The sequence below is a fragment of the Streptomyces sp. NPDC090499 genome (genome assembly GCF_044769305.1).
Classification (GTDB): Bacteria; Actinomycetota; Actinomycetes; order Streptomycetales; family Streptomycetaceae; genus Streptomyces.
Map to the genome: position 1 here is coordinate 300310 of NZ_JBIVXP010000001.1, position 114251 is coordinate 414560.

Genomic DNA, 114251 nt, shown 5'->3' on the forward strand with positions numbered 1-114251 from the left:
CTCCCTGCGGCACTGCGCGCCCCTTCCGTGCGTCACTCGCGTGCGTCTCTTGCGTGCGGTTCTTCCGCGCGTCTCTTCCGTCCAAGTGCTGCCGATCTTTGTCCATGGTCTCGGCGCGCGCCAGCAGGCCAAGGTGAGCGTATGAGCGACTTCACGGTGGGCGAAACGGATTTCCTGCTGGACGGCCGGCCGGTACGGCTGCTGTCCGGGGCGCTGCACTACTTCCGGGTGCACGAGGACCAGTGGGGCCACCGGCTGGCGCTGCTGCGGGCCATGGGGCTGAACTGCGTGGAGACGTACGTCCCCTGGAACCTGCACGAGCCGCACCCCGGCGGCTTCCGCGACGTCGAGGCCCTCGGCCGCTTCCTGGACGCGGCGCGGGAGGCGGGCCTGTGGGCGATCGTGCGGCTGGGTCCCTACATCTGCGCGGAGTGGGAGAACGGCGGGCTGCCGCACTGGGTGACGGGCGAGCTGGGCGCACGGGCACGCACGCGTGACGAGCGTTTCCTCCGGTACACGGACCGCTGGTTCCGCCGCCTGCTGCCCGAGGTCGTGTCCCGGCAGCAGGACCGGGGCGGCCCGGTGATCATGGTGCAGGTCGAGAACGAGTACGGCAGCTACGGCTCGGACGCCGCCTACCTGGCCCACCTCACCGGCCTGCTGCGGGCCGAGGGTGTCACGGTGCCGCTGGTCACCTCGGACGGCCCCGAGGACCACATGCTCACCGGCGGCTCGGTCCCCGGCCTGCTCGCGACGGTGAACTTCGGCTCGCACGCGCGCGAGGCCTTCGAGACCCTGCGCCGCCACCAGCCGCAGGGCCCGCTGATGTGCATGGAGTTCTGGTGCGGATGGTTCGACCACTGGGGCGGCGAGCACGTCGTACGGGACGCCGGGGACGCGGCGGCGGCGCTGTGGGAGATCCTGGAGTGCGGGGCGTCGGTCAACGTCTACATGGCGCACGGCGGCACCAACTTCGCCGGCTGGGCGGGCGCCAACCGGCCCGGCGGCGAACTGCACGAGGGTCCGCTGGAGGCGGACGTGACGTCGTACGACTACGACGCCCCGATCGACGAGTACGGCCGCCCCACGGAGAAGTTCTGGCGCTTCCGCGAGATCCTCGCCGCCTACCACGACGGCCCGCTGCCCGAACTTCCCCCGGCCCCGCCCCGGCTGGCCTCCCCGGCGGACGCGGAGCTGACGGGCTGGGCCCCCCTCACCGGCGTCCTGGAGACCCTCGGCACCCCCGAACGCGTCCACCCGGTCCCGCCCACCTTCGAGGAGCTGGACATCGCCCGGGGACTGGTCCGCTACGAGGTGGACGTGCCCGGCCCGCGGCAGCCGTACCCGCTCACCGCGCGGGGCCTGCGCGACCTCGCGGTCGTGTACCTCGACGGCACACCCGCCGGGGTCCTCACCGAGGAGGAACCCCAGCTCAAGAAGCCGGTCGCAGGCCCCGCGCGCGTGGAGCTCTGGGTGGAGTCCCTGGGCCGCGTCAACTACGGCCCGCGCTCGGGCGAGCCGAAGGGCATCACCGGGGGCATCCTGCACGAGCGCCAGTTCCTGCACGGGGTACGCGCGCGTGGACTCGACCTGGACGCGTTCGAGGGGGGCGTGGCGGCGGTGCCCTTCGGTCCGCCGCCGGAGGACGGCACGCCCGGCCTGTACCGGGCAACGGTGACGATTCACGGCGCAGGGGACGCGCGCGTGGAACTCCCCGGCTGGACCCGGGGCTTCGTCTGGATCAACGGCTTCAACCTCGGCCGCTACTGGTCGACGGGCCCGCAGCAGTCGCTCTACGTGCCGGGCCCGGTCCTGAAGGAGGGCGAGAACGAGGTCTGGGTCCTGGAGCTGCAGGACACCGCACGGGAAACGGTCCGGCTGGCGCCCCTCTAGGGGCGCGGGGCGGTAGTCGACCTGCGGCTCCGCCGCGTGGGCACGGTCGACCCCCGCCGGCCCGCGGTGTCCGGGCAGCCTTCCGCCCCCCAATCCCCGCCGTCCCCCGCATACTGTGAAAGACAGCTCCAGCGGCGTCCGTGGGGGTAGGAGACGTGGCGAACGGCGGCCCGGTAGAGCACGGCTACCCGCACCTGGACACCGTGCGGGCCGCCATCACGGCGTTGTACCGGCGGCTGTCGTACGACACCGTCCAGACCTTCGCCACCAGCGTCGTCCCCGCCGACGTCGCGTTCTGCGACACCGACGACCTGCACCTCGGCTCGCAGCGCGTCGCCCGCGAGATCGTCCGGCACTTCCGGCTGCCCGACGCCCGCATGATCGTCGGCTTCAAGGACATGACGCACGCGGCGAACGTCGAACTCACGGCGGGCCCGGAGTACTTCGTCGAGCTGAACGACCGTTTCCGCACCCACCGCGAGGACATCGGCGCGGCCCTCGCCCACGAGGTGATGCACGTCTACCTGCACCGCCTGGACCTGTCCTTCCCGGGTGTCCGGGAGAACGAGATCCTCACCGACACGGCGACCACCTACCTCGGGGCGGGCTGGCTGCTGCTGGACGCCTACCGGGAGCACGGCGAGGCCTCCCAGAAGCTCGGCTACCTCACCCCGGAGGAGTTCGGCTACGTGCTGGCCAAGCGCGCCCTCGTCTTCCACGAGGACCCGTCGGTGTGGTTCACCAGCCCGCAGGCCTACACCGCGTACCAGAAGGGCATGGCCAGGGCCCGCCAGGACGCGGAACAGCCGCCGCTCAGCGCGGCCGGGTGGGCGGGCCGGCGCCGCTACGCCCGGGACCGCCGCCATGCCCCCGCCGCGCCGCCTTCGCAGCCCGGTGCCTCCTACGCCTTCACCCCCGACAGCGGCGGCCGGCTGCGGGTCTCGTTCCCGTGCCCGACCTGCCACCAGCGGATCAGGGTGCCGGTGCGGGGTCGGGTCCGGGCCCGGTGCTCACTGTGCCGGACGGTGCTGGAGTGCGACACGTAGACCCCGCCGGACCCCGCGCCCCCGGTCTCACGCCCCGTACACCGCCCCCGGCGGCTCCGCCTCGGCCAGCAGTTTCAGCGCCGTCTCCCCCGCCTCCGCCGGGGTCCACCGGGCCCCCTTGTCGGCGGTCGGGCCGGGCCGCCACCCCTCCATGACGGTGATCCGGCCGCCCTCCGCCTCGAACACCCGCCCGGTGACGCCGGCGCTCGCGGCGGAGCCGAGCCAGACCACGAGCGGGGCGACGTTCCCGGGGGCCATGGCGTCGAAGCCGGCGTCGGGGGCGGCCATGGCCGCGGCGAAGGCGCGCTCGGTCATCCGGGTGCGGGCGGCCGGGGCGACGGCGTTGACCTGGACGCCGTAGCGGGCCAGCTCGGCCGCCGCGACCAGGGTGAGACCGACGATGCCGGCCTTGGCAGCGCTGTAGTTGCCCTGCCCGACCGAGCCGAGCAGGCCCGCGCCGCTGCTGGTGTTGACGATCCGGGCCACCGGGCTGCGGCCCGCCTTGGCCTCGGCCCGCCAGTGCGCGGCCGCGTGCCGCAGCGGCAGGAAATGGCCCTTGAGGTGCACCCGCATGACCGCGTCCCAGTCGTCCTCGCCGAGGTTGACGAGCATGCGGTCGCGGAGGAAGCCTGCGTTGTTGACGAGGGTGTCGAGGCGGCCGTAGGCGTCCAGGGCCGCCGCCACCAGCGACTCGGCACCGGCGTCGGTCGCGATGTCCCCGCCGTGCGCCACCGCCTCGCCGCCCGTCGCACGGATCTCCGCCACGACGGCCCCGGCCGGACTGTCCGCCGCCGGCCCGCCGTCGAGGCCGACGCCGAGGTCGTTGACGACGACCCGGGCGCCCTCGGCGGCGAAGGCGAGGGCGTGGGCCCGGCCGAGCCCGCGGCCGGCGCCGGTGACGACGACGACCCGGCCCGCGCAGATTCCGTTCATCTCACTCCTCCTGGTCGTAACGGTCGGACGGCTTGTTGGCAGTTGCGGCGTCGAGGAAGGCGGGCCGCTCGCCGCCCCCGTGCACGAGCAGGCTCGCCCCGCTGATGTAGGCGGCCGCGCCGGAGGCGAGGAAGACGGCGGCGGCGCCGACGTCGGAGGGGACGGCGAGGCGGCCGAGCGGCACGGTGCGGGAGACGGCGTCGAGGCCGTCCGGGCCGCCGTAGTGGAGGCCGGCCAGTTCGGTGCGGACCATGCCGACCACGAGGGTGTTGACCCGGACCTCCGGCGCCCACTCCACCGCCATGGACCGGGCGAGGTTCTCCAGCCCCGCCTTGGCCGCGCCGTAGGCGGCGGAGCCCGGCGAGGGGCGGCCGCCGCTCACGCTGCCGATCATCACCACCGCTCCCCGGGCCCGCCGCAGGTGCTCGTACGCGGCGAGGGACGCGGTCAGCGGGGTGAGGAGGTTCAGCTCGATCACCCGGGCGTGCCGCTCGGCGTCCGCGTCGGCGAGCCGCCGGTAGGGGGCGCCGCCCGCGTTGTTGACGAGCACGTCGAGGCGGGGCAGGGCGTCGAAGAAGGCGCGCACGGCGGGCGGGTCGCGCAGGTCTAGCGAGGTGAACTCGACGCCTTCGAGGGGTTGTTCGGGCGGCCGGCGGGCGCAGGCCAGGACCCGGGCGCCGGTCTCGGCGAAGGCCCTCGCGATCCCGGCGCCGACCCCCCGGGTACCGCCGGTCACGACGACCGTCCTGCCGCTCGGCGAGTTATCCACAGGGCCTCCCGCTCGTCCGCACCGGCTGCTAGCTTCGAAGCCTCACACCTAACAAATGTTTGGTGGAAAGGCAGCTGACTGCGAAGGTAGCTGATGCGTCCATGGGTGTCTCCACCTCGTCTCCGGAAAAGGGCATCGCGCTCGTCACGGTCGACCACCCCCCGGTGAACGCGCTGCCGGTGCGCGGCTGGTTCGCGCTGGCGGACGCGGTGCGCGCGGCGGGCCGCGACCCGGCGACCCGTTGTGTCGTGCTGACGGCACGGGGCCGGGGCTTCAACGCGGGTGTGGACATCAAGGAGATACAGGCGGACGGAAACGCGGCACTGCTCGGCGCCAACCGGGGCTGCGCGGAGGCCTTCGCGGCGGTGTACGAGTGCGAGACCCCGGTGGTGGCCGCGGTGCACGGCTTCTGCCTGGGCGGCGGGATAGGGCTGGTGGGCAACGCGGACGCGATCGTGGCGAGCGAGGACGCCGTCTTCGGGCTGCCGGAGCTGGACCGGGGCGCCCTGGGCGCGGCCACCCACCTGGCCCGCCTGGTCCCGCCGCATCTGATGCGGACGCTGTACTACACCTCGCGCACGGCGACCGCGGCCGAGCTGCACGCCCACGGCTCGGTGTGGCGGGTGGTGGACCGCGGTGAACTGGACTCCGCGGCGCTGGAGCTGGCGCGGGAGATAGCCGCCAAGGACGGCCGGCTGCTGCGCCTGGCCAAGGCCGCCATCAACGGCATCGACCCCGTCGACGTGCGGCGCAGCTACCGCTTCGAACAGGGCTTCACCTTCGAGGCCGCCCTCAGCGGGGTGGCCGACCGGGTACGCGACACCTTCGGGAAGGAGGGTGCGGGGAGTGACTGACAAGACGATGACCGCCGACGAGGCCGTCGCCCGGCTGACCAGCGGCATGACCCTCGGCATCGGCGGCTGGGGTTCCCGGCGCAAGCCGATGTCGCTGGTCAGAGCGGTACTCCGGAGCGGCATCGACGATCTGACGCTGGTCTCGTACGGCGGCCCGGACGTCGGGATGCTGGTCGCGGCCGGCCTGGTGCGCAAGCTGGTGACGCCCTTCGTCACCCTCGACTCCGTCCCGCTCGAACCGCACTACCGCGCGGCGCGCGAGCGCGGGGCGTTCGAGCTCATGGAGGTCGACGAGGGCATGTTCATGTGGGGCCTGCACGCGGCCGCGAACCGGCTGCCGTTCCTGCCGGTGCGCGCCGGGATCGGCTCGGACGTCCTGCGGGTCAACCCCGGCTTGCGGACCGTCACCTCGCCGTACGAGGACGGGGAGACGTTCGTGGCGATGCCCGCCCTGCGCCTGGACGCGGCCCTGGTCCACGTCAACCGCGCCGACCGGCTGGGCAACGGGCAGTACCTGGGCCCGGACCCGTACTTCGACGACCTGTTCTGCGAGGCGGCGGACGCGGCCTACGTCTCCTGCGAACGGATCGTGGACACCGCCGAGCTGACGAAGGAGGCGCCCCCGCAGTCGCTGCTCGTCAAGCGGCTGAACGTGACGGGGGTCGTGGAGGTGCCGGGCGGCGCACACTTCACGTCCTGCGCGCCCGACTACGGCCGGGACGAGGCGTTCCAGCGGCTGTACGCGACGACGTCCTGGGCGGAGTTCTCCGGGCGGTTCCTGGCCGGGGACGAGCAGGCGTACCGGTCGGCGGTGCGGAACTGGCAGGAGGAACAGGAAGGGCAGGAGGGGCAGGGGTGACGGACACACCGCACACGCAGGTGCTGCGCTCCGAGTACTGCGTCATCGCCTGCGCCGAGGCCTGGCGCGGCTCCGGTGAGATCCTGGCGAGCCCGATGGGCCTGATCCCGTCCCTGGGCGCCCGCCTGGCCCGGCTGACCTTCGCGCCGGACCTGCTGCTGACCGACGGCGAGGCCCTGCTGGTCCGCCCGGACGGGACACCCGAGGGCTGGCTGCCCTACCGGCAGCATCTCGCCCTGGTCTCCGGCGGGCGCCGGCACGTGATGATGGGCGCGAGCCAGCTCGACCGGTACGGCAACCAGAACATCTCCTGCGTCGGCGACTGGTCCCGGCCCCGCCGCCAGCTGCTGGGGGTGCGCGGCGCGCCGCTCAACACCCTCAACAACCCGACGAGTTACTGGGTCCCGAAGCACTCCCGGCGGGTGTTCGTGGCGCAGGTCGACATGGTGTGCGGGGTGGGGTACGACCGGGTCGCCGCGCACCCGGGCACGGAGCGCTTCCACCGCATCCCGCGGGTCGTCACCGACCTGGGCGTCTTCGACTTCGAGACCCCGGACCACTCGATGCGGCTGGCGGCGCTGCATCCCGGGGTGAGCGTCGGCCAGGTCCGGGAGGCGACCGACTTCGAGCCGGCCGTCCCGGACGAGGTGCCGTACACCCGGGAACCGACCCCGGAGGAGCTGCGGCTGATCCGCGAGGTGCTGGATCCGGCCGGGGCGCGGACGAGGGAGGTCGCCGGCTGATGGAGACGGCACTGACCCGGCTGGCCGGGGTCCGGTATCCGATCGTGCAGACCGGGATGGGCTGGGTGGCGGGCCCCCGCCTGGTCTCGGCGACGGCCGCCGCCGGAGCCCTCGGCATCCTGGCCTCCGCCACGATGACCCTCGACCAGCTGCGGGCGGCGATCGCCGAGGTGCGGTGCCGTACGGACGCCCCGTTCGGGGTGAACCTGCGGGCGGACGCGGCCGACGCCGGCGACCGGGTCCGGCTGATCATCGACGGGGGTGTGCGGGTGGCGTCCTTCGCGCTCGCCCCCTCCCCCGAGCTGATCGCCGAGCTGAAGGAGGCGGGCGTGGTGGTGATCCCGTCCGTGGGGGCGCGGCGGCATGCCGAGAAGGTGGCGGCGTGGGGCGCGGACGCGGTGATCGTGCAGGGCGGCGAGGGCGGCGGGCACACCGGCGAGGTGGCGACGAGCGTGCTGCTGCCGCAGGTGGTGGACGCGGTGCGGATACCGGTGGTGGCCGCCGGGGGGTTCTTCGACGGCCGGGGGCTGGTGGCGGCGCTGGCGTACGGCGCGGCGGGGGTCGCGATGGGGACCCGGTTCCTGCTCACCTCGGACTCGACGGTGCCGGACGCGGTGAAGGCGCGGTATCTGGCGGCGACGGTCAGGGACGTCACGGTGACCAGGGCGGTGGACGGGCTGCCGCACCGGATGCTGCGGACCGATCTGGTGACCGCGCTGGAGCGCTCGGGCCGGGCCCGGGGTCTGCTGCACGCGATCCGGCGGGCGGCGGGGTTCCGGAAGCTGTCCGGGCTCACCTGGCCGCAGATGGTGCGGGACGGCCTGGCCCTGCGGCACGGCAAGGAACTGTCCTGGAGTCAGGTGCTGCTGGCCGCGAACACGCCGATGCTGCTCAGGTCGGCGATGGTGGACGGCCGCGCGGATCTCGGGGTGATGGCGTCCGGGCAGGTCGCCGGGGTGATCGACGACCTGCCGTCGTGCGCGGAGCTGGTGGGACGGATCATGAAGGAGGCGGAGGACACACGGGAACGGCTGACGGCCCTCAAGTGAGGCCCTACAGACGCTCGACGATCGTCACGTCGCCTGTCCCCCGCCCTCGCACCTGGGCACCTCTCCAACGGCCCCCTCGCACTGCTCGGCCCCAGGGGGCCTCCCAGGCTTCGGCGGCCTGCGGCGGACTCCGTCCGCCGATGCGGGCGGCCGCTCCTTCACCGCTTCAGTCACATGCGCTCGATGATCGTCACGTTCGCCTGCCCCCCGCCTTCGCACATGGTTTGCAGGCCGTACCTGCCGCCGGTGCGTTCCAGTTCGTGGAGGAGGGTGGTCATCAGTTTGACGCCGGTGGCGCCGAGGGGGTGGCCGAGGGCTATCGCGCCACCGTTGACGTTGACCTTGGCGGGGTCGGCGCCGGTCTCCTTGAGCCAGGCGAGGACGACCGGGGCGAAGGCCTCGTTGATCTCGACGAGGTCGATGGCGTCGATGGTGAGGCCGGTCTTCTTGAGGGCGTGGGCGGTGGCCGGGATCGGGGCGGAGAGCATCCGGATGGGGTCCTCGCCGCGGACGGAGAGGTGGTGGACGCGGGCCCGGGGGCGTAACCCGTGTTCGCGGACGGCGCGTTCGGAGGCGAGGAGCATGGCGGCGGCGCCGTCGGAGACCTGGGAGGAGCAGGCGGCGGTGATGGTGCCGCCGTCGACGACCGGCTGCAGGGCGGCCATCTTCTCCAGGGAGGTGTCGCGGCGCGGGCCTTCGTCCACGGCGACCGGGCCGTAGGGCACGATCTCCCGCTCGAAGCGGCCCTCGTCGATGGCGCGCAGTGCCCTGCGGTGGGAGTTCAGGGCGAACTCCTCCTGGTCCCGGCGGCTGATGCCCCACTTGGCGGCGATCATCTCGGCGCCGGCGAACTGGTTGACGGGCCGGCTGCCGTAGCGGGAACGCCAGCCCTCGCTGCCCAGGAAGGGGCCCTCGGTCAGGCCCAGGGGCTCGGCGGCCTGGCGGGAGGCGAAGGCGATGGGGATCTGCGACATGTTCTGGACGCCGCCCGCGACCACCAGGTCCTGAGTGCCGGAGAGGACGGCCTGTGCGGCGAAGTGGACGGCCTGCTGCGAGGAGCCGCACTGGCGGTCGACGGTGACGCCGGGCACCTCCTCGGGCAGCCCGGCCGCCAGCCAGCAGGTCCGGGCGATGTCGCCGGCCTGCGGCCCCACCGCGTCGAGGCAGCCGAAGACGACGTCCTCGACGGCGGCCGGGTCCACGCCCGACCGCTCGACCAGGGCGGTCAGCACATGGGCGCCCAGATCGGCCGGGTGGACCCCGCTCAGTCCGCCCTTGCGCCGCCCGACCGGCGTACGCACCGCTTCGACGATGTAGGCCTCGGCCATATCGGCAACTCCCTCGGCAGAAAGGGGCTTTCAACGAATGGGTGGGCTACTCACGGACGGCGATCCCGTCCAGCACCATCGACAGGTACTGGCGGGCGATCTCCTCCGGGCTGTGCTGTCCGCCGGGCCGGTACCAGGAGGCGGCGACCCACACGGTGTCGCGCACGAACCGGTAGGTGAGGCGGACGTCGAGGTCGGCGCGGAAGACGTGCGCGGCGACCCCGCGCTCCAGCGTCGACAGCCATGCCTTCTCGAACCTGCGCTGCGACTCGGCGAGGAACTCGAACCGCTGCTGCGCGACCAGTTGCCTGCTCTCCTTCTGGTAGATGGCGACGGCGGCGCGGTGCCGGTCGATCTCCCGGAACGACTCGGTGACCAGGGCTTCGAGGGTCTCACGGGGACCGAGCCCGGCGTCCAGGACGGTGCCGTAGCCGTCCCAGAGCTCGTCGAGGAAGGTCCGCAGGATCTCCTCCAGCATCGATTCCTTGGAGTCGAAGTGGTAGTAGAGGCTGCCGGCGAGCATGCCCGCGTGGTCCGCGATCTTGCGCACGGTGGTGGCGTTGTAGCCCTGCTCGGCGAAGACCTCGGCGGCGGTTTCGAGGAGTTCGCGGCGCCGGGCGGGGGCGGCGGTCACCTGGGGCTTCTTCTTGGTCGGCACGGGTACATTCTCGTCCTACGGGTGCTGGCTGCTGACGGAGACGACCTCTCCGGTGAGGTACGAGGAGTAGCCGGACGCCAGGAAGACGATCGCGTTGGCCACCTCCCAGGGTTCGGCGTACCGTCCGAAGGCCTCGCGGGCGGTGAGCTCCGCCAGCAGTTCGGCCGAGGTCACCTTCACCAGGTGCGGATGCATGGCGAGGCTCGGCGCCACCGCGTTGACCCGCACGCCGTACCCGGCGGCCTCGATCGCCGTGCACCGGGTCAGCGCCATCACGCCGGCCTTGGCGGCGGCGTAGTGGGCCTGGCCGGCCTGGGCGCGCCAGCCGACGACGGAGGAGTTGTTGACGATCACCCCGCCCTGCCCGCCCTCGCGGAAGTGCCGCAGGGCGGCCCGCGAGCACCGGAAGGTGCCGTTGAGGGTGACGTCCAGGACGCGCGTCCACTGGTCGTCCGTCATGTCGACGAGGGCCGAGGTCCCGCCGAGACCGGCGTTGTTGACCACGATGTCCAGCCGTCCGTGCTCCCGCACGGCGGTGTCGAAGAGCCCCTGGACCTGGGGCTCTTCGGTCACGTCGCACGGGACCGCGGTCACGGCGCCCGGATGCTCGCCGGCCAGCTCGGCTGCGTACTCCTTCAGGCGCCGCGCGTGCGCGTCGCTGATCAGCACGCGGGCGCCCTCCTCCAGGAAGCGGCGCGCGGTCGCCCCGCCGATCCCCGCCCCGGCCGCGGCGGTGATCACGGCGGTGCGCCCCTTGAGCAGCCCGTGCCCGGGCACGTACTCCGGACTCTCGACGCCTGTCATGACCCCACGCTAACCTACCAAACACTTGTTAGGGAAGGATGGTGACGGCGACCGTGGACCTGACCCACAGCCCGGCGGACGAGGAGTTCCGCACCGAGGCCCGCGCGTGGCTGGCGGAGCACGTACCCGACCCCCCGCCTCCGTCCCTGGAGACCGCCGAGGGCTTCGCCGCGCACCGCGTCTGGGAGGCCGAACTGGCGGCGGACCGCTGGTCGGTGGTGTCCTGGCCGAAGGAGTACGGCGGCCGGGGCGCGGGGCTGCTGCGATGGCTGGTCTTCGAGGAGGAGTACTGGGCGGCGGGCGCGCCGGGCCGGGTCGGCCAGAACGGCATCAGCCTGCTCGCACCGACCCTCTTCGACCACGGCACCGAGGAGCAGCGCGCGCGGGTGCTGCCGCCGATGGCCACCGGGGAAGTGGTCTGGGCGCAGGCCTGGTCCGAGCCCGAGGCGGGTTCCGACCTGGCCTCCCTCACGTCCAGGGCCGTGCGGACGGACGGCGGCTGGCTGCTCACCGGCCAGAAGACCTGGTCGTCACGGGCGGCCTTCGCCGACCGCGCGTTCGGACTGTTCCGCAGCGAGCCCCGCACGCCCAGACCGCATCAGGGCCTCACGTACCTGATGTTCGACCTGCGCGCGCCCGGGGTGACCATGCGTCCGATCGGCCGTCTCGACGGGAAGCCGGCGTTCGCGGAGCTCTTCCTGGACGAGGTGTTCGTGCCCGACGACGACGTGATCGGCGAGCCGGGCCAGGGCTGGCGGATCGCGATGTCGGCCGCGGGGAACGAGCGGGGGCTGACCCTGCGGTCGCCGGGGCGGTTCCTGGCCGCCGCCGACCGGTTGCGGGACCTCTGGCGGGCGCGGGGCGAACCGGAGTCGGCCGCGGCCCGGGTGGCCGACGCCGTCGTCGGCGCCCGCGCGTATCAGCTGTTCACCTACGCGGCCGCCGCCCGCTTCCTGGACGGCGGGTCGCTCGGCCCGGAGTCCAGCCTGAACAAGGTGTTCTGGTCGGAGCTGGACCTGGCGCTGCACGAGACGGCGCTCGACCTGCTGGGCACGGAGGGCGAACTGGCCGACACACCGTGGTCGGAGGGTTATGTCTTCTCCCTGGCCGGGCCGGTCTACGCGGGCACCAACGAGATCCAGCGCGACATCATCGCCGAGCGGCTGCTCGGCCTGCCGAAGGGACGCCGCTGACATGCGTTTCCTCCCCGACACCGGGCAGCGCGACTTCGCCGACGCCCTGCGGGCGCTGCTGACGGCGGCGGACACGCCGGTGGTGATACGCGACTGGAGCCGCGGCGAGCAGGCGAGCGGGCGGGCGCTGTGGGGCCGGCTCGGCGAGGCGGGGGTGTTCGGGCTCGCGGTGCCGGAGGAGTACGGCGGGGTGGGTCGCCGGGCCGTCGAACTCGCCGTCGCGTTCGTGGAGTTGGGGCGGTTCGCGGTGCCGGGGCCGCTGGCGGAGACGGTGGCGGCGGCGGTGCTGCTCGATGACGGCGCCGGCCTCGCCAAGCGGTTCCTGCCGGGGATCGCGTCGGGCGGGACGGTGGCGACGGTGGCGTTCGAGCAGCACGGTTACGGGTTGGCACTGGACGGGGACGCGGCGGATGTGCGGCTCGCGGCAGCGCCGGAGGGCCTGCTGCTGTCCTCCGGCGCCGGGGCGGTACGCCGGTCCCTGGACCCCGCGCGCCGGCTCGCCCCGCTGTTTCCGGTCGGTGAGCTGCTCGGTGCGGAGCCGCCGTGGGCGCAGGCACTGACCTGGGCCCGGCTGGCCACGGCCGCGCAGGCGCTGGGGGTGGGGCTGGCCCTGCTCGACAGAACGGTGGCGTACGTCAAGCAGCGGACCCAGTTCGGCGTGCCTGTCGGGTCGTTCCAGGCGGTCCGGCATCGACTGGCCGATGTGAAGATCGCGCTGGAGTTCGCACGGCCGCTGGTGTTCGGGGCGGCGGTCACGATGGCGCCGGCGGACGTGGCGGCGGCGAAGCTCGGCGCGTGCGAGGCGGCGTACGCCGGGGCGCGGGCCGCGCTGCAGCTGCACGGGGCGATCGGTTACACGGCGGAGTACGACCTGTCGTTGTGGCTGACCAAGGCACGTGCGCTGCGCGGTGCCTGGGGGGCGCCCGAGGACTGCCGAGGGGTGATACTCGAAGGCCGCGGGTGAGCTGCGTGCCGTCCGTGGCCGGTCGCGCGGTTCCACCCCCGGCCTTCCACCCCCGGCCTTCCACCCCCGGCCTTCCACCCCCGGCCTTCGGCCGGGGCGCCTGCCCTCGGGGCGTCTCTAGTGGTGATCCCCGCTCGTGATCTCCCGGTACTCCTCCTTCGTCGGCTTCGGGATGTGGGTGTCCGGGCCGTACATCCCCTTCGCCATACTCGCCCGTACCCGCTGGGCGAGCGTGACCTTGCGCCGTACGCCGTTCGCGTCCTCCAGCGGCCCGATCTCGTACGGCGGGTTCTGTTCGTGCTGGGTGAGGACGAACAGGCTGCCCTGGCCGAGCGGTTCGTGGACCTCGATGTACTCGCCGTGCGGGAGCATCTTGATGAGGCCGGTCTCCCTGCCGTGCAGGACCTTGTCACGGTCCCGGCGCTGCAGGCCGAGGCAGATGCGTTTGGTGATGACGAAAGCGAGGACGGGGACGACGAAGACGGAGATCCGGACGAACCAGGTGATCGAGTTGATGGAGAGGTGGAGATGGGTGGCGACGATGTCGTTGCCGCCGCCGATCAGCAGCACGAAGTACTCGCTGAGCCAGGCCACGCCGAGGCCGGTGCGGACCGGCGCGTTGCGCGGCCGGTCCAGGATGTGGTGCTCGCGCCTGTCGCCGGTGATCCACGCCTCGATGAACGGGTAGACGCCGATGGCCAGCATGAACAGCGGGAAGAGCGAGAAGGGGATGAAGACGCCCGGCTCCAGCGTGTGGCCCCAGGCGTTGATCTCCCAGCCGGGCATGACGCGGATCAGCCCCTCGGAGAAGCCCAGGTACCAGTCGGGCTGGGCGCCGGTGGTGACCAGGTCGGGGCGGTAGGGGCCGAAGGCCCACACCGGGTTGATGGTGGCGATGCCGCCGATGAGCGCGAGGATCCCGAAGACCAGGAAGAAGAAGCCGCCGGCCTTGGCCATGTAGACCGGCAGGAAGGGCATGCCGACCACGCTCTTCTGGTCGCGTCCGGGCCCGGGGTACTGGGTGTGCTTGTGGTAGAAGACCAGGATCAGGTGGGCGACGACCAGTCCCAGCATGATCCCGGGCAGCAGCAGCACGTGGATCGGGAAGAACCGCGAGATGATGTCGTGGCCCGGGAACTCCCCGCCGAACAGGAAGAACGAGAGGTACGAGCCGACGATCGGGATCGAGAGGATCGCGCCGTCGGCGAACCGGACGCCGGTGCCGGAGAGCAGGTCGTCGGGGAGCGAGTAGCCGGTCAGGCCGGTGAGGATGGCGAGGAACAGCAGCAGCCAGCCGAACAGCCAGTTGACCTCGCGCGGCTTGCGGAAGGCACCGGTGAAGAACACCCGCATCATGTGGACGACCATGCCGGCCACGAAGACCAGCGCCGCCCAGTGGTGGATCTGCCGGATCAGCAGGCCGCCGCGCACGTCGAAGCTGATGTGCAGCGTCGACTCGTACGCCTTGGTCATGATGATGCCGTTCAGCGGCTGGTAGGTGCCGTGGTAGACGACCTCGGCGCCGCTGGGCTCGAAGAACAGGGTGAGGTAGATGCCGGTGAGGATCAGGATGAGGAAGCTGTAGAGGCAGATCTCGCCCAGCATGAAGGACCAGTGGTCCGGGAACACCTTGCGCATGTTCGCCTTGGCCAGGGCGTAGATCCCGAGCCGGCCGTCCGCCCAGTCCGCGAGCTTCTCACCCTTGCCGGGCGGCTCCGCTCGGTCCGCGGAACTTCCCACCCGTGCCTGTCCGTTCACCGTTCGTGCCGCGTCGTCCATACGTCGCGTCGCCTCCCCGCCGGATCACCCCTCAGGGTGGCACGCCGGAGCGCTACAGCCAACGGTGCGACGTAAACTCAGCCCGCCCCGACGATGCCCGCCGCCCGCGCCGCCGCCAGCCACTGCGGGAACTCGCCGACGAGACGGTCGTACAGCTCGCCGTCCGGCACCTTCCGCGGGTCCGAACCGGCGTGGAAGAAGCCCGCGTTGTCCACCGCCCGCTTCCCCGGCACCGCCAGTTCGTCGAGCTTGCGCAGGAAGTCGAACTGTTTGCTGTGCGGGTCACCGAAGCCGACGAACTGCCAGAACAGCGGCAGCCTGGCCGCCTTGCACAGGTAGCGTTCCGCGGCGAGCTTGTTGATCGGGCCGCCGTCGGTCTGGAAGACGACCAGGGCGGGCGCGGTGGACCCGCTGTCCAGGTAGTGGTCGATCACGGCGTCCATGGCCAGGTGGTAGCTGGTCTTGCCCATGTGCCCGAGCCCGGCCGCGATCTTCTCGATCCGGCCGGTGTGTTCGGCCAGCTTGATGTCGGTGACCGCGTCGATGTCCGTGGAGAAGAAGACGACGGGGACCTGACCGTCGTCGTCCAGGTGCGCGGAGAGGCCGAGGACCCGGTCGGCGAGGGCCTGCACGCTGCCGTCCGCGTAGTAGGGCTTCATCGAACCGGAGTAGTCGACGACCAGGTAGACGGCGGCCCGCAGTCCGTCGAGTCCGTGTTTGGTGAGGGAGATCCCGGCCGACCGGTACGAGCCGACCAGCGCGGGCGCGGTCTGCTCCACCTTGCTGAGACTGATCGCGGCCATGTCCTGCTCCCCCTCGCCCCTGGTTCAGGAGGCCGAGGTTACTTGATCGCGGAAAGGCGGCGGCGCCTGCCCGGTCGTCCGGTCGGGGACTGTGGGGCAGGCGCCGTCTGTGTTCCGTACGCCTTTGTACGGGACGTCTGTTGAGGTGTGGCTCAGACCATCAGTGAGCGGTCCGTCGGGCGGATCGGGGCCGGGAGGTCGCTGGCGCCGGTGAGGAAGCGGTCGACGCCCTTGGCGGCCGAGCGGCCCTCGGCGATGGCCCAGACGATCAGGGACTGGCCGCGGCCGGCGTCACCGGCGACGAAGACACCGGGGACGTTGGTCTGGAAGTCGGCGTCGCGGGCGACGTTGCCGCGCTCGTCGAGCTCAAGACCGAACTGGTCCACGACACCGTTCACCCGGTCGGTGCCGGTGAAGCCCATGGCCAGGGTGACCAGCTGGGCCGGGATCTTCCGCTCGGTGCCCGGCTTCGGGGTCAGCTTGCCGTCGACGAACTCCACCTCGGTGAGGTGCAGCCACTGGACGTTGCCGTCCTCGTCGCCCTCGAAGTGGGTGGTGGAGACGGAGTAGACCCGCTCGCCGCCCTCCTCGTGCGCCGAGGTGACCTTGTAGAGCATCGGGAAGGTCGGCCACGGCTGGTGCGGTGCCCGGTCCTCGCCCGGCCGGGGCATGATCTCCAGCTGGGTGACGGAGGCCGCGCCCTGGCGGTGGGCGGTGCCCACGCAGTCCGCGCCGGTGTCGCCGCCGCCGATCACGACCACGTGCTTGCCCTCGGCCGAGATCGGGGAGGTGACGTAGTCGCCCTCCTGGACCTTGTTCGACAGCGGCAGGTACTCCATCGCCTGGTGGACGCCCTTGAGCTCGCGGCCGGGGACCGGGAGGTCGCGGGCGGTCGTGGCGCCGGCGGCGATGACGACCGCGTCGTACCGCTTCCTCAGGTCGGTCGCCTTGAGGTCGACGCCGATCTCGATACCGGTACGGAAGCGGGTGCCCTCCGCGCGCATCTGCTCGATACGGCGGTTGATGTGCCGCTTCTCCATCTTGAACTCGGGGATGCCGTAGCGGAGCAGGCCGCCGACGCGGTCGGCGCGCTCGTAGACGGCGACCGTGTGGCCGGCCCGGGTCAGCTGCTGGGCGGCGGCCAGGCCCGCGGGGCCCGAGCCGATGACGGCGACGGTCTTGCCGGACAGGCGCTCGGGGGCCTGCGGGGCGACGGTCCCGGCCTCCCACGCCTGGTCGATGATGGAGACCTCGACGTTCTTGATGGTGACGGCCGGCTGGTTGATGCCGAGCACGCACGCCGACTCGCACGGGGCCGGGCACAGGCGGCCCGTGAACTCCGGGAAGTTGTTCGTGGCGTGCAGGCGCTCCGACGCCGCCGTCCAGTCCTCGCGGTAGGCGAAGTCGTTCCACTCGGGGATCAGGTTCCCGAGCGGACAGCCGTTGTGGCAGAACGGGATGCCGCAGTCCATGCACCGGCTGGCCTGCTTGCTGATGATCGGCAGCAGCGAGCCCGGGACGTAGACCTCGTTCCAGTCCTTGACGCGCTCGGTGACGGGACGGGTCTTGGCGACCTCACGGCCGTGGTTCAGGAAGCCCTTCGGGTCAGCCATTGATCGCCGCCTCCATCATCTTCTCGTGGGTCTCGGTCTCGGAGAGACCGGCTCGCTCGGCGGCGTCCTTGGCGGCGAGCACTGCCTTGTACGTGCTGGGGATGATCTTGCTGAACCGCTGCACGGCCGTGTCCCAGTCGGCGAGCAGCTTGTCGGCGACCGTGGAGCCGGTGTCCTCGGCGTGCCGGCGCACCACGTCGTGCAGCCACTGCCTGTCCGCGTCGTCCAGGGCCTCGATCGCGTCCACGCTGGCGACGTTGACGTTGTCGCGGTTCAGGTCGATGACGTAGGCGACGCCGCCGGACATGCCGGCCGCGAAGTTGCGGCCCGTCTCGCCGAGGACCACCGCGTGGCCGCCGGTCATGTACTCGCAGCCGTGGTCGCCCACGCCCTCCGAGACCACCAGCGCGCCGGAGTTGCGGACGCAGAACCGCTCGCCGGTCCGGCCGCGCAGGAACAGCTCGCCGCCGGTCGCGCCGTACGCGATGGTGTTGCCCGCGATGGTGGAGTACTCGGCGAGGTGGTCGGCGGCCCGGTCCGGACGGACGATGACACGGCCGCCGGAGAGGCCCTTGCCGACGTAGTCGTTGGCGTCGCCCTCCAGGCGGAGCGTGACACCGCGCGGCAGGAAGGCGCCGAAGGACTGGCCGGCCGAGCCGGTGAAGGTGATGTCGATGGTGTCGTCGGGCAGGCCCGCGCCGCCGAACTTCTTCGTCACCTCGTGGCCGAGCATGGTGCCGACCGTGCGGTTGATGTTGCGGACCTTGATCTGGGCGCGCACCGGCTGGGCGTCGATGGCGCTGGACGCGGCCAGGGCGTCGGAGGCGAGCTTGATCAGCTCGTTGTCCAGGGCCTTCTCCAGGCCGTGGTCCTGTGCGACGGTCCGGTGCAGGGCCGCGCCCTCGGGGAGTTCGGGCACGTAGAAGAGCGGGGCCAGGTCCAGGCCCTGCGCCTTCCAGTGGTCGACGGCACGGGTGACGTCCAGCGCCTCCGCGTGGCCGACGGCCTCCTCGATGGTGCGGAAGCCCAGCTCGGCGAGGATCTCGCGGACCTCCTCGGCGATGAACCTGAAGAAGTTCACCACGTACTCGGCCTTGCCGGAGAAGCGGTCGCGCAGCACCGGGTTCTGGGTGGCGACGCCGACCGGGCAGGTGTCGAGGTGGCAGACGCGCATCATGATGCAGCCGGAGACGACGAGCGGCGCGGTCGCGAAACCGAACTCCTCGGCGCCGAGCAGCGCGGCGATGACGACGTCACGGCCGGTCTTCAGCTGGCCGTCGGTCTGCACGACGATGCGGTCCCGCAGGCCGTTGAGCAGCAGGGTCTGCTGGGTCTCGGCGAGGCCGAGCTCCCAGGGGCCGCCCGCGTGCTTCAGCGAGGTCAGCGGGGAGGCACCCGTGCCGCCGTCGTGGCCGGAGATGAGCACCACGTCCGCGTGCGCCTTGGACACACCGGCCGCGACCGTGCCGACGCCGACCTCGGAGACCAGCTTGACGTGAATCCGCGCCTGCGGGTTCACGTTCTTGAGGTCGTGGATCAGCTGGGCCAGGTCCTCGATGGAGTAGATGTCGTGGTGCGGCGGCGGGGAGATCAGGCCGACGCCCGGGGTGGAGTGCCGGGTCTTGGCGACCCACGGGTAGACCTTGTGGCCGGGCAGCTGACCGCCCTCGCCGGGCTTGGCGCCCTGGGCCATCTTGATCTGGATGTCGTCCGCGTTGACCAGGTACTCCGAGGTCACGCCGAAGCGGCCGGAGGCCACCTGCTTGATGGCGGACCGGCGCGCCGGGTCGTAGAGGCGGTCCGGGTCCTCGCCGCCCTCACCGGTGTTGGACTTGCCGCCCAGCTGGTTCATGGCGATGGCGAGGGTCTCGTGGGCCTCGCGCGAGATGGAGCCGTAGGACATGGCACCGGTCGAGAAGCGCTTGACGATCTCGGAGACCGGCTCGACCTCGTCGACGGGGATCGGCCGGCGCCCCTCAAGGCCCGTCTTGAAGCCGAACAGGCCGCGGAGCGTCATCAGCCGCTCGGACTGCTCGTTCACGCGGTCCGTGTACTTCTTGAAGATGTCGTAGCGGTTGGCACGCGTCGAGTGCTGGAGGCGGAAGACCGTCTCCGGGTCGAACAGGTGCGGCTCGCCCTCGCGGCGCCACTGGTACTCGCCGCCTATGTCGAGGGCGCGGTGCGCCGGTGCGATGCCGGAGGCCGGGTAGGCCTTGGCGTGGCGGGCGGCGACCTCCTTGGCGATGACGTCGATGCCGACGCCGCCGATCTTGGAGGCGGTGCCGTTGAAGTACTTGTCGACGAAGCCCGCCTCGAGACCGACGGCCTCGAAGACCTGGGCGCCGCGGTAGGAGGCGACCGTGGAGATGCCCATCTTGGACATGACCTTCAGGACGCCCTTGCCGAGGGCGTAGATCAGGTTGCGGATGGCCTGCTCGGCCTCCATGCCCGGCAGGAAGGTGCCCGCGCGGGTCAGGTCCTCGACGGACTCCATGGCCAGGTACGGGTTGACGGCGGCGGCGCCGAAGCCGATCAGCAGGGCGACGTGGTGGACCTCGCGGACGTCACCGGCCTCGACGAGCAGGCCCACGTGGGTGCGCTGCTTGGTGCGGATGAGGTGGTGGTGGACGGCCGCGGTGAGCAGCAGCGACGGGATCGGCGCGTGCTCGGCGTCCGAGTGCCGGTCCGACAGGACGATCAGCCGGGCGCCGTTCTCGATGGCCGCGTCGGCCTCGGCGCAGATCTCCTCGATGCGCGCGGCGAGCGAGTCGCCGCCGCCGGAGACCCGGTACAGGCCGGACAGGGTCGCGGCCTTGAAGCCGGGCATGTCGCCGTCGGCGTTGATGTGGATGAGCTTGGCCAGCTCGTCGTTGTCGATCACCGGGAAGGGCAGCACGACCGAGCGGCAGGACGCGGCGTTCGGGTCGAGCAGGTTGCCCGCGGGGCCCAGCGAGCTGCGCAGCGAAGTGACGAGCTCTTCCCGGATCGCGTCCAGCGGCGGGTTGGTGACCTGCGCGAAGAGCTGGGTGAAGTAGTCGAAGAGCAGCCGCGGGCGCTCGCTCAGCGCGGCGATGGGCGAGTCGGTGCCCATGGAGCCGATCGGCTCGGCGCCGGCCTTGGCCATCGGCGCGAGGATGACGCGCAGCTCCTCCTCGGTGTAGCCGAAGGTCTGCTGGCGGCGGGTGACCGAGGCGTGGGTGTGCACGATGTGCTCGCGCTCGGGCAGGTCGCCCAGCTCGATCTCGCCGGCCTCCAGCCACTCCGCGTACGGCTGCGCGGCGGCGAGGCCGGCCTTGATCTCGTCGTCCTCGATGATGCGGTGCTCGACGGTGTCGACGAGGAACATCCGGCCGGGCTGCAGCCGGCCCTTGCGGACGACCCTGGCGGGGTCGATGTCGAGGACGCCGACCTCGGAGCCGAGGACGACCAGGCCCTCGTCGGTGACCCAGTAGCGGCCGGGACGCAGACCGTTGCGGTCGAGAACGGCGCCGACCTGGGAGCCGTCGGTGAAGGTGACGCAGGCGGGGCCGTCCCAGGGCTCCATCATCGTGGCGTGGAAGCCGTAGAAGGCGCGCCGGGCCGGGTCCATGGAGTCGTGGTTCTCCCACGCCTCCGGGATCATCATCAGCACGGAGTGCGGCAGCGAACGCCCGCCGAGGTGCAGGAGCTCCAGCACCTCGTCGAAGGAGGCCGAGTCGGAGGCGTCGGGCGTACAGATCGGGAAGACCCGGTCCAGCTTCTCCTGCGGGCCGAACAGGTCGGAGACCAGCTGCGACTCGCGGGCCCGCATCCAGTTGCGGTTGCCCTTGACGGTGTTGATCTCACCGTTGTGGGCGACGAACCGGTAGGGGTGGGCGAGCGGCCACGACGGGAAGGTGTTGGTGGAGAACCGGGAGTGCACGAGCGCGATCGCGGATGCGAAGCGGCGGTCGGACAGGTCCGGGAAGAAGGGCTCCAGCTGGCCGGTGGTCAGCATGCCCTTGTAGACGATGGTCCGCGCGGACAGCGAGGGGAAGTAGACGCCCGCCTCCCGCTCGGCGCGCTTGCGCAGCACGAACGCCCTGCGGTCCAGCGCGATGCCCTCGCTGGCGCCGTCAGTCACGAACACCTGCCGGAAGACCGGCATGGTGGAGCGGGCGGTGGCGCCCAGCAGCTGCGGGGCGACCGGGACCTCGCGCCAGCCGAGGACGGTGAGGCCCTCGTCGGCCGCGATCGTCTCGATCTGCGAGACGGCGTCCTGCGTGCCGTCCTCGGGCAGGAAGGCGATACCCACGGCGTACGCACCGGCCGTCGGCAGTTCGAATCCGGCCACCTCACGGAAGAAGGCGTCGGGCACCTGGGAGAGCAGGCCCGCACCGTCGCCGGAGTCGGGCTCGGAGCCGGTCGCGCCGCGGTGCTCCAGGTTGCGCAGAACCGTGAGCGCCTGCTCGACCAGCGCATGGCTCGCCTCGCCGGTGAGGGTGGCCACGAAGCCGACGCCGCAGGCGTCGCGCTCGTTGCGGGGGTCGTACATACCCTGCGCAGCAGGGCGAGCATCCATGAACGACCAGTTTCGGCCGTTCGTGGAGTGCTGGGACGGCTGGCGCGGCGTACGCATCGGCTCTCCCGTCGTCGTCAGTGGCGTATAGCAGGTGCCGAGGGACGACGCTGGCCCTCTGCGTTTTTGTTGCGAAATTTCACGCAGGTTACATGATGGAGCGGTTCTCGGGAACTGGATACACCGTTCCAACATGCGGACGCCGCAGGGGTTTACGGCGACGTACCGCGCAAAGCGGTGAAGGTGGTGGGGGACCGATCCGGACAGATCCGTGTCCATCGGTCCGCAGGGGCGGGGTGGGCGTCGCGCCACCCCACAGGTGCATGGCAGGCCTCATTGCCTGCGGCGCTTACGGCTCATGCCCAGTGGTTAAGCATTCGAAACCAGCGAGTAACGGGTATTTATGCGGCCCAACGCATAGCTACCAGTCGCCCTATCCTACGGCCGTCCCGAAAAGGGTGCCCAGGGCGTACGTCACACCGGCCGCCGCGCCCCCCAGCGCGAGCTGCCGCAGACCGCTGAACCACCAGGTCCGCGCGGTCACCTTGGCCACCACGGCACCGCAGCCGAACAGCCCGGCGAAGGCCAGCAGCAGGGCGGGCCAGAGCGCGGTCGCGCCGAGCAGGAACGGCAGCACGGGCAGCAGCGCGCCGAGCGCGAACGACCCGAAGGAGGAGACGGCGGCAACCAGCGGCGAGGGCAGGTCCCCGGGGTCGATGCCGAGTTCTTCCCTGGCGTGTATCTCCAGCGCCTGCTCGGGGTCGGCGGACAGCTGCCGGGCGACCTCCCGGGCCAGCGCCGGCTCGACGCCTCGCGCCTCGTACAGCGCGGCCAGCTCGGCCTCCTCGTCCTGCGGGTGCCTGCGCAGCTCCCGGCGCTCCACGTCCAGCTCGGCCTCGACGAGCTCGCGCTGCGAGGCGACGGAGGTGTACTCGCCGGCGGCCATCGAGAAGGCGCCGGCGGCAAGACCCGCGAGCCCGGTGATCACGATGGTCTGGTGGCCGACGGCGCCGCCGGCCACGCCGGTCATCAGGGCGAGGTTGGAGACGAGTCCGTCCATGGCACCGAAGACGGCGGGCCGCAGCCAGCCCCCGTTCACATCCCGGTGGGTGTGGTTGTCACGGTGGGCTTCGTGCAGAGTCGCCTGCGTCTCGATGACGGCCATGAAGGGTCCCCCAAAAGGTCTCGCCGCATGCCCCGAATAAGCTGAGGCAAAGCTAAGTTTGGACATGTTCTATCTTTTGACAACTCTGACGCTACGCCCCCGCATTCCCCGCCGCCAGCAAGGAAAGGCTGGGCTAACCTGCGGTTTTACCTCTCTCCGCTCACACGTGCGAGGTGCTGCACAGATGTCGACCGGGTGATGTAGAGGCCCTTCAGGCTGCGGTCAACCGCCGTTGGTGGGACACATCCGCAAACGGTTCCGCGCCCCCGCGCGAAGCCCCTCCCGGAGAGGCCCGCCCATGTCACCGATCGTCTGCACCCCGCCGGTCCCCGCCCCCGACGAGCGCGCCCCGGAGCTGCACGACCGAGCGCGGGGCGCGCTCCTGGGCCTGGCCGTGGGAGACGCGCTCGGGGCACCGGCGGAGAACATGAAGCCCTCCGAGATCCGCGCCCGCTGGGGCCGCATCACGGGATACGTGACCGACCGTCCCGCCGGTACGGACGACACCGAGTACGCGATCTTCTCCGGCCTCCTCCTCGCCCGGCACGGCTCCGCGCTCACCCCGGCCCACGTCGAGGCGGCCTGGCACGAGTGGATCGCCGACCGCGCCGAGGGCCCCTTCAAGGGCGCCGGCTTCAGCGAACGCGGCACCCTGGAGAACCTCCGCCGGGGTCTCGCCGCCCCCATCTCCGCCCAGCACCGGCACGCCTGGAGCGACGGACTGGCCATGCGGGCGGCGCCCTTCGGCGTCTTCGCGGCGGGCCGCCCCGCCGAGGCGGCCCGGCTCGTCGCCGTCGACGGCTCGGTGAGCCACGAGGGCGAGGGCATCTACGGCGGCCAGGCGGTGGCGGCGGGGGTCGCGGCGGCGATGGCGGGCGCCCCGCCCACGGCGGTGGTCGCCGCGGCGCTCGCGGTGATCCCGGACGACTCCTGGACGGCCCGCTCCCTGCGCCGGGCCGTCTCGGTGGCCCACCGCGGCGAGCGGGCGGTCCGCTCCGCGGTGGTCATCGGCGGCTACCCGTGGACCGACCTGGCCCCGGAGGCGGTGGCCCTGGCCTTCGGCGCGTACGCCGCGGCGGACGGCGACTTCCGCGACGCGGTGCTGACGGCCGTCAACATGGGGCGCGACGCGGACACCACGGCCGCGGTGGCCGGCGCGCTGGCCGGAGCGACCCGGGGGGAGACGGCGATCCCACGGGAGTGGGGGGCGGCGATCGGCCCGGTACGCGGGAGCTGCCTGCCGTCGATGGCGGGGCACCATGTGCTGGAGGTCGCGGAACTGCTGACGGCCGCGGCAGCGGCTGGGTCTGCGGCATCAGCTGGGGCTGGTGCTACAGCTGGTGCTGCGACTGCTGCTGGTGCTGCGGCTGCGGCTGCGGCTGCGGGACGGACGGGACCGGGGTCCGCCATGCCGGCGTTTCCGCCGAGCGAACCTCAGACCGTCACGTCAGCCCTGCTGCCGGCCGAGCCGCACCCCGAACCACCCGTCCTCACCCCCACCGAGCCGCCACCGGCGGCCGCCTTTCTGCCGGCCGAGTCGGGTGGTGGGCGGACGAGGTCACGGGGATCCAGAGGGCGGAGTCCCCTGGGGGCCGGGTGCGGCGAGGGGCTCCGGTGAACCGGCGTCGTATCGAGGGGCTCCTCCTCGGCCTCGCGGCGGGCGACGCCGCCGGCTGGCCCTCCGCGCGGCACCGCGCCTCCCGCATGCCCGAGTGGACCCGCCGCCTCACCCGCGAACTCGACACCTTCGCCGAGCACAACGCGACCACCACCCTCCCCGTCCCCATCGCCCTCAACCAGCCCCCCGAGCCGCTCCGCCTCGGCCCCTCCGACGACGCCGAGTGGGCCGCCTTCGCCGCCGAGGCCGTGCTGCGCGCCGGCGACGACACCCTCCTCGGCGACCTCAGCCGCGAGCTCCGTACCCGTGCCGCCATCGACCTCACCTGGACCGCCGTCGCCTCCGAGGTCGCCGCCGCGGCCGAACGCGCCCCGGAGATCGAGTCGGCCGTGCTCCCCCTGCGCGCCCGCATCTCGGTCCGCGCCGGCCTCGGCAACCTCGCCGCCGGCCTGCGCCCGCCCGCCACCGGCCACGACAACCCGCACTACTTCGACGACGCCGCCTGCGTCCGCGCCTGCGCCCTCGCCGTCGCGCACCCCGGCGACCCCCAACGCGCCGCCGACCTCGCCGAGTTCGACGCCCGCTACACCCAGGACGGCGACGGAGTGCACGGCGCCCGCGCGATGGCCGCCGCCCTCGCCCTCGCCCTCGTCGGCGCCGAGGTCGAAACCTGCGTGGCCGCGGCCCTCACCGAACTCCCCGAGGCCACCGAGATCGGCCGCAACGCCCGGCACGCCCTCACCCTCGCCGGCACCGCGGACTCCGCGTTCGCCCTGATCCCCCTCCTCGAACACCAAATCGTCGACCACGTCTACAGCTACGGCATCGCCGCCGCGGAAACCGTCCCGGTCGCCCTCGCCCTCGCCACCGCCGCGCGCGGCCGGATCGCCGAGGCCGTGCCCGCGGCCGCCTGCCTCTCCCGGGTCGCCGACTCGGCCCCCGCCCTGGCCGGCGCGCTCACCGGCGCACTCGGCGGCGCGACAACGATCCCGCCGTCCTGGCGGGACGCCTGCCGCACCCTGTCCGGCTGCGCCCTCCCCCGCCTCACCGGCACGGACCTGGTGGAACTCGCCGGACTCCTGGAAGCCACACAACCGGCCCGTCCAGGTGGATGATTCGGTGCATGACGCCCAAAGGAGAAGAAAGCACCGGAGCTTCGCTCGACGACCGGATCACCGGAGCACTGGTCGGGGCCGCCGTCGGCGACGCCCTCGGCGGTCCGGTCGAGGGCTACTCCCCCGACCAGATCCTCGAACGCCACGGCGGCCGCGTGCACGGCATCGTCGGCCCCTGGAACGGCGACGCCTGGCGCACCGCCCGCCCCATCGCGCCGTACCACAAGGGCGACGGGCACGTCACCGACGACACCTTGATGACCCACGCGCTGGTACGGGTGTACGACCGCGTCCGCGACCACCTCGACGCGTACGCCATCGCCGACCACCTGGTCCCCGACCTGATGACCAACCCCCGCTGGATCCCGGAGCTGGAGTCGGAGACCATCCCCCTGCACCGGATCTTCCTCGCGGAGAAGTGGCTCGCGACCCGCCTCCACTACGGCCACGCCGACCCCCGCGAGGCCGGCGTCGGCAACATCGTCAACTGCGGTGCGGCGATGTACATGGCCCCGGTCGGCCTGGTCAACGCGGCGAACCCGCAGGCGGCGTACGCCGAGGCCCTGGACATCGCGGGCGCCCACCAGTCGTCGTACGGCAGGGAGGCGGCGGGCGTCTTCGCGGCGGCGGTGGCGGCGGCGGCCGGACCCGGCGCGACACCGGACTCCGTGGTCGGCGTCTGCCTGTCCGTGGCGAAGGACGGCACCCGCGAGGCGATCGAACGCGTCTGTGAAACGGCGGCACACCACTCCGACTTCGAGTCGGCGCTGGTTCCGCTGCGCGCGGCGGTCGCCCCCTACGACACGGTGGGCCCCGACTACCGGTCCCCCTCCCTCGGCGCCCGCCGCCCCTCCCGCCTGCACTCCATCGAGGAACTCCCGGTCGCCCTGGGCATGTTGCTGGTGGCCGACGGCGACCACCGGCACGCCGTCCTCGGTTCCGTCAACTACGGCCGGGACTGCGACTCCATCGCGACGATGGCGGGCGCGATCACCGGGGCGCTGGGGTCGCCGGTCCCGGAGGAGTGGTCGAAGCGGGTCGCCGAGGCCAGCCGTCTCGACCTCTGGGAACCCCCTCGTGTCCTGGCCGCGGTGGTCCGGGAGGTCTTCGCCCGCGACGTCGAGCGCCGCCGCGCCCACGAGGAGTCCATCGCCCGCCTCGGAGGTCCGAGTTGCTCCGACTGACCTGGGTCCAGCCGGAGGACCTGCTGGGCCACGAGCTGCGCCAGGCCCGGCAGGACGGGCGAGAGCCGTCGGCGATCGCGGCGCGCTGGCGGGCGGCGGGGGGCGCGGACGCGCCGGACCGGGCGGGCGCGTCGCCGGACCGGGCGTCCCGGTACCTGCGCCAGCTGGCGGAGGATCTGCTCGACGAACTCGCCGACCTGCCGAGTCGGTTGAACGAGCCGACGGATCTGGCCGGGATCAAGGCGCTGTGTCCGCAGTGGCCGAGCGCCCACCCGGGAGGGCGGTGCGGGCCGTCGTGCGACTGCGGCCGCGACGTGGCCGATCACGCAGTTCCCCGCGCCCTTGACGGGGTGCTGCAGCCGCCGCATCTTTCCACCTCGGCCGCGGGCGGTCGTGCCGCTGGGGCGGCACGGGGAGGCACCCGGCAGGCGCCGGTGACCGTCCCCGCCCCCCGGCCTCCGCACCCCCGCGCCTACCACGCCGCCTGGCTGGGCCGAGCCGTCGGCTGTCTGCTCGGCAAACCCGTCGAGAAGCTCCCCCTGCACGCCATCCGCGAACTCGCCCGCGCCACCGGCAACTGGCCCCTGAACCAGTACTTCACGGCCCACGGCGTCCCCGCCGGACTCCTCTCCGCCCACCCCTGGAACCGCCGCTCGGCCCCCACCTCCCTCGCCGAGAACATCGACGGCATGCCCGAGGACGACGACCTCAACTACCCCCTGCTCAACCTCCTCCTGCTCCAACGCCGCTCCAGGACCTTCACCACGGCCGACGTCGCCGCCCTCTGGCTCGACGAACTCCCCGCCGGCCGCACCTTCACCGCCGAACGCGTCGCCTACCGCAACCTCCTCACCGGCGTCGAACCCCCGCACACCGCCCGCCACCGCAACCCCTTCCGCGAGTGGATCGGCGCCCTCATCCGCGCCGACGCGCACGGCTGGACCAACCCCGGCGACCCGGCCGCCGCGGCCGAACAGGCCCACCGGGACGCCACCCTCACCCACACGGCCAACGGCGTCTACGCGGCGATGTTCACCGCGGCCGTCATCGCCACCGCCGCCACCGGCGGCCACGACGTCCACACCTGTCTGCGCACCGGCCGGTCCGTGATCCCACCCCACTCACGCCTCGCCCGCGCCGTCGACCACGCGATCCGGCTCGCCGGGGAACACGACGACTTCGACACCGTCGTCGACGAACTCCACGCCGTCCATTCCCCCACCCACCACTGGGTGCACGCCATTCCCAACACCGCCCTGATCGCCGCCGCCCTCACCCACGCCGACGGCGACTTCACCGGCTCCGTCTGCCGCGCGGTGAGCGGCGGCTGGGACACCGACTCGAACGGCGCGACGGCGGGGTCCGTCGCCGGTCTGCTCGCCCGTGACCCCGACGCGCTGCCCGACCGCTGGACGACCCCGCTCAAGAACCGACTCGCCACCTCCGTCGCCGGCTTCGACGGCACCGGCTTCGACACCCTCGCCCACCTCACCCACCTGGAGGCGACCCGCTCATGACCCACATCGCCGTACTCGGCAGCATGAACATGGACCTCGTCGCGTACGCCGAGAAGGCACCACAGCTCGGCGAGACCGTGACGGGACGGGCGTTCCGCACGATCCCCGGCGGCAAGGGCGCCAACCAGGCGATCGCCGCCGCCCGCGCCGGCGCCACCGTCTCGATGATCGGCGCGGTCGGCCACGACGTCTACGGCGTCCGGCTGCGCGAGACCCTCGAACACTCCGGCGTGGACACGGACTCGCTGCGCACGATCGAGGGGCCGTCCGGCACCGCGCACATCGTGGTGGACGACGAGGGCGGCAACGCGATCGTCGTGATCCCCGGCGCGAACGGCACCGTCGACCATCTCGCCCCCGGCGACGAGGGCGTCATCGCCTCCGCCGACACCCTCCTCCTGCAGCTGGAGATCCCCCTCGCAGCGGTGGTGGCCGGCGCGCAGGCCGCCCGCCGGCACGGCGTCCGGACCATCCTCACCCCGTCCCCCGCCCGCCCGCTGCCGTACGAGCTCCTCCACAGCATCGACCTCCTCGTGCCCAACGAGCGGGAGGCGGCCACCCTCACCGACCGCGGCGACCCGCGCGACGCGGCGGCCGCGCTCCTCGACCGGGTACCGCAGGTCGTCGTCACGCTCGGCGCGGCCGGCAGCCTCTACCTCACCCGTGACGCCGCGCCCCTCGTCGTCCCCGCGCCCCGGGTGACCGCCGTCGACTCGACAGGCGCGGGCGACACCTTCGTCGGCGCCCTCGCGGTGGCCCTGGCCGAGGAGAAACCGATCCGTGAGGCCCTGTCCTGGGCGGCGGCCGCGGCGGCGATCTCCGTCCAGCGGGAAGGAGCGACGGAGTCGATGCCGTACCGCCCGGAGATCGAAACCCAGTACACCGCATGAGTACGGCACCCGAGGCGGCCCCGCCCCTCACCGGTCTGCGCGTCCTCGATCTGGCCACCCTCTTCGCCGGTCCCCTCGCCGCCACCCTGCTCGGTGACTTCGGCGCCGAGGTCGTCAAGGTCGAGCACCCCGCCAAGCCCGACCCCTCCCGGGGCCACGGCCCGGCCAAGCGAGGCGTCGGACTGTGGTGGAAGCTGCTCGGCCGCAACAAGCGCACCCTCACCCTCGACCTGTCCAAGCCCGGCGGCCGTGACACGCTGCTCCGGCTGGCCGCCACCGCCGACGTGATCATCGAGAACTTCCGCCCCGGCACCCTGGAGAAGTGGGATCTCGGCTGGGAGGAGCTGTCCGCCGCCAACCCGCGCCTGGTCCTGGCCCGGGTCACCGCCTTCGGCCAGTTCGGCCCCTACGCCCGCCGCCCCGGCTTCGGCACCCTCGCCGAGGCGATGAGCGGCTTCGCGGCGATCACCGGCGAACCGGACGCCCCGCCCACGCTGCCCCCGTTCGGGCTCGCCGACTCCATCGCCGCTCTGGCCACCGCGTACGCGGTGATGACCGCGCTCGCGGCCCGGGACCGCACCGGCGAGGGCCAGGTCGTCGACATGGCGATCATCGAGCCGATCCTGGCCGTCCTCGGCCCCCAGCCCACCTGGTACGACCAGCTCGGCTACGTCCAGGCACGCACCGGCAACCGGTCCGCCAACAACGCCCCGCGCAACACCTACCGCACGGCGGACGGCAGCTGGGTCGCGGTGTCCACCTCGGCCCAGTCGATCGCCGAACGCGTGATGGGCCTGGTCGGGCGCCCGGAGCTGATCGACGAGCCGTGGTTCGCGACCGGGGCCGGCCGGGCCGCGCACGCCGACGTCCTCGACGCGGCCGTCGGCGGCTGGGTCGCCACCCGCTCCCGCGCCGAGGTGCTGGCCGAGTTCGAGAAGGCGGAGGCGGCGGTGGCGCCGATCCAGGACGTACGGGACGTCATGGAGGACCCCCAGTACCAGGCGCTGAACACGATCACCACCGTCCCCGACCCCGACCTGGGCCCCCTGCGCATGCAGAACGTCCTCTTCCGGCTCTCGGCCACCCCCGGCGCGATCCGCTGGACCGGCCGCCCGCACGGCGCCGACACGGAGGAGATCCTCGCCGAACTGGGCCTGACCCCGGCCCAGGTACGGGCCCTGCGCGAGGAGGGCGCCGTATGACCTCCATGCCGTTCCCCCTGACCTGGCTGTACGTCCCCGGCGACCGGCCGCACGTGGTCGCCAAGGCGCTGGCCTCCGGAACCGACGTGGTGGTGATCGACCTGGAGGACGCGGTCGCCCCCGACCGCAAGGACTACGCCCGTACCGCAACCGCCGAGCTCCTCGCCCACCCCCAGCCGGTCCCGGTCCACGTCCGGATCAACGCCCTGGACACCCCCTGGGCACAGCCCGACACCGAGGCCCTCCTCGCCCTCCCCGGCCTCGCCGGGCTCCGCCTCCCGAAGGTCACGAGCCCCGAGGACATCCGCCGCCTCGCGTCCCGGACCTCCGCTCTCCCCCTCTACGCCCTCCTGGAATCGGCCCTGGGCATCGAACACGCCTACGCCATCGCCGCCGCCCACCCCGCCCTGCGGGGCATCTCCCTGGGCGAGGCGGACCTACGGGCCGACCTGGGGGTACGGGACGACATCGGCCTCGACTGGTCCCGTTCCCGGATCGTGGTCGCCGCGCGGGCGGCGGGCCTCGCCCCACCGCCCCAGTCGGTCCACCCCGACACCCGTGACCTCAACGGCCTCGCCGCGTCCTGCGCCCACGGGCGCGCCCTGGGCTTCCTGGGCCGCGCCGCGATCCACCCCCGGCAGCTCCCGATCATCGAACGGGCCTACCTCCCCACCGAGGCCGAACTCGAACAGGCCGAAACGGTCATCAAGGCCGCCACCACGGAACAGGGCGCCCAGGCCCTCCCCGACGGCAGCTTCATCGACGCAGCGGTAGTGGCCGCAGCCCGCAGAACCCTGTCCCTACTGAACCGCCGCTGACCCCTTCCCCCCACCGACACCGCCCCTCCGCCGCCGACTTCCCACGCCGGGACCTTCCCCCCGCCGACGGTTTCCCTCCACCGACAACTTCCCCCCGGCGGCAACTTCCCTCCGGCGGCAACTTCCCTCCGGCGGCAACTTCCCTCCGGCGGCGGTCTTCTTCCACCGACAACTCCGCCCGACCGACAACCTCCCCCGGCGGGAACTTCCCTGCGCCGGTGGATTCTCACCGCCGGTGATTTCTCACCGCCGGTGATTTCCCTCCGCCGATGGTTTCTTTCCGCCGCGACGGCGAGCACCCCCGCGGCGCCGTCCGGCGGTGCCAGACCTGCCGCACCCTCCGGCGCAGACACGAAGAGGGCGCCCGGTTCGATCCCGGGCGCCCTCTTCGTCGTACGGCAGACAGGTCAGCTCTTCTTGGTCCCCGACCCGGCCTCGTCCTTGGCCTCGGCCTTCACCTCATCGTCGGCGTCATCGTCGGCGTCGGCTTCGGCCTCGTCGCCGGCTTCGGCGTCGTCGCCGGAGGGCTCCGCCTCCTTCGCCTCAGCGGACTCCGCGGCCTCGCCGGCCTCACCGGTGCCGTCGGCCTCACCGTCGGGGACGCCCGGCTCGACCACCGCCTCGCGGCCCGGCCGCTTCTTCGCCGAGACCACCATGTACAGCACCGCGAGCAGGAACACGATCATCGCGGTCCAGTCGTTGAGCCGCAGGCCGAGGATGTGGTGGGCGTCGTCGACGCGCATGTACTCGATCCAGCCGCGGCCCACGCAGTACGCCGCGACGTACAGGGCGAACGCCCGCCCGTGCCCGAGCTTGAAGCGGCGGTCGGCCCAGATGACCAGGAAGCCGACGCCGATGCACCACAGCGACTCGTAGAGGAAGGTCGGGTGGTAGTAGCCGGGAACGCGGCCGCCCTCGGAGGACGTGATGTGCAGGGCCCACGGAAGGTGGGTCTCGCGGCCGTAGAGCTCCTGGTTGAACCAGTTGCCCCAGCGTCCGATCGCCTGGGCGAAGGCGATGCCGGGGGCGATGGCGTCGGCGTAGGCGGGCAACGGGATGCCCCGCCGTCGGCAGCCGATCCACGCGCCCACCGCACCGAGCGCGATCGCGCCCCAGATGCCGAGGCCGCCCTGCCAGACCTTGAACGCGTCGACCCAGTCACGGCCCGCGCTGAAGTACAGCTCGTAGTCCGTGATCACGTGGTAGAGGCGCCCGCCGACCAGGCCGAACGGTACGGCCCAGACCGCGATGTCGGCCACGGTGCCGGCCCGCCCGCCCCGGGCGATCCAGCGCTTGTTGCCGAGCCAGACGGCTACGAAGACACCGATGATGATGCAGAACGCGTAGCCGCGCAGCGGGATGGGTCCGAGGTGGATCACTCCGCGCGACGGGCTGGGAATGTAGGCAAGTTCTTCCATGGCAGGGTCGACGCTACCGTGCCGGACCGGGCCGACGGCAACCAGCCCGGCTACGGCTCCATAACGGGGGCGTGAGAATCGCTTGCTCCCCCTTACTGCTTGTTCGCTTCCTCGACCAGCTGCTTCAGCTTGGCCAGGGTCATCGTCTGGTCCTGGTAGATGTTCTTGCCGTCGAGCAGGACGGTCGGCGTGCCGTCGAACTTGGCGGCCTGGAAGGCCTGGTTGGACTTGACCACCCAGGAGTTGTGCGTGCCGTCCTTGACACACTTCTGGAACGCCGGCGTGTTCAGCCCCTGGACCTTGCCGGCGAGCTCGATCAGCTTGTCGTTGCTCGCGAACGCGTCGTCGGTCTCCTTCGGCTGGTTCTCGTACAGCACGTCGTGGAAGTCACGGAACTTCCCGGCGTCCTGGGCGCAGGCCGCCGCGTTGGCCGCGTTCCGGGAGCCGCTGCCGCCGAGGTTGCCGTCGATCAGCGTGACCAGGTGGTACTCGATCCTGAGCTGACCGGCGTCGACCAGCTCGTGGAGCGTCGGGCGGTACGCGGTCTCGAAGGCCTGGCAGGCCGGGCAGCGGAAGTCCTCCCAGACGGTGAGCGTCGCCTTGGCGCCGTCCTTGCCGACCGGGATCGCGAGGCTGTCCTTGCCCTGCGCGCCGGAGGGCGCCACGACCGGGCCGGAGCTCGCGCTGCCCTTGTCCTTGCCCGCGTTCGCGGCGATCACGCCGATCACCGCCGCCAGGCCCAGGACGCAGACGACGCTCGCGCCCACGATCAGCGCGCGCCGTCGCTTGTCCGAGGCCCGCTGCTTCTCGCGCTCGGCCGCCAGCCGCTCACGGGCCATCCGCTTTCCGTCACGATTCTTCTCGCTCACACCCCCAGAACGAACCGGGGAGGCGCAGCGCGCCTCCCCGGTCCCAGGTCCACCCGTTCGAGTGACCGAATGTTCTGTTATGCCGGGAGTTCCCGGACGGCCTACGCCTGTCCGCGCACGCCCTTCGCCAGGTCCCCGGCGAGTTCGCGGACGGCCGCGATGCCGGCCGCGTGGTCCGGCGCGTCCAGCATCCGCTTCACGAAGGCCGAACCGACGATCACGCCGTCGGCGAAGCCGGCGACCTCGGCGGCCTGGGCCGCGTTGGAGACGCCGAGGCCGACGCAGACGGGCAGCCCGGTGCCGGTGGCCCGGGTGCGTTCGACCAGGTCCTGGGCCTGCGCCCCGACCGATTCACGCGTACCGGTGACGCCCATCAGCGAGGCCGCGTAGACGAACCCGCTGCCCGCCGCCGTGATCGTCGCGAGCCGCTCGTCCTTGCTGCTCGGCGCCACGACGAAGACCGTCGCGAGGCCGTGCTTCTCGGCGTGCTCCCGCCACAGGGCCGACTCCTGCACCGGCAGGTCGGGCAGAATGCAGCCCGCGCCGCCGGCCTCGGCCAGCTCCGCGGTGAAGCGTTCGACGCCGTAGCGGTCGATGGGGTTCCAGTACGTCATGACGAGGATCGGCTTGCCGGTGGCCTCGTGGGCCTCCCTGACCGTGCGCATGACGTCCGCGATCCTGACGCCGCCGCGCAGGGCGATGTCGTCGGCGGTCTGGATGACGGGGCCGTCCAGGACCGGGTCGCTGTGCGGCAGCCCGACCTCGACGACGTCCGCGCCGCCGTCCAGGGCGGCCCTGATCGCCTCGATGCCGCCGTCCACGGTCGGGAAGCCGGCCGGGAGGTAGGCGATGAGCGCGGCGCGGCCCTCGCCCTTGGCACCCGCGAGGGTGTCGGTCAGCAGCTGAATGTTCCCGCTCACTTGGCGTCCCCCTCGATCTCGGCGGTGTCGGCGGCGTCGGCCTCGACCACGGCGTCGGCCTCGCTGTCGTACAGGCCGAAGTAGCGCGCGGCGGTGTCCATGTCCTTGTCGCCGCGGCCGGACAGGTTGACGACGATCAGCCCGTCCTTGCCGAGCTCCTTGCCGACGTCCAGGGCGCCGGCGAGGGCGTGGGCGCTCTCGATGGCCGGGATGATGCCCTCGGTGCGGGAGAGCAGGCGCAGGGCCTGCATGGCCGCGTCGTCGGTGACCGCGCGGTACTCGCCGCGGCCGGAGTCCTTGAGGTAGGAGTGCTCGGGGCCGATGCCGGGGTAGTCCAGACCGGCCGAGATCGAGTACGGCTCGGTGATCTGGCCCTCGTCGTCCTGGAGGACGTAGGACCGGGAGCCGTGCAGGATGCCGGGCTCGCCGGCGGTGAGGGTGGCCGCGTGCTCGCCGGTCTCGATGCCGTGGCCTGCCGGCTCGCAGCCGATGAGGCGGACGCCCGCGTCGGGGATGAAGGCGTGGAAGAGGCCGATGGCGTTGGAGCCGCCGCCGACGCAGGCGACCGCCGCGTCGGGGAGCCGCCCGGCCCGCTCCAGGAGCTGGCGGCGGGCCTCGACGCCGATGACCCGGTGGAAGTCGCGGACCATCGCCGGGAAGGGGTGCGGGCCCGCGACCGTGCCGAAGAGGTAGTGGGTGTGGTCGACGTTGGCCACCCAGTCGCGGAACGCCTCGTTGATGGCGTCCTTGAGGGTGCGGCTGCCGGACTTCACGGCGATGACCTCGGCGCCGAGCATGCGCATACGGGCCACGTTGAGGGCCTGCCGCTGGGTGTCGATCTCGCCCATGTAGACGGTGCAGTCGAGGCCGAACAGCGCGCAGGCGGTGGCCGTCGCCACGCCGTGCTGGCCGGCGCCGGTCTCCGCGATCACCCGGGTCTTGCCCATGCGCTTGGTGAGCAGGGCCTGGCCGAGCACGTTGTTGATCTTGTGCGAGCCGGTGTGGTTCAGGTCCTCGCGCTTGAGGAAGATCCGGGCGCCACCCGCGTGTTCGGCGAAGCGGGGGACCTCGGTGAGGGAGCTGGGGCGGCCGGTGTAGTTGACCAGGAGGTCGTCGAGTTCGCGGGCGAACTCGGGGTCGTGCTTGGCCTTGTCGTACTCGACGGCGACCTCGTCCACGGCGGCGACGAGGGCCTCCGGGATGAACTTGCCGCCGAAGGCGCCGAAGTAGCCCTCGGTGGAGGGCACCTGGCCTTCTGGGTCAGGGAAGAAGTAGTCGCTGGGCATGCGGAAACCTCACGGTGAGTGCGTGTGAAAAGACACTATTCGCCGTGGGGGCGGAGTCCGTCGTACGACCTCAGACCGCGTGCGGCCGGTCGCGCAGTTCCCCGCGCCCCTTTGGGGCGCGCTGCCATCGACGTCCGTTGACCTGCCCGGGTTCGTCACCGATGACGTATCGCACCCGACGGCCGTGGACACGCCTCGCGGGGGCTCGGCAGCCCCTGGGGCGGCAGCCGCGCGCGAGGCGGGCGTACCGGTCCACGGTCGTCACGGTGAGAGTCATCGGGTTCAGCCTAGTGGGTGATCAGGGGCGGCCGTGCCGGAGTGCCGGGTGTTCGCCCGCCGCCACCAGGTCGGCCACCGCCGACTTGGGGTCGCGGCCCGTGACCAGGGACTCGCCGACCAGGACCGCGTCGGCGCCCGCGTTGGCGTACGCGATCAGGTCGTGCGGGCCGCGGACGCCGGACTCGGCGACCTTGACGACGTGGGCGGGGACCTCGGGGGCGACCCGCTCGAAGGTGGAGCGGTCGACCTCCAGGGTCTTCAGGTTGCGCGCGTTGACACCGATCACCTTGGCGCCGGCGTCCACCGCGCGCTCGACCTCGTCCTCGTCGTGGACCTCGACGAGCGGGGTGAGGCCGATGGACTCGGCGCGCTCGATCAGCGACTCCAGGGCCGGCTGGTCGAGGGCGGCGACGATCAGCAGCGCGAGGTCGGCGCCGTACGCGCGGGCCTCCCACAGCTGGTACGACGTGACGATGAAGTCCTTGCGCAGCACCGGGATGTCCACCCGGGCCCGGACGGCCTCCAGGTCGGCCAGCGAGCCGCCGAAGCGGCGCTGCTCGGTCAGGACCGAGATGACGGCCGCACCGCCCGCCTCGTAGTCCGCGGCGAGCCCCGCCGGGTCGGCGATCGCGGCCAGTGCGCCCTTGGACGGGCTGGAGCGCTTCACCTCACAGATGACCTTGACGCCCTCACCGCGCAGCGCGGCCACGCCGTCCTTGGCGGCCGGCGCCTTCGCCGCGCGCTCCTTGAGCTCGTCGAGGCTGACGCGCGCCTGCCGTTCCGCGAGGTCGGCACGGACGCCGTCGATGATCTCGTCGAGCACACTCACGAGAGCGGCCCCCTTCCGGACGGTTCTTCCAGGCGGTCAAAAACCCATGGGCCGAAAACTCATGGTCACTGCGATGGTATCCGGAGGACGGGGTAGGCCTCACATCCGGTTGACGCCGGTCCCAGTACCTGGACACCCACCGGTTGATCAAGGATGCAACCAGCCACCGAGGGGCAGGTTCCGGACAACGGTGAAGACCAGTAGCAGCACGCCCAGGCTCCACATCTGCACCGGCCTGAGCTCGATCCGGGCGGGCCGGCCGCGCGCCGCGCGTACCACCCAGACGGTCCACACCACGGCGAAGGCCAGATAGGCGAGGACGCCCGCCGCGTTGTCCCGCAGCGCCGCCAGGAAGTCGCCGTGGACGAAGGCGTGCGCGCTGCGCAGGCCGCCGCAGCCGGGGCAGTACAGGCCGGTGAGCCGGTAGAGCGGGCAGACCGGGTAGTGGCCGGGCTGGTTGGGGTCGACGGTGCCGACGTAGGCGAAGGCCCCGACGACGGCGCCCAGTACGGAGACGGGCACGGCCAGCCGGCCCCGTAGGGAGGGCGTCACCGGCGGGGCGACTGCTGCACTGTGACTGTCGGCGTTCACGCCTCGCATTGTGCCCCGTACGGTCGGCACACGCGCGAGAGGGGCGCCCGGATCCGGGCGCCCCTCTCGGGAAAGCTCTGGTCGGTCAGCCCTCGGCGGCGACCGGCTCGCGGGTGACGGCCGGGGCGGAGTGCGACATCATCAGGGCGCCACCGTTGGTCTGCTTCGGCTGGCCGAGACCCATGGAGCGCATGATCAAGCCGACGACACCGCCGAGGACCACGATCACCATGCCGGCCCAGAAGCCGAGCGGCTGGGCCATCACCATGAACGCGCCCGCGACGCAGAAACCGATGAAGGCGATGGTGACGCCGGTCCAGGCGGCCGGGGTGTGACCGTGGCTGCTGCCCGCCATGACTTGCTCCTCGTTGCTCGTACGTGTCCTTCCGGACGCTCGTCCTCCATTGTCCCGTACGAGCACCGGTGCGGGACGCGGGGGTGGCGTCTGATTCGCCACATCGACTGAAACCCCCGCCGGCCGTAGCGCCCCGTAGCTGAAGCGCCCCGTAAGGGGCGCTGGGGGCACCCCCGGCCGAAGGCTGGGGGAGGAACTGCGCGACCGGCCCCCACGGCGCCGCAGCCGACGAACGGCCTGTCACGGCGCCCCCGGCGAAGCGTCACGCGCTGGTGGGATCCTCGCCCCGGTCGAGCGCCTTCCAGATGTCCTCGGGCCGGTCGGGATCGACCGGCTTCGGCGCCCGCCGCGGCCGCTCCGCCCCCGTACCGCGCTCGTAGCGCCCGGACATGGCGGGCCACAGCCGCCCGTAGCGCAGCGCCAGCAGTCCGGCGACCAGGATGAGCGCACCGCCGGCCGCGGCGACGTACGGCCAGCCGGTGTGGCTGAGCGCGTCGACCGTGGCGGAGGTGTCCCCGCTGGCCTCGGCGGCCTTCTCGTCGAGCGCGGAGCCGTCGGCCGCGCCGAGCAGGGCCGCGGCGGCGATGCCGGCGCCGGAGAGCGCGAGGAGGCCGGAGACCAGGAAACGGCCGGCCTTGCGGACGGCGAAGACGGCGACGAGCGCGGCGAGGCCCACTATGGCGAGGGCCGCGGGGACGCCCGTGACGTCGCTGCCCTTGGCGGTCAGCGGGAAGTTGCCGCCTGCCACCGTCGCGGTGCCCGCCGCCCAGCGCTGCCGGGTGGACAGCAGGGCAACGGCCGCGCCGAGCGCGCCGAAGAGCAGCGCGACGGCAAGGCTGCGGCGGCCGGACCGGGCGGGTTCACCGGCTTCGGAAGTGGGGTGAGGAACAGCAGTCACGTACTCCACTATCGCCTGAACCCCGCGCGAACGGTCACCCGGGGTCGGGTGAGAAGCGCCCCACTTGCCCGGTCCGTGCGCCTACTTGCCCAGTCTGTTGGCCGTGTGCACCGCGCGCAGGACCGCCGCCGCCTTGTTGCGGCACTCCTGGTCCTCGGCGACCGGGTCGGAGTCGGCGACGATGCCGGCACCGGCCTGGACGTACGCCGTGCCGTCACGGAGCAGAGCGGTGCGGATGGCGATGGCGGTGTCGGAGTCGCCCGCGAAGTCGAGGTAGCCGACGCAGCCGCCGTACAGCCCCCGCCTCGACGGCTCCAGCTCGTCGATGATCTGCATCGCCCGGGGCTTGGGGGCGCCGGAGAGGGTGCCGGCCGGGAAGCAGGCGGTGAGGACGTCGAAGGCGGTGCGGCCGTCGGCGACCTTTCCGGTGACCGTCGAGACGATGTGCATGACGTGCGAGTACCGCTCGACGGACATGAAGTCGACGACCTCGACGGAGCCGGGCTCGCAGACCCGCCCCAGGTCGTTGCGCCCGAGGTCGACGAGCATGAGGTGCTCGGCACGCTCCTTGGGGTCGGCCATCAGCTCGTCGGCGAGGGCCTGGTCCTCCTGCGGGGTGGCCCCGCGCGGCCGGGTGCCGGCGATGGGATGCACCATGGCCTGCCCGTCCTCCACCTTGACGAGGGCCTCCGGGCTGGAGCCCACGACGTCGAAGCCGTCGAAGCGGAAGAGGTACATGTACGGCGACGGGTTGGTGGCCCTCAGGACCCGGTACACGTCCAGTGCGCTCGCCGTGCACGGGGTTTCGAACCGCTGGGAGGGGACGACCTGGAAGGCCTCGCCCGCGCGGATGCGCTCCTTGATGTCCTCGACGGCCACCTGGAAGTCGGGGCCGCCCCACAGGGCGGTGTACTCGGGGAGCTCGGAGGGCGGCAGGACGGCGGGCGGCTGGGCGACCGGGCGGGAGAGGTCGGCCTCCATGGCGTCCAGGCGGGCCACGGCGTCCGCGTGGGCCTCGTCGACACCGGTGTCGAGGTCGTTGTGGTTGATCGCGTTGGCGATCAGCAGGACCGAGCCCTCCCAGTGGTCCATGACGGCGAGGTCGCTGGTGAGGAGCATGGTCAGCTCGGGGAGTCGGAGGTCGTCGCGCTCCCCCGGGCCGATCTTCTCCAGGCGGCGCACGATGTCGTAGCCGAGGTAGCCGACCATGCCGCCGGTGAAGGGGGGCAGCTCCTGGTCGTGGGGGGTGTGCAGGGCCTCGATGGTGGCGCGCAGGGCGGCCAGCGGGTCGCCGTCGACGGGCACGCCGACGGGCGGGGTGCCGACCCAGTGGGCCCGGCCGTCGCGGGCGGTGAGGGTGGCGGCGGAGCGGACCCCCACGAAGGAGTACCGGGACCAGGAGCGGCCGTTCTCTGCGGACTCCAGCAGGAAGGTGCCGGGGCGCTCGGCGGCGAGCTTGCGGTAGAGCGCGACCGGGGTGTCGCCGTCAACGAGGAGCTTGCGGGTGACCGGGATGACGCGCCGGTCGGTCGCGAGCTTGCGGAAGGTCTCGAGGTCCATGGCGGCAGACCTTACTGATCGGAGGCGGGTACGCCGGAATCGGCGGCCTCGTGACCGTGCTCGGCGTCCTTCAGGAGCACGTCGGCGTCGAAGCAGGTCCGGTCGCCGGTGTGGCAGGCGGCGCCCACCTGGTCGACCTTGACCAGCACGGTGTCGGCGTCGCAGTCGAGGGCGACCGACTTCACCCACTGGAAGTGGCCGGAGGTGTCGCCCTTGACCCAGTACTCCCGGCGGCTGCGCGACCAGTAGGTGCAGCGGCCGGTGGTGAGGGTCCGGTGCAGCGCCTCGTCGTCCATCCAGCCGAGCATCAGCACCTCGCCGGTGTCGTACTGCTGGGCGATGGCGGGGAGGAGTCCGTCGGCGCTGCGCTTGAGGCGGGCGGCGATCTCCGGGGCGAGGCCACTGGACGGGGGCGTACCCGTCGTACCGGTCGTACTGGTCATGGGTGCCATTGTGCCGCGCGGCACCGACAGTCACGGTCCGTGTCCACTGTCCGGACGGTGCGGCTGGCCGTAGGCTGGCGGTATGTCGACCTTCGCCAAGCGTGAACGGCTCCTGCTCGCCGACCTCTTGGAGACCGCCGGTCCCGAGGCTCCGACCCTCTGCGAGGGCTGGGTGACCCGTGATCTGGCCGCGCACGTGGTGGTGCGCGAACGCCGGCCGGACGCGGCCGGCGGCACGATGATCAAGCAGCTGGCGCCGCGCCTGGAGAAGGTGACGGCCGAGTTCGCGGCGAAGCCGTACGAGGAGCTGATCCAGCTCATCCGGACCGGTCCGCCGCGGTTCTCGCCGTTCCAGCTCAAGCAGGTGGACGAGGCGGCCAACACCGTCGAGTTCTACGTGCACACCGAGGACGTCCGCCGGGCCCAGCCGGACTGGTCGCCGCGGGAGCTGGACCCGGTCTTCCAGGAGGCCCTGTGGACCCGGCTGGAGCGCACCGCCCGGCTGCTCGGCCGGGGCCTGCCGACGGGCCTGGTGCTGCGCCGCCCGGACGGCCAGACGGCGGTCGCCCATCGCGGCGCACCCGTGGTGACGGTGACCGGCGAGCCCTCCGAGCTGCTGATGTTCGCGTTCGGCCGGCAGAACACCGCGAAGGTCGAGGTGACCGGCGACGAGAACGCGATCGCCAAGCTGAACGAGTCCAGGAAGCTGGGCATCTGAGGAGCCCGCGGTGATCCGGGTCGCGATGACGAGCGTGTACGTGGACGACGTGCCGAAGGCGCACGCGTTCTACACGGACGTCCTCGGCTTCGAGACCCGTACCCGCCTGGACCTGGGCGACGGCACCCTGTTCGTCACGGTCGGCGCCCCGCATGGCGCCCAGCCGGACCTCCAGCTCCTGCTGGAGCCCGGCGAGGGCCCTCTCGCCGACCCGTACCGCAAGGCCGTCTACGAGGCGGGCCTCCCGGCCATCGTGTTCGCCGTCGACGACATCCGTTCGGAGTACGACCGTCTGCGCACCCTGGGCGTCCGCTTCCCGCACGAGCCGCAGGACCAGGGCCCTGTGATCGCCGCCGTCCTGGACGACACCGTCGGCAACCTGATCCAGCTGACCCAGCCGAAGGGCTGACCGCCCTCAGCGGGGCAGTTCGGCCCGGCGCAGCCCCGGTACGGCCAGCGCGACGACCCCGCCGAGTCCGCAGACGGCGGCGCTGACCACGTAGACCGGGCCGAGCCCGAAGGCGCCGATCGCGGCGGCCGTGAACGGCATGCTCAGCGGGGTGAGACCGAGGCTGACCAGGCTGGAGACGGAGGTGACCCGGCCCAGGCAGGCGGGGTCGGCCTGGGTCTGCAGCAGGGCTGCGCACAGGGCGCCGCTGAGCCCGGCGAGCAGACCGATCAGCAGGGCGACGCCGACCGCGTCGACGAGGCCCGGCACGAAGGCGAGGGCGCCGATCGTGACGGACCCGGCGAGGATCGAGACGCCGGCGGCCAGACCCGCGCGCGGCAGCCGCCCCCGCACGGTCAGCAGCAGGGAGGCGGCCCCGGCACCGGCGCCGAACCCCGCGAGCACCCAGCCCACGCCTGCCGCACCCCAGCCGCGCCGGTCGGCGAGCAGGGTCAGCCCGACGTTGAGGGGGCTCACGAAGCCCAGGTCGCCGAGGGCGATGGCCAGCATCAGCGGGGCCAGGACCCGGTGCCGGCGGACGTGGGCGAGGCCGGCCCGCAGATCCTGCCAGGGGGTGGGCGCGGCGGCCCGGCCGCCGGCCGGGAGTTCCCGCACCCGCAGGGTCAGCAGCAGGGGTACCGACACGGCGATGAGCAGCCCGGCGAGGCCGAAGGCGGCCGCGGCGCCGCCGGCGGCCACGCCGAGGCCGCCGAGCGGGGCGCCGAGGATGCTCGCGACGCGGATGGCGATACCGCGCATGCCCTGCACGCGGGCGAGCTGGTCGCGGCTCGTCACGCGCACGGGAAGGGCGCCCACGGCGGGCATGAACACCGCGTCGACGATGCCGAAGACCAGGGCGAGCGCCGCGAGCGGCCACAGGCCGGGGCTGGTCAGGAAGAGCAGCGCGGCCGCGGCGAGGACGGCCGCGCAGCGGACGGCGTCGGAGCCTATGACGACCCGGCGGGGCCCGAACCGGTCGGCCATCACCCCGCCGAACAGCATCAGCACGGCCCGGGGCAGGGCGCTGACGGACATCACCGCCCCGGCCTGCGCGGGTGACCCGCCCTGGACGGCGGCCCAGGACAGGGCGACGTAGTAGACGCTGTCGCCGACCATGGAGGAGGTGTAGGCGCCGAGCCAGCGCAGGACGTTGGGGTCGCGGTGGGCGGGGCGCGGCGCGGCGGTGGCCGGGGCTGCGAGGGTCGCGGTCACGGAGGCGGGCCCTTCTCAGCGGCGGAACGGGAAGCCGTACACGTGCAGCGCGACGTGCTCGCGCCCTTCGGTGTCGCCGGCGGCCTCGGCGGACCGGCCCTTCTCGTCGTACTTCCTGGCCAGCGCGACCAGTTCCTCGCGGAGTTCGTCCAGTTCGGCGGCGGTGAGGCGGAGCAGGGACTCGCTGTCGGGGGCGGCGGCGTTCCACTCGGCGCTCCAGGTGGCGCGCTCGTCGAGGTAGCGGCGGTACAGGTCGGCCCGCTGGTCGTGGAAGAGCCGGGTGGCGGCGAGGTGGGCGGCAGCCTTCTCCGGTGCGTCCCGGAAGTCGCGGTCCCGGATGGCGATGCCGTCCGAGGCGGGCTGCCACCAGCGCTCCCGGCCGTCCGCGCGCTGCGGCTCGGCCGCTTCGATGAGGCCGTGCTCGGCGAGTTTGCGCAGGTGGTAGCTGACCAGTGAGACGGCCTCGTCCACCTGCTCGGCGAGCTGCGAGGCCGTCGCCCTGCCGGCCACGCACAGGCCCCGGTAGAGCTTCATGCGCAGTGGGTGGGCCAGCGCCTTGAGGGTGCCGATGTCGGTGATGCGGAGGTCTCTCTGCCGGTCCGTCATGTCACCGACCGTAGATACAAAAGAAAAGTTGCGCAATGGATTTTGCGCAACTTTCCTTTCGTATCCGTGCGAGGAAAAGCCCCGGCGTCCGTCACGGACACCGGGGCTCGGGCTCGGTACGCGGTGTCACCGCACCGGGTGACCCGCACCTCGCAAGGTGTCCTTGACCTCGCCGATCCGCAGGTCCCCGAAGTGGAAGACGGAGGCCGCGAGCACCGCGTCCGCGCCCGCTGCCACCGCCGGCGGGAAGTCGGCCAGCCGGCCCGCGCCGCCGGAGGCGATGACCGGCACGGTCACGTGCTTGCGCACCGCCGCGATCATCTCCAGGTCGTAGCCGTCCTTCGTCCCGTCCGCGTCCATCGAGTTGAGCAGGATCTCCCCGGCGCCCAGTTCGGCGGCCCGGTGGGCCCACTCGACGGCGTCGATGCCGGTGCCGCGGCGGCCGCCGTGGGTGGTGACCTCGAAGGAGCCCGACTCCGTGCGGCGGGCGTCGACCGAGAGGACCAGGACCTGACGGCCGAAGCGTTCCGCGATCTCGCGGATCAGGTCCGGGCGGGCGATGGCCGCCGTGTTGACGCCCACCTTGTCGGCGCCCGCACGCAGCAGCTTGTCGACGTCCTCCGCGGTACGGACGCCGCCGCCGACCGTCAGCGGGATGAAGACCTGCTCGGCCGTGCGGCGCACCACGTCGTACGTGGTCTCCCGGTTGCCGGAGGACGCGGTGATGTCCAGGAAGGTCAGCTCGTCCGCGCCCTCCGTGTCGTACACCTTGGCCATCTCGACCGGGTCGCCCGCGTCGCGCAGGTTCTGGAAGTTCACGCCCTTGACGACCCGGCCGTTGTCCACGTCCAGGCAGGGGATGACTCGGACCGCCAGGGTCATGAATCCACGGCTCCTCTGTATGCCTCTAGCTCTGCCTCGACCAGGATGCGCGGGTCGACGAAGCCGGTCACCACGACGAACGTGGTCACCGGGCGCACCGGGTCGAAGACCTCCTTGTGGGCGCGTCCCACCGCGTCCATGTCGCGCGCGTGCGCGAGGAACAGGCGGGTGCGGATCACCGACTCCGGTCCGAGGCCGAACTCGGCGATCGCCTCCAGGGCGGTGGCGAAGGCCACCCGGGCCTGCTCGTACGGGTCGCCCTCCCCGTACAGCACGGTGCCCTTGAAGGACGTCGTACCGCCCACCACCACACGGTCGCCCGCCGCGACGGCACGGGCGAAACCGAAGCTCTCCTCCCAGGGACTTCCGCTCTGCACGCGCCGTACGGCATCGGACGTCATGGTGACACTGCCTCCAGTGCTTCTTCCAAGGTGAACGCCTTGGCGTACAGGGCCTTTCCGACGATGGCGCCCTCGACACCGAGGGGTACCAGGTCGGCGAGGGCCCGGAGGTCGTCCAGCGACGACACGCCGCCGGAGGCCACGACCGGCCGGTCCGTCGCCGCGCACACGTTCTTCAGGAGCTCCAGGTTCGGGCCCTGCAGGGTGCCGTCCTTGGCGATGTCGGTGACGACGTAGCGGGCGCAGCCCTCCCGGTCGAGACGGGCGAGCGTCTCGTAGAGGTCGCCGCCGTCGCGGGTCCAGCCGCGGCCCCGGAGGGTCGTACCGCGCACGTCCAGGCCGACCGCGATCCTGTCGCCGTGCTCGGCGATGACCTTGGCGACCCACTGAGGGGTCTCCAGGGCGGCCGTGCCGAGGTTCACGCGGGTGCAGCCGGTGGCGAGGGCCGCGGCCAGGGTGGCGTCGTCGCGGATGCCGCCGGACAGCTCGACCTTGATGTCCATCGCCCCGGTGACCTCGGCGACCAGCGCGCGGTTGTCGCCGGTGCCGAACGCCGCGTCCAGGTCGACCAGGTGCAGCCACTCGGCGCCCGACGCCTGCCAGGCGAGCGCGGCCTCCAGCGGGGAGCCGTAGGAGGTCTCGGTCCCGGACTCGCCGTGCACGAGGCGGACGGCCTGGCCGTCGCGGACGTCGACGGCGGGGAGGAGTTCGAGCGTGCTCACAGTGTTCCGATCCAGTTGGTGAGGAGCTGGGCGCCGGCGTCGCCGGACTTCTCGGGGTGGAACTGGGTGGCCCACAGGGCGCCGTTCTCCACGGCGGCCACGAACGGCTTGCCGTGCGTCGACCAGGTGACGATGGGGGCGCGCATCGCCGGGTTCGTCGTCTCCAGGGTCCAGTCGTGGACCGCGTAGGAGTGCACGAAGTAGAAGCGCGCGTCCTTGTCCAGGCCCGCGAACAGTTGGGAGCCGACCGGGGCCTCGACCGTGTTCCAGCCCATGTGGGGCACGATCTCGGCCTGCAGCGGCTCGACCGAGCCGGGCCACTCGTCGAGGCCCTCGGTCTCCACACCGTGCTCGATGCCGCGTGCGAACAGGATCTGCATGCCGACGCAGATGCCCAGCACCGGCCGTCCGCCGGACAGCCGGCGGTCGATGATCCAGTCCCCGCGCGCCCCGCGCAGGCCCTCCATGCAGGCGGCGAAGGCGCCGACACCCGGCACCAGCAGGCCGTCCGCGTTCATGGCCTTGTCGAAGTCACGGGTGATCTCGACGTCGGCGCCGGTGCGGGCGAGGGCGCGCTCGGCGGACCGGACGTTGCCGAAGCCGTAGTCGAAGACGACGACCTTTTTCGACGGTGCGGTCAATTCCACACCTCCAGCCTCATGACGCCCGCCACCAGGCACAGGGCGGCGCTGATCGAGAGCAGCACGATCAGGCTGGTGGGCATCTTCTGCTTGACGAAGGAGATGATTCCGCCGACCAGGAAGAGTCCGACGACGATCAGTATGGTCGAGAGGCTGTTCATCGCTTACAGCGCGCCCTTCGTCGAGGGGAGGATGCCGGCCGCGCGCGGGTCGCGCTCGGAGGCGTAGCGCAGCGCCCTCGCGAGAGCCTTGAACTGGCACTCCACGATGTGGTGCGCGTTACGTCCGTACGGTACGTGCACGTGCAGGGCGACCTGCGCCTGGGCGACGAAGGACTCCAGGATGTGCCGGGTCATGGTGGTGTCGTACTCGCCGATCATCGGCGCCATGTTCTCCGGCTCGGTGTGCACCAGGTACGGGCGGCCGGACAGGTCGACGGTGACCTGGGCGAGGGACTCGTCCAGCGGGACCGTGCAGTTGCCGAAGCGGTAGATGCCGACCTTGTCGCCGAGGGCCTGCTTGAAGGCGGCGCCGAGGGCGAGGGCGGTGTCCTCGATGGTGTGGTGCGAGTCGATGTGCAGGTCGCCGTCGGTCTTCACGGTGAGGTCGAACAGACCGTGCCGGCCGAGCTGGTCGAGCATGTGGTCGTAGAAGCCGACGCCGGTGGCGATGTCGGTCTTGCCGGTGCCGTCGAGGTCGATCTCGACGAGGACCGAGGTCTCCTTGGTGGTGCGCTCCACGCGCCCTACGCGGGTCATGCGTCCAGCTCCTTCTTGACTTCACGTACCGCGTCGAGGAACGCGTCGTTCTCTTCGGGGGTTCCGGCGGACACCCGCAGGAAGCCGGGCACGCCGTTGTCCCGGACGAGGACTCCCCGGTCGAGGATCTTCTGCCACACCGCGTGCGGGTCCGCGAACCGCCCGAACTGCACGAAGTTGGCGTCGGACTCGGTGACTTCGAGGCCCGCCGCCCGCAGTTCGGCGACCAGCCGGTCCCGCTCGGCCTTCAGCTGCTCGACATACTTCAGCAGCGTGTCGGTGTGCTCCAGGGCGGCCAGCGCGGTCGCCTGGGTGATCGCCGACAGGTGGTAGGGCAGCCGTACGAGCTGTACGGCGTCGACCACCGCGGGGTGCGCGGCCAGGTAGCCGAGGCGCAGGCCGGCCGCGCCGAAGGCCTTCGACATGGTCCGGGAGACGACGAGATTCGGCCGACCTTCGAGCAGCGGCAGCAGCGAGGCGCCGTGGCTGAACTCGATGTAGGCCTCGTCGACCACGACCATGGACGGCCTGGCGGTCTGGGCGGCCTCGTAGAGCGCGAGGACCGTCTCGGCCGGGACCGCGTTGCCGGTGGGGTTGTTGGGGGTGGTGATGAAGACGACGTCCGGCCGGTGCTCGGCGATGGCCGCCGAGGCCGCAGCGACGTCGAGGGTGAAGTCCGCGTTGCGGGGGCCGGAGATCCAGCGGGTGCCGGTGCCGCGCGAGATGAGCGAGTGCATCGAGTACGAAGGCTCGAAGCCGATCGCGCTGCGGCCGGGTCCGCCGAAGGTCTGCAGCAGCTGCTGGATGACCTCGTTGGAGCCGTTGGCCGCCCACACGTTCTCGATGGTGAGCGGGTGGTTGCCGGTCTTCGTCAGGTACCTGGCCAGCTCGGTGCGGAGCTGGACCGCGTCCCGGTCGGGGTAGCGGTTCAGGTCCCGGGCGGCCTCGCGCACCCGCTCGGTGATCCGCTCGACCAGCGGTTCGGGCAGCGGGTAGGGGTTCTCGTTCGTGTTCAGCCGTACGGGGACGTCCAACTGGGGCGCGCCGTAGGGGGACTTGCCGCGCAGCTCGTCCCGTACGGGGAGATCGTCGATGCCGAAGCTCACTTGCCCGTCGGTACCTTCCATCCGAACCTTGCCTTGATCGCCGCGCCGTGCGCGGGCAGGTCCTCCGCCTCCGCCAGCGTGACCACGTGGTGCGCGACGTCGGCCAGCGCGTCCTTCGTGTAGTCGACGATGTGGATGCCGCGCAGGAACGACTGCACGGACAGGCCGGAGGAGTGGCAGGCGCAGCCGCCGGTGGGCAGCACGTGGTTGGACCCGGCGGCGTAGTCGCCGAGGGAGACCGGCGCCCAGGGCCCGATGAAGATCGCGCCCGCGTTCTTCACCCGGTCGGCCACGGCGGCGGCGTCGGCGGTCTGGATCTCCAGGTGCTCGGCGCCGTACGCGTCGACGACCCGCAGGCCCTCGTCGACGCCGTCGACCAGGACGATCGCGGACTGGCGGCCCTTGAGGGCGGGGACGATCCGGTCCTCGATGTGCCTGGTGGCCGCGACCTGCGGCTCCAGCTCCTTCTCCACCGCGTCCGCCAGCTCCACGGAGTCGGTGACCAGCACCGCCGCCGCGAGCGGGTCGTGCTCGGCCTGGCTGATCAGGTCGGCGGCGACGTGCACCGGGTCGGCGGTGGCGTCCGCGAGCACGGCGATCTCGGTCGGTCCGGCCTCGGCGTCGATGCCGATCCGGCCGGTGAAGTAGCGCTTGGCGGCGGCCACCCAGATGTTGCCGGGGCCGGTGACCATGTTCGCGGGCGGGCAGGACTCGGTGCCGTACGCGAACATCGCGACGGCGGTGGCGCCGCCGGCCGCGTACACCTCGTCGACGCCGAGCAGGGCGCAGGCGGCGAGGATGGTCGGGTGCGGCAGGCCCTCGAACTCGGCCTGCGCCGGGGAGGCGAGGGCGATGGACCCGACGCCGGCCTCCTGCGCGGGCACCACGTTCATGATCACGGAGGACGGGTAGACCGACCGGCCGCCGGGCGCATAGAGCCCGACGCGCTCCACGGGCACCCACTTCTCGGTCACGGACCCGCCGGGCACGACCTGGGTGGTGTGGGCCGTACGGCGCTGCTCGCGGTGGACGAGACGGGCGCGCCGGATGGACTCCTCCAGGGCCGCGCGCACGGCCGGGTCGAGCTCGTCCAGCGCCTTGGCCAGGGCCTCGGCCGGGACCCGGACCTGCTCCAGCGTGACCCCGTCGAACTTCTCGGCGAAGTCGATCAGCGCCGCGTCGCCCCGATGATGCACGGCCTCGCAGATCGGACGCACCTTCTCCAGGGCGGCCGAGACGTCGAAGTCGGCTCGGGGCAGCAGGTCGCGCAGCGCGAGGCCCTCGGGGAGGGCGTCGCCGCGCAGATCGATTCGGGAGATCACAGGCTCAATTCTCTCAGACGGCACTCGGAGCCCGTCCGCGCGTATCAATGGCTGATACAGAACGTGAGCCGGCGACCGCACCGGCCGCCGCTCCGTGGCTTGATACGGGGCGCGGGGCGGCGGCCGGCACATAGCCTGGCCGGAACTCGGAAGATCACCATTACCAACTGTGTTCGGGATCTCACGCACCGGGCATCACCGGTTGTACCGAACACGACCCGCGAGTAGTTGAGGAAGAAGGAAAAGCCGTGACCCAGGGGGACGGCGTCCGGGACGGGGATCTGCCGGACGATCTGACCGCGGCCGAGGCCGGTATGTGGCAGGCGTTCCGCAACGGCAGCGTGTACGACCTGAGCAGCGGCGACCTGCACGTGGACGATCCGCACGGCGGCCACCCGTGGGGACCCGAGCGGACCGTGCGGGCCCGGATCGTGTGCTGGCTGCTGCTCGACGGGCCGCCGGCGCTCGACGGCCGGGTGGCCTCGCTGAAGCTGGCCGGCGTCCGGATCACCGGGCCGCTGGACCTGGCGGGCGGCACGGTCACGCCGTACCTGGAGCTGCGCGGCTGCCGGTTCGACGACGAGATCCTGCTGCCGGAGGCACACTTCACGACCGCGCGGTTCGTGGACTGCGCGGCGCCCCGCCTGGAGGCCGCCCGGCTGCACACGGAGGGTGACCTGCACCTGCCGCGCTGCCGCTTCCTCGGCGGGGTCCGGCTCACCGACGCGCACATCGGCACCGACCTGCTGCTGAACCAGGCGGTGGTCTACCGGGACCGCAGCGGGCGGTCGATCGCGGCGGACGGCATGAGCGTCGGCCAGGACCTGCAGGCGGAGCTCCTGGAGACGCACGGGGAGCTGAGCCTGCGCAGCGCCAAGGTGGGCGTCTCGCTGAGCCTGCGCGGGGCGCGGCTGCGCAACCCCGACGGCCGGTTCGCGCTGAACGCACCGCAGCTGACCGTCGGCCGGACCCTGTACCTGACCCCGGCCGGGGTGGGCGGCCCCTGGCAGAGCGGGACGACCCCGGCGCGTGGGACGCGGATCCAGCGGTTCGAGTGCCAGGGCGGGGTCCGCCTCGACGACGGGCGGTTCGGGGACGCGGTGGACCTGGAGCGGGCTCGGCTGACCTTCACTGACGACCAGGAGCTGTCGCTGCGCCGGGTGCAGGCGCCGGAGCTGCGGTTCCTCGGGGAGGAGCCGCAGCGCGGGCGGGTGGTGCTGTCCGGCGCCCGGGTCGTCAACCTGGTGGACCGGGCGACCAGCTGGCCGGGTCCCGGACGGCTGCACATGGGCGGCTTCGGCTACGAGAACCTGGTGCCGCAGGGCCCGTTCCCGCTGACCCGGCGCCTGGACTGGGTGGCGGCTGCGACCGCCGAGTACAACCCGGAGCCGTACGAGCGCCTGGCGACCGTGCTGCGGGCCGCCGGCGAGGACGAGGACGCCCGCGAGGTGCTGCTCGCCAAGCAGCGGCGGCGCCGCGAGACGCTGCCGCCGGCCGCCAAGCTCTGGGGGTTCGCGCAGGACCTGACGGTGGCCTACGGCTACCGGCCGGGCCGGGCGGCGGTGTGGATGGCGGTGCTGTGGGCGGCGGGCACACTCGCGTTCGCGCACGCCCCGCATCCGCCGATGAACTCGGGCGGCCACCCGGCCTGGGATCCGGCGCTGTTCGTCCTGGACCTGCTGCTGCCGGTGATCGACCTGGGCCAGGTCGGCCAGTGGCGGCTCACCGGCGGCTGGCAGTGGGCGGCGGCGGTGATGATCCTGCTGGGCTGGATCCTGGCGACGACCGTGGCGGCGGGGGCGACGCGGCTGCTGAGGCGGGGGTGACGCGGCTGCCGAGGCAGAGGTGACGGCTTGATGCCTCCGGGGCAGCCGAGGAGGCTGTGCCGCTGACAGGTACCGAACAGGTGAGCAACAGTCACCTTTTACTTCTCCTTGACCGGCGACCATACAACTTTCGTGGAGTTGGCCATAACGTCTGGCGCTGCCCCGACCTGCGGACTTTCAATGGTCAACGCCATGGCTTCGCTGCGCGCGCTCTTCCGTTCCGCACGGAGGGCAACGAACGTCCCGCCTCTCGCCTCCGGACCGCTCCCGGCCGACGACGAGGTGTTCCTCGACGCGCCCGACGACCGGCTCGCCCCCGCGCTGGTCGCGGCCGGCCGGGGCGAGCACGAGGCGGCCGCGAAGCTGCTGGCCGGCACCCGGGACACGGCCGAGTGGGAGGAACGCGACCGGTACGTGCACCGGCTCGCCCTCTTCGCCCGCTCCCGCGCCGAGTGGCTCGGCCAGTGGGCCGCGGCCGCCCCGCACGACCCGGACCTGCTGCTGGTCCAGGCCCAGCTCGCGGTGGACCAGGCCTGGGACTCGCCCGCCCGCGCGGAGCTCCTGCGCCCGCTCAGCCCACTGATCACGGCTGCCGCACGCGGCGACGACCGGGACCCGGTGCCGTGGCGGATCGCCCTCGACCACGCCCGCGGCACGAACGCCGGCCACCGGTACTTCGAGGAGCTGTGGGAGGCGGCCGTCCGCCGCGCCCCGCACCACCACGGCTGCCATGTGGCGGCGCTGCGCTACCTGGGCACGTACTGGCACGGCTCGCACGGCGAGTGCTTCGACTTCGCCGACCTGGCCGCCCAGGACGCTCCGGCCGACTCCCTGGTCCAGGCCCTGCCCGCCCGCGCCGCCTTCGCCTACCTCACCGACGGCTGCGGACCCGAGGTGCCGCGGGCCCGGCTGGACGCGGCGGCCGACCGCGCGATCGCGCTCTCCGCGCGGTTCCCGGCGGCCGACACCTGGCCGGCCGAGATCCGCAACAAGCTGATGTACCTGCTGGTCCACCTGGAACGCTGGGAGGCCGCCCGCACCCAGCTGGACCTGATCGGCCCGTACGTCACGTCCTTCCCCTGGGGCCGGCTCTCCGACGACCCGCTGGGCCATTTCGTACGCCTGCGCACCCACCTGCTGTCCGGTACGGAACCGCTCCCCGAGGCCGTGCTGATCCCCTCGCCGAGGGCCGCGGGGCGCCCACGGGCCGAGCACGGCGGACATGTTCCCGCCGATGACCACTAGGCTGTGGCGCCGTGACCACCGTCCGTCTCCCCCTCTTCCCGCTGAACTCGGTGCTGTTCCCGGGGCTCGTGCTGCCGCTGAACGTCTTCGAGGAGCGCTACCGCGCCATGATGCGCGACCTGCTGAAGACACCCGAGGAAGAACCGCGCCGGTTCGCCGTCGTGGCGATCCGCGACGGCCACGAGGTGGCACCGAGCGCGCCGGGCATGCCGGACCCGACGGCGCAGCCCGACCGGGGCCCGGCGGCCGGCTTCGGACCCGACCCCCTCAAGTCCTTCCACCGGGTGGGCTGCGTGGCGGACGCGGCGACGATCCGGGAGCGGGCGAACGGCACGTTCGAGGTGCTGGCGACGGGCACGAACCGGGTGCGGCTGCTCTCCGTCGACGCGTCGGGCCCGTTCCTCACGGCCGAGCTGGAGGAGCTGACGGAGGAGCAGGGCGACGAGGCCGGCGCGCTGGCCGAGGGCGTCCTGCGGGCCTTCCGCCAGTACCAGAAGCGCCTGGCGGGCGCCCGCGAACGCTCCCTGTCCACGGGGGTCGACCTCCCCGACGAACCGTCGGTCGTCTCCTACCTGGTCGCCGCCGCGATGATGCACGACACCCCCACCAAGCAGCGCCTCCTCCAGGCCCCCGACACGGCGTCCCGCCTCCGCGACGAGCTGAAACTCCTTCGCTCCGAGACGGCGATCATCCGTAACCTGCCGTCACTGCCCGCGGCGGATCTGACGCGGACGCCGACGAGCCTGAACTGAGCCGGGGTCTCCTGAATGCCGAAGAACTCGAAGAAGCAGCAGTCCGGTGGCGGAGGCACCCCGGCGACGGTGGCCCTGACCACCGCCGGCGTGGATTTCACGGTCCACTCCTACGACCACGACCCCGCCCACCCGTCCTACGGCGAGGAGGCGGCGGAGGCGATGGGCGTGTCCCCCGACCGCGTCTTCAAGACCCTGGTCGCGGACGTCGACGGCGCGCTCACGGTCGCGGTCGTCCCGGTGGCCGGCAGCCTGGACCTCAAGGCACTGGCCACGGCGGTCGGCGGCAAGCGGGCGGCGATGGCGGACCCGGCCCTGGCCGAGCGCACGACGGGCTACGTCCGCGGCGGCATCTCCCCGCTGGGCCAGCGCAGGAAACTCCCCACGGTCCTGGACGCCTCGGCCTCGGCCCACGCCACGATCTGCGTCTCGGCGGGCCGCCGGGGCCTGGAGGTGGAACTCGCCCCGACCGCCCTGGCGACCCTCACGAACGCGACCCTGGCCCCCATCGGGCGTGCGTGACCTCTCGACGAACCCTCCGTACTGGGTTAAGTACGGAGGACATGTCGAAGAAGACACGGAAAAGAAAGTGGCGCCTGAAGAAGGCCCGCTCGAACCACGGTCGCCGTCCGGCCTAGGCGAGTGGGGGCGCGGGCCGCGGAGCCTTACGGGGTTCCCGTGCCCCTGCACCTCCAGGCATCACGTCGACTACAGGCCGTCAGGGGCCGACCGCGCAGTTCCCCGCGCCCCTGACTCCGCTGCCCCGCCCCCGCTTCCCAGTCACCGAACACAGGCCCAAGAACGAGCACCGACCGTCCGCCACCGCATCACACCCCGCGCGGCGATTGAGGACAAGGCCGCCCTGCACCACAGACCGAGGACGACGACCGACGCCCACCGCATCCCAGCCCGCCCGCCATCCGAGAACACAGGCCGACCGCCACCACATCACACCCCGCGCGGCGATTGAGGACAAGGCCGCCCTGCACCACACCACAACCCCCACCCGTCCGAGAACGACGACCGACGGCCACCACCTCGCAGCCCGTCCGGCGTTTGAGGACGAGGCCTTTCGGGCCGATGCGGGGGTCCGGGGGCGGCAGCCCCCGGAGCGGGCGGTCGAAGGGGGCCCACCCCCTGGAGGACGGGACGTGGACGGGACGGGTAGGTGCGGCGGGGGCGGGAAAAGCTACGCCGGTGGAGCGGCGTACGGGCCGTCCTCGTACGGGGGCTCCGGGTCCCGCGGACCGAACAGCGCCGTCAGCCCCAGATGCACCACCAGCGCCGACAAGGACCACGCCAGCAACGCCCCCTTCGCCCCGAGCTTCAGCGGCGCCGAGAACGTCACCCCCTTGCCCACGGCCTTCGCATGGGCGATCACGTCCGACTCCGGCCCCAGCCACATCCCGAGCCGCCAGGCCAGCACCGACGCCAGCAGCCCCCCGACCCCCAGCGCCACCACCAGCGGCACACCCCCGCGCCGCCGCCACACGAACACCGCCACCGCGCTCACGACCCCGAAGGCGAGTGCCAGCAGCGTGAACGTCCCGTCCACCCCGGCCGCCTGCTCCCCCTCGCTGTCCTTGAGGTAGACCGCCCAGTTCTTGCCGGACTGGTCCCCCACCAGCGGCACATGCGGCGCCAGCCACAGCCACAGCAGCCCGAGCAGCACCCCGCTCACCGCCACCGCGACGGCGATCACGGCGCCTTCCCGCAGCTCGGTCTTCATCCCTGGACCGTCCTGTCCGTACTCCCCCGCGCCCTCCCCGGCGGGCGGCGGAGCCTGCCAGGCCTGATGCGGGGACTGGTCGTGCGGCGGCGGAGGCGGCGTCAACGGTGCGGTCACGATGCCATCGTGCCAGGTCGGCCTGTGGGGCGCGTCACCGGACGGCGGCCCTGCGGTACGCCCAGGTGGCGACGGCCAGCGAGACGACCCCCACCCCGGCGCACACCCCCAGGTCAGCGAGGACGACGGCCCAGTCCGGCCGCGCCCCGAAGGTCCGGGCGTAGGCCTCGACACCGTACGTCGACGGCAGCAGGTCGCGCGCGAACTGGATGATCCCCGGCATCCGGTCCGGCGGCAGCACACCGAGCAGCAGCGCCGCCGACATGCCCAGCTGCCCGAGCAGGGTGGCGAGTTCGGGACGGGGCGCGAGCAGCCCGCAGGCCGCGCCCAGCCCCGCCAGGGCGGCCCCGGCGAGCGGGATCACCGCGACGAGGATCCACAGGTTCCCGAGCGGCAGCCCGAACAGCACGCACCCGAAGACGGCCGTGACCAGCGTCCCCGGCACGGTGAAGGAGGCGTACGCCGCGGCCGCCCCGAGCACCACGGAGGCCGGCGGTACGGGCAGCGTGGCGTAGTGGTCGAGCCCGCCGCTCGCCCGCAGCTGCCCGAAGTACTGCGCCAGCAGGTTCAGCGCCACGTAGGCGACGACGACCACCGACGAGCCCGCCACCACGGACTGGGCCTCGCCCCGCGAGTCCACCACCCCGCGCATCATGATCATGATGCCGACGGACTGGAAGGTCGCGACGAACAGCAGCGGGATCCGTGCCACCCGGGCCCGGGACAGCTGCGCGCGGTAGACGGCCACCAGCGACGGCCACAGCCGCGCCCGCGGGCCCAGCTCGGCCGCCGGGCCGCCCGGCGCGGTCTCCTCCACGGCCAGGGCACCGCCCGGCAGAACCTCAGCGGGTACGACACTCACGTCGCGCTGCTCCCTTTCCGTGCGGCACCTGCGGCCCGTACCGCTGCCGCGTCTTTCCGTACGCGCCCGGCCGCCGTCCTGTTCACCCTCACGTCCGCCGTCACGCCTTCACCAGCCCCTGCCGTGCGGCGCCGCCCAGCGCCAGGTAGACGTCCTCCAGGCTGGGCGTGGCGAGGGTGAAGTCGTCGAGGGCGGCGAAGGCGGCCCCGCCGGTCACCGTGGCGACGACGGCTCGCGCCTCCTCGGGCGCGAGCCGCAGTGTCCAGCGCCGGCCGGACTCGACGGCGCGTTCCCGCAGGACAGCCACCTCGGGGACCTCCAGCGGCGCCCGTTCCCGCCACACCAGCTCGACCCGTACCTCGCCGGCGACCCGCTCCTTGAGCCCGGCGGGGGTGTCGCAGGCGATGACCCGCCCCTGGTCGAGGACGGCGACCCGGTCGAGGACCGTCTCGGCCTCGATGACGTTGTGGGTGACGAGCACCACGGTGGCGCCGTGTTCGGCCCGCCGCCGGTCCACGGCGGCCCACACGGCCCGCCGGGCCACGGGGTCCATCCCGGTGGTCGGTTCGTCGAGCACCAGCAGGGGCCGCTCCCCGACCAGCGCGGCGGCGAAGCAGGCGAGCCGCCGCTGTCCGCCGGAGAGCTTCTTGAGCGCCCGCCCGGCGATCGGCGTCAGGCCCAGCTCCTCCAGCACGGCGTCGCGCTCGCGCCGCGCCTCGCGCGCGTCCAGTCCGCGCAGCCGCCCGGTGGTCTCGGCCGCGAGGGACACGGTCAGCTCGTCGAGGGCGCTGGACTCCTGCCCGAGGTAGGCGAGGATCCGCGCGGCCCGCTCCGGGTGCCGCACGATGTCGTGCCCGAGGATCTCGACACTGCCCGCGTCGGGCCGCAGCAGCCCGGTGAGCTGCCGTACGAGCGTCGACTTGCCGGCCCCGTTCGGCCCGAGCAGCCCGAAGATCTCCCCGCGCCGGACGTCGAGCTCCACCGCGTCGGTGGCCCGCACCTCGGGCACGGCGGGAGCACCACGCCGCCCTTTGACCGCGGCGTAGGTCTTGGTCAGCCCACGCACGGCACACACGACATCACCCTGCCGCCGCAGTGCCCGACCCACGCCCGTACTCACAAGGGACGAGACTACGGGGTCGCCCCCGTTTACTCGCCTTTGGGGCGCCTCGCTTCCCGACTCCGTGAGAGCAGCGCCCCTGAAAGGGGCGCTGGGGGTCCCCCGGCCGAAGGCTGGGGGAGGAACTGCGCGACAGGCCCCCACCGGTCCGCAGCCGAAGTCACCCTCCGTCACTCGGCGGACGCATGCTCCCCGGCCCCCGCCGGCACGTCGAACTCTCTCCAGAACCCCGCCCGAATGGCGTACCGGTCATGCTCGTCGATCTGGTCGTCCTTGTGCGCCAGCAGCCCGAACCGCGCCGCGTACCGCAACAGCTCCCCGTCGATCCGGTGCGGAATCCGCGGGTACATCCCGGACAGCTTGTGCAGATGGCTCTGGTCCCCGAGCCGCGACATCCACCGCCGGGCGAACACCTGCCCGACCTCGTACGGATCCCCGCCGACGGTCGTGATGTCCTCCTCCCGGTCGGCCCACCGCTGCTCCGCGGTGGTCAGCTGCGCCAGCGTCGGCATGGAGGCCGCCTCCGCCGGCTCCGCCGCGACCCCCGGCCGGTCCACCCACCCCTTGTCGGAGGACCACCGCAGGGTGGCCGTGGTCGCCGCCTGCTGGACCGGCGACTGGACCGGCTGCGCGCCCGGCGCCCGCAGCGCCGCGAGGTCCTTGGGCGTCGGCACCCCCTTCGGCGCCGGCACCCGCTCCTGCGCCCCGTTCTCCACGACGCTCGCCGCGGGCGCCCGCTCCACGTCCTCGGTCCCCGGCTCGGGAGCCGCCGCCAGCGACGACTCGGGCAGCGGCGCCGAGAGGATCGCGGCGATCTCCGGCCGCGGCACCGGGGGCGGCGCGCAGACCGCGGTCAGCTCCTTGGCCCGTACCGCCTGGGTGATCCACGCCCGGTCCAGCACCCGCCGCTCGTCGGCCTCGGCGACCAGGTCCTCGGACTGGTTGTAGTCGCCGTCGGCGGCCTGCACGGCCCACAGGTGTACGGCGACCCCGTGCTCCTTGGCGGCCATCATGCCCGGCAGCAGGTCCCCGTCGCCGGTCACGAGGACGACGTCGGAGCAGGCCCTGTTCCTGGCCAGCTCGGTCAGCTCGGCGTGCATGGCCGCGTCCACGCCCTTCTGCGCCCAGCGCCCGTCGCTGCGGGTCAGCGCGCCGAGCCGGACGGTCACCCGGGGCATCACACGCAGCCGGCGGTGTTCCGGCTGGGGGACACGGTCGGGGGCGCCGTCGAACCAGTAGATGCGCAGCAGTGGACGCTCGGTGTCGGACTCCGCGCGGTCGCGCAAGGCCTGGATCAGCGCGGCGTGGTCGACGGTGATGCGGGATCGGGAGGGCTCACCGGCGAGGAGACTGGCGGCGGCACCCAGCAGATACCCGGCGTCCACCAGGACGATGCAGCGGTCCACGCGACTCACCCTCTTTCCGGGAGGTTTGCTTTCGGGGCTTCCTTCGAGTCTGCCCGACCACGCGGGGGTTAACGGCCCGAACTCGATCTTCGGCGTGGCGTTTCGGGACCTTGCTCTCCGACAAGCCCTGTTACAGACGGTAATTATCCGAAATGCGTCCGTTGTCAGCCTATGTGAATCTGAATTCGGCCCCTAGATCCCCCACAGGAGGCAGATCACCATGGCCAAGAACAAGAACCGCAAGGGTGGCTCCCAGAACCGCACCCCGCAGAGCGAGCAGACCCACGAGCAGCACGGGCAGCGTACGTCGGGCGAGTCCCAGGACTCGCCGGTGTCGCACATCCAGGGCAGCCCGGCGGACGTCGCTCGCAAGAAGCAGAAGAGCTTCGGTCACAACTGAGCGACCGACCAGGTCCCCCCGGGCTGTTGAAGCCCAGGCACACAGGAGGGGCGCACCCGTTGCGGGTGCGCCCCTTCCGCCTGTGCGGCGGCCGGCGGCGGGCCGGGAGCCGGGGCCTATCCGGCCAGGCAGGACGGGCCGAGCAGCACCTTGAGGTCGCCGAAGAGCGCCGGGTCCGGCTTCACCCGGTGCCGGTCCAGGCGCAGCACGGTCGTCTTGGTCGGGCCCTGGAGCTTGATCCGGACCTCGCTGTCGCCCCTGTGGTGGCTGAGGATCTCGCCGAGGCGGCTGACCATCGGCGGCGTGACCCGGGTGGCGGGGATGGTGAGGATCACGGGGGCGTTGGTGCCGGCGTTGGAGAGGTCCGGGACGGTCAGCTCCATTCCCACCAGCCGGGGCACGTCCTCACGCTTGTCGAGGCGGCCCTTGACGAACACCACCGCGTCCTCGATGAGTTGGGTCGAGATGAGCTGGTAGCTCGCCGGGAAGAACATGCACTCGATGGAGCCCGCGAGGTCCTCCACGGTGGCGATCGCCCAGGCGTTGCCCTGCTTGGTCATCTTGCGCTGGAGACCGGAGATGATCCCGCCGATGGTGACCACCGCGCCGTCCGCGTGCTCGCCGCCGGTGAGCTGGGCGATGCCCGCGTCGGCCTTGTCGGAGAGCACGTGCTCCAGGCCGAAGAGGGGGTGGTCGGAGACGTACAGACCGAGCATCTCCCGCTCCTGGGCGAGCAGGTAGGTCTTGTCCCACTCCTCGGTGGTGAACTCGACGTCCAGGCCGAAGCCGGGCTCGTTGCTCTCCTCCTCGCCCATTCCGCCGAAGAGGTCGAACTGGCCCTCGGCCTCCTTGCGCTTGACCGCGACCACGTTGTCGATCATCGAGTCGAAGTGCGCGGTGAGGCCCTTGCGGGTGTGTCCCAGGGCGTCGAAGGCGCCCGCCTTGATCAGGGACTCCGTGGTGCGCTTGTTGCAGGCGACCGCCTCGACCTTGTCGAGGTAGTCGGGGAAGGAGTTGTACTTGCCCTTGGCCTTGCGGCTCCTGATGATCGACTCGACCACGTTCGTGCCGACGTTGCGGACGGCTTCGAGGCCGAAGAGGATCACGTCGTCGCCCTGCGCGGCGAAGTTGTGCACCGACTCGTTGACGTTCGGCGGCAGCACCTTGATGCCCATGCGCCGGCACTCGTTCAGGTAGACGGCCGACTTGTCCTTGTCGTCCTTGACCGAGGTGAGCAGCCCGGCCATGTACTCGGCGGGGTGGTTCGCCTTGAGATAGGCGGTCCAGTACGAGACGAGTCCGTACGCGGCGGAGTGCGCCTTGTTGAAGGCGTAGCCGGCGAACGGGACCAGCACGTCCCACAGGGCCTGGATGGCCTCGTCGCTGAAGCCCTTGTCGCGGGCGCCCTTCTGGAAGAGGACGAAGTTCTTCGCCAGCTCGTCGGGCTTCTTCTTGCCCATCACGCGGCGCAGGATGTCGGCCTCGCCGAGCGAGTACCCGGCGATGATCTGGGCGGCCTTCTGGACCTGCTCCTGGTAGACGATCAGGCCGTAGGTGACGGCCAGGACCTCTTCCAGGGGCTCCTCCAGCTCCTTGTGGATCGGGGTGATCTCCTGGAGCTTGTTCTTGCGGAGCGCGTAGTTGGTGTGCGAGTCCATGCCCATCGGGCCCGGACGGTAGAGGGCCGACACGGCGGAAATGTCTTCGAAGTTGTCGGGCTTCATCAGGCGCAGCAGGGAGCGCATGGGGCCGCCGTCGAACTGGAAGACGCCCAGGGTGTCGCCGCGCTGGAGGAGTTCGAAGGTCTTCGGGTCGTCGAGCGGCAGGGCCAGCAGGTCGAGGTCGATGCCCTTGTTGGACTTCACCATCTTGACGGCGTCGTCCATGATCGTCAGGTTGCGCAGGCCGAGGAAGTCCATCTTCAGCAGGCCGAGCGACTCGCACTGCGGGTAGTCCCACTGCGTGATGGTCACGCCGTCGGTGTGCCGCACCCAGATCGGGGCGTGGTCCACGATGGGCTCACTGGACATGATCACGCCGGCCGCGTGCACACCCATCTGCCGGACCAGGCCCTCGACGCCCTTCGCGGTGTCGATGACCTTCTTGACGTCCGGCTCGTTCTCGTACATCCCGCGGATCTCGCCGGCCTCGTTGTACCGGGGGTGCGAGGGGTTGGTGATGCCGTCGAGGTCGATGCCCTTGCCGAGGACGTCGGCGGGCATGGCCTTGGTGAGGCGGTCGCCCATCGCGTACGGGTAGCCCAGCACGCGCGCGGAGTCCTTGATGGCGTTCTTCGCCTTGATCTTGCCGTAGGTGCCGATCATGGCGACCTTGTCGGCGCCGTACTTCTCGGTCACGTACCTGATCACCTCGACGCGCCGACGCTCGTCGAAGTCGATGTCGACGTCGGGCATGGAGACGCGCTCGGGGTTGAGGAACCGCTCGAAGATCAGGCCGTGCGGGATCGGGTCGAGGTCGGTGATGCCCATGGCGTAGGCGACGATCGAGCCGGCCGCGGAGCCTCGGCCGGGGCCGACCGCGATGCCGTTGTTCTTGGCCCACATGATGAAGTCGGCGACCACGAGGAAGTAGCCCGGGAACCCCATCTGGATGATGACGTCCAGCTCGTACTCGACCTGCTTCTGGCGATCGTCCGGGATGCCGCCGGGGAAGCGGCGCTCCATGCCCCGGCGGACCTCCTCCTTGAACCAGGTGACCTCGGTGAAGCCGTCGGGGATGTCGAACTTCGGCATGAGGTTCTTGGCCTCGAACATGCCGGTGGTGTCGACCATCTCGGCGACCAGGAGCGTGTTGGCGCACCCCTCCTGCCAGGCGTCCGAGGAGTCGACGGCGTACATCTCGTCCGTGGACTTCAGGTAGTAGCCGGTGCCGTCGAACTTGAAGCGGTCCGGGTCGGAGAGGTTCTTGCCGGTCTGGATGCACAGCAGGGCGTCGTGGGCGGTCGCCTCGTGCGCGTACGTGTAGTGCGAGTCGTTCGTCACCAGCGGCGGGATGCCGAGCTTCTTGCCGATCTCCAGGAGGCCGTCGCGGACCCGGTGCTCGATCTCGATGCCGTGGTCCATCAGCTCCAGGAAGTAGCGGTCCTTGCCGAAGATGTCCTGGTAGTCGGCGGCCGCCTTCAGGGCCTCGTCGTACTGCCCGAGGCGCAGCCGGGTCTGGAGCTCGCCGGAGGGGCAGCCGGTGGAGGCCACGATCCCTTCGGACCACTGGGAGATCGTCTCCTTGTCCATCCGGGGCCACTTCTGCAGCCAGCCCTCGGCGTACGCGTCCGAGGAGAGCCGGAAGAGGTTGTGCAGGCCGGTGCTGTTCACGGCCCACATCGTCTTGTGGGTGTAACCGCCGGAACCGGAGACGTCGTCCCGCTTCTGGTGCGGCTGGCCCCACTGGATCTTGCGCTTGTTGCGCCGGGACTCGGGGGCGACGTACGCCTCGATCCCGATGATCGGGGTGACCCCGGCCTTCTTCGCCGTGTGGAAGAAGTCGTACGCCCCGTGCAGGTTGCCGTGGTCGGACATGGCGATGTGCGTCATGCCCATCTCGTTGCAGGCGTTGAACATGTCCTTGAGCCGCGCGGCACCGTCCAGCAGCGAGTACTGGGTGTGGACGTGCAGGTGCGTGAAGGGCGGCTTTGACACGGTTTCGGCCTCCGAAATCAAGCAGGTGCGGCGCGAAGCGCCTCGTTGAGGGGCGGTGGTCGGGCGACGGGTGGGCAGGCGTCGACGATCTTCCGACCGGCTGCGGACAGTCTGGTGGGACAGCGGAATCCTATGCCTCGGCACTGACACCCGGCGGCCTGCCCCGCGTACCTTCGTGCCGAGAAAGCGGGCACTCCCGGGGACCTTCGCACGTTGGTCCGGGCGAGAGATCCGCGCCACATGTCAGGCACCACACGCACCAGGAGGCACCCAGCGATGTCGGTCCCCACGCTCAACGGCGAGCAGCGCGGCGAGGAGATCCTCGCCGTCTTCGACACCGCCTTCGGCGAGCTCCTGGCCGCCGACCCGGCCGCGTTCCGCGTGAAGTTCCGGAAGATGGCGGCCTCGGCCTTCGCCTTCTACCGGGGCACGGCCGCGCTCTTCTACCACGACCTGGACGCCGAGACCGCAGGGCAGGGCGGCGGGAGGACGTCCGCACCGGGCGGCGGGCGGATATACACCGGGCCGTACCTGGACGAGCGCACCTCGCGCGTGTGGATCCACGGCGACCTGCACGCGGAGAACTTCGGCACGTACATGGACTCCAACGGCCGCCTGGTCTTCAACGTCAACGACTTCGACGAGGCCTACGTCGGCCCGTTCACCTGGGACCTGAAGCGCTTCGCCGCCTCCGTCGCGCTGATCGGATACGCGAAGGCGCTCAGCGACGAGCAGATCACCGAGCTGGTCGAGGTGTACGCGGACGCCTATCGCGAGCGCATCCACGCGCTGGCGACGGGCGCGAAGAGCGACGAGGTGCCGCCGTTCACCCTGGACAGCGCCGAGGGCCCGCTGCTCGGCGCGCTGCGCGCGGCCCGCTCGCTGACCCGTTTCGAGCTGCTGGACTCGATGACGGAGATCCGCGACTTCGAGCGCCGCTTCGCCTCCGGCGGCGGCTCCATCGAGCTGGACGCCGCCACCCGGTACAAGGTCCTCGCCGCCTTCGACGGCTACCTGGAGACGCTCCCCGAGTCGTCCCTCTCCCGCCCGGACTCCTACCGCGTGAAGGACGTCGTGGGCCGCCGCGGGATCGGCATCGGCTCGGCCGGCCTGCCGTCGTACAACATCCTCCTGGAGGGCGCCACGGACGCCCTGGAGAACGACGTGGTGATCTACATCAAGCAGGCCCAGACCCCGGCCGTCTCCCGGCACGTCACGGACCCGGTGATCCGGGACTACTTCCGGCACGAGGGCCATCGCACGGTGATCTCGCAGCGCGCCCTGCAGGCGCACGCCGACCCGTGGCTGGGCTGGACCGAGCTGGACGGCGCGGGTCAGCTGGTCGCCGAGGTGTCGCCGTACGCGGTGGACCTGGACTGGAGCGACATCGACGACCCGGAGGAGATCGCCGCGGTGGTCGCGGACCTCGGCCGGGCCACGGCGTCGATGCACTCGGCGGCCGACGACACCTCCGGCGAGTCCCTGGTGCCGTTCTCCACCGAGCGGGCCATCGACGCGGCGATCGCGGCGGACGAGGACGGTTTCGCCGGCCTGCTCACCGAGTTCGCGCACAGCTACGGCGCACGCGCGCGTGCCGACCACCAGATCTTCGTCGACCTCTTCCGCAACGGCCGCATTCCAGGGCTGTAACCTTCGCCGATTCTCAGGGCCCTTTTAGGGGTCCCCTACATGAGTACGTGACAGACTCTCCACCGCTATGGACATATCCGGGACCCAGCTCAGAGCCGTGCGCGCGGCGCTGTTCACGGCTTTCGTCGTGACGCTCAGCACCGCGTCGCACGTGCTGCTGTCCCGGGCCCCGCTGCCGTTCACGACGGTGGCCGCGGTCGCCGCCGGCGTGTTCGGCACGGCGTACGCGCTGGCGGGCCGCGAGCGCGGTTTCGGCCGGATCGCGGCCCTGCTGGTCCCGCTGGAGCTGGCCGCCGACACGGTCTTCACCACCGGCCAGCACGCCTGTTACGGCCGGGCGGGCGGCCCCATCGCGGGCCCGCTGCGCGCGGTCGGCTTCGACGTGCTGTGCCACGGCGGCACGGTCGGTACCCCGCTGGCCCGGATGACCGGCGGCTCCCGGGCCGCCGCGGCCCTCACGCAGGCCGATCCGACCGCCGCCTGGCTGCTGCTCGCCGCGCACGTCGGTGTCGGCCTGCTCGCCGCCGCCTGGCTGCGCCGCGGCGAGCGTGCCCTGACCCAGCTGGTGCGCGCCGTCGCCGCCACCACCTTCCGCCCGCTGCTCCTCGCGGCCGCCGCGGGCACGGTCCGGCCGGCCCCGGTACGGCGGCTGCCGCGCCCGGCACCGCGTCCTGCCGCCGTCCGCGACCTGCTCCTCGCGCACTCCCTGGGACGGCGCGGACCGCCGTGCTCCGGGGCGCTCGCCCTGCCCTTCGCCTGAGCGCCCCGCCCACCCGGGCACGCCCCTCGTCCGAGTACTTCGAACACTCCGAGTACGACGAGTTCCCCACACGTATCCCGCGTACGACATGTGCGCGTCCCCTATGGAGATCACCAACATGAGCAAGCGGAACAGCGCAGCTGCCAAGAACGCGGCCCGGGAGCGGCTGCGCGCCGAGCGCGAGAAGCAGGCCAAGCGCGCCAAGGTCAGGCGGCAGCTCATCGTGGCCTGCTCGGTCGTGGCCGTGCTGGCCGCGGCGGGCGGCATAGGCTACGCCGTCGTCCAGGCCAACAAGCCCGGCCACTGGGAGGCCGTGAAGGACGAGAAGGTCGTCGCCCCGGCCAACACCACGGGCACCGACGGCACCACCGTCGTCATCGGCAAGTCCACGGCCAAGAAGACCCTCAAGGTCTACGAGGACCCGCGCTGCCCGGTGTGCGCCCAGTTCGAGCAGACCGTCGGTGCCACCTTCAAGAAGGACATCGACGACGGCGAGTTCAAGTTCCAGTACGTCGGCGCCACGTTCATCGACAACAAGGACAACGGCGAGGGCTCCAAGAACGCGCTCAGCGCGCTGGGCGCGGCGCTGAACGTCAGCGACCAGGCCTTCCTCGACTACAAGACCGCGCTGTACTCGACGAAGTGGCACCCGGACGAGACGACCGACAAGTTCAAGGACGACAGCTACCTCATCAAGGTCGCCCAGACCGTGCCGGCGCTGAAGGACAACACGAAGTTCCAGGACGCCGTCAAGAAGGGCACCTACGACGCCTGGGCGATGGCCATGTCGAAGCAGTTCGACGACAACAAGGACGGCGTGACCGGCACGCCCGGCTTCGTCATGGACGGCAAGCAGCTCAACGGCGGCTCCCCGCTCCTGACGGTGGCCGACTTCAACAGTGTGGTGGGCGCGGCCCTCAAGGCCTGACCCGAAGACCGGCCGCGAGCCTCGGCCGCCGACCACGAGAAGAAGAGCGGGCGAACTTTCACCGGTTCGCCCGCTCCTTTTCATACCGGTCAGTAACCTGATCCCTCGTGACCAGTCGATTCCGAGCCGACGACGGCTCCAACTCGCTTACGCCCCGCCGCCGTACGGTCGTCAAGGCCGCGGCGGCGACCGCTGTCCTGGCTGCACCGCTGGCCGCCGCACTGCCGGCCCGCGCCGCCTCGGACGCGCCCGCCTTCCTGCACGGCGTCGCCTCCGGCGACCCGCTGCCCGACGGCATCCTGCTGTGGACACGGGTGACGCCGACCGCCGACGCGACGCCGGGTTCCGGGATCGGCCCGGACACCGAGGTCAGCTGGGTGGTCGCCACCGACAAGGCGCTGACGAACGTCGTCTCCAAGGGTTCCACCACCGCGACCGCCGCCTCCGACCACACCGTCAAGGCCGACATACGCGGCCTCGCCCCGGCCACCGACTACTGGTTCCGCTTCTCGGCCGGCGGCACGGACTCCCCGGCGGCGCGCACCCGCACCGCGCCCGCCGCCGACGCCACTGTCTCCGGCCTGCGCTTCGGCGTGGTCTCCTGCGCCAACTGGGAGGCCGGCTACTTCGCCTCCTACCGGCACCTGGCCGCGCGGAGCGACCTCGACGCCTGGCTGCACCTCGGCGACTACATCTACGAGTACGGCACCGGCGAGTACGGCACCCGCGACACCGTGGTCCGGCAGCACGCGCCCACCCACGAGATCATCACCCTCGCCGACTACCGCATACGGCACGGCAAGTACAAGACCGACACCGACCTGCAGGCCCTGCACGCCAAGGCGCCGGTCATCGCCATCTGGGACGACCACGAGTTCGCCAACGACTCCTGGTCCGGCGGTGCCGAGAACCACACCGAAGGCACCGAAGGCACCTGGACGGCCCGTCAGGCCGCCGCCAAGCAGGCCTACTTCGAGTGGATGCCGGTCCGCCCGGCCATCGCCGGCACCACCTACCGCCGGCTGCGTTTCGGCAGGCTCGCCGACCTCTCCCTGCTCGACCTGCGCTCCTTCCGCTCCCAGCAGGTGTCCACGGGCAGCGGCTCGGTCGACGACCCGGACCGCACCATCACCGGCCGCGCCCAGCTCGACTGGCTCAAGGCCGGTCTGAAGGCCTCCGACACCATCTGGCGGCTGGTCGGCAACTCGGTGATGATCTCGCCGTTCGCCATCGGCGCGCTCTCCGCCGACCTGTTCAAGCCGCTCGCCAAGCTGCTCGGCCTGCCCCAGGACGGCCTCGCCCTCAACACCGACCAGTGGGACGGCTACACCGACGACCGCCGCGAGCTGCTGGCCCACCTGCGCTCCAACGCGATCGGCAACACGGTGTTCCTCACCGGCGACATCCACATGGCCTGGGCCAACGACGTGCCCGTGGACGCCGGGACCTACCCGCTGTCCGCCTCCGCCGCCACCGAGTTCGTCGTCACCTCGGTGACCTCCGACAACCTCGACGACATCCTCAAGGTCTCCCCCGGTGTCGTCTCCACCGTCGCCGCCCCGGTCATCCAGCTGGCCAACCGCCACGTGCACTGGGTGGACACCGACCGCCACGGCTACGGCGTCCTGGACATCACGGCCGCGCGGGCGCAGATGGACTACTACGTCCTCTCCGACAAGACGAAGGCCGACGCCACCTCGTCCTGGGAGCGGTCGTACCGCACCCGCACGGGCACACAGAAGGTGGAGCGGACGTACGACCCGGTGTAGCTCCGGCGGGAGGCCACCCGTCAATAAATAGATCGCCTGTTCGGTAACCCCTTGGTAGCGTGATCAAGTTGACGGACCATCACCCAGGCGGCCCGTCAGAAACCGATCACGATTGGAGACAAATGGCCACCCCCCAGCGTGCCATGAAGAAGTCCGCGGTACTCATAGCCACCATGGCCCTCGCCGGTCTCGCGACCGTCGCTCAGGCGCAGGAGGCATCGGCGGCACCGGCATTCGTCAACCTGACCGTGCTGGACACCCACGGGGCTCCCATCTACTCCCAGCCCACCTCCTCGTCGACCCGGTACCGCGTGGACGCGTTCAAGACGGTCGAGCGGATCCAGTGCTCGACCACCAAGACCCCGTCGGGCGAACGGTGGTTCCGGATCTACGACTCCCAGCCGACGGCCTGGGTGTGGTCCGGGCACTTCGCGTCGCTGGTGAACCCGCCCAAGGAGTGCTTCCCCGGCTGAGTGAGGCCTCCGGCACACCGCAACACCGGTAGACATGCCTGACGGACCGGCCCCGGTCGTGACTTCATGCGAACAAGCGGCCGAGGCCGGTCACAGCGTGTCGAGGAAGCCGAGCGCCACCCGCCAGGTGGCCTCGGCGGCCTCCTCGTCGTAGTCCGGCAGACCGGGGTCGGTGTAGAGGTGACCGGCCCCCGGGTACCGGTAGATCTCCACATCGGCGCCGACCCGGCCCATCTGCAGGTACCAGGCGCTCAGCCAGTCGTCCGTCTCGAAGGCGTCCGGCTCGGCCACGTGCAGCTGCACCGGCAGCTCGTCCACCGAGGCGCTGGGCGCGATGTCCGACGTGCCGTGCAGGAGCAGCAGCCCCCGCGCCCGCTCGTCGCCCAGCGCCAGCGTCTGCGCGATCGAGGCCCCCAGCGAGAACCCCGCGTACACCAGCCCGCGCTCCGAGTACGGCGCCGCCGCCAGCACGGCCCGCTTCAGCAGCTCGTCCTTGCCGATCGACTCGTTGAACTCCATGCCCTCCTCGACCGTCTCGAACGTGCGGCCCTCGAAGAGGTCCGGCGTCCACACCACGTGCCCGGCGGCACGCAGCCGGTCCGCGGCCTCGCGCACCGCGGGCCTGAGCCCATAGGTCGAGTGAAAGAGCATGATGTTCATGAACCCATGGTGCCAGCCTGCCGCGTGACGCCTGTCACCCCCTTCTCCTCGAACGGCATGTTCAGGATCCCGTCGGAGCGGTTACGTTCGGATCCATGGAGATGGAGAACGTACTCCGCCCGCTGATCGTGGTCGGCGGCGCCGTCGTCCTCACCCTGCTGATCGGCTGGGCGACCGACCTGCTGCTGCGCAAGGCCGACGCCCGGCACAGCGAGACACCCCTGTGGGGCCTGCTGCGGCGCGGCCGCATCCCCTATCAGCTGGTGTTGTGCGCGGCCCTGCTCAGAGGCTCCTACGGCCAGGCCGAGCTGATCCTGGAGCACCGGGTCGCCGTCGGCCAGATCCTGACCCTGGTGCTGATCGGGTCGGCCGCCTGGCTGGTGGTGCGGATCGCGGCGGCGGTCGTCGACACGTCGTACACCCGCTACGCCCGCGGCCACACCGACGCGGCCCGGGTCCGCCGGGTGCGCACCCAGGTGTCGCTGATCATGCGGGTGGTGACGGCGGTCGTCGGCGTGGTGGCCGTGGCGGCGATGCTGCTGACCTTCCCGGCGATGCGCGCGGCCGGCGCCTCGCTGCTGGCGTCCGCCGGCATCCTCGGCATCGTCGCCGGTGTGGCCGCCCAGTCCACCCTGGCGAACATGTTCGCCGGGCTGCAGATCGCCTTCGGCGACATGGTGCGCCTCGGTGACACGGTCGTGGTCGACGGCGAGTGGGGCACGGTCGAGGAGATCACCCTGACCTTTCTGACGGTACGGACCTGGGACGAGCGGCGGATCACCATGCCGGTGTCGTACTTCACCTCCAAACCCTTCGAGAACTGGTCGCGGGGCACCCCCCAGATGACCGGGATCGTCTACTGGCACCTCGACCACTCGGCGCCGGTCGAGGCCATGCGGGACAAGCTCCAGGACATCCTGCGCGGGTGCGCGGCCTGGGACGGGCGCTCCTACGGCCTGGTGGTCACCGACTCGACGCCGAACACCATGCAGGTGCGGGCGCTGGTGACCGCCAAGGACGCGGACGACATCTGGACGGTCCGGGTGACCGTCCGCGAGCAGATGATCACCTGGCTGTGCGCGGAGCACCCGTACGCCCTGCCCCGGGTCAACACGGCCGACGCGGTCCTGCCGCCCAGCGGGATCATCCCCTCCCAGGACGGGGCCACGGCCAACCGGCGCCTGCACGAGCCGCCCCGCACCGGTCGCGGCTGAGGCCTCGTTCAGTGGCCGCGTTCGGCGCCGCCGTTGACCTGGACGACCTGCGAGGTGACGTGCCCGGCGGCCGGGGAGGCCAGCCAGTGCACGGTGGCGGCGACGTCGCCGGGTGTGCCGGCCCGCCCGGTCGACGTCTCGGCGACGAGCTGCTCCCGCCGGGCCTCGGCCACCGGACCGCCGAAGAAGTCGGTGTCCTCGACGTACCCGGGCGCGACCACGTTCACGGTGACCCCGCGGGGGCCGAGCTCCCGGGCCAGGTCGTGGGCGTAGGGGTGCAGGGCCGCCTTGGAGGCGGCGTAGGACCCGCTCCCCGAGCCCCGGAAGGCCGCTATGGAACTGATGAACAGCACCCGGCCGCCGGGATCGGCGAGCCGGTCCTTCAGCGCCTCCGTGAGCAGCACCGCGGTCAGCGTGTTCTGCCGGAAGTTGCCGGTCCAGACGCGGGCGGCGGCGTCGAGCGGGTCGCCGGTCCCCGCGTCCGGGGCGAGGGCCGCGTTCCCGCCGGCGCTGTGGACGAGCACGTCCACGGTCCCGAACTCGTCGGCGACGAACCGTGCGAGGGCACGCACCTGTTCGGGTTCGGCCAGATCGGCGGCGTACACCTCCGCCCCGGGCACCCCCGCCTTCTCCAGCACCTCTCTGCGCCGCCCGAGCAGCAGCACCCGGTCCCCGTCCCCGGCGAACACCCGCGCCGCGGCGAGCCCGATCCCGGTTCCTCCACCACTGATCACAATGTTCCGAGCCATGATCCGAGACTACGAGGGCGGAGCCGACGGCGCCTGTGACTGTCCACAGCCGCCATGTGCTTGTATTACTGCCGCTGTACAGCGCCGCGTCCGAACGACGGCCCCCGGCGCGAAGCGCTCAGCGCAGGCTGCGGACGTCCAGGTGCCGCAGCACCCGGTCCACGATCTCCGGATCCGCCCCCGGCTCGCTGCGCGCCGCCAGCACCTCGTGCCGGGCCGCGCTCAGCATCTCCTGCTGGATCCGCCGCAACCGCTTCAGCCGCCGCATGCGCCGGTCGTGGCCCTCCCGCCGCTCGTCCTCCACGACGTCGGGGCTGATCCGGAACCCGATCTCGAAGGCCCGCCGCAGCATCTGCTCCGTCACGTCCTCCGGCAACTCCTCGACCTGCTCGATCTCCTTCAGGCGCCGCCGTGCCGCCTTCGCCGCCCGTACCGCCAGCTCCTTCTCGATCTCCTTCTCGCGGTCGGTGTCGGCCCGTACCCCCAGCCGTTTCACCAGCCACGGCAGGGTCAGCCCCTGGAGGACCAGCGTCGCCATGATCACGCCGAAGGCGATGAAGACGATCTCGTCGCGGTCCGGGAAGGCGGAGCCGTCGTCCGTCTTCAGGGGGATGGCCAGGGCCAGCGCCACCGACGCCACCCCGCGCATCCCGGACCACCACATCACGATGGTCTCCCGCCAGCTGGTCGGGATCTCCTCGTCGTAGTCCCGCCGGGCGTGCAGCCGCTTCGTCAGCCAGGTCGCCGGCAGCAGCCAGACCAGCCGCACCACGACCACCACGCCCACGACCGCGGCCGCCCAGCCGAGCAGCTCGCCCCAGCGGCCGGACGCCGTGCGGATCGCGTTGTGCAGCTCCAGGCCGATCAGCCCGAACGCGACACCGGTGACGAGCGTGTCGACGATGTCCCAGAAGGTGTATCCGACGAGCCGGGTCATCACGTCGTCGGCGCCCACCGCGTGCTCCGCGAGGAACAGCGCGGTGGTGAGTACGGCGAGCACCCCGGAGCCGTGCAGTTCCTCGGCGAGGACGTAGGACGCGTACGGGACGAGCAGGGTCAGCCCGATCTGCAGGGTCGCGTCGCCGAGCACGTCCATCAGCTTGTTCGCGCCCCAGCCGAGCACCAGCCCCACGACGACCGCGACCACGGCGGACAGCAGGAAGTCCAGCCCGGCCCGCCACGGGGAGAAGGTGTGGCTGACCACGGCCGCGATGGCCACGTGGTAGAGCACGATGGCCGTGACGTCGTTGAAGAGTCCCTCGCCCTCCAGGATCGACACCAGCCGGCGCGGCAGCCCGAGCTGTCCGGCGACGGCGGTCGCGGCGACCGGGTCGGGCGGGGCGACCAGCGCGCCCAGCGCGATCGCGGCCGCGATCGGCAGTCCGGGCACGACGGCGTTGGCGACGACGGCCACGCACAGCGTGGTGACGAAGACCAGGGCCACGGCGAGCAGGAAGATCGGCCGTCTGTTGGCCGCGAACTGCCGCCAGGAGGTCCGCCGTACGGCGGCGTAGAGCAGCGGCGGCAGCAGGCCGGGCAGGATCAGCTCGGGCGGGATGTTCACGTTCGGCACGAAGTCGACGACCGCGAGGACGATCCCGAACAACGTCATCAGCACGGGCGCCGGCAGGCCGAACCGGTCCCCCACCGGAACGCTCACGAGGGCCCCGAGCAGCAGCACGAACAACAGGGCCAACTGATCCACGGCCAGCGCTCCGGGTGTAGACGATCACACAGCGGGCCTCCAGCGTGCCATGCCGGCTACAGAACCCGGCGCATCCCCCGGTGCGGGATGCCCGCCTCCTCGTACTCCCGGCCGTACGGCTCGTAGCCCAGCCGCTCGTAGAAGCCCAGCGCGTGGGTCTGCGCGTGCAGGTCCACCGCGGTCAGGCCACGCGCGCGTGCGGCCTCCTCGATGGCCCGGACCAGGGCGACGCCGATGCCGAGGCCGCGGGCCTCCTCGGCGACCGCGAGCCGGCCCAGGGAGCCGAGGGAAAGGTCACCGCCGGTCTTGGCCGCGGCCCGCTCGCCGTACAGCAGCCGGCCGGTGCCGAGGGGTGCGCCGTCCTCGCGGACCGCCAGGACGTGCACCGCGACGGAGTCGTACGCGTCGTACTCCAGGTCCTCGGGAACGCCCTGCTCCACCACGAAGACCTGCTTGCGCACCGCGAAACACGCCTCCAGGTCGAGCGGGTCCTCGGCGACGCGGACCGCGTACGCGCGCGTACTCATCCGTACGTCTCCTCGCGGACCTGGTCGAGCGCCTGCTGCAGGTCGGCCGGGTAGTCGCTGGCGAACTCGACCCACTCACCGTCCCCGGGGTGCTCGAAACCGAGGCGGACGGCGTGCAGCCACTGGCGGGTCAGGCGCAGCCGCTTGGCGAGCGTCGGGTCCGCGCCGTAGGTGAGGTCGCCCACGCAGGGGTGGCGGTGCGCGGCCATGTGGACGCGGATCTGGTGGGTGCGGCCGGTCTCCAGCTTCACGTCGAGCAGGGAGGCCGCGCGGAAGGCCTCGATGAGGTCGTAGTGGGTCACGGAGTCCTTGCCGTCGGCCGTGACCGCCCACTTGTAGTCGTGCTGCGGGTGGCGGCCGATCGGGGCGTCGATGGTGCCGCTGGTCGGGTCGGGGTGGCCCTGCACCAGCGTGTGATAGCGCTTGTCGACCGTGCGCTCCTTGAACTGGCGCTTCAGCGACGTGTACGCCCGCTCCGACTTGGCGACCACCATCAGGCCCGACGTGCCGACGTCGAGGCGGTGCACGATGCCCTGGCGCTCGGCGGCGCCGGAGGTGGAGATGCGGTAGCCGGCGGCGGCGAGCCCACCGATCACGGTCGGGCCGGTCCAGCCCGGCGAGGGGTGCGCGGCCACGCCGACCGGCTTGACGATGACGACCACGTCATCGTCGTCGTGCACGATCTCCATGCCCTCGACGGGCTCCGCGACGATCTCCACGGGCGCGGGCGCCCCCGGCATCTCGACCTCCAGCCAGGCCCCGCCGTGCACCCGCTCGGACTTGCCGACCACCGAGCCGTCGACCTGGACCTTGCCCGCCGCGGCCAGCTCGGCCGCCTTGGTGCGGGAGAAGCCGAACATCCGGGAGATGGCGGCGTCGACGCGCTCGCCCTCCAGGCCGTCGGGCACGGGCAGGGTTCGGATCTCGGGAATCGTGCTCACCCGTCGAGTATGCCGGACAGCGCCGACAGCCCCGTACGCAAGCCCCTGCGGGCGCCTGCCGCCCCCGCGTCAGTCCTTGTGGACGGTCCCGTCCGGGTCCAGGCCGCGGAAGGAGAGCAGCACGATCAGGATGCCGCCGCAGACGATCGCCGAGTCGGCCAGGTTGAACACGGCGAAGTCCTTGGGCGCGATGAAGTCGACGACCTGGCCCTCGAAGATCCCCGGCGAGCGGAAGATCCGGTCGGTGAGGTTGCCGAGTGCGCCGCCGAGCAGCAGGCCGAGCGCGACCGCCCAGGGGAAGCTGTACAGCTTGCGCGCCAGCCGGAAGATCACGACGATCACGGCCGCCGCGATCAGGGTGAAGATGATCGTGAAGGCGCCGCCGAATCCGAAGGCAGCGCCCGGGTTGCGGATCGCGTGGAACTCCAGCCAGTCGCCGACGACCTCGATCGGGGCGTGGTGCTCCAGCTTCGCGACCACGATCATCTTGCTGACCAGGTCGAGGGCGTACGCGAAGGCGGCCACCGCGAACAGCACGGCGATCCGGCGCCCGCGGCCGGGCCGCAGGTCCGCGGTGGACTGCTGATCCGCACCGGACGCGTCGGACGCACCGGGCGCCGCCGTCCGCTCGCCGCCGTCGTCCGGGGTGCCCGGCGTACCGATGATGCGTTCCGCCTCTGCCACGTGAGTCCCTCAACCTAGGTGCCTGCCTCGGGACGAGACTACGGCACACCCCACGGGACCCCGATGCTCAGTAGCGGCGTTCCTGCTTCTGCTTGCACTCCACGCACAGGGTGGCCCTCGGGAAGGCCTGCATCCGGGCCTTCCCGATGGCGTTCCCGCAGTTCTCGCAGAGGCCGTAGGTGCCCGCGTCGAGCTTCTGCAGGGCGCGCTCGGTCTGTTCGAGCATCTCGCGCGCGTTGGCGGCCAGCGCCAGTTCGTGCTCGCGGGTGATGTTCTTGGTGCCGGTGTCGGCCTGGTCGTCACCCGCGCCGTCCCCGGAGTCCCGCATCAGCCCGGCCAGGGCGCTCTCGGACGCGTCGAGCTCGGCGCGCAGCCGCATCGCCTCGGCCGTCAGCTCGGTGCGCGCCTCCTCGACCTCCTCCGGCGTCCACGGGTCCTCGCCGGGACGCACCGCGAGTTCGCCCGGAGCCGCCGTGGCGATCCGTGCCTTGGGGACGGCGGTGTCCGCCGCCGCGGCCGTGCCAGGAGTCTTCTTCGCAACCACCGTCGTGGCTCCCGTCTGCTTCGCGGCCCGCGCCGCGCCCGCTTTCTTGGCCGTGCTCTTCTTGGCCGTGCTCTTCGTCGCCGCGGTCTTCGTCGCCACGGTCCTGGACGCGCTCTTCTCCGCCTTCGCCGACTTCGCCCCGTCGGCCTTCTTCGCGACGGCCTTCTTCGCGGCCGTCCCGCTCACGGGCGACTTCTTCGCGGCCTCTCTCCCGGCGGAGGCCTTTTCACCCGGCGCTTTCCTGGAAGGAGCCGCCGCTGTCGCGTGCGTGCCCTGCTTGCCGTGGCCCCCCTCGGGGTCGCCGCCGGAGGCGGCCGCACCCCTGGACCGGCCGGACGCCGGCTGCTGTACGGCGGTCTTCTTCGCCACCATGGCCGCAGCCCCTTCACATATTGTGATCTTGCACGCGAACCGTGCTGGGACGATAAATCGACTTGAGTCCCGCGGCAACGGGGCACGCCGCCCGATCCGCCTGCCCCGCACCCCCCACGCAGCAGGTATGCATGCGTTGTGCCCAGCTCCCCGCGCGGTAATCCGCCGAGCCGGACATCCCAGGATGCGAACACGCGTACCACGCCATTCGGGTCATCTCGGCAGGTGGGCCGCCCTGCCCGGGCGGCGTCCGGAAAACGGGTCGGCCGCTGTCCGTGCGGCGCCGTACACTGGGCGGAGCGAGAAGCGTGGATGGGGACGAGTAGCGGCGTACGCAGCCCAGAGCGACCCGGGGACGGTGGAAGCCCGGGGGCGAGCGCGACGTGAAGATCACCCCGGAGCCGCCGGAAGAAAGCCCTGCAGTAGAAAGCCCTGCAAGGGTCGGTAGAGCCGGCTTCGCGACCCCAATGAGGGGGCTCACCGGCGCGCACGGCGTCCGGAGGGCCAAGGAGGGTGGTACCGCGGGAGCGCGCCGCACACGGCGTAGGCAGGACAAGGCTCTCGTCCCTCCGACGGAAGGCAGCAAGTCCGTTGGAGGAAGCTCGCAGATGACAGCGCCGACGTACCGCCAGGTGCCCGCACAGGTCGACCTGCCCGCCCTCGAGCACGCCGTGCTCGACTTCTGGCGCGAGCAGAAGATCTTCGCCAAGACCCTGGAGCAGTCCGAGGGCCGCCCCGAGTGGGTGTTCTACGAGGGCCCGCCCACCGCCAACGGCATGCCCGGCGCCCACCACATCGAGGCGCGCGTCTTCAAGGACGTCTTCCCCCGCTTCCGCACCATGCGCGGCTACCACGTGGCCCGCAAGGCCGGCTGGGACTGCCACGGCCTGCCCGTCGAGCTGGCGGTCGAGAAGGAGCTGGGCTTCAGCGGCAAGCCGGACATCGAGAAGTACGGCATCGCCGAGTTCAACGCCAGGTGCCGGGAGTCGGTGACCCGCCACACCGACGCCTTCGAGGCGCTGACGACCCGCATGGGGTACTGGACCGACCTCGACGACGCCTACCGCACGATGGACCCCGAGTACATCGAGTCGGTCTGGTGGTCGCTGAAGACGATCTTCGACAAGGGCCTGCTGGTCCAGGACCACCGCGTCGCCCCCTGGTGTCCGCGCTGCGGCACCGGCCTGTCCGACCACGAGCTGGCGCAGGGCTACGAGACGGTCGTCGACCCCTCCGTGTACGTCCGTTTCCCGCTCACCTCCGGTCCGCTCGCCGGCCAGGCCGCGCTCCTGGTGTGGACGACCACCCCCTGGACCCTGGTGTCCAACACGGCGGTCGCCGCGCACCCGGAGGTCACCTACGTCGTCGCGACCGACGGCGAGGAGAAGGTCGTCGTCGCCGAGCCGCTCGTCGCCAAGGCGCTCGGCGAGGGCTGGGAGACCACGGGCCAGTCCTTCACCGGCACCGAGATGGAGCGCTGGACCTATCAACGTCCGTTCGAGCTCGTGGAGTTCCCGGAACCGGCGCATTACGTCGTGAACGCGGAGTACGTCACGACCGAGGACGGTACGGGCCTGGTCCACCAGTCCCCCGCCTTCGGCGAGGACGACCTCAGGGTCTGCCGCGCCTACGGCCTGCCGGTGGTGAACCCGGTCCGCCCGGACGGCACCTTCGAGGAGGACGTGCCCCTGGTCGGCGGCGTCTTCTTCAAGAAGGCCGACGAACGGCTCACCGAGGACCTCAAGCAGCGCGGCCTCCTCTTCAAGCACCTGCCGTACGAACACAGCTACCCGCACTGCTGGCGCTGTCACACCGCGCTGCTCTACTACGCGCAGCCGTCCTGGTACATCCGCACCACAGCGATCAAGGACCGGCTGCTCGCGGAGAACGAGCGGACGAACTGGTTCCCGGAGACGGTCAAGCACGGCCGGTACGGGGACTGGCTGAACAACAACATCGACTGGGCGCTGTCCCGCAACCGCTACTGGGGCACTCCGCTGCCGATCTGGCGCTGCGAGGACGACCACCTGACCGTGGTCGGCTCCCGCGCGGAGCTGACCGAGCTGACCGGCACCGACCAGTCGGATCTCGACCCGCACCGCCCGTTCATCGACGAGGTCACCTTCGCGTGCCCGCAGTGCGCGAAGACGGCCACGCGCGTGCCGGAGGTCATCGACGCCTGGTACGACTCGGGTTCGATGCCGTTCGCGCAGTGGGGCTACCCGTACAAGAACAAGGACCTGTTCGAGAGCCGGTACCCGGCCCAGTTCATCTCCGAGGCGATCGACCAGACCCGCGGCTGGTTCTACACCCTCATGGCGGTCGGCACGCTGGTCTTCGACAAGTCGTCGTACGAGAACGTGGTCTGCCTGGGGCACATCCTCGCCGAGGACGGCCGCAAGATGTCCAAGCACCTGGGCAACATCCTGCAGCCGATCCCGTTGATGGACCAGCACGGCGCGGACGCGGTGCGCTGGTTCATGGCGGCCGGCGGCTCCCCGTGGGCGGCCCGCCGGGTCGGGCACGGCACCATCCAGGAGGTCGTCCGCAAGACGCTGCTGACCTACTGGAACACGGTCGCCTTCCAGGCGCTGTACGCCCGTACGTCGAACTGGGCGCCGTCCGCGGCGGACCCGGCCCCGGCCGACCGTCCGGTCCTGGACCGCTGGCTGCTCTCCGAGCTGCACGCGCTCACCGACCAGGTGACGCAGGCGCTGGAGGCGTACGACACCCAGCGCGCCGGCAAGCTGCTCTCCGCGTTCGTCGACGACCTGTCCAACTGGTACGTCCGCCGTTCCCGGCGCCGGTTCTGGCAGGGCGACAAGGCCGCGCTGCGCACGCTGCACGAGGTCGTGGAGACCGTCACCAAGCTGATGGCCCCGCTGACCCCGTTCATCACCGAGCGGGTGTGGCAGGACCTGGTGGCGCCGGTGACCCCGGGCGCCCCGGAGTCGGTGCACCTGTCGTCCTGGCCGGAGGCCGACCTCTCCGCGATCGACCCGGAGCTGTCGAAGCAGATGGTCCTGGTGCGGCGGCTCGTGGAGCTCGGCCGGGCCACGCGCGCGGAGTCGGGCGTCAAGACGCGGCAGCCGCTGTCCCGGGCGCTGGTCGCGGCGGTCGGCTTCGACGCGCTCGACCCGGAGCTGCACGGGCAGATCACCGACGAGCTGAACGTGTCGTCGCTCGCGTCCCTCTCCGAGGTGGGCGGGTCGCTGGTCGACACGACCGCAAAGGCCAACTTCCGGGCGCTGGGCAAGCGGTTCGGCAAGCGGGTGCAGGAGGTCGCCAAGGCGGTTGCCGCGGCGGACGCGGCCGCGCTGTCGCTGGCGCTGCGCGAGGGCACGGCGTCGGTCGAGGTCGAGGGCGAGACGGTGACGCTGGCGCCGGACGAGGTGATCATCACGGAGACGCCTCGTGAGGGCTGGTCGGTGGCGTCGGACTCCGGTGCGACCGTCGCCCTCGACCTGGAGATCACGGAGGAGCTGCGCCAGGCGGGCCTCGCCCGGGACGCGATCCGGCTGATCCAGGAGGCGCGCAAGAACAGCGGGCTGGACGTCGCCGACCGGATCGCGCTCCGGTGGGTGTCGACCGACCCGGCGGTGATCGCGGCGCTGGCGGAGCACGCTCCGCTGATCGCCGACGAGGTGCTGGCGACCGACTTCTCGCAGGGCGAGGGGGATGACGGTTACGGCGATCCCTTCACCGACGAAGGGCTCTCGCTGACGTTCCGGCTGCAGAAGGCGTAGCCGCCGGCCTGTCCCAGAAGGGGCCCGGTCTCCACGGCGGGGATCGGGCCCCTCTCGCATGCGCGGGCCGGAGCACCCACCGTGCGCGGTTCCCCGCGCCCCTTCAGAGACCCCCACCCCCTCACACCTGCGGGCCTACGCCCTGAGCGTGCGCGGTTCCCCGCGCCCCCTCGGACACACCAGCCCCCTCACACCTGCGGGCCGACGCCCTCAGTGTGCGCGGTTCCCCGCGCCCCCTCGGAGACACCAGCCCTCTCGTATGCGCGGGCCGGAGCAGCCGCCGTGCGCGGTTCCCCGCGCCCCTTCAGAGACACCCACCCCCTCACACCTGCGGGCCGACGCCCTCAGTGTGCGCGGTTCCCCGCGCCCCCTCGGAGACACCAGCCCTCTCGTATGCGCGGGCCGGAGCAGCCGCCGTGCGCGGTTCCCCGCGTCCCTGGTGGGGGCGGTGGGTGGTGCTGGGAAGTGGGGGCGGACGCAACCCGCGTAAAAAGGGCGGGGCCCCGGATCGGAATCCGGGGCCCCGCCCTGTGGTGCTCTGCCGACGGCTACTCGCGCGTTACGCGCCCGCCGTCAGTTGTCGTCCTCGTCGATGAGGAAGCCACGCATCGGGGACGGCGCCTGGCCCATCGGAGAGGGGCCCTGCGGGCGTACCGGCGCCATCGGCTGGGTCATCGCCGGCGTCATCTGCTGCTGGCCGCCGTAGGACGGGGCAGCGGGGGACGGGCCGCCCATCGACGGGTTGCCGCCGTAGGACGGGGCGCTCGCGCCGGCCGGGGCCATGGAGGGAGCCGGGGACGGCGGGAGGGAGGCCGCAGCCGGGGTGCGCGGCGGCGCCAGGGAGTCGTCGGCCTGGGTCTCCAGCTGACGCAGCTGCGACTCCAGGTACGACTTCAGACGCGTGCGGTACTCGCGCTCGAAGCCGCGCAGGTCCTCGACCTTGCGCTCCAGCGTGGCGCGCGCGGACTCCAGGGAGCCCATGGCGACGCGGTGCTTCTCCTGCGCGTCCCGCTCCAGCGCGTCGGCCTTGGCGCGGGCGTCCCGCTCCAGACCCTCGGCGCGGCTGCGGGCCTCGCCGACGATCTTGTTGGCCTCGGAGCGGGCCTCGGCGATCGCCTGGTCGGCGGTCTGCTGGGCCAGCGAGAGGACACGGGCGGCGCTGTCGCCACCGGGGCCCTGACCGGGGCCGCCCATCGGACCGCCCATGGGGCCGCCCATCGGGCCACCCATCTGCTGCTGCATGGGGGGCTGGCCACCCATCGGGCCCATGCCCTGACCCATCGTGCCCTGACCCATCGGGCCGGGACCCTGGCCCATGCCCTGACCCATCGGACCGGGACCCTGGCCCATCGGACCCTGACCCATCGGACCCTGGCCCATCGGACCCTGACCCATCGGGCCCTGACCCATCGGGCCGGGACCCTGCGGACCGCCCTGGCCACTGGGACCGGCCGGCAGCTGCGGGGCGCCGCTCGGCAGCTGCGGGGGACCGCCCATGGGGCCACCCATCTGCTGCTGCGGCGGGCCCGATATGCCGGCGGGCACCGGAGCGCCGGGACCTCGCATGCCCTGCTGCGGCATACCGCCCTGAGGCATGCCCTGCTGCGGCATACCCTGAGGCATCCCGCCCTGCTGGGGCATCCCGCCCTGAGGCATGCCGCCCTGCTGGTCCTGCGGCTCCGGAGGCTTGCGCATGTTCTGCTGGTTCTGGGCAGCAGCGCGCGTGGCCGCGGCCAGCTTGGCGCGCAGGTCCTCGTTCTCGCGGAGCAGGCGCGTCAGTTCGGCTTCGACCTCGTCGAGGAAGGCATCGACCTCGTCCTCGTCATAGCCTTCTCGGAGGCGGACGGTCGTGAACTGCTTGTTCCGCACGTCCTCGGGGGTCAACGGCATCTCTTCACCTCAACGTAGTCGTCGGCATCGGCAAGACGGTAGGTCACATCGCTCATCACAGCCGACCAACGATCGCGATCAGGATGTAGACGATGATCATCAGTACGAAGAAGGACAGGTCGAGCGCCACGCCCCCGAGACGCAGCGGCGGGATGAACCGCCGCAGAAGCTTGAGCGGTGGATCGGTGACAGTGTAGGTGGCCTCAAGTACGACCACCATCGCCTTGCCGGGTTGCCATGAGCGGGCGAACTGGAACACGTAGTCCATGACCAACCGGAAGATCAGCACGATGAGGAAGCACATCAGCGCGATGTAGATCACATCCAGGAACACGCTCATGGTCCGTGCTTTCCCTCTCCCCTGTTTCCGTGCCTAGTACCGGTCTTGCGTCTCAGCTCTGGTTGAAGAACCCGCCCTCTGCGATGCGGGCCTTGTCCTCCGCCGTGACATCGACGTTAGCAGGCGACAACAGGAACACCTTCTGCGTCACCCGCTCGATGCTGCCGTGAAGACCAAACACCAAACCGGCCGCAAAGTCGACAAGTCGCTTCGCGTCTGTGTCATCCATCTCAGTCAGATTCATGATCACCGGGGTGCCCTCACGGAAGTGTTCCCCGATGGTACGGGCCTCGTTGTAGGTCCGGGGGTGAAGCGTGGTGATCCGGTAAGGCTCTCGTTCCGACACGACCTTGGGCATGATCACCGGTGCGTTCTTCTCCAGGCTTGCGCGTTCTTGTGTGATGGACGCCACGGGGGCGATGCGCGCCGGGCGTCCCGATTCCGCGGGGAGCGCAGCGGAATGCGACACCGGCTCGCGCGGGGGCGACGGCTGTACCACTCGTACCGAATCGTCCCTTTGGGACTGGTGTGAACCGTGGGACTGGTGTGACGGCTCATGCCGTCGGTGATCCCGCTCGGGCTCCGGGTCCAGTTCGGGCTCGAAGTCGTCGTCGGGGTCGAATCCGCGGCCGTCGTACCCATCGTCCTCCACGAGGCCGAGGTAGACCGCCATCTTGCGCATCGCGCCGGCCATGCTCTGAGTCCTCCGCTCTGTGGTGGATCGGTGACGACTACCAAGTCCCGCGATCCACACGGCCGTTGTGCCCATATTGGGCGGCATTGACCATATTTTCTGCTGTGGTCCGACTTCTTGGCGACGTTACCCGAGCCTGGGGCGGACTCCGAGTACCGCGGTGCCGACGCGTACATGTGTCGCCCCGGCGGCCACGGCTTCCTCAAGGTCCGCACTCATCCCTGCGGAGACCATGTTCGCAGCCGGATGGACTCGGCGCAGGTCGGTCGACAAATCCATCAACCGCTCGAACGCCGCCCGTTGGCGCCCCGCGTACTCCCCGGTGAGCGGAGCGACGGTCATGAGGCCGTCGAGCCGCAGTCCCGGCGAGCCGGCGACGAGGGCGGCCAACTCTTCGATTCCGCCCGGCGCCACGCCGCCGCGCTCCCCTCTGCCGCCCGCGCCCGCGTCGAGAGCGACCTGGAGGAGGCACCCGACCTCGCGGCCGGCCCGTACCGCCTCCTTGGACAGCGCGTCCACGAGCCTGGCACGGTCGACGGACTGCACGAGATCCGCATATCCCACTACGGATCGCACTTTATTGGTCTGCAATTGACCGACAAAGTGCCAAAGCAAGGGCAGATCCGAACATTCGGCGGCCTTGGGGGCCGCGTCCTGGTCCCGGTTCTCGGCGACGTGGCGCACCCCGAGCCCCGACAGGATCCGCACGTCGCTCGCCGGATAGGTCTTGGTGACCACGATCAGGGTCACCTCTTCCCGCTTGCGTCCGGCCGCCGCACAGGCGGCGGCGATACGCTCCTCCACGTTCGCCAGGTTTGCGGCGAGTTCGGTCTTACGGTCCGTCATGCCCCATCAGTCCAGCCACACATAGCCGGCGAGCCGCCCGGTGGTGCGGTCCCGCCGGTACGAGAAGTGATCACCCGACTCCAGCGTGCACACCGGCGACTGCGCCCGGTCGAGCACTCCGGCGCGCGCGAGCTGTGCGTGCACTCCGGCGCCCACGTCCACCGCCGGAGTGCCCCAGCCCGTCTCGGCGTGCGCCGTCGGCTCGACGGCGGCCACCTCGGCGCGCATCGCCTCCGGCACCTCGTAGCACCGGCCGCAGACGGCCGGTCCGGTGCGGGCGACGATCCGGGCCGGGTCGGCGCCGAGCGACTCCATGGCGTCGATCGCCGCCGGCACGATCCCCTTGACCATGCCCGGCCTCCCCGCATGGGCGGCGGCGGCCACTCCGGCCACCGGGTCGGCCAGCAGGACCGGCACGCAGTCGGCGGTCAGCACGGCGAGGGCGAGCCCCCTGACCGCGGTGACCAGCCCGTCGACCTCCGGGGTGAGCCGGGTGGTCCACGGTCCCTCGACCTCGGCCACGTCGTTCCCGTGCACCTGGTTCATCCAGACCACCCGGTCGGGGTCCAGGCCGAGCGACTTGGCGGCGATCTCCCGGTTGGTCCGTACCACGCCGGGGTCGTCACCGACCGCCCCGCCGAGGTTGAGCTCCTCGTACGGAGCGGCGCTCACCCCGCCCCACCTGTCGGTGAAGGCGAAGTGCGCGCCGCTCACGTTCTCGCGCTGTCCTATCACGTCGTAAGGATCACTTGAGGAAGTCCGGTACGTCCAGTTCCTCGGCCGCGCTGTCCGTGTAGGAACGGGACGGCGGGACCGGCGGGGCGACCGGGATGTCGGCCACCGGCTCGGGCGCCGGCTCCGGCTCCTCCTTCGGCGTCACGCTGCCGAGCGAGCCGAAGGACGTGCGCTCGGGCTCGCGCCGGGCCGGAGCGGGCTCCTCGCGGCGGGCGGACGCGGAGGACGAGCCGAGGACGTTGTCCCGGCGGGCCGGGGGCTGCCCCCCGTCGAAGCCGGCCGCGATGACGGTGACGCGGACCTCGTCGCCGAGGGCGTCGTCGATGACCGCGCCGAAGATGATGTTGGCCTCGGGGTGGGCGGCCTCGCTGACCAGCTGGGCGGCCTCGTTGATCTCGAACAGGCCGAGGTCGGAGCCGCCGGAGATGGAGAGCAGCACGCCCCGGGCGCCGTCGATGGAGGCCTCCAGGAGCGGCGAGGAGATCGCCATCTCGGCGGCGGCCACCGCGCGGTCGTCGCCACGGGCCGAGCCGATGCCCATGAGGGCCGAGCCGGCCTCGGACATGACCGACTTGACGTCGGCGAAGTCGAGGTTGATCAGGCCGGGGGTGGTGATGAGGTCGGTGATGCCCTGGACACCGGAGAGCAGGACCTGGTCGGCCGACTTGAAGGCGTCGAGCACCGAGACCTGGCGGTCCGAGATGGACAGCAGCCGGTCGTTCGGGATGACGATGAGGGTGTCGACCTCTTCGCGGAGTTCGGCGATGCCGTCCTCGGCCTGGTTGGCGCGGCGCCGGCCCTCGAAGGTGAAGGGGCGGGTGACCACGCCGATGGTGAGGGCGCCCAGCGAGCGCGCGATGTTGGCCACGACGGGCGCGCCGCCGGTGCCGGTGCCGCCGCCCTCGCCGGCCGTCACGAAGACCATGTCGGCCCCCTTGAGGACCTCCTCGATCTCCTCGCGGTGGTCCTCGGCGGCCTTGCGGCCGACGGCCGGGTTGGCGCCGGCTCCGAGTCCGCGGGTGAGTTCACGGCCGACGTCGAGCTTGACGTCGGCGTCGCTCATCAACAGCGCCTGTGCGTCGGTGTTGATGGCGATGAACTCGACGCCCTTGAGACCGACCTCGATCATCCGGTTGATGGCATTGACACCACCGCCGCCGACACCGATGACCTTGATGACTGCGAGGTAGTTCTGCGGTGCTGCCACGTCGAAGGCCTCTCGCCTCGAATTACGTTGCCGTCCTCGTGCGGTGCCCGCGCGGGACGGCAGATGCCGATTGGGACGGTCCGTAGCGCCGACCCGAACCCTAACGTTGAAGTTTAGGGTTACCAGTGTGTCCGTTCCTTGAAGTCTTCTGAACAGGACACTAAGTCGACAAGTGGCGCCCGTTCAACGAACACGCCGAACCTCCCGTTTTTCTTTTCACCCTATGTGATCAGCCGTAGCAGTGCCCAACCAGGGTGCTGGCCTGCGCTGATGTGCGTCAACTTGCCGATGACGCAGGGGCGGTGGGAACACTCACGTCGAAGTGCCGGGCACCGGAAGCGGCTTTCAGGAGTGCGGTGAGGGTGCGCGCCTTGGCGGCACCGTTCTCGGAACTGCCCCACTCCACGACGCGGCCGCCGGCCAACTCCAGCGAGATGTCGTCGTAGGAACGGACCTTGAGGGTCCGGGTGTCCCGGCGGACGGCGGCCGGAATGGCGCGCGCGACGTCGACGGCCTCCCGCACCAGCCGGTCGGTGCCGAACCGGCGCAGGCTCGCGGTCGCCGAACCCGACCGGGCCGGACTCAATTCCAGCTCCGGAATGTCTTTCGGCGCCTGCGAAACCATGGCGAACCGGACGCCCTTCCTGTCCACTTCGGTGAAATTTCCGCCCTTCGCGATGAGCAGCACGGGGGTGCGCTCGGTCACTTTCAGCCCGATTCCGCGGGGCCAGGAGCGGACCACGTCCACCGTGTCGATGCGCGGCAGTCTCCGGCGCAGCCTGGCCTCGATCGCGTCGGTGTCGACGGAGACGAGTGGTGCCCCGACCGGCACGTCGGCCGCCTCCAGGACGTCCTCGGGGGTCAGAACGGCCGTACCGGACACGGAGACATGGCGGACCCGCAGCCACGGGGAGCCGTACAGCAGCCAGGCGGAGCCGGAGCCGAGGAGCACCACGGCCAGTACCAGAATGACCATCCTACGAAAGCGGCGGTTTCGTAGCCGCCGGACGAGCGGCGGGCCGGACGACTCCTGCTGGCGCTCACCGCGTTCCGCGGTGGTGGTCGGTCCGGCCACGCTGCTCACTTGCCTTTCGTCATACGGTCCTATCGGCTTGAGGCGATCGCCTCGTACACCATGCCGACGAGCAGGTCGTCGGCGTCCCGGCGGCCGAACTCGCTTGCCGCGCGCGACATCTCGTACAGCCGGTGCGGGTCGGCGAGCACCGGCAGGACGTTCTGCTGCACCCACTCCGGGGTGAGTTCGGCGTCGTCGACCAGCAGGCCGCCGCCTGCCTTGACCACCGGCTGGGCGTTGAGGCGCTGTTCGCCGTTGCCGATGGGCAGCGGGACGTAGGCGGCCGGGAGCCCGACGGCGGAGAGTTCGGCGACGGTCATCGCACCCGCGCGGCAGAGCATCATGTCGGCCGCGGCGTACGCGAGATCCATCCGGTCCAGGTAACTTACCGGGATGTAGGGCGGCATTCCCGGCATCTGGTGCACCTGCGGCAGTTCGTTCTTCGGGCCGACCGCGTGCAGGATCTGGATGCCGGCCTGCTGCAGCCAGGGCGCGACCTGCTGGACGACCTCGTTGAGGCGGCGGGCGCCCTGGGAGCCGCCGGAGACCAGCAGCGTGGGCAGGTTGGGGTCGAGGCCGAAGCGGTGCCGGGCCTCGGGGCGGGCGGCGGCCCGGTCCAGGGTGGCGATGGAGCGGCGCAGCGGGATGCCGATGTAGCGGGCGTCGCGCAGCTTGCTGTCCGGCGTGGAGACGGCGACCCTGGCGGCATACCTGGAGCCGATCTTGTTGGCGAGGCCGGGACGGGCGTTGGCCTCGTGGATCACGATCGGCACGCCCAGGCGCTTGGCGGCGAGGTAGGCGGGCAGCGCGACGTAACCGCCGAAGCCTGCGACGCAGTCCGCCTTGGTGCGTTCCAGGATCTGCTCGGCGGCCTTGATGGTGCCGCGCAGCCGGCCCGGAACGGTGATCAGCTCGGGGGTGGGCCTGCGGGGCAGTGGCACCGCCGGGATCAGCGCCAGCTCGTAGCCGCGCTGCGGGACGAGCGTGGTCTCCAGGCCGCGTTCCGTGCCCAGGGCCGTGATCCCCACGGTGGGGTCCTGCCTGCGCAGGGCGTCCGCGAGGGCGAGCGCGGGCTCGATGTGGCCGGCGGTCCCCCCACCAGCGAGTACGACATGCACCGAAATTCACCGCTCTCCGGACGAGCGCGCCGCCGAGGCACGCCGTCGCATCGTGTTCCATCTCCGAGGCCCCTGAGGGCCCCCGGCTCCCCGCTTTCTACCAAAGCGAGGTTGCCGCATCGCAAGCGCGGCCCGCGCAGCAGGCTCGTCGCGCGCGAAGGCGATCAGCAGCCCGATGGCGAACATGGTCGGCAGCAGGGCGGAGCCTCCGTAGGAGAACAGCGGGAGGGGGACCCCGGCGATCGGCAGCAGGCCGAGCACCGCACCGATGTTGATCACCGCCTGGGCGGTGATCCAGGTGGTCACGCCTCCCGCGGCGTACCTCACGAAGGGGTCCTCCGTGCGTCCGGCCACGCGGATACCCGCATAGCCTAGAGCCGCGAAGAGGGCCAGTACCGACAGTGTCCCCGCCAGGCCCAGTTCCTCACCGGTGACGGCGAAGATGAAGTCGGTGTGGGCTTCGGGGAGTTGTCCCCATTTCTCCACACTCGCACCGAGGCCGGATCCGAAGAGTCCGCCGGAGGCCAGGGCGTAGATGCCATGAACCGCCTGCCAGCAGTCGGCGACGCCGCTGCGCGGCTCGGTGGCGCCGATGCAGGCGAGCCGGGCCATGCGGTTGGGGCTGGTCTTGATGAGGATCACACCGAGCACGCCCGCGATGGACAGCACGCCGGCGAACAGCCGGGTCGGTGCCCCCGCCAGCCACAGCACGCCGAACAGGATCGCGGTCAGGATGATCGCCGTGCCCATGTCGCCGCCGAGCATGATCAGCCCGAGCAGCAGGAAGCTCACCGGAACGAGCGGCACCAGCATGTGCTTCCACTGGGCCAGCAGCCGCTTCTCCTGTTTGCGCGCCATCAGGTCGGCGCCCCACAGCACCAGGGCGAGCTTGCCGAACTCGCTGGGCTGGATCTGGAAGGAGCCGCCGAGCGAGATCCAGTTCTGGTTGCCGTTGACGGACATCCCTATCCCGGGGACCTGCACCAGCGCCATCATGAAGACGGCTCCGGCGAGGATCGGGTAGGCGAGCGCCCGGTGCAGCTTCACCGGCATGCGGGACGCCACGAGCAGCAGCACGCCGCCGATGCAGGCGGCCAGGAACTGCTTCCGGAAGAAGAACGAGCCCGGCAGCGACATCTGCAGCGCGGTGATCTGGGAGGCCGAGTAGACCATCACCAGGCCCAGCACGATGATCAGCAGACTGCCGCCGAGGATCAGGTAGTACGCGGTCAGCGGCCGGTCCCAGGCCCGGTGGGCGCGCAGGTAGAACCGCCGCAGCGGGTTCTCACGCGCGGCGCGGGGCGTGGCGGGCCTGCGGACCGCCCGCTGTACGGGCGGGCGGCCGGTGCGGCTACCGGACATCAACGCCTCCGCTGAACGTCGACCGTCCCACGCGTCCCTCCGAAGGTCGCCCGGCAGGCGGCCGGGTCAGGCGCCGAGTTCGCGAACCGCCTGGGCGAACGCGTCACCGCGCTGGTTGTAGTTGGCGAACATGTCCATGGAGGCACAGGCGGGGGCAAGGAGCACCGTGTCGCCTTCGACCGCCAGCCGCCGGGCCTCCTGGACCGCCGCGAGCATCGCCCCAGTGTCGGTCCGGTCGAGGTCGACGACCGGGACTTCCGGCGCGTGTCGCGCGAGGGCCTCCCGGATGAGGGCGCGATCGGTGCCGATGAGCACCGCACCACGAAGCCGCTTCGCCGACTTGGCGACCAGTTCGTCGAAGGTCGCGCCCTTCGCCAGACCACCCGCAATCCATACGATCGACTCATATGATGCCAACGAGGCTTCCGCCGCGTGGGTGTTGGTCGCCTTGGAGTCGTCGATGTAGGCGACCCCGTCCACGTCGGCGACGTGCGCGATGCGGTGGGCGTCCGGCGTGAAGGCCCGCAGCCCGTCCCGTACGGCCGTGGGGGGCACCCCGAAGGCGCGGGCGAGGGCCGCGGCGGCAAGGGCGTTGGCGATGTTGTGCGGGGCCGGCGGGTTGACGTCGGAGACCTCGGCCAGTTCCTGGGCGTTCTTCTGCCGGTTCTCGACGAAGGCGCGGTCGACGAGGATGCCGTCCACGACGCCGAGTTGGGAGGGGCCAGGGGTGCCGAGGGTGAAGCCGATGGCCCGGCAGCCCTCCTCGACGTCGGCCTCGCGGACCAGTTCCTCGGTGAGCTTGTCGGCGACGTTGTAGACGCAGGCGACCCGGTTGCCCTCGTAGATGCGGCCCTTGTCCCTGGCGTACGCCTCCATGGAGCCGTGCCAGTCGAGGTGGTCGGGGGCGAGGTTCAGCACGGCCGCCGAGTGGGCGCGCAGCGAGGGCGCCCAGTGCAGCTGGTAGCTGGACAGCTCCACCGCGAGGACGTCGTACTCCTCGTCGCCGAGGACCGCGTCGAGCAGCGAGACGCCGATGTTGCCGACGGCGGCCGTACGCAGACCCGCGGCCTTCAGGATGGACGCCAGCATCTGGACGGTGGTGGTCTTGCCGTTGGTGCCGGTGACGGCGAGCCAGGGTGCGGCGCCGGGGCCGCGGAGCCGCCAGGCGAGCTCGACGTCGCCCCAGATCTCGATGCCGGCCGCGCGGGCCGCCCGGAACAGCGGCTTGTCCGGCTTCCAGCCGGGCGCGGTGACGATGAGTTCGGTGCCTGCCGGCAGGGTCGCGCCGTCACCGAGCCGGACCGTGACGCCCAGCGCCTCCAGTGCGGCGGCCTGTTCCCGCGCGCGTGCGTCGTCGCCGTCGTTGACGACCGTGACGACCGCCCCGCGCGCGTGGAGAACCTTGGCCGCCGGGACACCGGAGACGCCGAGCCCGGCGACGGTGACGTGCTTGCCCTGCCAGTCGGTCACTTGTCCGCTGCCCATCCTGCATAGAAGAGCCCGAGTCCGACAATCACACAGATGCCCTGGATGATCCAGAAGCGGACCACCACAAGGACTTCGGACCAGCCCTTGAGTTCGAAGTGGTGCTGGAGTGGTGCCATCCGGAAGACGCGCTTGCCGGTGAGCCGGAAGGAGCCGACCTGGATGACCACCGACATGGTGATGAGGACGAACAGGCCGCCCATGATGGCGACGAGCAGCTCCGTGCGGGAGAGGATCGCCAGGCCCGTCAGGACACCGCCGAGCGCGAGCGAACCGGTGTCGCCCATGAAGATCTTGGCCGGCGAGGTGTTCCACCACAGGAAGCCGAGGCAGGAACCCATCAGCGCGGAGGCGATGACCGCGAGGTCCAGCGGGTCGCGCACCTCGTAGCAGGCGTTGGGGTTGGTCAGGGTCGTCGCGTTGGCGCAGGACTCCTGGAACTGCCAGACGCCGATGAACGTGTAGGCGCCGAAGACGAGCACGGAGGCGCCGGTGGCCAGACCGTCCAGACCGTCGGTCAGGTTCACGCCGTTGGACATCGCGAGGATCATGAACAGCGCCCAGACCACGAACAGCACCGGGCCGATGGTCCAGCCGAAGTCCGTGATGAAGGACAGCTTGGTGGAGGCCGGGGTGTTGCCACGGGCGTCGGCGAACTGCAGCGACAGCACCGCGAAGGAGATGCCGACGATCAGCTGCCCGGCCATCTTCGCCTTGGCCCGCAGGCCGAGCGAGCGCCGCTTGACGATCTTGATGTAGTCGTCCAGGAAGCCGACCAGGCCCATCCCGCACATCAGGCCGAGCACCAGCACGCCCGAGTAGGTCGGGGTGTAGCCGGTGATCACCTTGGACAGGAAGTAGGCGGCGACCGTCGCCAGGATGAAGGCGATACCGCCCATCGTCGGCGTACCGCGCTTGCTGGCGTGCTCGCGCGGGCCGTCGTCACGGATGTACTGGCCGTAGCCCTTGCGGGCGAGGAGCTTGATCAGCAGCGGGGTGCCGATCAGGGTCAGGAAGAGACCGATGACGCCCGAGAAGAGGATCTGCTTCATCATCGGGCATCAACACCCTCGGCACCGGACTCCAGAAGCGCCTGCGCAACGCTCTCCAGGCCCACCGACCGTGACGCCTTCACGAGTACGACGTCCCCCGGGCGCAACTCGCTGCGCAACAGGTCGACCGCCGCCTGTGCGTCGGACACGTGCACCGACTCCTCACCCCACGAACCCTCGTTATATGCGCCCAGTTGCAGCCAGGAGGCTTCCACCCCCCCGACGGCGACGAGCTTGCCGACATTGAGCCGGACGGCGAGCCGTCCGACCGCGTCGTGCTCGGCGAGCGCCTCGTCCCCGAGCTCGGCCATCTTGCCGAGCACCGCCCACGTGCGTCCCCCCTTTGCCCGTGAGGCAGTGCCCATGGCCGCGAGCGCGCGCAGCGCGGCTCGCATGGACTCGGGGTTGGCGTTGTAGGCGTCGTTGACGATGGTCACGCCGTCCGGGCGCTCGGTGACCTCCATACGCCAGCGGGAGAGGGAGCCCGCCTCGGAGAGCGCGAGGGCGATCTCTTCCGCGGACATGCCCAGCTCATGGGCGACGGCGGCCGCGGCGAGCGCGTTCGACACGTGGTGCTCACCGTACAGGCGCATGGTCACATTGCTTGCACCGGAGGGTGTGTGAAGGCTGAACGCGGGCTGTCCCGTGTCCGTGAGTCGTACGTTCTCGGCCCGTACGTCCGCTTCGGCCGACTCTCCGAAAAGGACCACCTTCGCCTTGGTACGGGAGGCCATGGCCCGCACCAACGGGTCGTCCGCGTTGAGGACCGCGACCCCGCCGTCCTCGGCCGCGGGCAGCGCCTCCACCAACTCGCCCTTCGCCTGGGCGATCTGCTCCCGGCCGCCGAACTCGCCGATGTGGGCGGTGCCGACGTTGAGGACCAGACCGACCTTCGGGGGCGTCAGATCGGTGAGGTAGCGGATGTGGCCGATGCCGCGGGCCCCCATCTCCAGCACCAGGAACTTCGTCTCCTCGGTGGCGGACAGGGCGGTCAGCGGCAGCCCGATCTCGTTGTTGAACGAGCCGGGCGTGAAGACGGTCGGCGCCTTGGTGCGCAGCACCTGGGCGATGAGGTCCTTGGTGCTGGTCTTGCCGGCCGAGCCGGTCAGCGCCACGAGGGTCGCGCCGAGGCGTCGTACGACATGACGCGCGAGGGCGCCGAGGGCGGTCTGGACGTCGTCCACGACGATCGCGGGCACGCCGACGGGACGCGACGCCAGGACGGCGACCGCGCCGGCGGCAACGACCTGCCGGGCGAAGTCGTGGCCGTCCACGCGTTCGCCCACGAAGGCGGCGAACAGGCTGCCCGGCCCCGCTTCGCGGGAGTCCCGGACGACCTCCCCGGTGACCTCGACGGACGGATCCGGTATGTCGTGCGTCTGCCCGCCGACGACTTCTGCGATCTCGGCGAGAGAGAGGGCGATCACAAGTTCATCCCCTGGGTCTTCTGGATTTTCATCCCTGGGTTTTCCGGATGGCTTCGCGGAGGACCTGGCGGTCGTCGAAGGGGCGGATGACACCGGCGATGTCCTGGCCCTGCTCGTGGCCCTTGCCGGCGACCAGCACGGTGTCGCCGGGGTGCGCGCGGGCGACGGCGGCCTCGATCGCGGCGGCCCGGTCCTCGAAGAGGAGCACCTCGCCGCGCTCGTGGGCGGGCACCGAGGCGGCGCCTTCGAGCATGGTCGCGAGGATCGCGAGGGGGTCCTCGGAGCGGGGGTTGTCGGAGGTCAGTACGGCGATGTCGGCGAGCCGGGCCGCGGCGGCGCCCATCGGGGCCCGCTTGGTCCGGTCGCGGTCTCCGCCGCAGCCGAGGACGATGTGCAGCCGGCCTTTGGTGACCTTGCGCAGGGCCCGCAGGACCGACTCGACGGCGTCCGTCTTGTGGGCGTAGTCGACGACGGCGAGGTAGGGCTGCCCGGCGTCCACGCGTTCCAGGCGGCCCGGCACGCCCGGCACGGCGGCGATGCCGTCGGCGGCGGTCTGCGGGTCGAGCCCGGCGGCGGCGAGGGCGACGATCGCGGCGAGGGTGTTCGCCACGTTGAAGGGGCCCGGCAGCGGCGACTTGGCGGCGATCCGGACGCCCTTCGGCCCGACGACCGTGAACGTCGAGTCCATCGGGCCGATGTGCACGTCCGCGGCCCGCCAGTCGGCGTCGGGGTGGCCCTCCGCGGAGTAGGTGACGACCGGGACGGAGGCCTCCCGGGCCAGCCGGCGGCCGTACTCGTCGTCGGCGTTGACCACGGCCCGTCTGCTGCGTTCCGGGGTGAACAGCTGTGCCTTGGCCCGGAAGTAGTCCTCCATGTCGGAGTGGAACTCCATGTGTTCCGGGCTGAGGTTGGTGAAGACGGCGATGTCGAAGACGCAGCCGTCGACCCGGCCGAGGACCAGGGCGTGGCTGGAGACCTCCATGGCGACCGCCTCGACGCCGCGCTCGCGCATCACGGCGAACAGGGCCTGGAGGTCGGTGGCCTCGGGGGTGGTGCGCTCGGACTTGATGCGCTCGTCGCCGATGCGCATCTCGACGGTGCCGATGAGACCGGTGCTGTGCGCGGTCTTCAGGCCGCCCTCGACCAGGTACGCCGTGGTGGTCTTGCCCGAGGTGCCGGTGATGCCGATCTGGAGCAGGTCGCGGCCCGGACGGCCGTAGATGGTCGCCGCCAGCTCGCCCATCCGCCCGCGCGGGTCGTCGGCAACCAGGACCGGCAGGCCCGTCGCGGCGGCGCGCTCGGCGCCCGTCGGGTCGGTCAGTACGGCGACCGCGCCGAGGCCGGCGGCCTGGGCGGCGAAGTCGGCGCCGTGCAGCCGGGCGCCCGGCAGGGCGGCGTACAGGTCGCCGGGGCGGACCGCGCGCGAGTCATGGGTGATGCCCGTGACCTCGACGGTGCGTTTCGCGGGTTCCGGCTCGGCGGCACCCAGCTGATCGGCGAGCTCCGCGAGGGGTGTTGCGGAGACCTGAACCGGCCTGGGCGGCCCCGGATATGTCACGGAAGCGCCCTTCTGGGTGGTTTGGGACTGATCAGCGTGTGGCACGGCGGTGAGCGTACCGGGCGCACCCGCCTGCGAGCTAAAAAGGGGCCCGCGCGCAGCGCGGTCCTGCAAGGGCGGTGGCGGGCGACGGGTGGGCGAGGGGCGCGGCGTCCCGTGGTTCCCGGGATCGGGGGTGATCGTTGTCACGAGCTCGTTCCTGGTGGTCTGTGCGAGGTGCTGGGGCGCTGATCAGGGCTTGTAGTCGACGGGCAGGTTCGCCGCCTTGGCGCCGGTCGGCGGGATCTGCAGGGTCTTGAGGGCGAACTCCATCACCTGCTTGTAGATCGGGCCGCAGATCTGGCCGCCGAAGTAGCTGCCGGCGGTGGCGTTCTGGATGGCGCAGTAGACGGTGATGCGGGGCTTGTCGGCGGGTGCGAAACCGGCGAACGACGAGGTGTAGCCGCGGTACCTGCCGGTGGCCGGATCCACTCGGTTGGCGGTACCGGTCTTACCCGCGACGTTGTAGCCGGGAATGGCCGCCTTGGCGCCGGTGCCCTGCTCGTCGTCCACCACGGACTCCAGCATCTCGGCGAGGGTCTTGGCCGTCTGCCTGCTGATCACGCGGGTCTTCTTGGGCTGGGCGGCCGGGGTGAAGCGGCCGTCGGCACCCTTGGCGCCGCGCACCAGGGTCGGCTCGACGCGGACCCCGCCGTTGGCGATCGTCGAGTAGACGGAAGCCGCCTGCATGGCGTTGATGGAGAAGCCCTGACCGAAAGGAATCGTGTACTGCTGCGAGGTCGACCACTTGTTCGGGGCGGCCAGGATGCCCTTGGTCTCGCCGGGGAAGTCCAGCCCGGAGTAGCTGCCGATGCCGAACTTGCGCAGGTACGTGTAGAGGACCCGGTTGGCCTGTTCCTGGGTCTTGCCGAGCTGGCCGGTGGCGAGGATGGTGCCGATGTTGCTGGACTTGGCGAGCACGCCGTTGAGCGTGAGGTACCAGGTGTCGTGGTCGACGTCGTCCTTGAAGAGCCGGTCGCCGCGGTGCAGCCGGTTGGGCACCACCACGTGGGTGAGCGGGGTGGCGGCGTTCTCCTCCAGGACGGCCGCCATCGACATCACCTTGGCGGTGGAGCCGGGCTCGTAGGCGTCCTGGACGGCCGCGTTGCCCATCGCGTCGGCGTCGGCCGTCGACAGGTCGTTCGGGTCGAAGCCGGGCGAGTCGGCCATCGCCAGGATCTGCCCGGTCTGCGTGTCCTGGACGACCACGTAGCCGCGGTCCGCCTTGGACTTCTTGACCTGCTCGCTGATGGCGTTCTGCGCGGCCCACTGGATGTCCCGGTCGATGGTCAGCTCGACGTCGGAGCCGGGCACGGCCGGGGTCTCGGTGGAGCCCGCGGTGGGCACCTCGCGGCCGCCGGACTGGGCGTAGCGGATCTTGCCGTCCTTGCCGGTCAGCTCCTTGTCGAGCTGCTGCTCGATGCCGCCGCCGCCCTTGCCGTCGGCGTTGACCCAGCCCAGTATCCCGGCGGCCAGGTCGCCGTTGGGGTACACGCGCTGGCTGCTCGGGTCGGCGAAGACGCCGGCCAGCACGTTGACGGTGTTGTCGCCGGTCGCGGCCTTGGCGGTGAGCGCGGCCTTCAGGTCCTTGATCTGCTTCCAGACCTGCGGGGTCTGCCGGGTGGCGAGCCGGACGTAGCGCAGGTCCTTGTTCGCGGGCCGCAGCAGTTTGACGAGGTCGGCCTGGCTCCTGCCGAGGATCGGGGCGAGCAGCGCGGCGGCCTGCTCGGGTCCGTCGGCCACCTTGAGCTGCTTGCCGGTGAACATCGTGGGGTCGGCCGTGATGTCGTACGCGTCCTCGCTGATCGCCAGCGCCACGCCGTTGCGGTCGGTGATCCCGCCGCGCTCGGCGGCCAGGGTGTGCACGACGTACCGGTTCTGCTCGGCCTTCGCCGCGTACGCGCTGGCGTCGACGGCCTGGACCTGGAGCAGGCGGCCGACGAAGACCAGCAGCACCAGGGTCAGGGCGAGCCCGACCATGCGCAGCCGGGGGCGGGGGCTGCCGAGGCGCAGGGGGGGTGCGGCCGGGGGGCGCGGTCCGCCCGGGCGGCGGACCGGGCGGGCGCCGGGACCGGGAGCGGACCGGCTCCGGACGGCGCCCCTGGGGTCCCGGGGGCGGGGCGGCTTGGCGGGGCCGGGCACGCGGCGGCGCGGCGGCTGCCTGTTTCCAGAAGTGTCGGGCACTTCCGTCACCTGCCGGGGGTCGTGGTCGGGGCGGTCCCGGGCGTGAGGGCCGGGGTGGGCGTCGCTCCGGCCGCCGTCACCGGCGCGGAGGCCGGGGGTGCCGTCGCCGGCACGGAGCCGGTGGCCGTCGGGGCGGGTGCGGAAGCGGACTGCGTGCCGAGCGCCTCGGGAGCGGGCGGCGCGGTGGTCTGCCGGAGGCCGGCGGGGCTGGGGACACCCTTCACGGTGCCGTCCGGGCCGAGGAAGACCGGGTCGCCGCCGGGAACCATGCCGAGTTCGCGGGCGCGGCGCTGGAGGGCGTCGGGGGCGGAGTAGGCATCGATGTCCCGCTGCAGCGCCTGTTCCTCGTCGGTGAGGTTCTTCGTCTGCTTCTGCAGGTCGTCGAGTTTGAACGAGCCCTCGCTGAGCGCCGAGTTCAGCACCAGCAGGCCGATCAGGCCGCCGCCGAGGAGCAGGACGACGAGCAGGACGAACGGGGTGCGGGCGGCCTGGCGGGCGCGGCCGGCCGGGAAGAGCCGGGCGAGCCGGGCCGCCCGGCCCCGCAGCTCGGGTTTCCTACTCACGTGTCCTCCGGTGGGTCCGGAAACCCCGCTCGCTCACTCGGCTTCCTCCCTGATGCGCTGGGCTCCCCGAAGACGCGCCGGAGCGGCCCTGCGGTTCTCGGCGACCTCTTCCTCGGTGGGAAGTTCGGCACCGCGGGTGAGCAGCTTGAGCCGGGGCTGGTACTGCTCGGGCACGACCGGCAGCCCGGGCGGCACGGTGGTGGCGGCTCCGGCCGCGAACACCTGCTTGACGAGGCGGTCCTCCAGCGAGTGGTACGACAGCACGGCGATCCGGCCGCCGACCGCGAGGGTCTTCACGGCGGCCGGGATCGCCCTTTCCAGGACGGCGAGTTCGCCGTTGACCTCGATGCGCAGCGCCTGGAAGGTGCGCTTGGCCGGGTTGCCGCCGGTGCGCTTGGCGGCCTGCGGCAGCGCGTCCCGGATCAGCTCGACGAGCCGGGCGCTGTTGCTGAACGGCTCCTTGTCGCGCTCCCGGACGATCGCCGAGACGATCCGCTTGGCCTGCTTCTCCTCGCCGTACTGGAACAGCACGCGGACCAGATCGCCGGCCGGGTAGGTGTTGAGGACCTCCGCGGCGCTGATGCCGGTCGACTGGTCCATGCGCATGTCCAGGGGCGCGTCCTGGGCGTAGGCGAAGCCCCGGTCGGCCTCGTCGAGTTGCATCGAGGAGACGCCGAGGTCGAAGAGGACGCCCTGCACGCGCGCGATGCCGAGGCGTTCGAGTACGGCGGGGAGCTCGTCGTAGACGGCGTGCACGAGGGTGGCGCGGTCACCGAACGGGGCGAGCCGCTCGCCGGACAGGCGCAGGGCCTCCTTGTCGCGGTCCAGGGCGACCAGGCGGGCCTCGGGGAAACGGGTCAGCAGCGCCTCGCTGTGGCCGCCGAGGCCGAGGGTGCAGTCGACGACCACGCTTCCCGGCCGCTCCAAGGCGGGTGCCAGCAGATCCAGGCACCGCTGGAGCATCACCGGGACGTGTCGACTCTGGCCCTCCCGTCGCCCGCCACCGCCCTTATTCGGAAGCGCTTCGCGCCCTTGCATTTTTAGGGGGCCTCTCAGTTCCGGCACGGGGACGCACCGCCGGGTCCCCGCCCGCTCGGTACGCGCACCGCGCACGTGGGGAGACGGTCCGGGCACGTGCCGGGGTCTCCAGGGGATTTCACCAGCGGGGAGAGCCTCGCCTCCCGCTTCGCGTCACTTTAGTCCACCGTGTCGCGCGGTCAATCAACCGGCCTGCGCGGCGCGTACGGCGTCCGGGCCGGAGTGGGGATTCACCGGGAATCACCCGTGCGGACGCGTTCTGCCCTCCGTGTGGGTTAGCTCACAACAAGCCACGATGACGTTCTTTGTCCCCTCTCACAGGAGGCCGTGACCACACGTGACCAGTAACGTCATGACTATGACGACTTCCGCAGCAGTTCCCACTGGATCCGAAGGCGCCATAACCACGGACGGCACCGTGACGGACCGCCTGGTCGACGCCAACCGGACCTATGCGTCCGCCTTCTCCGACCCCGGCATGGACGCCCGGCCCGTGCTGCACGTGGCCGTGGTGGCCTGCATGGACGCCCGCCTCGACCTGCACAAGGCGCTCGGCCTGCAGCTCGGCGACTGCCACACCATCCGCAACGCCGGCGGCGTGGTCACCGACGACGTGATCCGTTCCCTCACCATCAGCCAGCGCAAGCTCGGCACCCGCAGCATCGTGCTGATCCACCACACCGGCTGCGGCCTGGAGGCCCTCACCGAGGACTTCCGCACCGAGCTGGAGATGGAGGTCGGCCAGCGCCCGGCCTGGGCGGTGGAGTCCTTCCGGGACGTCGACCAGGACGTCCGGCAGTCCATGCAGCGGGTGCGCACCTCGCCGTTCCTGCAGCACACCGACGACGTACGCGGCTTCGTCTTCGACGTCCGCACCGGCCTCCTGCGCGAGATCGACCCGGTCTGACCGGCCGCACCGAAGGCTCCACCCGCCCGGACCGGGCCGCCCCTCGGCCCGGTCCGGGCGTGTCACACCCCCCTGGCCCCCCTGGCACCGATCCCGGCGCCGCGCTCAGGTCCGCCGAGCAGACCGTGCACCCCGCAACCCGACCGCCGTAAGCTGTCGACCTCCTGTCGAATAGGCGGTCGAAAGGCCGCAAGACCGACATACTGCGGGCAGTTGTCCACAGGCGAGTGACACGAATCGGTAACGGCAGCAAGAATGCGGTGTGAGACGTCGCGCGGAACCATTCACGCGTGGTGTCCGTGATTCGGGGTGGGCCGGTTGTGCGAGACGACGCGCCGGCCGGGCAATGACGGGCCGAGGAGGGCCGGGTGACGACCTATGACGATCGAGCGAGCCTCACTGATCTGACCGCCACTGTGGAGCGCGTCCGCAGTTCGGTGGAGGGTGTGATCGAGGGCAAGCCCGAGGTCGTACGGCTTTCGCTGACCGTGCTGCTCGCCGAGGGGCATCTTCTGATCGAGGATGTCCCTGGCGTGGGCAAGACGATGCTGGCGAAGGCGTTGGCGCGGTCCATCGACTGCACGGTACGGCGCATCCAGTTCACGCCGGACCTGCTGCCGTCGGACATCACCGGCGTGTCCATCTGGGACCAGCAGCGCCGGGACTTCGAGTTCAAGCCGGGTGCCATCTTCGCGCAGATCGTGATCGGCGACGAGATCAACCGTGCCTCGCCCAAGACCCAGTCCGCGCTGCTGGAGTCGATGGAGGAGCGGCAGGTCACCATCGACGGGCAGACCTACGAACTGCCCAGCCCGTTCATGGTGGTGGCCACCCAGAACCCGGTCGAGATGGAGGGCACCTACCCGCTGCCCGAGGCCCAGCGCGACCGCTTCATGGCCCGCGTCTCGGTCGGCTACCCCAGCGTGGAGGCCGAGTTGCAGATGCTCGACATCCACGGCGGGGCGAACCCCCTGGAGGACCTCCAGCCGGTCGCGCACGCCCATGACGTCGTGAAGCTGATCGAGGCCGTGCGCGGGGTGCACGTCGCCGAGCCGGTCCGCAGGTACGCGGTGGACCTGGTGGCCGCCACCCGAACCCACCCCGACCTCAGACTCGGCGCCTCCCCGCGGGCGACGCTGCACCTGCTGCGCGCGGCGAAGGCGGCGGCGGCCCTGAGCGGCCGGGAGTACGCGCTGCCGGACGACGTGCAGGCGCTCGCCGTGGCCGTCCTGGCGCACCGGCTGCTGCCCACCGCCCAGGCCCAGCTCAACCGGCGCACCGCGGAGCAGGTCGTGCAGGAGATCCTGCAGTCCACCCCGGTGCCCGCGGCCCCCCAGCAGCAGACCGGCTTCGGTGGTCTGGGCCGGGGCGTGCCGGCGTATCCCCAGCAGCCCCCGCGGAGTCTGTGATGGGTGCCCCGGCGGAGGCCGACCGCGGGGAGACAGGCGGGATCCGCACGGCCCTGGCCGGGCTGACCACCCGCGGCCGCTCCTTCCTCGCGGCCGGCATCGCGGCGGTGATCTGCGCGTACATCCTCGGCCAGGCCGATCTGCGCCGGGTCGGGCTGCTGCTCGCCGTGCTGCCGCTGCTCTGCGCGGCCGTGCTGCACCGCACCCGCTACCGGGTGGCCGGCAGCCGCCGGCTCTCCCCCGCGCGGGTACCGGCCGGCAGCGAGGCCCGGGTGCACCTGAGGATGGACAACGTCTCGCGGCTGCCCACCGGCCTGCTGATGCTCCAGGACCGGGTGCCCTACGTGCTCGGCCCGCGCCCCCGCTTCGTCCTGGACCGGGTGGAGCCGGGCGGCCGCCGCGAGGTGTCCTACCGGGTCCGCTCGGACCTGCGCGGCCGCTACCCGCTGGGCCCGCTCCAGCTGCGCCTGACCGACCCGTTCGGCATGTGCGAACTGACCCGCTCCTTCTCGACGTTCGACACCCTGACCGTGATCCCGAAGGTCGAGCCGCTGCCACCGGTCCGGCTCAGCGGCGAGGCGAAGGGGTACGGCGACGGGCGGCAGCGTTCGCTGGCCCTGGCCGGTGAGGACGACGTGATCCCGCGCGGTTACCGGTACGGCGACGACCTGCGCCGGGTGCACTGGCGCTCCACCGCCCGCTACGGCGAGCTGATGGTGCGCCGCGAGGAGCAGCCGCAGCGCGCCCGCTGCACGGTCCTCCTCGACACCCGGGGCGGCGCCTACGAGGGCGCGGGTCCGGACTCGGCGTTCGAGTGGGCGGTCTCCGGTGCCGCCTCGGTCCTGGTCCACATGCTCGAACGCGGCTTCTCGGTCCGGCTGTTGACGGACACCGGCAGTTCGGTGCCCGGCGAGGGCGCCGACGGATTCGCGGGCACCGGACAGGAGTCGGCGGAGGCGGCCGGGCTGATGATGGACACCCTGGCGGTGATCGACCACTCGGACGGCACGGGCCTGTCCCGCGCCTACGACGTGCTGCGCAGTGGGAACGAGGGGCTGCTGGTGGCCTTCTTCGGCGACCTCGACGAGGAACAGGCGACGGTGGCCGCGAAGATGCGCCAGCGCAGCGGCGGTGCCCTGGCCTTCGTGCTGGACCCGGACACCTGGATCAGGGAGCCGGCCGACGTGCCCGCTCCCGGCGACGCGCACGAGGACCGGCTGCGGATGCTGCGCGAGGCCGGCTGGACGGCCGTCAGCGTGCCGCGCGGCGCCGGCGTGGCCGAGCTGTGGCGGCAGGCCGACCGGGAGCGCACCGGCCCGGCCGCGCTGAGCGGGGAGGCATGGCGATGAGCGGACGCGCCCGGCTCGCCCTCACCGCGGCGGCGGCGACGCTGATGGCGTCCTGCGCGCTGCTGCCGCTGGTCTCCCCGATGACCTGGCTGTTCCAGGCGGCGTTCCTGCTGGCGGTCCAGACGGGCGTGGGCGCGGCCGCCCGGCGGGTGCCGCTGGCCCGGCCGCTGACCGTGGCCGCGCAGGTCCTGGCCACGCTGCTGATGCTGACGTTGGTGTGCGCCCGGAGCCACGCGATCGCCGGGGTGATCCCCGGCCCGGACACCTTCCGGTACCTCGGCGACCTGCTCCAGCAGGGCTCGGACGACGTCAGCCGGTACGCGATACCCGCGCCGCTGACGCCCGGCATCCGGCTGATGGTGATCGGCGGGGTCCTGGTCGTCGGGCTGGTCGTGGACACCCTCGCGGTGACCTTCCGCAGCGCGGCCCCGGCCGGGCTGCCGCTGCTCGCGCTCTACTCGGTGGCGGCGGGGCTGTCCGACGGGCCGACCGACTGGCTGTGGTTCCTGGTGGCGGCGGCCGGCTACCTGATGCTGCTGCTCGCCGAGGGCCGGGACCGGCTATCGCAGTGGGGCCGGGTGTTCGGCGGGGCCGCGCGCACCCCGGGCGGCCAGGAGAGCGGCGCGGTGGCCCCGGTGCGCACCGGGCGCCGGATCGGTTTCGCCGTGCTGAGCGTCGCCCTGTTCGTGCCGTTCGTGATGCCCTCGATCCAGGGCGGCCTGCTGGACGGCGCCGGGACCGGTGTCGGCGTGGGCAACGGGAACGGCGGCACGATCTCCGCGGTCAACCCGCTGGTCTCGCTGCGGGACAGCCTCAACGTGGACGAGGACCGCCAGGTGCTGTCCGTGCGGACCACCAGCGACGACGTCTCCGACCTGTACCTGCGGATCGTGTCCCTGGACGACTTCGACGGCACCACCTGGAAGCCGGCCCAGCGGCACATCACCGGTGTGCCGGGCAGGTTCCCGACCCCGGCAGGACTGGGTGCCGACGTCAAGCGGACGACGGTGCAGTCGACGATCGCGGCCGCCGACTGGTACGCCCAGGACTGGCTGCCGATGCCGTACCCGCCGAGCGGGGTGAAGGTGGCCGGCACCTGGCGCTACGAGCCGGTCGGGATGACCCTCGTCGGCGACCACGGGCAGAACACGCGCGGTGAGACCTACCAGGTCACCAGCCTGGACGTGCAGCCGACGGCGGAGCAGCTGGCCGCGGCGCCGGATGCCTCGGCGGCGATGGAGAGGGAGTACACCAAGGTGCCCTCCTCGCTGCCGTCGGTGGTGGCGCAGACGGCGAAGGAGGTCACCGCGGGCTCGGCGAACCACTACGAGGAGGCGGTCAAGCTCCAGGACTATTTCGCGGTGACGGGCGGCTTCCAGTACGACACCCAGGTGGAGGTCGGCCGGGGCGAGGGCGCGATCGCGAACTTCCTGAAGCAGAAGCGCGGTTTCTGCGTGCACTTCTCCTTCGCGATGGCCGCGATGGCCCGGACGCTGGGCATCCCGGCCCGGGTCGCGGTGGGCTTCGCACCCGGCACCCCGCAGGCGGACGGCACGGTGTCGGTGGGCCTGAAGGACGCGCACGCCTGGCCGGAGCTGTACTTCGAGGGCGTGGGCTGGACCCGCTTCGAGCCGACCCCGACCCGGGGCACGACCCCGTCGTACACGGTGTCGCAGACGCCCGGCTCCTCGGTGCCGGACGAGACCCTGCCCTCCAAGGGCGCCTCGGCGGCGCCGTCGGCCTCGGCCTCGCAGAGCGAGAGCTGCACGCCGCAGCTGCGCAGGCAGGACGCCTGCGCCAGCGCGTCGGCGGTGGTCACGGTGCAGAGTGGCGACGGCGGCCCGCCGTGGTGGCAGCTGGCCCTGTGGGCGCTCGGCGGTCTCGCCGTCCTGGCGGTGCCGCTGTCGCCGATGCTGTACCGGCAGCGGGCGCGGGCGGTCCGGCTCGGGGCGCACGGCCGTACGCCGTCGGGCATGGCGGCGCACACGGTGGCGGTCTGGTTGGAACTGACCGACACCGCCTGGGACTTCGGCATCCTTCCGGACGAGTCGCAGACCCCGCGCAACGCGGCCGCCCGGATCGTCCGGCTCGGCCGTCTGGATCCGGCCGCCGCGGCCTCGGTGCACCGGGTGGCGGACGCGGTCGAACAGGTGCTGTACGCGCCACGGCCGCAACCGCCGGCGTGCCTCGCGGACGACGTCCGCCGGGTGACGGCCGCGTTCAACGGCACGGTCGGCGTCCCCACCCGCCTGCGGGCCCTGTTCGCTCCGCGGTCGAGCGTGCGCGCGGTGTGGGCGGCGTCGGCAGGGTGGTCCCGGCTGCGCGAGCGGGCGGCGGCCCTCCGGCCGACCCTGCGCAAGCCGTCGGAGCAGGAGGGCTGACGGGGGTGGCGTGGGGGGGACACGGCGGCTGCAGCGCCCCGTGAGGGGCGCTGGGGGTATCCCCGGCCGAAGGCTGGGGGAGGAACTACGCGACCAGCCCCCCACGCACCCGCAGCCGAGGGACGGCCCGCAGCGAAGTCTCGGGCTACGGCACCCGGCAACGCCTGAGGGGTGACCACCGACCGGCGGTCACCCCTCAGTCACACTCTGTTCGGCCTGTCGGCCCTTCCGGTGAAGCCGTCAGTGGCCCTGCTCGTCGCGGCGCCGCTGCCAGCGCTCCTCGATGCGGTCCATCATCGACCGCTTCGGCCGGCTCTGGCGCCGGGCCTGCGGGCCTGCGGGCTGCTCACCGGGTTTGGGGGCCTTGCGCCAGCCGGTGACGGCGAGGACCGCGCAGCCCAGCATGACGAGGAATCCCACCACGCTGACCCAGACCTGCTGGACGACCATTCCGGCGATGAGGAGCGCGATACCCACGAGGAAGCCGGCCACCGCCTGGTAGACCCGTCGCCGGGTGTACGTCCGCAGGCCGCTTCCCTCAAGCGCTGTCGCGAACTTGGGGTCTTCGGCGTACAGCGCTCGCTCCATCTGCTCAAGCATTCGCTGCTCGTGCTCCGAGAGCGGCACGGCGTCCTCCTCATCGTGCAGTCGCCGGGGCGACCCGGGGGGTCCCTTCAGGATAGGCAGGGAATCGCCCCCGTGAAACCCGCCCCTCTAGGCCAATTGGCCAACCGGAGCCCGCCATGGCAGTCCCGGCTCGCTGAGGCTTCCATTCCCCGGCAGCCGACCCGTCATGCCGGGCTGGTCTCCCTCGATCATACGGCGCAAACCCCTCGATCGGGGGGCCTGTGGCGTACTCCATCCGCTGTCGAGCCCCTGATCAGCGGGCGCGTCTCAGGAGAATCTCAGACCCCGGCGGCACCCGGTGTCTCGCCGAGCACGTGCAGCTGGGTGGCGACGGCGTGGAAGGCGGGGAGCTCGGCCGCGGCCGCCTCCAGCTTGAGCAGGGCGTCCAGCGCGCCCGGCTCGGTGTCCACCAGGACGCCGGGGACCAGGTCGGCGAAGACCCGCACGCCGTGCACGGCGGTGACGGCCAGGCCCGCGCCCTCGACCAGGCCGGTGAGCGTCTCGGCGGTGAAGCGGCGCGGCATCGGGTCGCCGCTGCCCCAGCGCCCGTCGGGGTCCTCCAGGGCCTGCTTGGCCTCCGTGAAGTGGCCGGCGAGGGCGCGGGCGACCACCGCTCCGCCGAGCCCGGCGGCGAGCAGGCTGAGGACGCCCTCGGAGCGCAGCGCGGCCACCGTGTTGCGCACGCCCTCGGCCGGGTCGTCGACGTGCTCCAGCACGCCGTGGCAGAGGACCACGTCGTGGGCGCCGCGCTCGACCACGTCGAACAGGCCGAGGACGTCGCCCTGGACGCCCTTGACCCGGTCGGCCACGCCGGCCTCGGCGGCCCGGCGCTCCAGCGCGAACAGCGCGTTCGGGCTGGGGTCGACGACGGTGACGCGGTGGCCGAGGCGGGCCAGGGGGACGGCGAAGTTGCCGCTGCCGCCGCCGGTGTCCAGGACGTCCAGCGCGTCCCGGCCGGTGGCCTTGATCCGGCGGTCGAGGGCGTCCTGAAGAACCTCCCAGACCACGGCGGTACGGAGAGAGGCGCGGGGTCGAGTGGGGTCCGGCACGGCAGTTGACTCCTCGGCGCGGCACCGCCTCTTCCCCGGCGGCGCGAACTCGGTGCCTCCCCGGGCCCGGGGTGCGGGAGGCGGGAAGGCTTCAGGCGCTCTCCACCCTATTGCCTCCGCCGCCCGTTGCCTCCGTCGCCTTGCCTGGTCACCCTGCGTCGGGCAGCTCCCTTCCCGGGTCGCCGGCCGGCCGCTCCCCGTCCTGCAGTCGCTGCTGCGGCAGCACCGGCTGGAGGACGAGCATCCGCTCGACGATACGGACGAACATCGCGACGTCCCGTATCAGGTCGTCGGCGTCCCGGCGGCCGGCCGCGCCCTGGATGCCGGCCTCGGCGCGGGCCCGGCGGGCGGCGCCGGAGGCGAACAGGGCGCTCCACTCGGTGAGCTCGGGCGCGACCTCGGGAAGCACTTCCCAGGCGCTGCGGATCCGGGCCCGGCGCCGGGGCGAGGTCTCGGGGCGGGCGCGGGCGGCGAGCACGGCGGCGGCGGTGCGCAGGGCGGCCAGGTGGGCGGTGGCGTAGCGCTCGTTGGGGGTGTCGAGCAGTTCGGCCTCGTCGAGTGCTGCGCGGGCCTGGGTGAGCAGGTCGAGGGCGGCGGGCGGGGCCGTGGCCCGGCGGAGCACGGGGTGCACGTCGCTCGCCGGGCCGGTCAGTGAGGGGGCAGGGCCGGTGGCGCGGCGCCGGTGGGCGGCGGACGCTGACGAGTTGGCCATGACGAACCTCCTGTCGTCTGAGTGACGGCGCCCTCACACGGGGTGCCGTATGTGCCCATCGTGGGGTATGGCACTGACAATCCGTTCTGACCTGGGGTTTTGCTTCGATCGTAGGTTCGGAGTAGTTTTTGCACTGACCAGTCAGTTCAAAAAGTGCTTCCTACGAGAGGCAGGGGGGAACCTGTGCACGGCGTACCTGTCAGGGCCGAGCACCTCGGGCTCAAGGGCCCGCGGGGCTGGGCGTTCCGGGGGATCTCCCTGGACGCCGGGCCCGGCGCGCTGATCGCGGTGGAGGGGCCGTCCGGCTCCGGCCGCACCTGTCTGCTGCTCGCGCTCTCCGGCCGGATGAAGGCCACCGAGGGCACCGCGGCCGTCGGCGCGGCCCGGCTGCCCAAGCAGCTCGCGGCGGCCCGGCGGATCAGTGCGGTGGCCAACGTGGCCGGGGTGACCGACCTCGAACCCGCCCTGACCGTCGGCGAACACCTGCGCGAACGGGCGCTGCTGCAGCGCCGGTTCGGCGACTCCCTGCGTGATCTGGTCCGGCCCCGGGCCGAGCGCAGGGCACGGGCCCGGCAGCGGATCGACGACGCCCTGACCGCCGTCGGGCTCGACCTGGAGTCGCTGCCGAAGGGCGCCCGGACCGCCGTACGGGATCTGGAGCGGATCGAGGCGCTGCGGCTGTCCGTGGCGCTGGCGCTGGTCGGGAAGCCGCGGCTGCTGGCCGTGGACGACGCGGACCTGAAGCTGTCGGAGTCCGAACGGGCCGAGGTGCGGGCGCTGTTGGCGTCGATCGCCGAGGCCGGGACGACGGTGGTGGCGGTGTGCGGAGAGGCGCTGCCGGGGGCCGTCGTCATCCGGACCGGAAACACCGCAGACACCGCAACCGCCGGAAGCACCGGAAGCACCGGAAGCACCGGAAGCACCGGAAGCACCGGAAGCACCGGAAGCACCGGAAGCACCGAGGCAGCCGGTACCGCAGAGGCGGCGGAGGCAGCGCAGGCAGCGAAGACATCGGAAGACAAGGAGGCCGGCGATGCGCTCGCCGCGACTGGCCGCGCTTGAGCTCAGGCGCTTCGGACGGGGTCGGCTGCCGCGCGCGGCCCTGGTGGCCCTGCTGGTGCTGCCGCTGCTGTACGGCGCGCTGTACCTGTGGTCGTTCTGGGATCCCTACGGCCGCCTCGACCGCGTCCCCGTGGCGCTCGTCAACGACGACAAGGGCGCGTCCGCGAGCGGGAAGCGGGTCACCGCGGGCGACGACATCGTGGCCGGGCTCAGGGACAGCAAGAGCTTCGACTGGCACGAGGTGAGCGCCGCCGAGGCCCGCCGGGGCGTCGAGAACGGCACGTACTACCTGTCGCTGACCGTGCCCGCCGACTTCAGCACGCGCATCGCCTCCAGCGCGGGCGACTCGCCGGAGACCGGCGCGCTCCAGGTGCGGACGAACGACGCGAACAACTACATCGTCGGGCAGATCTCCCGCACGGTCTTCAACGAGGTGCGCTCGGCCGCGTCCACCAAGGCGTCCCGCTCCTTCCTGGACCGGATCTTCGTGTCGTTCGCCGACATCCACGGGCAGACCGTGCAGGCCGCCGAGGGCGCCGACACCCTGGCCGGCGGCATCGGGAAGGCCGAGAAGGGGTCGAAGGACCTCGCGGACGGCCTGGCGGACGCCAAGACCGGCAGCGGGAAGCTCGCCAAGGGGATCAGGAAGCTGGACGCGGGCGCGGGCACCCTGGCGGACGGCTCGCGGCAGGTCGCCGACGGCACCCAGGCGCTGGCGGACCAGGTCGACGGGGTGTACGGCAAGGTCGGCCCGTACCTGGCGAAGAACGAGAAGACCATCGGTGACACCGCCCGGCTGGTCGCCGACTCGGCACAGACCGTCCGCGACAACCTGGGCCTCCTGGTGAAGACCGCTCCGGCCGCCGCGAAGACCGCCCACGCGGCCGCCGGCACCCTGGACCAGGTCTACGCGGCGCGCTGCTCGGCGGACCTGCTCGCCGACCCGGTCTGCCCCGACCTGAAGAAGGCCAGGGACGCGGCCGACGACGTGGCCGCCGTCGCCGACGACCTGAACACGCTGGTCGCCGACCAGAACGGCGACCTGAAGACGCTCGACAGGAACCTCGGCACGCTCCAGAGCCAGGCGCAGGCCCTCGCCGACCGCGCCCCGCACCTCTCCGAGGACGTCGCCGACGCCGTCAAGAAGATCGACAGGCTGAACGACGGCGCGGCCCGGGTGGCCACGGGCGCCGCGAAGCTGCACACCGGACTCGGCGCGTCCTCCGCCGGCGCCACCGGTCTCGACAGCGGACTCGGCAAGCTGAAGTCCGGCGCCTACGACCTCAACGGCGGGATGTACCGGCTCGCCGACGGGTCCGACACGCTCGCCGGCGGCCTGCACGACGGCGCGGCGAAGATCCCCGACTACGACAAGCAGGACCGGGACGAGCGCACCGGGGTGATGTCCGACCCGGTCCAGCTCGCCTCGCACGACCTGCACAAGGCGCCCAACTACGGCACCGGGTTCGCCCCGTACTTCATCCCGCTCTCGCTGTGGGTGGGCGCGATGGTGGCGTACATGCTGATCCAGCCGCTCAACCGGCGCGCTCTGGCGGCCGGTTCGGCGGCCTGGCGGATCGCGCTGGCGGGCTGGCTGCCGGTGGTCGCGGTCGGGGTGCTGCAGACGGCCGCGCTGATGGCCGTCCTGCACTGGGCGATCGGCCTGGAGATGGTCCGCGCGGCCGGGACGGTCGGGTTCCTGTTCCTGGTGGCGGCCTGCTTCGCGGCGATCGTGCAGTGGCTGAACGCGCGCTTCGGGGCGGCGGGACGGATCCTGGTCCTCGCCCTGCTGATGCTCCAGCTGACGTCGGCGGGCGGCACGTATCCCGTGCAGACCAGCCCCGGCTTCTTCAACGCGCTCCACCCGTTCCTGCCGATGAGCTACGTCGTGTCGGCGCTGCGCCGGCTGATCACGGGCGGCGGCCTCGGACCGGTGTGGCAGGCCTGTGCCGTCCTGGTGGCGTTCACGGCGGGTGCCCTGGCGCTCACCGCCCTCTCGGCCCGGCGCCGCCAGGTGTGGACGCTGGACCGGCTGCATCCCGAGCTGAGTCTGTGAGGACCTCCATGACCTCGTCCTCCGTGCCCGCGGGGGCCGCTGTTCCTGTGAGAATCAGGACCATGGAAAGCAGCAGCACCACGGGCGGCAGCACACGCCGTGAGGCCACCCGGCAGAAGCTCTACGAGGCCGCCGTCACGCTCATCGCCGAACAGGGCTTCTCGGCCACCACGGTGGACGAGATCGCCGAACGGGCGGGCGTCGCGAAGGGCACGGTCTACTACAACTTCGCGAGCAAGTCGGTCCTCTTCGAGGAGCTGCTGCGGCACGGCGTGGGCCTGCTCACCGCCTCCCTCAAGGACGCCGCCGAGCAGACCGCGCGGGAGGGCGGCAGCCGGGTCGACGCCCTGGACGCGATGGTCCGCGCGGGCCTGGTCTTCATCGACCGCTACCCGGCCTTCACACAGCTCTACGTGGCGGAGCTGTGGCGCACCAACCGGGCCTGGCAGTCGACACTGATGGTGGTCAGGCAGCAGGCCGTCGCGGTCGTCGAGGGGGTGCTGCGCGAGGGTGTGGAGAACGGCGAGTTCAGCGAGGAGATCGACGTCCAGCTGACGGCTGCCGCGCTGGTCGGGATGGTGCTGGTGGCGGCCCTGGACTGGAAGTCCTTCCAGCCGGAGCGGTCTCTGGACGACGTCCACGCCGCACTGTCCCGGCTGCTCCAGGGGCGGGTGAGCGGCAGGGGCTGAGCGCCCTTCCGGAACCGGCACGCGCGCGTGGGCGTGGGCGTGCGAAAGCGCCGGCCGCCGGCGGCCGCGTCTCCCGCGGGCCGCCGTCGGACCGGCGCCTTCCGTGCACCCCCGTGCTCCCCCGGTTTCCCGCTGTTCCCCCGGGTCCCCGCTCCCCCGTGTCTCGCTTCCGCCGACGCGAATCGGCGGAAGGAGCGGTCAAGGGCGAAGGTGCCGTTCCGCCGCCCCGTGTCGGCGGTGCCGGACCCGCGCCCCTTTCCGTGCCTCCACTCTCTCGTTCCCGCAGGTCGCGGCCCATCCGTGCGGGTACTCAACTCGTTCGCTGGGTACCCGTACTCAGATCTGCGCACCGGCGCCCAGGACGCGCGGCCCCGGACTGGTTACGATCGCGTCCGTGTCGGTACTCCCCTTGGTCTTCACCAGCGGCTGGGCCAGCGGAATCAACGCCTACGCGGTGGTGCTGCTGCTCGGTCTCTTCGGCGCGACGGGCCTGAGCGACGACGTCCCCCAGACGCTGCAGCGCCCCGAGGTGCTGATCGTCGCGGGCGTGCTGTTCCTGTGCGAGGCGGTCGCCGACAAGATCCCGTACGTCGACTCGGTGTGGGACTCCGTGCACACGGTGATCCGGCCCGTGGCGGGCGCCTGGGTCGGGGCGCTGCTCGCCGGGCAGAGCGGCTCGCTGAACGACGTGGTGGCCGGGCTGGTCGGCGGTTCCACGGCGCTGGCCAGCCACACCGTGAAGGCCGGGACCCGGATGGCGGTGAACACCTCGCCGGAGCCGTTCAGCAACATCGTGCTGAGCTTCGCCGAGGATCTCGGGGTCGCCGGGATCGTGTCGTTCGCGATGTTCCACCCGGTGGCCGCGGCGGTCGTCGCGGCGGTGCTGCTGGCGACCGGCCTGATCGTGCTGGTGTTCCTGATCTCCCGGATCCGGCGGTTCTGGCGCCGCCGGGCCCAGCGCCGGGAGGAACGGCGGCTGGCCGCGCACCTGCCCCCGCCACCGGGCTGACGGCCCGCCTGACCGCACTGTCGGTGGCGGTCGATAAAGTCGCCGCCATGGGACGGATTGCGGTGATCGGCGCCGGGATGGGCGCCATGGCGGCGGCCGCCCGGCTGGCCGTCGCGGGCCACCGGGTGACGGTGTACGAGCGTACGGAGACGTACGGCGGCGGGGTGCGCCGGTTCGAGCGCGACGGGTTCGCCTTCGACACCGGGCCGGGGCTGCTGACGCTGCCCGCCGTGTACCGCGACCTGTTCGTCAAGACCGGCAAGGAGCCGCTGGAGGACTGTGTCGAGCTGGTCCAGGTGGACCCGTCGGCGCGGCACGTCTTCGCGGACGGCACGGAGGTGTCGCTGCCGAACGCCTCCCGCGCGGGTGTCGTCGCCGCCCTGGACGAGGCCCTCGGGGCGGGTGCCGGGCAGCGCTGGGGCGACTTCCTGGTGCGGGCCCGGGAGGCCTGGGACCGCACCCGGCGCCCGCTCCTGGAGGAGCCGCTGTGGCCGAACTGGCGGGTGCTGGCCGAGCGCGAGCCGTACCCGTCGGTCCCCCACAAGAAGCTGCTGCGCACGCGCCGGGCGGACACCCTCTACGAGATCGGCGCCTGGGAGCTGCGCGACGAGCGGCTGGCCGCGCTCCTGAACAGCCACGCGCTCGCGTACGGTCTCAACCCCCGTGACACGCCGGCGAGTGCGGCCGTGCTGCCCTACCTGGAGCACGCCTTCGGCACCTGGTACGTGCGCGGTGGCATGCGGGAGCTGGCGCGCGCGGTGTACGAGCGGTGTGTGCGCAGGAGAGTCGAGTTCGTGTTCGGCGCCGAGGTCGTGGCGGTGCTGGCGAAGGACGGCCGGGCGGTGGGGGTGGAGCTCGCCGACGGCCGTGTGGCCGACGCGGACCAGGTGGTGGCCGGAGTGGATCCGGTGCGGCTCGACACCCTCACCCGGCCCATGGGCAACCGGCTCGACGCCGAAGGTGATGTCGCGGCCCGCCTGACGGCGCCTCGCCCGGTCCGCCTCACCGTGCTGCTCGCGCTCCGGGGCGGGCCGGAGGCCGGTGCCGCGCACCGCACGGTCGTGCACGCTCCGGACGACGAGACCGAACTGGACCTGCTGGCCTCGCCCGGCGGCGACCGGCCGGTGCGCCCCACCGTGACGGTGCTGCGCCCCGCCGACCCGGCGCTGGGACCGGACGACGAGCACGAGTCCGTGGTGCTGTCGGCGGTGCTGTCGGCCGACGCCGGCTGGGAGCAGGAGAGCACGGGCCGGATCTGCACGGACTTCCTCCTCAATGCCGCCGAGGCGGCCGTGCCCGGGCTGCGGGAGCGGCTGCTCTGGCACGAGACGCGGCTGCCGGAACAGGCTACGGACGCCACGGGGTTCGGGGGGATCTCCGCTCCCGCCCTGGCCGCGGGCGGGGGCCGCTTCCTGCACCCGGCCAACACCACCCGGGTGCCGGGCCTGTACCGGGTGGGCGACTGGTCCCACCCCGGTGGCGGGCTTCCGCACGCGGGCATGTCGGGGGCGCTGGTGGCCGGGCTGATCGTGGAGGGGCCGGAGTTCCGCGGCTCGCAGTGAGACGCGGTCCGCCAGGACGGTTCGGAACGCCGCGAGGACGGTTCAGAAACGGTACTGCTCGTCGTACCCGTTGCCCTGGTGGCCCTGCTGCTGCCCCTGCCCGTCGGCCTGGCCCTGGTAGGGGTACTGCTGCTCCTGCGGGAGTTCGCCACCGTAGGTCTCGTCGGCGCGCTGCTGCGGGACCCAGACGCCGCCCGCCGGGGTCTCGCCGTAGCCGCCGGTGCCGTTGCCGTACTGGCCCTGGGCGTAGCCCTGCTGGTCGTACTGCTGGGTGCCGTACGACTGGTCGTACCCGCCGCCGTAGGTCTGGTTGCCGATGTACGGGTCGGAGTAGTTGGCGTACTGCTGCTGGCCGCCGCTCGTGTCGTAGCCGTACTGCTGCTGGCCGTACCCGGAGTAGTCGTAGGCGTAGTTCTGGTCGGTGCCCTGGGCGGCGTACGCCTGGTCCTGGCCGGCGGTCGCGTAGGCGGCCTGCTGGTCGCCGGTGGCGGCGTAGCCGGAGTCGCGGTAGACGCCGTAGGAGCCGGTGTCCTCGGGCATCGGCTGCGGTTCGTACACCGCGGTGCTCTCGGCCGCGCCGGGCTCCATGGTGCGGGCCGCCGGGGTGAAGACGTCGTCGCGGTCGTACTCGTCGCCGCCGTAGGACGAGGCGCCGCCGTCGGCCGTGGCGTAGCCGCCCTGCTGCTCGGCGTAGGAGGAGTCGGCCGCGTCCGGGCCGGTGGCCTCCGGCCCCGGGTCCTCGCCCTCGTCGGGCTCGCCGCGGCGGCGCTTGGTCAGGCGGCCGCCGTCACCCTCCGCACCGGGGCGCTTGACCGCCCAGCCGGCCTCGAAGCCGCGGCGGAAGGACAGCGTGACGTAGGTCTGGCCGACCGCGAAGGCGATCGCGCCCACGCCGATCACGATGACCGACGGGATCAGGACACCGAAGACGACGCCGACGAAGCCGACGAAGGCGAGCAGCCGCCAGCGCAGCCGCGCCTTGTACTGCAGCAGTACCTCGCCCAGCAGCCACAGCGCGACGATGCCGAACGCTACGTAGAGGACCGTCCAGCCCATGTACGCCCCTCTCCCTGTAACCGCTACGCAGTGTGTCGTACTCCGGTGCGGCCGGTCTAGGCCCGCGGAGGATGGTGCAGGCCCAGGTTCTCGTAGATTTCCAGCGTCGCCGTGGAGTTGTTGAGCGTGATGAAGTGCAGTCCTGGCACTCCCTCGGCGAGCAGCCGCGCGCAGAACTCCGTGGCGTGTTCGATGCCAATGGAGCGTACCGCCGCCGGATCGTCTTTCGCTGTGAGGATCCGCTCTTTCAGGGCGTCCGGGAAGGCCGCGTTGCTGAGTTTGGGCAGCCGTTCCAGCATCTTCACACTGGTGACGGGCAGGATTTCCGGAATCACCG

General features: G+C 71.9%; 102 protein-coding genes (1 of these 102 running past the window's edge). 38 read left to right on the forward strand and 64 right to left on the reverse strand.

Translation table 11 applies throughout. The features are described 5' to 3' along the window. Positions 1-141: 141 nt before the first annotated feature. Both ACIQVL_RS01385 and ACIQVL_RS01390 read left to right on the forward strand, forming a co-directional pair. Positions 142-1893: a beta-galactosidase family protein gene (locus ACIQVL_RS01385; RefSeq protein ID WP_403473964.1), complete on the forward strand. Its 1752-nt coding sequence runs from the start codon at positions 142-144 to the stop codon at positions 1891-1893. A gap of 155 nt (positions 1894-2048) precedes the next feature. Beyond that, positions 2049-2939, forward strand: a complete 891-nt coding sequence (locus ACIQVL_RS01390) for a hypothetical protein (protein WP_403435035.1) — start codon at positions 2049-2051, stop codon at positions 2937-2939. A gap of 27 nt (positions 2940-2966) precedes the next feature. On the opposite strand, the gene ACIQVL_RS01395 is transcribed toward ACIQVL_RS01390, so the two are convergent. Continuing rightward, positions 2967-3872 carry an SDR family oxidoreductase gene (locus ACIQVL_RS01395; RefSeq protein WP_403435033.1) on the reverse strand — a complete coding sequence of 302 codons (906 nt, stop codon included), beginning with the start codon at positions 3870-3872 and terminating at the stop codon, positions 2967-2969. A gap of 1 nt (position 3873) precedes the next feature. After that, complete coding sequence (locus ACIQVL_RS01400; RefSeq protein ID WP_403473965.1) at positions 3874-4641, reverse strand: SDR family oxidoreductase; 768 nt, start codon at positions 4639-4641, stop codon at positions 3874-3876. A 101-nt stretch (positions 4642-4742) separates the two neighbouring features. Between ACIQVL_RS01400 and ACIQVL_RS01405 the strand changes: the two genes are divergently transcribed. Genes ACIQVL_RS01405 through ACIQVL_RS01420 form a run of 4 tightly spaced genes read left to right on the forward strand, consistent with a single transcriptional unit; the run spans position 4743 to position 8146 of the window. Beyond that, positions 4743-5495, forward strand: coding sequence for an enoyl-CoA hydratase family protein (locus ACIQVL_RS01405; RefSeq protein ID WP_403473966.1), 753 nt, complete (start codon positions 4743-4745; stop codon positions 5493-5495). Further along, on the forward strand, positions 5488-6354 hold the full coding sequence (locus ACIQVL_RS01410) for a CoA transferase subunit A (RefSeq protein ID WP_403473968.1): 867 nt from the start codon (positions 5488-5490) through the stop codon (positions 6352-6354). The genes ACIQVL_RS01405 and ACIQVL_RS01410 overlap by 8 nt, the downstream gene beginning before the upstream one ends. After that, positions 6351-7097, forward strand: coding sequence for a CoA-transferase subunit beta (locus tag ACIQVL_RS01415; RefSeq protein ID WP_403435026.1), 747 nt, complete (start codon positions 6351-6353; stop codon positions 7095-7097). The genes ACIQVL_RS01410 and ACIQVL_RS01415 overlap by 4 nt, the downstream gene beginning before the upstream one ends. Beyond that, positions 7097-8146 carry an NAD(P)H-dependent flavin oxidoreductase gene (locus ACIQVL_RS01420; protein WP_403473969.1) on the forward strand — a complete coding sequence of 350 codons (1050 nt, stop codon included), beginning with the start codon at positions 7097-7099 and terminating at the stop codon, positions 8144-8146. The genes ACIQVL_RS01415 and ACIQVL_RS01420 overlap by 1 nt, the downstream gene beginning before the upstream one ends. A gap of 170 nt (positions 8147-8316) precedes the next feature. Here ACIQVL_RS01420 and ACIQVL_RS01425 read toward each other — a convergent pair whose 3' ends face one another. The 3 genes from ACIQVL_RS01425 to ACIQVL_RS01435 are packed head-to-tail and all read right to left on the reverse strand — an operon-like array spanning position 8317 to position 10936. Beyond that, on the reverse strand, positions 8317-9474 hold the full coding sequence (locus ACIQVL_RS01425; protein ID WP_403435023.1) for an acetyl-CoA C-acetyltransferase: 1158 nt from the start codon (positions 9472-9474) through the stop codon (positions 8317-8319). A gap of 46 nt (positions 9475-9520) precedes the next feature. Next, positions 9521-10132, reverse strand: a complete 612-nt coding sequence (locus ACIQVL_RS01430; protein ID WP_403435021.1) for a TetR/AcrR family transcriptional regulator — start codon at positions 10130-10132, stop codon at positions 9521-9523. A 15-nt stretch (positions 10133-10147) separates the two neighbouring features. Next, complete coding sequence (locus ACIQVL_RS01435; protein WP_403473970.1) at positions 10148-10936, reverse strand: SDR family oxidoreductase; 789 nt, start codon at positions 10934-10936, stop codon at positions 10148-10150. Positions 10937-10989: 53 nt separating this feature from the next. On the opposite strand from ACIQVL_RS01435, the gene ACIQVL_RS01440 reads away from it, so the two are divergent. Continuing rightward, positions 10990-12129 carry an acyl-CoA dehydrogenase family protein gene (locus tag ACIQVL_RS01440; protein WP_403435480.1) on the forward strand — a complete coding sequence of 380 codons (1140 nt, stop codon included), beginning with the start codon at positions 10990-10992 and terminating at the stop codon, positions 12127-12129. Position 12130: 1 nt separating this feature from the next. Further along, entirely contained in the window at positions 12131-13093 is a 963-nt protein-coding gene (locus tag ACIQVL_RS01445) for an acyl-CoA dehydrogenase family protein (protein ID WP_403435018.1), read from the forward strand. A 117-nt stretch (positions 13094-13210) separates the two neighbouring features. Here ACIQVL_RS01445 and ACIQVL_RS01450 read toward each other — a convergent pair whose 3' ends face one another. The 5 genes from ACIQVL_RS01450 to ACIQVL_RS01470 all read right to left on the reverse strand — a co-directional run bounded on the left by ACIQVL_RS01450 (position 13211) and on the right by ACIQVL_RS01470 (position 22990). After that, on the reverse strand, positions 13211-14872 hold the full coding sequence (locus tag ACIQVL_RS01450) for a cytochrome bc complex cytochrome b subunit (protein ID WP_403435016.1): 1662 nt from the start codon (positions 14870-14872) through the stop codon (positions 13211-13213). 77 nt (positions 14873-14949) lie between these two features. Next, the gene (locus tag ACIQVL_RS01455; RefSeq protein WP_403435014.1) at positions 14950-15675 is read right to left on the reverse strand and encodes a vWA domain-containing protein; all 726 of its coding nucleotides are present in this window, start codon (positions 15673-15675) and stop codon (positions 14950-14952) included. Between the two features lie 152 nt (positions 15676-15827). Continuing rightward, a complete protein-coding gene (locus ACIQVL_RS01460; protein ID WP_403435012.1) occupies positions 15828-17288 on the reverse strand; it encodes a glutamate synthase subunit beta in 1461 nt (486 codons plus the stop codon). Continuing rightward, positions 17281-21828, reverse strand: a complete 4548-nt coding sequence (gene gltB, locus ACIQVL_RS01465; protein ID WP_403435011.1) for a glutamate synthase large subunit — start codon at positions 21826-21828, stop codon at positions 17281-17283. The genes ACIQVL_RS01460 and gltB overlap by 8 nt, the downstream gene beginning before the upstream one ends. A gap of 430 nt (positions 21829-22258) precedes the next feature. After that, positions 22259-22990, reverse strand: a complete 732-nt coding sequence (locus ACIQVL_RS01470) for a VIT1/CCC1 transporter family protein (RefSeq protein WP_403435009.1) — start codon at positions 22988-22990, stop codon at positions 22259-22261. A 298-nt stretch (positions 22991-23288) separates the two neighbouring features. Here ACIQVL_RS01470 and ACIQVL_RS01475 point away from each other — a divergent pair, with 298 nt between their 5' ends. From ACIQVL_RS01475 to ACIQVL_RS01505, 7 genes are read left to right on the forward strand one after another with little or no spacing between them, the layout of a single operon-like run. Then, positions 23289-24608: an ADP-ribosylglycohydrolase family protein gene (locus ACIQVL_RS01475; protein WP_403473971.1), complete on the forward strand. Its 1320-nt coding sequence runs from the start codon at positions 23289-23291 to the stop codon at positions 24606-24608. Beyond that, on the forward strand, positions 24587-25723 hold the full coding sequence (locus ACIQVL_RS01480; protein WP_403473972.1) for an ADP-ribosylglycohydrolase family protein: 1137 nt from the start codon (positions 24587-24589) through the stop codon (positions 25721-25723). The genes ACIQVL_RS01475 and ACIQVL_RS01480 overlap by 22 nt, the downstream gene beginning before the upstream one ends. A gap of 8 nt (positions 25724-25731) precedes the next feature. Further along, positions 25732-26907, forward strand: coding sequence for an ADP-ribosylglycohydrolase family protein (locus ACIQVL_RS01485; RefSeq protein ID WP_403435007.1), 1176 nt, complete (start codon positions 25732-25734; stop codon positions 26905-26907). After that, entirely contained in the window at positions 26895-28424 is a 1530-nt protein-coding gene (locus ACIQVL_RS01490) for an ADP-ribosylglycohydrolase family protein (protein ID WP_403435006.1), read from the forward strand. The genes ACIQVL_RS01485 and ACIQVL_RS01490 overlap by 13 nt, the downstream gene beginning before the upstream one ends. Continuing rightward, entirely contained in the window at positions 28421-29314 is an 894-nt protein-coding gene (rbsK, locus tag ACIQVL_RS01495) for a ribokinase (RefSeq protein WP_403435004.1), read from the forward strand. Before ACIQVL_RS01490 ends, rbsK begins: the two co-directional genes overlap by 4 nt. After that, positions 29311-30516 (forward strand): CaiB/BaiF CoA transferase family protein, encoded by a 1206-nt coding sequence (locus ACIQVL_RS01500; RefSeq protein WP_403435003.1) that lies wholly within the window; start codon positions 29311-29313, stop codon positions 30514-30516. The genes rbsK and ACIQVL_RS01500 overlap by 4 nt, the downstream gene beginning before the upstream one ends. Further along, the gene (locus ACIQVL_RS01505; protein WP_403435001.1) at positions 30513-31334 is read left to right on the forward strand and encodes an HpcH/HpaI aldolase/citrate lyase family protein; all 822 of its coding nucleotides are present in this window, start codon (positions 30513-30515) and stop codon (positions 31332-31334) included. Before ACIQVL_RS01500 ends, ACIQVL_RS01505 begins: the two co-directional genes overlap by 4 nt. A 407-nt stretch (positions 31335-31741) precedes the next feature. On the opposite strand, the gene lgt is transcribed toward ACIQVL_RS01505, so the two are convergent. The 11 genes from lgt to hisI form a co-directional block, all read right to left on the reverse strand. After that, entirely contained in the window at positions 31742-32752 is a 1011-nt protein-coding gene (gene lgt, locus ACIQVL_RS01510; protein ID WP_403473973.1) for a prolipoprotein diacylglyceryl transferase, read from the reverse strand. Positions 32753-32844: 92 nt separating this feature from the next. Continuing rightward, entirely contained in the window at positions 32845-33621 is a 777-nt protein-coding gene (locus tag ACIQVL_RS01515; RefSeq protein ID WP_403473974.1) for a DsbA family protein, read from the reverse strand. Between the two features lie 101 nt (positions 33622-33722). Continuing rightward, the gene (gene trpA / locus ACIQVL_RS01520; RefSeq protein ID WP_403434996.1) at positions 33723-34541 is read right to left on the reverse strand and encodes a tryptophan synthase subunit alpha; all 819 of its coding nucleotides are present in this window, start codon (positions 34539-34541) and stop codon (positions 33723-33725) included. Then, on the reverse strand, positions 34538-35827 hold the full coding sequence (trpB, locus tag ACIQVL_RS01525) for a tryptophan synthase subunit beta (protein WP_403434994.1): 1290 nt from the start codon (positions 35825-35827) through the stop codon (positions 34538-34540). The genes trpA and trpB overlap by 4 nt, the downstream gene beginning before the upstream one ends. A 70-nt stretch (positions 35828-35897) precedes the next feature. Next, positions 35898-36104, reverse strand: a complete 207-nt coding sequence (trpM, locus tag ACIQVL_RS01530; RefSeq protein ID WP_403434992.1) for a tryptophan biosynthesis modulator TrpM — start codon at positions 36102-36104, stop codon at positions 35898-35900. 21 nt (positions 36105-36125) lie between these two features. After that, complete coding sequence (gene trpC, locus ACIQVL_RS01535) at positions 36126-36935, reverse strand: indole-3-glycerol phosphate synthase TrpC (protein ID WP_403434990.1); 810 nt, start codon at positions 36933-36935, stop codon at positions 36126-36128. Positions 36936-37082: 147 nt separating this feature from the next. Then, positions 37083-37535, reverse strand: a complete 453-nt coding sequence (locus ACIQVL_RS01540; RefSeq protein ID WP_403434988.1) for a DUF2752 domain-containing protein — start codon at positions 37533-37535, stop codon at positions 37083-37085. A 76-nt stretch (positions 37536-37611) separates the two neighbouring features. Continuing rightward, positions 37612-37881 (reverse strand): HGxxPAAW family protein, encoded by a 270-nt coding sequence (locus ACIQVL_RS01545; RefSeq protein ID WP_403434986.1) that lies wholly within the window; start codon positions 37879-37881, stop codon positions 37612-37614. A gap of 262 nt (positions 37882-38143) precedes the next feature. Continuing rightward, positions 38144-38788 carry a TIGR02234 family membrane protein gene (locus ACIQVL_RS01550; protein ID WP_403434984.1) on the reverse strand — a complete coding sequence of 215 codons (645 nt, stop codon included), beginning with the start codon at positions 38786-38788 and terminating at the stop codon, positions 38144-38146. A 72-nt stretch (positions 38789-38860) separates the two neighbouring features. After that, entirely contained in the window at positions 38861-40339 is a 1479-nt protein-coding gene (locus tag ACIQVL_RS01555) for an anthranilate synthase component I (protein WP_403473975.1), read from the reverse strand. A gap of 11 nt (positions 40340-40350) precedes the next feature. Then, complete coding sequence (gene hisI, locus ACIQVL_RS01560) at positions 40351-40791, reverse strand: phosphoribosyl-AMP cyclohydrolase (protein WP_382725617.1); 441 nt, start codon at positions 40789-40791, stop codon at positions 40351-40353. Between the two features lie 73 nt (positions 40792-40864). On the opposite strand from hisI, the gene ACIQVL_RS01565 reads away from it, so the two are divergent. Continuing rightward, complete coding sequence (locus tag ACIQVL_RS01565) at positions 40865-41500, forward strand: TIGR03085 family metal-binding protein (RefSeq protein WP_403434980.1); 636 nt, start codon at positions 40865-40867, stop codon at positions 41498-41500. Positions 41501-41510: 10 nt separating this feature from the next. Next, the gene (locus tag ACIQVL_RS01570) at positions 41511-41909 is read left to right on the forward strand and encodes a VOC family protein (protein ID WP_403473976.1); all 399 of its coding nucleotides are present in this window, start codon (positions 41511-41513) and stop codon (positions 41907-41909) included. A gap of 6 nt (positions 41910-41915) precedes the next feature. Here the strand turns inward: ACIQVL_RS01570 and ACIQVL_RS01575 are convergent, their stop codons facing one another. The 10 genes from ACIQVL_RS01575 to hisD form a co-directional block, all read right to left on the reverse strand. Beyond that, on the reverse strand, positions 41916-43160 hold the full coding sequence (locus ACIQVL_RS01575; RefSeq protein WP_403434977.1) for an MFS transporter: 1245 nt from the start codon (positions 43158-43160) through the stop codon (positions 41916-41918). A 15-nt stretch (positions 43161-43175) separates the two neighbouring features. Next, positions 43176-43766: an ArsR/SmtB family transcription factor gene (locus tag ACIQVL_RS01580; RefSeq protein WP_403434975.1), complete on the reverse strand. Its 591-nt coding sequence runs from the start codon at positions 43764-43766 to the stop codon at positions 43176-43178. Positions 43767-43892: 126 nt separating this feature from the next. After that, the gene (hisF, locus tag ACIQVL_RS01585) at positions 43893-44648 is read right to left on the reverse strand and encodes an imidazole glycerol phosphate synthase subunit HisF (protein ID WP_403434973.1); all 756 of its coding nucleotides are present in this window, start codon (positions 44646-44648) and stop codon (positions 43893-43895) included. Continuing rightward, positions 44645-45049, reverse strand: coding sequence for a RidA family protein (locus ACIQVL_RS01590; protein WP_403434972.1), 405 nt, complete (start codon positions 45047-45049; stop codon positions 44645-44647). The genes hisF and ACIQVL_RS01590 overlap by 4 nt, the downstream gene beginning before the upstream one ends. Next, entirely contained in the window at positions 45046-45771 is a 726-nt protein-coding gene (gene priA / locus ACIQVL_RS01595) for a bifunctional 1-(5-phosphoribosyl)-5-((5-phosphoribosylamino)methylideneamino)imidazole-4-carboxamide isomerase/phosphoribosylanthranilate isomerase PriA (RefSeq protein WP_403473978.1), read from the reverse strand. The genes ACIQVL_RS01590 and priA overlap by 4 nt, the downstream gene beginning before the upstream one ends. After that, the gene (gene hisH / locus ACIQVL_RS01600; protein WP_403473979.1) at positions 45768-46412 is read right to left on the reverse strand and encodes an imidazole glycerol phosphate synthase subunit HisH; all 645 of its coding nucleotides are present in this window, start codon (positions 46410-46412) and stop codon (positions 45768-45770) included. Before hisH ends, priA begins: the two co-directional genes overlap by 4 nt. Further along, positions 46409-46573 (reverse strand): hypothetical protein, encoded by a 165-nt coding sequence (locus ACIQVL_RS01605; protein ID WP_351704898.1) that lies wholly within the window; start codon positions 46571-46573, stop codon positions 46409-46411. Before ACIQVL_RS01605 ends, hisH begins: the two co-directional genes overlap by 4 nt. Before the next feature lie 3 nt (positions 46574-46576). Beyond that, on the reverse strand, positions 46577-47170 hold the full coding sequence (hisB, locus tag ACIQVL_RS01610; protein ID WP_028422551.1) for an imidazoleglycerol-phosphate dehydratase HisB: 594 nt from the start codon (positions 47168-47170) through the stop codon (positions 46577-46579). Continuing rightward, positions 47167-48276: a histidinol-phosphate transaminase gene (locus ACIQVL_RS01615; protein WP_403434965.1), complete on the reverse strand. Its 1110-nt coding sequence runs from the start codon at positions 48274-48276 to the stop codon at positions 47167-47169. Before ACIQVL_RS01615 ends, hisB begins: the two co-directional genes overlap by 4 nt. Further along, complete coding sequence (hisD, locus tag ACIQVL_RS01620; protein WP_403473981.1) at positions 48273-49598, reverse strand: histidinol dehydrogenase; 1326 nt, start codon at positions 49596-49598, stop codon at positions 48273-48275. Before hisD ends, ACIQVL_RS01615 begins: the two co-directional genes overlap by 4 nt. 248 nt (positions 49599-49846) lie before the next feature. Between hisD and ACIQVL_RS01625 the strand changes: the two genes are divergently transcribed. The 4 genes from ACIQVL_RS01625 to ybaK all read left to right on the forward strand — a co-directional run bounded on the left by ACIQVL_RS01625 (position 49847) and on the right by ybaK (position 53943). Continuing rightward, complete coding sequence (locus tag ACIQVL_RS01625) at positions 49847-51424, forward strand: oxidoreductase (RefSeq protein ID WP_403434962.1); 1578 nt, start codon at positions 49847-49849, stop codon at positions 51422-51424. A gap of 192 nt (positions 51425-51616) precedes the next feature. Then, entirely contained in the window at positions 51617-52669 is a 1053-nt protein-coding gene (locus tag ACIQVL_RS01630) for a hypothetical protein (protein WP_403473982.1), read from the forward strand. Between the two features lie 11 nt (positions 52670-52680). After that, positions 52681-53421 carry an LON peptidase substrate-binding domain-containing protein gene (locus ACIQVL_RS01635; RefSeq protein ID WP_403473984.1) on the forward strand — a complete coding sequence of 247 codons (741 nt, stop codon included), beginning with the start codon at positions 52681-52683 and terminating at the stop codon, positions 53419-53421. Between the two features lie 15 nt (positions 53422-53436). Further along, the gene (gene ybaK / locus ACIQVL_RS01640; RefSeq protein WP_403473986.1) at positions 53437-53943 is read left to right on the forward strand and encodes a Cys-tRNA(Pro) deacylase; all 507 of its coding nucleotides are present in this window, start codon (positions 53437-53439) and stop codon (positions 53941-53943) included. Positions 53944-54610: 667 nt separating this feature from the next. Here the strand turns inward: ybaK and ACIQVL_RS01645 are convergent. The 4 genes from ACIQVL_RS01645 to ACIQVL_RS01660 all read right to left on the reverse strand — a co-directional run bounded on the left by ACIQVL_RS01645 (position 54611) and on the right by ACIQVL_RS01660 (position 58655). Then, positions 54611-55267, reverse strand: coding sequence for an AAA family ATPase (locus ACIQVL_RS01645; RefSeq protein ID WP_403431406.1), 657 nt, complete (start codon positions 55265-55267; stop codon positions 54611-54613). A gap of 34 nt (positions 55268-55301) precedes the next feature. Further along, the gene (locus tag ACIQVL_RS01650; protein WP_403431404.1) at positions 55302-56129 is read right to left on the reverse strand and encodes an ABC transporter permease; all 828 of its coding nucleotides are present in this window, start codon (positions 56127-56129) and stop codon (positions 55302-55304) included. 100 nt (positions 56130-56229) lie between these two features. After that, a complete protein-coding gene (locus tag ACIQVL_RS01655; RefSeq protein ID WP_403473987.1) occupies positions 56230-57204 on the reverse strand; it encodes an ABC transporter ATP-binding protein in 975 nt (324 codons plus the stop codon). Positions 57205-57419: 215 nt separating this feature from the next. After that, positions 57420-58655, reverse strand: coding sequence for an NYN domain-containing protein (locus ACIQVL_RS01660; RefSeq protein ID WP_403431399.1), 1236 nt, complete (start codon positions 58653-58655; stop codon positions 57420-57422). 220 nt (positions 58656-58875) lie between these two features. Here ACIQVL_RS01660 and ACIQVL_RS01665 point away from each other — a divergent pair, with 220 nt between their 5' ends. After that, positions 58876-59055 (forward strand): hypothetical protein, encoded by a 180-nt coding sequence (locus tag ACIQVL_RS01665; RefSeq protein ID WP_366358059.1) that lies wholly within the window; start codon positions 58876-58878, stop codon positions 59053-59055. A gap of 116 nt (positions 59056-59171) precedes the next feature. On the opposite strand, the gene dnaE is transcribed toward ACIQVL_RS01665, so the two are convergent. Then, positions 59172-62711 (reverse strand): DNA polymerase III subunit alpha, encoded by a 3540-nt coding sequence (gene dnaE / locus ACIQVL_RS01670; RefSeq protein ID WP_403431396.1) that lies wholly within the window; start codon positions 62709-62711, stop codon positions 59172-59174. A 276-nt stretch (positions 62712-62987) separates the two neighbouring features. Between dnaE and ACIQVL_RS01675 the strand changes: the two genes are divergently transcribed. The 5 genes from ACIQVL_RS01675 to ACIQVL_RS01695 all read left to right on the forward strand — a co-directional run bounded on the left by ACIQVL_RS01675 (position 62988) and on the right by ACIQVL_RS01695 (position 68291). Beyond that, positions 62988-64361, forward strand: coding sequence for a DUF2252 domain-containing protein (locus ACIQVL_RS01675; RefSeq protein WP_403473988.1), 1374 nt, complete (start codon positions 62988-62990; stop codon positions 64359-64361). A 67-nt stretch (positions 64362-64428) separates the two neighbouring features. Beyond that, complete coding sequence (locus ACIQVL_RS01680) at positions 64429-65121, forward strand: hypothetical protein (protein ID WP_403431392.1); 693 nt, start codon at positions 64429-64431, stop codon at positions 65119-65121. A gap of 118 nt (positions 65122-65239) precedes the next feature. Continuing rightward, a complete protein-coding gene (locus ACIQVL_RS01685) occupies positions 65240-66049 on the forward strand; it encodes a thioredoxin domain-containing protein (protein WP_403431390.1) in 810 nt (269 codons plus the stop codon). A gap of 107 nt (positions 66050-66156) precedes the next feature. After that, on the forward strand, positions 66157-67818 hold the full coding sequence (locus ACIQVL_RS01690; RefSeq protein WP_403473990.1) for an alkaline phosphatase D family protein: 1662 nt from the start codon (positions 66157-66159) through the stop codon (positions 67816-67818). Positions 67819-67940: 122 nt separating this feature from the next. Beyond that, the gene (locus ACIQVL_RS01695; RefSeq protein ID WP_403431385.1) at positions 67941-68291 is read left to right on the forward strand and encodes a hypothetical protein; all 351 of its coding nucleotides are present in this window, start codon (positions 67941-67943) and stop codon (positions 68289-68291) included. Between the two features lie 90 nt (positions 68292-68381). Here the strand turns inward: ACIQVL_RS01695 and ACIQVL_RS01700 are convergent, their stop codons facing one another. After that, positions 68382-68951, reverse strand: a complete 570-nt coding sequence (locus tag ACIQVL_RS01700) for a dienelactone hydrolase family protein (protein ID WP_403431383.1) — start codon at positions 68949-68951, stop codon at positions 68382-68384. 101 nt (positions 68952-69052) lie between these two features. Here ACIQVL_RS01700 and ACIQVL_RS01705 point away from each other — a divergent pair, with 101 nt between their 5' ends. Next, positions 69053-70165 (forward strand): mechanosensitive ion channel family protein, encoded by a 1113-nt coding sequence (locus tag ACIQVL_RS01705; protein ID WP_403431450.1) that lies wholly within the window; start codon positions 69053-69055, stop codon positions 70163-70165. Positions 70166-70173: 8 nt separating this feature from the next. Here the strand turns inward: ACIQVL_RS01705 and ACIQVL_RS01710 are convergent, their stop codons facing one another. The 6 genes from ACIQVL_RS01710 to ACIQVL_RS01735 all read right to left on the reverse strand — a co-directional run bounded on the left by ACIQVL_RS01710 (position 70174) and on the right by ACIQVL_RS01735 (position 75687). Then, a complete protein-coding gene (locus ACIQVL_RS01710; RefSeq protein ID WP_403473991.1) occupies positions 70174-70914 on the reverse strand; it encodes an SDR family NAD(P)-dependent oxidoreductase in 741 nt (246 codons plus the stop codon). 118 nt (positions 70915-71032) lie between these two features. Further along, a complete protein-coding gene (locus ACIQVL_RS01715; RefSeq protein ID WP_403431379.1) occupies positions 71033-72619 on the reverse strand; it encodes a Na+/H+ antiporter in 1587 nt (528 codons plus the stop codon). Positions 72620-72675: 56 nt separating this feature from the next. Then, positions 72676-73146 (reverse strand): GNAT family N-acetyltransferase, encoded by a 471-nt coding sequence (locus tag ACIQVL_RS01720; protein WP_403431377.1) that lies wholly within the window; start codon positions 73144-73146, stop codon positions 72676-72678. Beyond that, positions 73143-74087 (reverse strand): RluA family pseudouridine synthase, encoded by a 945-nt coding sequence (locus tag ACIQVL_RS01725; protein WP_403431374.1) that lies wholly within the window; start codon positions 74085-74087, stop codon positions 73143-73145. Before ACIQVL_RS01725 ends, ACIQVL_RS01720 begins: the two co-directional genes overlap by 4 nt. A 69-nt stretch (positions 74088-74156) precedes the next feature. After that, a complete protein-coding gene (gene lspA / locus ACIQVL_RS01730) occupies positions 74157-74771 on the reverse strand; it encodes a signal peptidase II (protein ID WP_403431371.1) in 615 nt (204 codons plus the stop codon). Positions 74772-74838: 67 nt separating this feature from the next. Beyond that, positions 74839-75687 carry a TraR/DksA family transcriptional regulator gene (locus tag ACIQVL_RS01735; RefSeq protein ID WP_403431369.1) on the reverse strand — a complete coding sequence of 283 codons (849 nt, stop codon included), beginning with the start codon at positions 75685-75687 and terminating at the stop codon, positions 74839-74841. Between the two features lie 608 nt (positions 75688-76295). Between ACIQVL_RS01735 and ileS the strand changes: the two genes are divergently transcribed. Continuing rightward, positions 76296-79433 carry an isoleucine--tRNA ligase gene (gene ileS / locus ACIQVL_RS01740; protein WP_403473992.1) on the forward strand — a complete coding sequence of 1046 codons (3138 nt, stop codon included), beginning with the start codon at positions 76296-76298 and terminating at the stop codon, positions 79431-79433. Positions 79434-80006: 573 nt separating this feature from the next. Here ileS and ACIQVL_RS01745 read toward each other — a convergent pair. The 16 genes from ACIQVL_RS01745 to rsmH all read right to left on the reverse strand — a co-directional run bounded on the left by ACIQVL_RS01745 (position 80007) and on the right by rsmH (position 98046). Further along, complete coding sequence (locus ACIQVL_RS01745; RefSeq protein ID WP_403431363.1) at positions 80007-81323, reverse strand: DivIVA domain-containing protein; 1317 nt, start codon at positions 81321-81323, stop codon at positions 80007-80009. Positions 81324-81378: 55 nt separating this feature from the next. Then, positions 81379-81663 (reverse strand): YggT family protein, encoded by a 285-nt coding sequence (locus ACIQVL_RS01750; protein WP_046729537.1) that lies wholly within the window; start codon positions 81661-81663, stop codon positions 81379-81381. Between the two features lie 52 nt (positions 81664-81715). After that, a complete protein-coding gene (locus ACIQVL_RS01755; RefSeq protein WP_093504102.1) occupies positions 81716-82357 on the reverse strand; it encodes a cell division protein SepF in 642 nt (213 codons plus the stop codon). Positions 82358-82483: 126 nt separating this feature from the next. After that, positions 82484-83203 (reverse strand): YggS family pyridoxal phosphate-dependent enzyme, encoded by a 720-nt coding sequence (locus ACIQVL_RS01760; RefSeq protein WP_403431360.1) that lies wholly within the window; start codon positions 83201-83203, stop codon positions 82484-82486. Positions 83204-83209: 6 nt separating this feature from the next. Next, positions 83210-83938: a peptidoglycan editing factor PgeF gene (gene pgeF, locus ACIQVL_RS01765; RefSeq protein WP_403473994.1), complete on the reverse strand. Its 729-nt coding sequence runs from the start codon at positions 83936-83938 to the stop codon at positions 83210-83212. Positions 83939-83948: 10 nt separating this feature from the next. Next, positions 83949-85145: a cell division protein FtsZ gene (ftsZ, locus tag ACIQVL_RS01770; RefSeq protein ID WP_403431355.1), complete on the reverse strand. Its 1197-nt coding sequence runs from the start codon at positions 85143-85145 to the stop codon at positions 83949-83951. 277 nt (positions 85146-85422) lie between these two features. Beyond that, complete coding sequence (locus ACIQVL_RS01775) at positions 85423-86220, reverse strand: cell division protein FtsQ/DivIB (RefSeq protein WP_403431449.1); 798 nt, start codon at positions 86218-86220, stop codon at positions 85423-85425. A 29-nt stretch (positions 86221-86249) separates the two neighbouring features. Continuing rightward, positions 86250-87338 carry an undecaprenyldiphospho-muramoylpentapeptide beta-N-acetylglucosaminyltransferase gene (gene murG / locus ACIQVL_RS01780; RefSeq protein WP_403431352.1) on the reverse strand — a complete coding sequence of 363 codons (1089 nt, stop codon included), beginning with the start codon at positions 87336-87338 and terminating at the stop codon, positions 86250-86252. A gap of 6 nt (positions 87339-87344) precedes the next feature. Continuing rightward, entirely contained in the window at positions 87345-88700 is a 1356-nt protein-coding gene (gene ftsW, locus ACIQVL_RS01785; RefSeq protein WP_403431350.1) for a putative lipid II flippase FtsW, read from the reverse strand. Positions 88701-88766: 66 nt separating this feature from the next. After that, the gene (murD, locus tag ACIQVL_RS01790) at positions 88767-90185 is read right to left on the reverse strand and encodes a UDP-N-acetylmuramoyl-L-alanine--D-glutamate ligase (RefSeq protein ID WP_403473995.1); all 1419 of its coding nucleotides are present in this window, start codon (positions 90183-90185) and stop codon (positions 88767-88769) included. Beyond that, complete coding sequence (gene mraY, locus ACIQVL_RS01795) at positions 90167-91237, reverse strand: phospho-N-acetylmuramoyl-pentapeptide-transferase (RefSeq protein ID WP_362581947.1); 1071 nt, start codon at positions 91235-91237, stop codon at positions 90167-90169. Before mraY ends, murD begins: the two co-directional genes overlap by 19 nt. After that, positions 91237-92664: a UDP-N-acetylmuramoyl-tripeptide--D-alanyl-D-alanine ligase gene (gene murF, locus ACIQVL_RS01800; RefSeq protein ID WP_403431345.1), complete on the reverse strand. Its 1428-nt coding sequence runs from the start codon at positions 92662-92664 to the stop codon at positions 91237-91239. Before murF ends, mraY begins: the two co-directional genes overlap by 1 nt. A gap of 28 nt (positions 92665-92692) precedes the next feature. Then, positions 92693-94411: a UDP-N-acetylmuramoyl-L-alanyl-D-glutamate--2,6-diaminopimelate ligase gene (locus ACIQVL_RS01805; protein WP_403473996.1), complete on the reverse strand. Its 1719-nt coding sequence runs from the start codon at positions 94409-94411 to the stop codon at positions 92693-92695. A 42-nt stretch (positions 94412-94453) separates the two neighbouring features. Beyond that, on the reverse strand, positions 94454-96454 hold the full coding sequence (locus ACIQVL_RS01810) for a peptidoglycan D,D-transpeptidase FtsI family protein (RefSeq protein WP_403473997.1): 2001 nt from the start codon (positions 96452-96454) through the stop codon (positions 94454-94456). Then, a complete protein-coding gene (locus ACIQVL_RS01815; protein ID WP_403473999.1) occupies positions 96451-97008 on the reverse strand; it encodes a septum formation initiator family protein in 558 nt (185 codons plus the stop codon). Before ACIQVL_RS01815 ends, ACIQVL_RS01810 begins: the two co-directional genes overlap by 4 nt. A gap of 33 nt (positions 97009-97041) precedes the next feature. Continuing rightward, positions 97042-98046, reverse strand: a complete 1005-nt coding sequence (gene rsmH / locus ACIQVL_RS01820; protein WP_403474000.1) for a 16S rRNA (cytosine(1402)-N(4))-methyltransferase RsmH — start codon at positions 98044-98046, stop codon at positions 97042-97044. 358 nt (positions 98047-98404) lie between these two features. Here rsmH and ACIQVL_RS01825 point away from each other — a divergent pair, with 358 nt between their 5' ends. From ACIQVL_RS01825 to ACIQVL_RS01840, 4 genes are all read left to right on the forward strand, one after another. Then, positions 98405-98953 carry a beta-class carbonic anhydrase gene (locus ACIQVL_RS01825; RefSeq protein ID WP_403431335.1) on the forward strand — a complete coding sequence of 183 codons (549 nt, stop codon included), beginning with the start codon at positions 98405-98407 and terminating at the stop codon, positions 98951-98953. Between the two features lie 368 nt (positions 98954-99321). Continuing rightward, positions 99322-100362 (forward strand): AAA family ATPase, encoded by a 1041-nt coding sequence (locus ACIQVL_RS01830; protein WP_403474001.1) that lies wholly within the window; start codon positions 99322-99324, stop codon positions 100360-100362. Beyond that, positions 100362-101711, forward strand: coding sequence for a DUF58 domain-containing protein (locus tag ACIQVL_RS01835; RefSeq protein WP_403431330.1), 1350 nt, complete (start codon positions 100362-100364; stop codon positions 101709-101711). Before ACIQVL_RS01830 ends, ACIQVL_RS01835 begins: the two co-directional genes overlap by 1 nt. Next, positions 101708-104092 (forward strand): DUF3488 and DUF4129 domain-containing transglutaminase family protein, encoded by a 2385-nt coding sequence (locus tag ACIQVL_RS01840; RefSeq protein WP_403474003.1) that lies wholly within the window; start codon positions 101708-101710, stop codon positions 104090-104092. The genes ACIQVL_RS01835 and ACIQVL_RS01840 overlap by 4 nt, the downstream gene beginning before the upstream one ends. 240 nt (positions 104093-104332) lie before the next feature. Here the strand turns inward: ACIQVL_RS01840 and ACIQVL_RS01845 are convergent, their stop codons facing one another. The 3 genes from ACIQVL_RS01845 to ACIQVL_RS01855 form a co-directional block, all read right to left on the reverse strand. Continuing rightward, complete coding sequence (locus ACIQVL_RS01845) at positions 104333-104719, reverse strand: DUF3040 domain-containing protein (protein ID WP_403431325.1); 387 nt, start codon at positions 104717-104719, stop codon at positions 104333-104335. Between the two features lie 278 nt (positions 104720-104997). Beyond that, entirely contained in the window at positions 104998-105768 is a 771-nt protein-coding gene (locus ACIQVL_RS01850) for a methyltransferase (RefSeq protein WP_403431322.1), read from the reverse strand. Positions 105769-105916: 148 nt separating this feature from the next. Continuing rightward, positions 105917-106480, reverse strand: coding sequence for an SAV_6107 family HEPN domain-containing protein (locus tag ACIQVL_RS01855; protein ID WP_403474004.1), 564 nt, complete (start codon positions 106478-106480; stop codon positions 105917-105919). A 183-nt stretch (positions 106481-106663) separates the two neighbouring features. On the opposite strand from ACIQVL_RS01855, the gene ACIQVL_RS01860 reads away from it, so the two are divergent. The 5 genes from ACIQVL_RS01860 (at position 106664) to ACIQVL_RS01880 (ending at position 112858) form a co-directional block, all read left to right on the forward strand. Continuing rightward, positions 106664-107542, forward strand: coding sequence for an ATP-binding cassette domain-containing protein (locus ACIQVL_RS01860; RefSeq protein WP_403474005.1), 879 nt, complete (start codon positions 106664-106666; stop codon positions 107540-107542). Next, positions 107514-109598, forward strand: coding sequence for a YhgE/Pip family protein (locus ACIQVL_RS01865; protein WP_403474007.1), 2085 nt, complete (start codon positions 107514-107516; stop codon positions 109596-109598). The genes ACIQVL_RS01860 and ACIQVL_RS01865 overlap by 29 nt, the downstream gene beginning before the upstream one ends. A gap of 62 nt (positions 109599-109660) precedes the next feature. Continuing rightward, positions 109661-110287 carry a TetR/AcrR family transcriptional regulator gene (locus ACIQVL_RS01870; RefSeq protein WP_403431311.1) on the forward strand — a complete coding sequence of 209 codons (627 nt, stop codon included), beginning with the start codon at positions 109661-109663 and terminating at the stop codon, positions 110285-110287. 394 nt (positions 110288-110681) lie between these two features. After that, positions 110682-111296 (forward strand): DUF4126 domain-containing protein, encoded by a 615-nt coding sequence (locus ACIQVL_RS01875; protein ID WP_403474009.1) that lies wholly within the window; start codon positions 110682-110684, stop codon positions 111294-111296. Between the two features lie 47 nt (positions 111297-111343). Next, positions 111344-112858 carry a phytoene desaturase family protein gene (locus ACIQVL_RS01880; RefSeq protein ID WP_403474010.1) on the forward strand — a complete coding sequence of 505 codons (1515 nt, stop codon included), beginning with the start codon at positions 111344-111346 and terminating at the stop codon, positions 112856-112858. Between the two features lie 42 nt (positions 112859-112900). Here the strand turns inward: ACIQVL_RS01880 and ACIQVL_RS01885 are convergent, their stop codons facing one another. Continuing rightward, a complete protein-coding gene (locus ACIQVL_RS01885) occupies positions 112901-113914 on the reverse strand; it encodes a hypothetical protein (protein WP_403431304.1) in 1014 nt (337 codons plus the stop codon). A gap of 56 nt (positions 113915-113970) precedes the next feature. Then, positions 113971-114251, reverse strand: partial view of a methylenetetrahydrofolate reductase [NAD(P)H] gene (gene metF / locus ACIQVL_RS01890; RefSeq protein WP_403431301.1) — the end only. 643 nt of this gene lie beyond the right edge of the window; only the last 281 of its 924 coding nucleotides appear in the window; its start codon lies off the right edge, out of view; it ends in the stop codon at positions 113971-113973.

What these genes read in the sequence shown, in the direction of transcription:
- ACIQVL_RS01565 (WP_403434980.1), top strand. Translation starts at nt 40,865, where the DNA reads ATGTCGACCTTCGCCAAGCGTGAACGGCTCCTGCTCGCCGACCTCTTG.
- murD (WP_403473995.1), bottom strand. Translation starts at nt 90,185, where the DNA reads ATGGGCAGCGGACAAGTGACCGACTGGCAGGGCAAGCACGTCACCGTC.
- hisI (WP_382725617.1), bottom strand. Translation starts at nt 40,791, where the DNA reads ATGGCACCCATGACCAGTACGACCGGTACGACGGGTACGCCCCCGTCC.
- rbsK (WP_403435004.1), top strand. Translation starts at nt 28,421, where the DNA reads ATGACCCACATCGCCGTACTCGGCAGCATGAACATGGACCTCGTCGCG.
- ACIQVL_RS01545 (WP_403434986.1), bottom strand. Translation starts at nt 37,881, where the DNA reads ATGGCGGGCAGCAGCCACGGTCACACCCCGGCCGCCTGGACCGGCGTC.
- ACIQVL_RS01675 (WP_403473988.1), top strand. Translation starts at nt 62,988, where the DNA reads ATGTCGGTCCCCACGCTCAACGGCGAGCAGCGCGGCGAGGAGATCCTC.
- ACIQVL_RS01385 (WP_403473964.1), top strand. Translation starts at nt 142, where the DNA reads ATGAGCGACTTCACGGTGGGCGAAACGGATTTCCTGCTGGACGGCCGG.
- ACIQVL_RS01695 (WP_403431385.1), top strand. Translation starts at nt 67,941, where the DNA reads ATGGCCACCCCCCAGCGTGCCATGAAGAAGTCCGCGGTACTCATAGCC.
- ACIQVL_RS01425 (WP_403435023.1), bottom strand. Translation starts at nt 9,474, where the DNA reads ATGGCCGAGGCCTACATCGTCGAAGCGGTGCGTACGCCGGTCGGGCGG.
- ACIQVL_RS01435 (WP_403473970.1), bottom strand. Translation starts at nt 10,936, where the DNA reads ATGACAGGCGTCGAGAGTCCGGAGTACGTGCCCGGGCACGGGCTGCTC.
- ACIQVL_RS01405 (WP_403473966.1), top strand. Translation starts at nt 4,743, where the DNA reads ATGGGTGTCTCCACCTCGTCTCCGGAAAAGGGCATCGCGCTCGTCACG.
- ACIQVL_RS01840 (WP_403474003.1), top strand. Translation starts at nt 101,708, where the DNA reads ATGAGCGGACGCGCCCGGCTCGCCCTCACCGCGGCGGCGGCGACGCTG.
- ACIQVL_RS01870 (WP_403431311.1), top strand. Translation starts at nt 109,661, where the DNA reads ATGGAAAGCAGCAGCACCACGGGCGGCAGCACACGCCGTGAGGCCACC.
- ACIQVL_RS01555 (WP_403473975.1), bottom strand. Translation starts at nt 40,339, where the DNA reads ATGGACCTCGAGACCTTCCGCAAGCTCGCGACCGACCGGCGCGTCATC.
- ACIQVL_RS01420 (WP_403473969.1), top strand. Translation starts at nt 7,097, where the DNA reads ATGGAGACGGCACTGACCCGGCTGGCCGGGGTCCGGTATCCGATCGTG.
- ACIQVL_RS01475 (WP_403473971.1), top strand. Translation starts at nt 23,289, where the DNA reads ATGTCACCGATCGTCTGCACCCCGCCGGTCCCCGCCCCCGACGAGCGC.
- ACIQVL_RS01685 (WP_403431390.1), top strand. Translation starts at nt 65,240, where the DNA reads ATGAGCAAGCGGAACAGCGCAGCTGCCAAGAACGCGGCCCGGGAGCGG.
- ACIQVL_RS01680 (WP_403431392.1), top strand. Translation starts at nt 64,429, where the DNA reads ATGGACATATCCGGGACCCAGCTCAGAGCCGTGCGCGCGGCGCTGTTC.
- ACIQVL_RS01590 (WP_403434972.1), bottom strand. Translation starts at nt 45,049, where the DNA reads ATGACGTCCGATGCCGTACGGCGCGTGCAGAGCGGAAGTCCCTGGGAG.
- ACIQVL_RS01605 (WP_351704898.1), bottom strand. Translation starts at nt 46,573, where the DNA reads ATGAACAGCCTCTCGACCATACTGATCGTCGTCGGACTCTTCCTGGTC.
- ACIQVL_RS01880 (WP_403474010.1), top strand. Translation starts at nt 111,344, where the DNA reads ATGGGACGGATTGCGGTGATCGGCGCCGGGATGGGCGCCATGGCGGCG.
- hisF (WP_403434973.1), bottom strand. Translation starts at nt 44,648, where the DNA reads ATGACCCTGGCGGTCCGAGTCATCCCCTGCCTGGACGTGGACAACGGC.
- gltB (WP_403435011.1), bottom strand. Translation starts at nt 21,828, where the DNA reads ATGGATGCTCGCCCTGCTGCGCAGGGTATGTACGACCCCCGCAACGAG.
- ACIQVL_RS01460 (WP_403435012.1), bottom strand. Translation starts at nt 17,288, where the DNA reads ATGGCTGACCCGAAGGGCTTCCTGAACCACGGCCGTGAGGTCGCCAAG.
- ACIQVL_RS01665 (WP_366358059.1), top strand. Translation starts at nt 58,876, where the DNA reads ATGGCCAAGAACAAGAACCGCAAGGGTGGCTCCCAGAACCGCACCCCG.
- ACIQVL_RS01540 (WP_403434988.1), bottom strand. Translation starts at nt 37,535, where the DNA reads ATGCGAGGCGTGAACGCCGACAGTCACAGTGCAGCAGTCGCCCCGCCG.
- ACIQVL_RS01470 (WP_403435009.1), bottom strand. Translation starts at nt 22,990, where the DNA reads ATGGCCGTCATCGAGACGCAGGCGACTCTGCACGAAGCCCACCGTGAC.
- ACIQVL_RS01505 (WP_403435001.1), top strand. Translation starts at nt 30,513, where the DNA reads ATGACCTCCATGCCGTTCCCCCTGACCTGGCTGTACGTCCCCGGCGAC.
- ACIQVL_RS01630 (WP_403473982.1), top strand. Translation starts at nt 51,617, where the DNA reads ATGGCTTCGCTGCGCGCGCTCTTCCGTTCCGCACGGAGGGCAACGAAC.
- rsmH (WP_403474000.1), bottom strand. Translation starts at nt 98,046, where the DNA reads ATGCAAGGGCGCGAAGCGCTTCCGAATAAGGGCGGTGGCGGGCGACGG.
- ACIQVL_RS01750 (WP_046729537.1), bottom strand. Translation starts at nt 81,663, where the DNA reads ATGAGCGTGTTCCTGGATGTGATCTACATCGCGCTGATGTGCTTCCTC.
- lgt (WP_403473973.1), bottom strand. Translation starts at nt 32,752, where the DNA reads ATGGAAGAACTTGCCTACATTCCCAGCCCGTCGCGCGGAGTGATCCAC.
- ACIQVL_RS01760 (WP_403431360.1), bottom strand. Translation starts at nt 83,203, where the DNA reads ATGACGGACCGTAAGACCGAACTCGCCGCAAACCTGGCGAACGTGGAG.
- ACIQVL_RS01835 (WP_403431330.1), top strand. Translation starts at nt 100,362, where the DNA reads ATGGGTGCCCCGGCGGAGGCCGACCGCGGGGAGACAGGCGGGATCCGC.
- ACIQVL_RS01885 (WP_403431304.1), bottom strand. Translation starts at nt 113,914, where the DNA reads ATGGGCTGGACGGTCCTCTACGTAGCGTTCGGCATCGTCGCGCTGTGG.
- ybaK (WP_403473986.1), top strand. Translation starts at nt 53,437, where the DNA reads ATGCCGAAGAACTCGAAGAAGCAGCAGTCCGGTGGCGGAGGCACCCCG.
- ftsW (WP_403431350.1), bottom strand. Translation starts at nt 88,700, where the DNA reads ATGTCCGGTAGCCGCACCGGCCGCCCGCCCGTACAGCGGGCGGTCCGC.
- ACIQVL_RS01865 (WP_403474007.1), top strand. Translation starts at nt 107,514, where the DNA reads ATGCGCTCGCCGCGACTGGCCGCGCTTGAGCTCAGGCGCTTCGGACGG.
- trpB (WP_403434994.1), bottom strand. Translation starts at nt 35,827, where the DNA reads ATGCCCAGCGACTACTTCTTCCCTGACCCAGAAGGCCAGGTGCCCTCC.
- trpM (WP_403434992.1), bottom strand. Translation starts at nt 36,104, where the DNA reads ATGACTCTCACCGTGACGACCGTGGACCGGTACGCCCGCCTCGCGCGC.
- hisB (WP_028422551.1), bottom strand. Translation starts at nt 47,170, where the DNA reads ATGACCCGCGTAGGGCGCGTGGAGCGCACCACCAAGGAGACCTCGGTC.
- ACIQVL_RS01450 (WP_403435016.1), bottom strand. Translation starts at nt 14,872, where the DNA reads ATGGACGACGCGGCACGAACGGTGAACGGACAGGCACGGGTGGGAAGT.
- ACIQVL_RS01855 (WP_403474004.1), bottom strand. Translation starts at nt 106,480, where the DNA reads ATGGCCAACTCGTCAGCGTCCGCCGCCCACCGGCGCCGCGCCACCGGC.
- ACIQVL_RS01710 (WP_403473991.1), bottom strand. Translation starts at nt 70,914, where the DNA reads ATGGCTCGGAACATTGTGATCAGTGGTGGAGGAACCGGGATCGGGCTC.
- ACIQVL_RS01720 (WP_403431377.1), bottom strand. Translation starts at nt 73,146, where the DNA reads ATGAGTACGCGCGCGTACGCGGTCCGCGTCGCCGAGGACCCGCTCGAC.
- ACIQVL_RS01700 (WP_403431383.1), bottom strand. Translation starts at nt 68,951, where the DNA reads ATGAACATCATGCTCTTTCACTCGACCTATGGGCTCAGGCCCGCGGTG.
- ACIQVL_RS01705 (WP_403431450.1), top strand. Translation starts at nt 69,053, where the DNA reads ATGGAGAACGTACTCCGCCCGCTGATCGTGGTCGGCGGCGCCGTCGTC.
- ACIQVL_RS01825 (WP_403431335.1), top strand. Translation starts at nt 98,405, where the DNA reads ATGACGACTTCCGCAGCAGTTCCCACTGGATCCGAAGGCGCCATAACC.
- ACIQVL_RS01755 (WP_093504102.1), bottom strand. Translation starts at nt 82,357, where the DNA reads ATGGCCGGCGCGATGCGCAAGATGGCGGTCTACCTCGGCCTCGTGGAG.
- ACIQVL_RS01395 (WP_403435033.1), bottom strand. Translation starts at nt 3,872, where the DNA reads ATGAACGGAATCTGCGCGGGCCGGGTCGTCGTCGTCACCGGCGCCGGC.
- ileS (WP_403473992.1), top strand. Translation starts at nt 76,296, where the DNA reads ATGACAGCGCCGACGTACCGCCAGGTGCCCGCACAGGTCGACCTGCCC.
- ACIQVL_RS01580 (WP_403434975.1), bottom strand. Translation starts at nt 43,766, where the DNA reads ATGACGGACCGGCAGAGAGACCTCCGCATCACCGACATCGGCACCCTC.
- ACIQVL_RS01735 (WP_403431369.1), bottom strand. Translation starts at nt 75,687, where the DNA reads ATGGTGGCGAAGAAGACCGCCGTACAGCAGCCGGCGTCCGGCCGGTCC.
- mraY (WP_362581947.1), bottom strand. Translation starts at nt 91,237, where the DNA reads ATGAAGCAGATCCTCTTCTCGGGCGTCATCGGTCTCTTCCTGACCCTG.
- ACIQVL_RS01455 (WP_403435014.1), bottom strand. Translation starts at nt 15,675, where the DNA reads ATGGCCGCGATCAGTCTCAGCAAGGTGGAGCAGACCGCGCCCGCGCTG.
- ACIQVL_RS01745 (WP_403431363.1), bottom strand. Translation starts at nt 81,323, where the DNA reads ATGCCGTTGACCCCCGAGGACGTGCGGAACAAGCAGTTCACGACCGTC.
- ACIQVL_RS01445 (WP_403435018.1), top strand. Translation starts at nt 12,131, where the DNA reads ATGCGTTTCCTCCCCGACACCGGGCAGCGCGACTTCGCCGACGCCCTG.
- ACIQVL_RS01500 (WP_403435003.1), top strand. Translation starts at nt 29,311, where the DNA reads ATGAGTACGGCACCCGAGGCGGCCCCGCCCCTCACCGGTCTGCGCGTC.
- ACIQVL_RS01485 (WP_403435007.1), top strand. Translation starts at nt 25,732, where the DNA reads ATGACGCCCAAAGGAGAAGAAAGCACCGGAGCTTCGCTCGACGACCGG.